General features: G+C 67.0%; 100 protein-coding genes, 1 pseudogene and 1 riboswitch (2 of these 102 only partly in view). Of the genes and pseudogenes, 59 read left to right on the forward strand and 42 right to left on the reverse strand.

The window, feature by feature from the left end; genetic code table 11:
* Window positions 1-1,187 carry the 5' portion of an EAL domain-containing protein gene (locus tag D0Y85_RS02400; protein ID WP_117309410.1) on the reverse strand. Its footprint begins 433 nt before the window's first position, so only the first 1,187 of its 1,620 coding nucleotides appear in the window; its start codon is at window positions 1,185-1,187; the stop codon falls past the left edge of the window.
* Window positions 1,188-1,415: 228 nt separating this feature from the next.
* Between D0Y85_RS02400 and cycA the strand changes: the two genes are divergently transcribed.
* Window positions 1,416-2,789 (forward strand): D-serine/D-alanine/glycine transporter, encoded by a 1,374-nt coding sequence (cycA, locus tag D0Y85_RS02405; protein ID WP_117309411.1) that lies wholly within the window; start codon window positions 1,416-1,418, stop codon window positions 2,787-2,789.
* A gap of 524 nt (window positions 2,790-3,313) precedes the next feature.
* Complete coding sequence (locus tag D0Y85_RS02410) at window positions 3,314-4,090, forward strand: lytic transglycosylase domain-containing protein (RefSeq protein ID WP_099782649.1); 777 nt, start codon at window positions 3,314-3,316, stop codon at window positions 4,088-4,090.
* 7 nt (window positions 4,091-4,097) lie between these two features.
* Here the strand turns inward: D0Y85_RS02410 and D0Y85_RS02415 are convergent, their stop codons facing one another.
* Window positions 4,098-5,585: a hypothetical protein gene (locus D0Y85_RS02415; RefSeq protein WP_117309412.1), complete on the reverse strand. Its 1,488-nt coding sequence runs from the start codon at window positions 5,583-5,585 to the stop codon at window positions 4,098-4,100.
* A gap of 149 nt (window positions 5,586-5,734) precedes the next feature.
* Between D0Y85_RS02415 and D0Y85_RS02420 the strand changes: the two genes are divergently transcribed.
* On the forward strand, window positions 5,735-7,819 hold the full coding sequence (locus tag D0Y85_RS02420; RefSeq protein WP_117309413.1) for an NHL repeat-containing protein: 2,085 nt from the start codon (window positions 5,735-5,737) through the stop codon (window positions 7,817-7,819).
* Here the strand turns inward: D0Y85_RS02420 and D0Y85_RS02425 are convergent.
* Window positions 7,797-8,204: a YciI family protein gene (locus D0Y85_RS02425; RefSeq protein ID WP_049464203.1), complete on the reverse strand. Its 408-nt coding sequence runs from the start codon at window positions 8,202-8,204 to the stop codon at window positions 7,797-7,799. The two genes, D0Y85_RS02420 and D0Y85_RS02425, sit on opposite strands and share 23 nt — an antisense overlap.
* A 724-nt stretch (window positions 8,205-8,928) precedes the next feature.
* Between D0Y85_RS02425 and D0Y85_RS02430 the strand changes: the two genes are divergently transcribed.
* The 9 genes from D0Y85_RS02430 (at window position 8,929) to D0Y85_RS02470 (ending at window position 16,350) form a co-directional block, all read left to right on the forward strand.
* Window positions 8,929-9,345, forward strand: a complete 417-nt coding sequence (locus D0Y85_RS02430; protein ID WP_117309414.1) for a YciI family protein — start codon at window positions 8,929-8,931, stop codon at window positions 9,343-9,345.
* 39 nt (window positions 9,346-9,384) lie between these two features.
* Window positions 9,385-9,807, forward strand: a complete 423-nt coding sequence (locus D0Y85_RS02435) for a VOC family protein (protein ID WP_025878381.1) — start codon at window positions 9,385-9,387, stop codon at window positions 9,805-9,807.
* A gap of 37 nt (window positions 9,808-9,844) precedes the next feature.
* Window positions 9,845-10,255, forward strand: a complete 411-nt coding sequence (locus D0Y85_RS02440) for a VOC family protein (protein WP_025878382.1) — start codon at window positions 9,845-9,847, stop codon at window positions 10,253-10,255.
* 23 nt (window positions 10,256-10,278) lie between these two features.
* On the forward strand, window positions 10,279-10,635 hold the full coding sequence (locus tag D0Y85_RS02445) for a DUF1428 domain-containing protein (protein ID WP_117309415.1): 357 nt from the start codon (window positions 10,279-10,281) through the stop codon (window positions 10,633-10,635).
* A 45-nt stretch (window positions 10,636-10,680) separates the two neighbouring features.
* Window positions 10,681-11,943, forward strand: a complete 1,263-nt coding sequence (locus D0Y85_RS02450) for an RNA polymerase sigma factor (RefSeq protein WP_117309416.1) — start codon at window positions 10,681-10,683, stop codon at window positions 11,941-11,943.
* A 152-nt stretch (window positions 11,944-12,095) separates the two neighbouring features.
* The gene (locus tag D0Y85_RS02455; protein ID WP_117309417.1) at window positions 12,096-13,745 is read left to right on the forward strand and encodes a M28 family metallopeptidase; all 1,650 of its coding nucleotides are present in this window, start codon (window positions 12,096-12,098) and stop codon (window positions 13,743-13,745) included.
* A 208-nt stretch (window positions 13,746-13,953) separates the two neighbouring features.
* Window positions 13,954-15,213 carry a histidine kinase gene (locus D0Y85_RS02460; RefSeq protein ID WP_117309418.1) on the forward strand — a complete coding sequence of 420 codons (1,260 nt, stop codon included), beginning with the start codon at window positions 13,954-13,956 and terminating at the stop codon, window positions 15,211-15,213.
* Window positions 15,203-15,973, forward strand: a complete 771-nt coding sequence (locus D0Y85_RS02465) for a LytTR family DNA-binding domain-containing protein (protein WP_117309419.1) — start codon at window positions 15,203-15,205, stop codon at window positions 15,971-15,973. The genes D0Y85_RS02460 and D0Y85_RS02465 overlap by 11 nt, the downstream gene beginning before the upstream one ends.
* 32 nt (window positions 15,974-16,005) lie before the next feature.
* Window positions 16,006-16,350, forward strand: coding sequence for a hypothetical protein (locus D0Y85_RS02470; RefSeq protein WP_117309420.1), 345 nt, complete (start codon window positions 16,006-16,008; stop codon window positions 16,348-16,350).
* A 39-nt stretch (window positions 16,351-16,389) separates the two neighbouring features.
* Here D0Y85_RS02470 and D0Y85_RS02475 read toward each other — a convergent pair whose 3' ends face one another.
* Window positions 16,390-17,004 (reverse strand): hypothetical protein, encoded by a 615-nt coding sequence (locus D0Y85_RS02475; protein WP_117309421.1) that lies wholly within the window; start codon window positions 17,002-17,004, stop codon window positions 16,390-16,392.
* 309 nt (window positions 17,005-17,313) lie between these two features.
* Here D0Y85_RS02475 and D0Y85_RS02480 point away from each other — a divergent pair, with 309 nt between their 5' ends.
* The gene (locus D0Y85_RS02480; RefSeq protein ID WP_117309422.1) at window positions 17,314-18,243 is read left to right on the forward strand and encodes an oxygenase MpaB family protein; all 930 of its coding nucleotides are present in this window, start codon (window positions 17,314-17,316) and stop codon (window positions 18,241-18,243) included.
* A 134-nt stretch (window positions 18,244-18,377) separates the two neighbouring features.
* On the opposite strand, the gene D0Y85_RS02485 is transcribed toward D0Y85_RS02480, so the two are convergent.
* Entirely contained in the window at window positions 18,378-20,489 is a 2,112-nt protein-coding gene (locus tag D0Y85_RS02485) for a M13 family metallopeptidase (RefSeq protein WP_117309423.1), read from the reverse strand.
* Window positions 20,490-20,663: 174 nt separating this feature from the next.
* Here D0Y85_RS02485 and D0Y85_RS02490 point away from each other — a divergent pair, with 174 nt between their 5' ends.
* Complete coding sequence (locus D0Y85_RS02490; protein WP_117309424.1) at window positions 20,664-23,726, forward strand: EAL domain-containing protein; 3,063 nt, start codon at window positions 20,664-20,666, stop codon at window positions 23,724-23,726.
* Window positions 23,727-23,913: 187 nt separating this feature from the next.
* Here the strand turns inward: D0Y85_RS02490 and D0Y85_RS02495 are convergent.
* Window positions 23,914-24,794: pseudogene (locus D0Y85_RS02495) on the reverse strand (LysR family transcriptional regulator).
* A 94-nt stretch (window positions 24,795-24,888) separates the two neighbouring features.
* Here D0Y85_RS02495 and D0Y85_RS02500 point away from each other — a divergent pair.
* From D0Y85_RS02500 to D0Y85_RS02510, 3 genes are all read left to right on the forward strand, one after another.
* The gene (locus D0Y85_RS02500; RefSeq protein WP_025878398.1) at window positions 24,889-25,299 is read left to right on the forward strand and encodes a DoxX family protein; all 411 of its coding nucleotides are present in this window, start codon (window positions 24,889-24,891) and stop codon (window positions 25,297-25,299) included.
* A 43-nt stretch (window positions 25,300-25,342) separates the two neighbouring features.
* A complete protein-coding gene (locus tag D0Y85_RS02505; RefSeq protein WP_117309425.1) occupies window positions 25,343-26,152 on the forward strand; it encodes a class III extradiol ring-cleavage dioxygenase in 810 nt (269 codons plus the stop codon).
* Window positions 26,153-26,390: 238 nt separating this feature from the next.
* A complete protein-coding gene (locus D0Y85_RS02510) occupies window positions 26,391-28,034 on the forward strand; it encodes a Na+/H+ antiporter (RefSeq protein WP_025878400.1) in 1,644 nt (547 codons plus the stop codon).
* 78 nt (window positions 28,035-28,112) lie between these two features.
* Here D0Y85_RS02510 and D0Y85_RS02515 read toward each other — a convergent pair whose 3' ends face one another.
* The gene (locus D0Y85_RS02515; protein ID WP_032128750.1) at window positions 28,113-28,361 is read right to left on the reverse strand and encodes a DUF3297 family protein; all 249 of its coding nucleotides are present in this window, start codon (window positions 28,359-28,361) and stop codon (window positions 28,113-28,115) included.
* Between the two features lie 90 nt (window positions 28,362-28,451).
* On the opposite strand from D0Y85_RS02515, the gene D0Y85_RS02520 reads away from it, so the two are divergent.
* Window positions 28,452-28,994, forward strand: a complete 543-nt coding sequence (locus D0Y85_RS02520) for a hypothetical protein (RefSeq protein ID WP_093821360.1) — start codon at window positions 28,452-28,454, stop codon at window positions 28,992-28,994.
* Window positions 28,995-29,081: 87 nt separating this feature from the next.
* Here the strand turns inward: D0Y85_RS02520 and D0Y85_RS02525 are convergent, their stop codons facing one another.
* The 5 genes from D0Y85_RS02525 to msrB (D0Y85_RS02545) form a co-directional block, all read right to left on the reverse strand.
* On the reverse strand, window positions 29,082-29,357 hold the full coding sequence (locus tag D0Y85_RS02525) for a DUF4031 domain-containing protein (RefSeq protein ID WP_025878403.1): 276 nt from the start codon (window positions 29,355-29,357) through the stop codon (window positions 29,082-29,084).
* Window positions 29,358-29,370: 13 nt separating this feature from the next.
* Window positions 29,371-29,880 (reverse strand): hypothetical protein, encoded by a 510-nt coding sequence (locus D0Y85_RS02530; RefSeq protein ID WP_093821358.1) that lies wholly within the window; start codon window positions 29,878-29,880, stop codon window positions 29,371-29,373.
* Between the two features lie 272 nt (window positions 29,881-30,152).
* On the reverse strand, window positions 30,153-31,127 hold the full coding sequence (motB, locus tag D0Y85_RS02535; RefSeq protein WP_033830250.1) for a flagellar motor protein MotB: 975 nt from the start codon (window positions 31,125-31,127) through the stop codon (window positions 30,153-30,155).
* 3 nt (window positions 31,128-31,130) lie between these two features.
* On the reverse strand, window positions 31,131-31,985 hold the full coding sequence (gene motA / locus D0Y85_RS02540) for a flagellar motor stator protein MotA (RefSeq protein ID WP_012509934.1): 855 nt from the start codon (window positions 31,983-31,985) through the stop codon (window positions 31,131-31,133).
* Window positions 31,986-32,086: 101 nt separating this feature from the next.
* A complete protein-coding gene (gene msrB / locus D0Y85_RS02545) occupies window positions 32,087-32,554 on the reverse strand; it encodes a peptide-methionine (R)-S-oxide reductase MsrB (protein ID WP_025878406.1) in 468 nt (155 codons plus the stop codon).
* 138 nt (window positions 32,555-32,692) lie between these two features.
* On the opposite strand from msrB (D0Y85_RS02545), the gene D0Y85_RS02550 reads away from it, so the two are divergent.
* Together D0Y85_RS02550 and D0Y85_RS02555 are read left to right on the forward strand one after the other, a co-directional pair.
* Entirely contained in the window at window positions 32,693-33,067 is a 375-nt protein-coding gene (locus D0Y85_RS02550; RefSeq protein WP_117309426.1) for a classical arabinogalactan protein 4, read from the forward strand.
* A 411-nt stretch (window positions 33,068-33,478) separates the two neighbouring features.
* On the forward strand, window positions 33,479-33,631 hold the full coding sequence (locus tag D0Y85_RS02555) for a lana protein (RefSeq protein ID WP_080150149.1): 153 nt from the start codon (window positions 33,479-33,481) through the stop codon (window positions 33,629-33,631).
* Window positions 33,632-33,688: 57 nt separating this feature from the next.
* Here D0Y85_RS02555 and D0Y85_RS02560 read toward each other — a convergent pair whose 3' ends face one another.
* Window positions 33,689-34,168: an AsnC family transcriptional regulator gene (locus D0Y85_RS02560; RefSeq protein WP_025878409.1), complete on the reverse strand. Its 480-nt coding sequence runs from the start codon at window positions 34,166-34,168 to the stop codon at window positions 33,689-33,691.
* 149 nt (window positions 34,169-34,317) lie between these two features.
* On the opposite strand from D0Y85_RS02560, the gene D0Y85_RS02565 reads away from it, so the two are divergent.
* Genes D0Y85_RS02565 through D0Y85_RS20515 form a run of 3 tightly spaced genes read left to right on the forward strand, consistent with a single transcriptional unit; the run spans window position 34,318 to window position 37,124 of the window.
* Window positions 34,318-35,622 carry a D-amino acid dehydrogenase gene (locus D0Y85_RS02565; RefSeq protein ID WP_117309427.1) on the forward strand — a complete coding sequence of 435 codons (1,305 nt, stop codon included), beginning with the start codon at window positions 34,318-34,320 and terminating at the stop codon, window positions 35,620-35,622.
* Window positions 35,601-36,671: an alanine racemase gene (alr, locus tag D0Y85_RS02570; RefSeq protein ID WP_117309428.1), complete on the forward strand. Its 1,071-nt coding sequence runs from the start codon at window positions 35,601-35,603 to the stop codon at window positions 36,669-36,671. Before D0Y85_RS02565 ends, alr begins: the two co-directional genes overlap by 22 nt.
* Window positions 36,672-36,713: 42 nt before the next feature.
* Window positions 36,714-37,124 carry a hypothetical protein gene (locus D0Y85_RS20515; RefSeq protein WP_162887607.1) on the forward strand — a complete coding sequence of 137 codons (411 nt, stop codon included), beginning with the start codon at window positions 36,714-36,716 and terminating at the stop codon, window positions 37,122-37,124.
* Here the strand turns inward: D0Y85_RS20515 and D0Y85_RS02575 are convergent.
* Window positions 37,055-37,621, reverse strand: coding sequence for a DUF3016 domain-containing protein (locus tag D0Y85_RS02575; protein WP_117309429.1), 567 nt, complete (start codon window positions 37,619-37,621; stop codon window positions 37,055-37,057). The genes D0Y85_RS20515 and D0Y85_RS02575 overlap by 70 nt on opposite strands.
* 250 nt (window positions 37,622-37,871) lie before the next feature.
* Between D0Y85_RS02575 and D0Y85_RS02580 the strand changes: the two genes are divergently transcribed.
* Both D0Y85_RS02580 and D0Y85_RS02585 read left to right on the forward strand, forming a co-directional pair.
* Entirely contained in the window at window positions 37,872-39,857 is a 1,986-nt protein-coding gene (locus tag D0Y85_RS02580) for an ATP-binding protein (RefSeq protein ID WP_227416582.1), read from the forward strand.
* Between the two features lie 44 nt (window positions 39,858-39,901).
* The gene (locus D0Y85_RS02585) at window positions 39,902-40,192 is read left to right on the forward strand and encodes a DUF3247 family protein (RefSeq protein ID WP_117309431.1); all 291 of its coding nucleotides are present in this window, start codon (window positions 39,902-39,904) and stop codon (window positions 40,190-40,192) included.
* A gap of 112 nt (window positions 40,193-40,304) precedes the next feature.
* On the opposite strand, the gene D0Y85_RS02590 is transcribed toward D0Y85_RS02585, so the two are convergent.
* Complete coding sequence (locus D0Y85_RS02590; RefSeq protein ID WP_080150143.1) at window positions 40,305-40,568, reverse strand: hypothetical protein; 264 nt, start codon at window positions 40,566-40,568, stop codon at window positions 40,305-40,307.
* Between the two features lie 156 nt (window positions 40,569-40,724).
* Here D0Y85_RS02590 and D0Y85_RS02595 point away from each other — a divergent pair, with 156 nt between their 5' ends.
* Genes D0Y85_RS02595 through D0Y85_RS02605 form a run of 3 tightly spaced genes read left to right on the forward strand, consistent with a single transcriptional unit; the run spans window position 40,725 to window position 43,173 of the window.
* Window positions 40,725-41,795, forward strand: coding sequence for a class I SAM-dependent methyltransferase (locus tag D0Y85_RS02595; protein WP_117309432.1), 1,071 nt, complete (start codon window positions 40,725-40,727; stop codon window positions 41,793-41,795).
* Window positions 41,792-42,493 carry a 16S rRNA pseudouridine(516) synthase gene (locus tag D0Y85_RS02600; RefSeq protein ID WP_117309433.1) on the forward strand — a complete coding sequence of 234 codons (702 nt, stop codon included), beginning with the start codon at window positions 41,792-41,794 and terminating at the stop codon, window positions 42,491-42,493. The genes D0Y85_RS02595 and D0Y85_RS02600 overlap by 4 nt, the downstream gene beginning before the upstream one ends.
* Entirely contained in the window at window positions 42,490-43,173 is a 684-nt protein-coding gene (locus tag D0Y85_RS02605; RefSeq protein WP_117309434.1) for an HAD family phosphatase, read from the forward strand. The genes D0Y85_RS02600 and D0Y85_RS02605 overlap by 4 nt, the downstream gene beginning before the upstream one ends.
* A gap of 401 nt (window positions 43,174-43,574) precedes the next feature.
* Here D0Y85_RS02605 and fabB read toward each other — a convergent pair whose 3' ends face one another.
* Together fabB and fabA are read right to left on the reverse strand one after the other, a co-directional pair.
* Complete coding sequence (gene fabB / locus D0Y85_RS02610) at window positions 43,575-44,783, reverse strand: beta-ketoacyl-ACP synthase I (RefSeq protein ID WP_025878419.1); 1,209 nt, start codon at window positions 44,781-44,783, stop codon at window positions 43,575-43,577.
* Entirely contained in the window at window positions 44,783-45,298 is a 516-nt protein-coding gene (fabA, locus tag D0Y85_RS02615; protein ID WP_025878420.1) for a 3-hydroxyacyl-[acyl-carrier-protein] dehydratase FabA, read from the reverse strand. Before fabA ends, fabB begins: the two co-directional genes overlap by 1 nt.
* A 191-nt stretch (window positions 45,299-45,489) precedes the next feature.
* Here fabA and dinB point away from each other — a divergent pair, with 191 nt between their 5' ends.
* Entirely contained in the window at window positions 45,490-46,584 is a 1,095-nt protein-coding gene (dinB, locus tag D0Y85_RS02620; RefSeq protein ID WP_117309435.1) for a DNA polymerase IV, read from the forward strand.
* A 1,124-nt stretch (window positions 46,585-47,708) separates the two neighbouring features.
* Here dinB and D0Y85_RS02625 read toward each other — a convergent pair.
* Window positions 47,709-48,620 carry an MBL fold metallo-hydrolase gene (locus tag D0Y85_RS02625; protein WP_117309436.1) on the reverse strand — a complete coding sequence of 304 codons (912 nt, stop codon included), beginning with the start codon at window positions 48,618-48,620 and terminating at the stop codon, window positions 47,709-47,711.
* A 172-nt stretch (window positions 48,621-48,792) separates the two neighbouring features.
* Complete coding sequence (locus D0Y85_RS02630; RefSeq protein ID WP_117309437.1) at window positions 48,793-49,431, reverse strand: NAD(P)H-binding protein; 639 nt, start codon at window positions 49,429-49,431, stop codon at window positions 48,793-48,795.
* Window positions 49,432-49,537: 106 nt separating this feature from the next.
* Between D0Y85_RS02630 and D0Y85_RS02635 the strand changes: the two genes are divergently transcribed.
* From D0Y85_RS02635 to gph, 3 genes are read left to right on the forward strand one after another with little or no spacing between them, the layout of a single operon-like run.
* Window positions 49,538-50,467, forward strand: coding sequence for a LysR family transcriptional regulator (locus tag D0Y85_RS02635; RefSeq protein ID WP_117309438.1), 930 nt, complete (start codon window positions 49,538-49,540; stop codon window positions 50,465-50,467).
* On the forward strand, window positions 50,464-51,255 hold the full coding sequence (locus tag D0Y85_RS02640; RefSeq protein ID WP_080150131.1) for a class I SAM-dependent methyltransferase: 792 nt from the start codon (window positions 50,464-50,466) through the stop codon (window positions 51,253-51,255). The genes D0Y85_RS02635 and D0Y85_RS02640 overlap by 4 nt, the downstream gene beginning before the upstream one ends.
* A 49-nt stretch (window positions 51,256-51,304) precedes the next feature.
* Complete coding sequence (gene gph / locus D0Y85_RS02645; RefSeq protein WP_025878426.1) at window positions 51,305-51,973, forward strand: phosphoglycolate phosphatase; 669 nt, start codon at window positions 51,305-51,307, stop codon at window positions 51,971-51,973.
* Between the two features lie 116 nt (window positions 51,974-52,089).
* Here gph and btuB read toward each other — a convergent pair whose 3' ends face one another.
* On the reverse strand, window positions 52,090-53,931 hold the full coding sequence (btuB, locus tag D0Y85_RS02650) for a TonB-dependent vitamin B12 receptor (protein ID WP_117309439.1): 1,842 nt from the start codon (window positions 53,929-53,931) through the stop codon (window positions 52,090-52,092).
* A 116-nt stretch (window positions 53,932-54,047) separates the two neighbouring features.
* A riboswitch (cobalamin riboswitch) is annotated at window positions 54,048-54,269 on the reverse strand.
* Between the two features lie 176 nt (window positions 54,270-54,445).
* Here btuB and D0Y85_RS02655 point away from each other — a divergent pair.
* Entirely contained in the window at window positions 54,446-55,024 is a 579-nt protein-coding gene (locus D0Y85_RS02655; RefSeq protein WP_117309440.1) for a histidine phosphatase family protein, read from the forward strand.
* A 90-nt stretch (window positions 55,025-55,114) separates the two neighbouring features.
* Here D0Y85_RS02655 and D0Y85_RS02660 read toward each other — a convergent pair whose 3' ends face one another.
* Entirely contained in the window at window positions 55,115-55,477 is a 363-nt protein-coding gene (locus D0Y85_RS02660) for a TfoX/Sxy family protein (protein WP_117309441.1), read from the reverse strand.
* Entirely contained in the window at window positions 55,474-55,956 is a 483-nt protein-coding gene (locus tag D0Y85_RS02665; protein ID WP_117309442.1) for a GAF domain-containing protein, read from the reverse strand. Before D0Y85_RS02665 ends, D0Y85_RS02660 begins: the two co-directional genes overlap by 4 nt.
* Window positions 55,957-56,023: 67 nt before the next feature.
* On the opposite strand from D0Y85_RS02665, the gene bioD reads away from it, so the two are divergent.
* Window positions 56,024-56,716: a dethiobiotin synthase gene (bioD, locus tag D0Y85_RS02670; RefSeq protein ID WP_117309443.1), complete on the forward strand. Its 693-nt coding sequence runs from the start codon at window positions 56,024-56,026 to the stop codon at window positions 56,714-56,716.
* Between the two features lie 65 nt (window positions 56,717-56,781).
* Here bioD and D0Y85_RS02675 read toward each other — a convergent pair whose 3' ends face one another.
* From D0Y85_RS02675 to msrB (D0Y85_RS02690), 4 genes are all read right to left on the reverse strand, one after another.
* On the reverse strand, window positions 56,782-58,230 hold the full coding sequence (locus D0Y85_RS02675; protein WP_117309444.1) for a PLP-dependent aminotransferase family protein: 1,449 nt from the start codon (window positions 58,228-58,230) through the stop codon (window positions 56,782-56,784).
* 169 nt (window positions 58,231-58,399) lie between these two features.
* Window positions 58,400-59,137 carry a peptide-methionine (S)-S-oxide reductase MsrA gene (msrA, locus tag D0Y85_RS02680; RefSeq protein WP_117309445.1) on the reverse strand — a complete coding sequence of 246 codons (738 nt, stop codon included), beginning with the start codon at window positions 59,135-59,137 and terminating at the stop codon, window positions 58,400-58,402.
* A 14-nt stretch (window positions 59,138-59,151) separates the two neighbouring features.
* Window positions 59,152-60,915, reverse strand: a complete 1,764-nt coding sequence (locus D0Y85_RS02685; protein WP_117309446.1) for a cytochrome c biogenesis protein DipZ — start codon at window positions 60,913-60,915, stop codon at window positions 59,152-59,154.
* A gap of 2 nt (window positions 60,916-60,917) precedes the next feature.
* Window positions 60,918-61,493, reverse strand: coding sequence for a peptide-methionine (R)-S-oxide reductase MsrB (msrB, locus tag D0Y85_RS02690; RefSeq protein ID WP_117309447.1), 576 nt, complete (start codon window positions 61,491-61,493; stop codon window positions 60,918-60,920).
* 144 nt (window positions 61,494-61,637) lie between these two features.
* Here msrB (D0Y85_RS02690) and D0Y85_RS02695 point away from each other — a divergent pair, with 144 nt between their 5' ends.
* Window positions 61,638-62,357: a response regulator transcription factor gene (locus D0Y85_RS02695; protein WP_032976390.1), complete on the forward strand. Its 720-nt coding sequence runs from the start codon at window positions 61,638-61,640 to the stop codon at window positions 62,355-62,357.
* Entirely contained in the window at window positions 62,354-63,826 is a 1,473-nt protein-coding gene (locus tag D0Y85_RS02700; protein WP_117309448.1) for a HAMP domain-containing sensor histidine kinase, read from the forward strand. Before D0Y85_RS02695 ends, D0Y85_RS02700 begins: the two co-directional genes overlap by 4 nt.
* On the opposite strand, the gene D0Y85_RS02705 is transcribed toward D0Y85_RS02700, so the two are convergent.
* Together D0Y85_RS02705 and D0Y85_RS02710 are read right to left on the reverse strand one after the other, a co-directional pair.
* Window positions 63,823-65,166 carry an ATP-binding protein gene (locus D0Y85_RS02705; protein WP_117309449.1) on the reverse strand — a complete coding sequence of 448 codons (1,344 nt, stop codon included), beginning with the start codon at window positions 65,164-65,166 and terminating at the stop codon, window positions 63,823-63,825. The genes D0Y85_RS02700 and D0Y85_RS02705 overlap by 4 nt on opposite strands.
* The gene (locus D0Y85_RS02710; RefSeq protein WP_025878439.1) at window positions 65,163-65,852 is read right to left on the reverse strand and encodes a winged helix-turn-helix domain-containing protein; all 690 of its coding nucleotides are present in this window, start codon (window positions 65,850-65,852) and stop codon (window positions 65,163-65,165) included. The genes D0Y85_RS02705 and D0Y85_RS02710 overlap by 4 nt, the downstream gene beginning before the upstream one ends.
* 345 nt (window positions 65,853-66,197) lie before the next feature.
* Here D0Y85_RS02710 and asnB point away from each other — a divergent pair, with 345 nt between their 5' ends.
* Entirely contained in the window at window positions 66,198-68,099 is a 1,902-nt protein-coding gene (gene asnB / locus D0Y85_RS02715) for an asparagine synthase (glutamine-hydrolyzing) (protein WP_117309450.1), read from the forward strand.
* Between the two features lie 595 nt (window positions 68,100-68,694).
* Here asnB and queD read toward each other — a convergent pair.
* On the reverse strand, window positions 68,695-69,057 hold the full coding sequence (gene queD / locus D0Y85_RS02720; protein ID WP_025878441.1) for a 6-carboxytetrahydropterin synthase QueD: 363 nt from the start codon (window positions 69,055-69,057) through the stop codon (window positions 68,695-68,697).
* Window positions 69,058-69,252: 195 nt separating this feature from the next.
* Between queD and D0Y85_RS02725 the strand changes: the two genes are divergently transcribed.
* Both D0Y85_RS02725 and D0Y85_RS02730 read left to right on the forward strand, forming a co-directional pair.
* Window positions 69,253-71,892 carry a TonB-dependent receptor gene (locus D0Y85_RS02725; RefSeq protein WP_117309451.1) on the forward strand — a complete coding sequence of 880 codons (2,640 nt, stop codon included), beginning with the start codon at window positions 69,253-69,255 and terminating at the stop codon, window positions 71,890-71,892.
* Window positions 71,893-71,957: 65 nt separating this feature from the next.
* Window positions 71,958-74,552, forward strand: a complete 2,595-nt coding sequence (locus D0Y85_RS02730) for a M14 family zinc carboxypeptidase (protein WP_117309452.1) — start codon at window positions 71,958-71,960, stop codon at window positions 74,550-74,552.
* A 534-nt stretch (window positions 74,553-75,086) separates the two neighbouring features.
* Here D0Y85_RS02730 and D0Y85_RS02735 read toward each other — a convergent pair.
* Entirely contained in the window at window positions 75,087-76,511 is a 1,425-nt protein-coding gene (locus D0Y85_RS02735) for a DEAD/DEAH box helicase (protein ID WP_117309453.1), read from the reverse strand.
* Window positions 76,512-77,472: 961 nt separating this feature from the next.
* Here D0Y85_RS02735 and D0Y85_RS02740 point away from each other — a divergent pair.
* Window positions 77,473-78,462: a fumarylacetoacetate hydrolase family protein gene (locus D0Y85_RS02740; protein ID WP_117309454.1), complete on the forward strand. Its 990-nt coding sequence runs from the start codon at window positions 77,473-77,475 to the stop codon at window positions 78,460-78,462.
* 14 nt (window positions 78,463-78,476) lie between these two features.
* Entirely contained in the window at window positions 78,477-79,145 is a 669-nt protein-coding gene (gene maiA / locus D0Y85_RS02745; RefSeq protein ID WP_117309455.1) for a maleylacetoacetate isomerase, read from the forward strand.
* A 33-nt stretch (window positions 79,146-79,178) separates the two neighbouring features.
* Here maiA and D0Y85_RS02750 read toward each other — a convergent pair whose 3' ends face one another.
* The 3 genes from D0Y85_RS02750 to D0Y85_RS02760 form a co-directional block, all read right to left on the reverse strand.
* Entirely contained in the window at window positions 79,179-80,651 is a 1,473-nt protein-coding gene (locus D0Y85_RS02750) for a UdgX family uracil-DNA binding protein (RefSeq protein ID WP_117309456.1), read from the reverse strand.
* Window positions 80,632-81,915: a putative DNA modification/repair radical SAM protein gene (locus tag D0Y85_RS02755; protein WP_117309457.1), complete on the reverse strand. Its 1,284-nt coding sequence runs from the start codon at window positions 81,913-81,915 to the stop codon at window positions 80,632-80,634. The genes D0Y85_RS02750 and D0Y85_RS02755 overlap by 20 nt, the downstream gene beginning before the upstream one ends.
* Before the next feature lie 130 nt (window positions 81,916-82,045).
* Entirely contained in the window at window positions 82,046-83,173 is a 1,128-nt protein-coding gene (locus tag D0Y85_RS02760; protein ID WP_025878450.1) for a PilT/PilU family type 4a pilus ATPase, read from the reverse strand.
* Window positions 83,174-83,294: 121 nt separating this feature from the next.
* Here D0Y85_RS02760 and D0Y85_RS02765 point away from each other — a divergent pair, with 121 nt between their 5' ends.
* The 11 genes from D0Y85_RS02765 to D0Y85_RS02815 all read left to right on the forward strand — a co-directional run bounded on the left by D0Y85_RS02765 (window position 83,295) and on the right by D0Y85_RS02815 (window position 96,841).
* Window positions 83,295-83,660 carry a DUF4398 domain-containing protein gene (locus D0Y85_RS02765; protein ID WP_117309458.1) on the forward strand — a complete coding sequence of 122 codons (366 nt, stop codon included), beginning with the start codon at window positions 83,295-83,297 and terminating at the stop codon, window positions 83,658-83,660.
* A complete protein-coding gene (locus D0Y85_RS02770) occupies window positions 83,657-84,541 on the forward strand; it encodes an OmpA family protein (RefSeq protein ID WP_049465104.1) in 885 nt (294 codons plus the stop codon). Before D0Y85_RS02765 ends, D0Y85_RS02770 begins: the two co-directional genes overlap by 4 nt.
* 323 nt (window positions 84,542-84,864) lie before the next feature.
* Window positions 84,865-85,101, forward strand: a complete 237-nt coding sequence (locus D0Y85_RS02775) for a YdcH family protein (RefSeq protein WP_093818802.1) — start codon at window positions 84,865-84,867, stop codon at window positions 85,099-85,101.
* A gap of 353 nt (window positions 85,102-85,454) precedes the next feature.
* Window positions 85,455-86,825: a pyridoxal-phosphate dependent enzyme gene (locus D0Y85_RS02780; RefSeq protein ID WP_117309459.1), complete on the forward strand. Its 1,371-nt coding sequence runs from the start codon at window positions 85,455-85,457 to the stop codon at window positions 86,823-86,825.
* A 123-nt stretch (window positions 86,826-86,948) separates the two neighbouring features.
* Window positions 86,949-88,133 carry a cystathionine gamma-synthase gene (locus tag D0Y85_RS02785; RefSeq protein ID WP_117309460.1) on the forward strand — a complete coding sequence of 395 codons (1,185 nt, stop codon included), beginning with the start codon at window positions 86,949-86,951 and terminating at the stop codon, window positions 88,131-88,133.
* Entirely contained in the window at window positions 88,133-88,927 is a 795-nt protein-coding gene (locus tag D0Y85_RS02790; RefSeq protein ID WP_117309461.1) for an ABC transporter permease, read from the forward strand. Before D0Y85_RS02785 ends, D0Y85_RS02790 begins: the two co-directional genes overlap by 1 nt.
* On the forward strand, window positions 88,917-90,272 hold the full coding sequence (locus D0Y85_RS02795; protein WP_117309462.1) for an ABC transporter ATP-binding protein: 1,356 nt from the start codon (window positions 88,917-88,919) through the stop codon (window positions 90,270-90,272). The genes D0Y85_RS02790 and D0Y85_RS02795 overlap by 11 nt, the downstream gene beginning before the upstream one ends.
* Complete coding sequence (locus tag D0Y85_RS02800; RefSeq protein ID WP_117309463.1) at window positions 90,272-93,727, forward strand: glycosyltransferase; 3,456 nt, start codon at window positions 90,272-90,274, stop codon at window positions 93,725-93,727. The genes D0Y85_RS02795 and D0Y85_RS02800 overlap by 1 nt, the downstream gene beginning before the upstream one ends.
* Before the next feature lie 8 nt (window positions 93,728-93,735).
* Window positions 93,736-95,526 (forward strand): hypothetical protein, encoded by a 1,791-nt coding sequence (locus D0Y85_RS02805; protein WP_162887608.1) that lies wholly within the window; start codon window positions 93,736-93,738, stop codon window positions 95,524-95,526.
* A gap of 8 nt (window positions 95,527-95,534) precedes the next feature.
* Window positions 95,535-96,005 carry a GtrA family protein gene (locus tag D0Y85_RS02810; protein WP_205420724.1) on the forward strand — a complete coding sequence of 157 codons (471 nt, stop codon included), beginning with the start codon at window positions 95,535-95,537 and terminating at the stop codon, window positions 96,003-96,005.
* A complete protein-coding gene (locus D0Y85_RS02815) occupies window positions 96,002-96,841 on the forward strand; it encodes a glycosyltransferase family A protein (protein ID WP_117309466.1) in 840 nt (279 codons plus the stop codon). Before D0Y85_RS02810 ends, D0Y85_RS02815 begins: the two co-directional genes overlap by 4 nt.
* A 17-nt stretch (window positions 96,842-96,858) precedes the next feature.
* On the opposite strand, the gene D0Y85_RS02820 is transcribed toward D0Y85_RS02815, so the two are convergent.
* The 4 genes from D0Y85_RS02820 to D0Y85_RS02835 all read right to left on the reverse strand — a co-directional run bounded on the left by D0Y85_RS02820 (window position 96,859) and on the right by D0Y85_RS02835 (window position 100,364).
* Complete coding sequence (locus tag D0Y85_RS02820; RefSeq protein ID WP_229290714.1) at window positions 96,859-97,824, reverse strand: glycosyltransferase family 2 protein; 966 nt, start codon at window positions 97,822-97,824, stop codon at window positions 96,859-96,861.
* On the reverse strand, window positions 97,814-98,506 hold the full coding sequence (locus D0Y85_RS02825) for an NAD-dependent epimerase/dehydratase family protein (RefSeq protein WP_117309468.1): 693 nt from the start codon (window positions 98,504-98,506) through the stop codon (window positions 97,814-97,816). The genes D0Y85_RS02820 and D0Y85_RS02825 overlap by 11 nt, the downstream gene beginning before the upstream one ends.
* Before the next feature lie 170 nt (window positions 98,507-98,676).
* Window positions 98,677-99,618: an electron transfer flavoprotein subunit alpha/FixB family protein gene (locus D0Y85_RS02830; RefSeq protein ID WP_117309469.1), complete on the reverse strand. Its 942-nt coding sequence runs from the start codon at window positions 99,616-99,618 to the stop codon at window positions 98,677-98,679.
* The gene (locus D0Y85_RS02835; RefSeq protein WP_093818820.1) at window positions 99,618-100,364 is read right to left on the reverse strand and encodes an electron transfer flavoprotein subunit beta/FixA family protein; all 747 of its coding nucleotides are present in this window, start codon (window positions 100,362-100,364) and stop codon (window positions 99,618-99,620) included. The genes D0Y85_RS02830 and D0Y85_RS02835 overlap by 1 nt, the downstream gene beginning before the upstream one ends.
* A 288-nt stretch (window positions 100,365-100,652) precedes the next feature.
* Here D0Y85_RS02835 and rfbB point away from each other — a divergent pair, with 288 nt between their 5' ends.
* Genes rfbB through rfbD form a run of 4 tightly spaced genes read left to right on the forward strand, consistent with a single transcriptional unit; the run spans window position 100,653 to window position 104,057 of the window.
* Window positions 100,653-101,708 (forward strand): dTDP-glucose 4,6-dehydratase, encoded by a 1,056-nt coding sequence (gene rfbB / locus D0Y85_RS02840; RefSeq protein ID WP_117309470.1) that lies wholly within the window; start codon window positions 100,653-100,655, stop codon window positions 101,706-101,708.
* Between the two features lie 14 nt (window positions 101,709-101,722).
* The gene (rfbA, locus tag D0Y85_RS02845; protein ID WP_117309471.1) at window positions 101,723-102,610 is read left to right on the forward strand and encodes a glucose-1-phosphate thymidylyltransferase RfbA; all 888 of its coding nucleotides are present in this window, start codon (window positions 101,723-101,725) and stop codon (window positions 102,608-102,610) included.
* Complete coding sequence (gene rfbC, locus D0Y85_RS02850) at window positions 102,607-103,164, forward strand: dTDP-4-dehydrorhamnose 3,5-epimerase (RefSeq protein WP_061480210.1); 558 nt, start codon at window positions 102,607-102,609, stop codon at window positions 103,162-103,164. The genes rfbA and rfbC overlap by 4 nt, the downstream gene beginning before the upstream one ends.
* Window positions 103,161-104,057: a dTDP-4-dehydrorhamnose reductase gene (rfbD, locus tag D0Y85_RS02855; protein ID WP_117309472.1), complete on the forward strand. Its 897-nt coding sequence runs from the start codon at window positions 103,161-103,163 to the stop codon at window positions 104,055-104,057. The genes rfbC and rfbD overlap by 4 nt, the downstream gene beginning before the upstream one ends.
* Window positions 104,058-104,150: 93 nt before the next feature.
* Here the strand turns inward: rfbD and D0Y85_RS02860 are convergent, their stop codons facing one another.
* The 3 genes from D0Y85_RS02860 to D0Y85_RS02870 form a co-directional block, all read right to left on the reverse strand.
* Complete coding sequence (locus D0Y85_RS02860; protein WP_117309473.1) at window positions 104,151-105,554, reverse strand: mannose-1-phosphate guanylyltransferase/mannose-6-phosphate isomerase; 1,404 nt, start codon at window positions 105,552-105,554, stop codon at window positions 104,151-104,153.
* 13 nt (window positions 105,555-105,567) lie between these two features.
* Window positions 105,568-106,914: a phosphomannomutase gene (locus tag D0Y85_RS02865; protein WP_117309474.1), complete on the reverse strand. Its 1,347-nt coding sequence runs from the start codon at window positions 106,912-106,914 to the stop codon at window positions 105,568-105,570.
* A gap of 97 nt (window positions 106,915-107,011) precedes the next feature.
* Window positions 107,012-109,636: a DEAD/DEAH box helicase gene (locus D0Y85_RS02870; protein ID WP_117309475.1), complete on the reverse strand. Its 2,625-nt coding sequence runs from the start codon at window positions 109,634-109,636 to the stop codon at window positions 107,012-107,014.
* A gap of 172 nt (window positions 109,637-109,808) precedes the next feature.
* Here D0Y85_RS02870 and D0Y85_RS02875 point away from each other — a divergent pair, with 172 nt between their 5' ends.
* Genes D0Y85_RS02875 through D0Y85_RS02885 form a run of 3 tightly spaced genes read left to right on the forward strand, consistent with a single transcriptional unit; the run spans window position 109,809 to window position 111,807 of the window.
* Window positions 109,809-110,540 (forward strand): CoA transferase subunit A, encoded by a 732-nt coding sequence (locus D0Y85_RS02875; protein ID WP_117309476.1) that lies wholly within the window; start codon window positions 109,809-109,811, stop codon window positions 110,538-110,540.
* A 1-nt stretch (window position 110,541) separates the two neighbouring features.
* Complete coding sequence (locus D0Y85_RS02880; protein WP_117309477.1) at window positions 110,542-111,174, forward strand: CoA transferase subunit B; 633 nt, start codon at window positions 110,542-110,544, stop codon at window positions 111,172-111,174.
* Between the two features lie 45 nt (window positions 111,175-111,219).
* On the forward strand, window positions 111,220-111,807 hold the full coding sequence (locus D0Y85_RS02885) for an alpha-ketoglutarate-dependent dioxygenase AlkB (RefSeq protein WP_117309478.1): 588 nt from the start codon (window positions 111,220-111,222) through the stop codon (window positions 111,805-111,807).
* A 62-nt stretch (window positions 111,808-111,869) separates the two neighbouring features.
* On the opposite strand, the gene D0Y85_RS02890 is transcribed toward D0Y85_RS02885, so the two are convergent.
* Entirely contained in the window at window positions 111,870-112,511 is a 642-nt protein-coding gene (locus tag D0Y85_RS02890) for an ABC-type transport auxiliary lipoprotein family protein (RefSeq protein ID WP_117309479.1), read from the reverse strand.
* On the reverse strand, window positions 112,508-112,915 hold the final stretch of the coding sequence (locus D0Y85_RS02895; protein ID WP_093818830.1) for an MlaD family protein. It continues 519 nt past the right edge of the window; only the last 408 of its 927 coding nucleotides appear in the window; its start codon lies beyond the right edge, outside the window — the gene reads right to left on this strand; its stop codon occupies window positions 112,508-112,510. The genes D0Y85_RS02890 and D0Y85_RS02895 overlap by 4 nt, the downstream gene beginning before the upstream one ends.

The following is a 112,915-nucleotide window of genomic DNA, read 5'->3' on the forward strand; positions in this document are numbered from 1 at the left end:
ATGTCGAGGAAGCCATGTTCGGTAGCCTCCAGCCAGATCTGCTGCGGCAGGATGCCGCTGCCGGCCATGCGCTGGGAGATCACCTTCAGCGCACGTCCGCTGCTGATGTCCTCGGCCGCCAGGTTGATCGCGATGTGTGCACTGCGATCCTCGGCCAGCAGCTCACGCATGTCGGCAACCACATTGTCGATCACCAGGTCGGTGATGGCGGCGATCATTCCGGCTTCTTCGGCCAAGGGAATGAACAGGTCCGGACGCACCTGCGTGCCGTCGGGGCGCTGCCAGCGCACCAGCGCTTCGGCGCCGACGCAGATGCCGGTGTCCAGTTCGATGATGGGCTGGTAGTGCAGGTAGAGTTCGCGGCGGCGGATGGCGATGCCCAGTTCGCCGCGCATCGACAGCCGTCGTCGCGACAGCCAGATCACCAGCCCGGCACCGGCAGCGGCCATCAGCAGTCCCAAGGGCACGAACAGCCACGCCTGCTGCCGGAATGTGGCCGCCAGCGCGGTGCGCGGCGCCGTGGCGATCGCCAGCCATTCACCGCTGCGCGCGCTGGCATACAGGGTGTCGCGGTCCAGGCCCTCGCCGGGCTCACGCAGCAGGCGCTGCAGCAGGTCCGGGTCCATGCCATCCTGCTGGGTCAGCAGCCGCCCATCCGGACTTGCCAGGGCCAGCCGCACGTCCGGATCGACGATGACGTCGACGAAGCGCCGAGGGTCGACCAGCACGTCGTAGGACCCGTACATCATGGACAGCATCGGCCGCCGGCCCGCCGCCTCGGGGCGCACGTTGACGGTGATGCCGGCACCATCGCTGGTGACGTGGTCCGGCGTGGGCTGGTCCACATCCTGCTGGAACGGCCCCCACGACGTGCAGCGCAGCTTGCCGCCCTCGAAGTAGCCCATCTGGTCCGACGACGGCGTGGTCATCACCAGGGTCTGCATGCGCTGGATGTGTTCGGCCCCGCAGGGCGGCAGCACGGTGGCCTCGGCCGACTTCAATGCCGCCAGCGCTTCCTGGTAGGACACTTCGGTACGGCGCAGGCTGCGCTCGGCAATGGCATGCAGCCGCTGCTGTTCGACACTTACGGCACGGTCCCAGGTGGCATAGACCATGACCGCGATCGGCACTGCCGCGGCCAGCACGGCCAGGACGGTGCCGCCGATGATGACCCGCAGTCGGCTCATGACCGGGGCTCCAGAGAGGTGTGCAGGGCTGGACACATGGGCGGGGCCGGTCTTTGGGCGATGGCGGTATATGAACACGGCGCAGGGCTGGGCGGAATGGGCCAAAGGCGGTAACGGGTCACATTGTGGTGAAAGTGACACTTGCTGACGATTCTGGGCCGTCCGGCGCTGGCGTTGTGGCAGCGGGAGGACTACCGTCGAACGCTTCACCCGCCCCTTCCCGCGCCCATGACCGAGCCCGCCACGCCCCCCGAGCACCTGCGCCGCAGCCTGTCCAACCGCCACCTGCAGCTGATCGCCATCGGCGGTGCCATCGGTACCGGCCTGTTCATGGGTTCGGGCAAGACCATCAGCCTGGCCGGCCCGTCCATCGTGTTCGTCTACCTGATCATCGGCGCGATGCTGTTCTTCGTGATGCGGGCGATGGGCGAGCTGCTGCTGTCCAACCTGCAGTACAAATCCTTCATCGATTTCTCCACCGATCTGCTTGGCCCATGGGCCGGGTTCTTCTGCGGGTGGACGTACTGGTTCTGCTGGATCGTCACCGCCATCGCCGACGTGATCGCCATCGCCGCCTATGCGCAGTTCTGGTTCCCGGGACTGGAAGCGTGGAAACCGGCGCTGGCCTGCGTGATGCTGCTGCTGTCGTTGAACCTGGTGACGGTGAAGCTGTTCGGCGAAATGGAGTTCTGGTTCGCGCTGATCAAGATCGTGGCGATCTGCGCGCTGATCATCACCGGTGCCGGGCTGGTGGCCTGGGGCTTCACCTCGCCCAGCGGGCACACCGCATCGCTGTCGAACCTGTGGAATGACGGCGGCATGTTCCCGATGGGCCTGGTGGGCTTCTTCGCCGGTTTCCAGATCGCGGTGTTCGCCTTCGTCGGCATCGAACTGGTGGGCACCACCGCTGCGGAAACGGCTGACCCCGAGCGCAACCTGCCCAAGGCGATCAACTCGATCCCCGTGCGCATCATCATCTTCTACGTGCTGGCGCTGATCGCGATCATGGCGGTCACCCCGTGGCGCCAGGTGGTGCCGGACAAGAGCCCGTTCGTGCAGCTGTTCGTGCTGGCCGGCATTCCCGCCGCCGCCAGCCTGATCAACTTCGTGGTGCTGACCTCGGCCACGTCCTCGGCCAACAGCGGCATCTTCTCCACCAGCCGCATGCTGTATGGCCTGGCCGAAGAAGGCCACGCGCCACGTGGCCTGTCCAAGCTCTCGCGCGCTGCAGTGCCGGCACGGGGCCTGCTGTTTTCCTGCCTGTGCCTGCTGAGTGGCACCCTGCTGATCTACCTGATCCCCAACCTGGTGACCGCCTTCACTCTGGTGACGACCCTGGCGACGGTGTTGTTCATCTTCGTCTGGTCGCTGATCCTGGTGGCCTACATGGTCTACCGCCGCCGCTACCCCGAGCGCCACGCGGCCTCGATCTTCAAGATGCCCGGCGGCGTGGCGATGTGCTGGGCCTGCCTGCTGTTCTTCGCCGCCGTGCTGGTGCTGCTGAGCCTGCAGGCCGACACCCGCCAGGCCCTGATGGCCAGCCCAGCGTGGTTCGTGCTGCTGGGCGCCGGCTATTGGCTGCGGCGGAAGATGGCGAGATAGTCAGCAAGACCCTCGTCAACAGATCTCACGGCCTCGGTGAGTCCCATCCACGCATGGCGTCGATCTACGTGTCGACCAAGGTCGACACCCACCAACAGCCGTGTGGTCGACATCCTTCAGCCGCCGCAGGAGATGGCGCAGTAGTCAGCAACCCTCGCCAACAGATCCAACGGCCCCGGTGAGTCCCATCCACGCATGGCGTGGATCTACACGTGTCGACCAAGGTCGACACCCACCAACAGCAGCACAGAAGACCGTTCCCAGATCGCGGAAATCTGTCGAAGGCGGGGTGGGTCCGGTTGCGGGGGCGTGAGCCGCATGGATGCGGCGACCGAGCCTACATGGACGTATTCACGGCGTCCCCCGCAACCGGACCCACCCCGCCATCCCACGGATAGCCCGCTGTTGCAGTTGCTGTTGCTGTTGCCGTTGCCGTTGCCGTTGCTTCTGCGGGTGCCGGGCGCCGCCCGGCCGAACCCCCATTCACTCAGTGTTAGCGGCCGCAGCCGGATCATCCCGCCGCCATGCCCCTCCGTCCCGCCCTCGTCGCGCTGTTGCTGCTGTCTGGCCTGTGGCCAGGGCTGGCCGCTGCGCGCACGGTCTACCGCTGCGTGCAGGGCAACACCGTCAGCCTGGCCACCGCACCGGAGCCCGGCTCGCGCTGCACGCCGAAGGAGATCGAGGACAGCGCCGTGCAGACCCCCAACCTGTGGGGCAACATGGGCGTGTTCAGTGGCGTGCTGTACGAGCGCGAGCAGGACGGCAAGCTTGTCTACTCCACCCGCAACCTGCCCGGCTCGCGGGTGTTCCTGAAGTTCACCGTGGCCACACCGCCGGGCGAACCGGCGCACGAAGGCCTGGGCAAGGTCGGCAAGCCGCAGCTGGCCCAGCACGCAAAACAGTTCAAGGCGGCGGCCAAGGCCACCGGCGTGGACGATGCCTGGTTGCGGGCGATCGCCCACGCCGAAAGCAATTTCGACGCGCTGGCGGTGTCCAGCAAGGGCGCGCAGGGCGTGATGCAGCTGATGCCGGACACCGCGCTGGAATACGGCGTGCGCGACCCGTTCTCGCCGCAGCAGTCCATCGACGGCGGCGCCCGCTATATGCGCGCGCTGCTGCGCCGCTACAACGGCGACCGTCCGCTGGCAGCGGCGGCCTACAACGCCGGCATCGGTGCGGTGGCGCGCTACAAGGGCGTGCCACCGTATGCCGAAACCCTGGCCTATGTGGACAAGGTGATGGCCCTGTATACGCGCTACCGCGAAGCGATGGGCATCCGTATCGAAGTGCCAGCAAAGTAGCCGGTACTCAACGCGATGTGGCGCTGCCCACCAGGTCGTAGCGCTCGATGCGACCGACGCGCGAGACTTCGGCCTGTACGTCGGCACGCTGTTTGAGCTCGCGCCACGCGGCATCGATGCGTACATCGCCCGGCAACGAGGGATACACGCGCATGTCCTGCAGGCTGGCCAGCGCATCGCTGCGCTCCAGCGGCGAGCGCAACTGCTCGATCAGCACGGCTGCGGCCCCATCCAGATCACCTTCTTCCAGCAGCATCTCGCGATGGAACAGGCGCGCGTCCTGGCGCTGGTCGACGATGACCGCACGTGCTGCGGCGGCAGCGGCGGCATCACCGCGCTGGCGGGCAGCGGCGAATTGGATCACTGCCTGTGCGGCCTGGCCATAGCCGCTCAGATCGCTCAACGTGGCCATCGCGGCGCCTGCTTCCTGCGCCTTGCCCAGTGAGCTGAGCACGAAGGCGACATTCATCTGGTGCTCCAGATCATCCGGCCCAAGCGCGCCGATGCGTGCGGCGAGCTTGGCCGTCTCCAGCACTTCATCGGTGCGCCCCAGGCGGCGCAGCGCCGCGACGCGGCTGTTGAGCAGCCACGCCAACCACTCCGCTCTGGCAGCGGACGGCGACTGTCCTTCCGCAACGGCCTCGGCCAGATCATCGGTCAGCGCCAGGACTTCCTCGTTTCGGTCCAGCATCAGCAGCGTGCTGCTGAAATCCACCAGGCGTGCATCGAGGTCATCATCCAGCAGGCCCGATAGACGCAGGGCATCCAGATGGCGCTGTGCGGCCTTGACCGGATCGAAGCGTGCATCGGCTCGGTCCACATAGCGGTCGAAGCGCTTGTCGCTGCGCAGGCGGATCAGTTCGGCCGGGCTGTCGATGCGCGCCAGCGTGGCCGGGATGGCATCGCCGCGACCGTTGTCGGCCTGCAGCGTGGCCAGGTCCAGCCACAGCGCGGTGGGTTCGGTGCCGGCGTTCTTCCAGCCGTTGTCGAACAGCGCCTGCAGCAGCGCCATGCGCTGTACAGGCTGTTCACGCAGGTGGAACTGCAGGTAGCTGATGGCGTGATGGTCGATCGGCAGCGGGCCGTCGGCGTGCGCCAGCGCTTGTGTCAGATGCTTGACCGCCGCTGCCGGCTGGTCATCGTTGAGGTCCAGCGACACCAGTGTGGACAGGATGTACGCATCGCCCGGCAATGCCTGCAGCGCCTGCTGCAGATAGCGCCGTGCCAGCGCCGGCTGCTTCTGTTTTGCTGCTGTCCAGCCGGCAAACTGCGCGGCGCGGCCGCGGCGCTCGGCATCGAAGTCGGCCAGCAACGGGCTGTCCATCAGCCGTTCCATGGCGATCAGCGCGGCCAGCGTATTGCCGCGGCGGGACTGCTCGATGGCCGTATCCCACTGCTGCGCGTAGGCAGCGGGCGTCAGCGGCGCATTTGCCGAGGCGGTCACGCTGGTCAGTGCGGCAAGCAGCAGCACGAGGAGTAGGGTGCAGCGGGGCATGGGGGCCTCCGTCCATGGAGCGGACATTGAACCCGCTGCGGCAGCGCAGGACAAGCACCGTGACACGGCCCTGACCATCGGCCGTGGCGCTGCGTAGGCGCAGCGATTATCGTGCGTGGCTCTACATGCAAGCACAGGCAAACGGGACGATGGCGCGGTGGCAAGGGATGGCGGTGGGTGGAGTGGTGGTGGCAACAGCGCTGGCCCTGGCGGCCACGTGGTGGGAATTTCCCACCTCCAGCCCGCAGGCGCCGACAGGCCCAGTACCCACGCCGCTGGGGTGGACCGCACAGATCGAGCTGCTGGCCGGCGACGGTCATCCGGGTGATCGCGATGGCGCCTCGGCGCAGGCACGCTTCGCCGATCCCTACGCGCTGCTGGGCAGTGCTGACGGCAGCGTCTATTTCACTGATGCCGGTGACAACAACCGCATCCGCCGCCGGCTGGCCGATGGCCGTATCGAAACCTTGGCGGGGCAGGGTGAGGGACGTGTCGACGGACCTGCGCTGCAGGCCAGTTTCAATACCCCTTCGGGCATTGCCGCCGATGCGCAGGGCAACCTGTATGTGGCCGACACCGGCAATCATGCGATCCGCCGCATCAGCACCGACGGCCAGGTGACGACGCTGGCCGGCGGCCAGCAGGGCTTCGCCGATGGTCCTGCTGCCCAGGCGCGTTTCGATGGGCCGATGGGCATTGCCGTGGATGTGCAGGGACAGGTCTATGTGGCCGATACCTGGAACGACCGCATCCGGGTGATCGGTACCGATGGCAACGTGCGTACGCTGGCCGGCGGTGATCGCCCGGGCTTCGCCGATGCGCTTGGCACTGACGCTCGTTTCGATACACCGGTGGCGCTGGCGTTCGATGCGCACGGCGCACTGCTGGTGGCCGATCTGTTCAACAACGCGGTGCGTCGCGTCGGCGCCGATGGCATGGTCAGCACCGTCGTTGGCCGCGGGGAGGTCATCAATGGCCCGCTGTCACTGGCCACCACGCATGACGGCGTGCTGTACGTGGGTGACCTGGATGGACGCATCGTGCAGGTGACCCCGCAGGGGCATCAGCTGGCACTGCTGGGCAATGACCGCCTGCCACGCCTGGCGCGCCCCAGCGGTCTGGCGGTGGACGCCGACGGCACCCTGCTGGTGGCCGATTCCGCGGCGTATCGCCTGCATCGCCTGCGCCCGTTGCCGGTGGGTGAACTGCCCGCACCGGCGCTGGTGGGCCCGGCCTCGGACGCGGCGCTGCCGGACACTGACGGACGCTGGCCACTGGCACCGCAGGATGGCTGGCACGAAGTGGTGGGCACACTCGGCGAGGTGCGCGGCACCTTCCAGGGCGAGAGCCGCCACCACCTGCACGGTGGTTTCGATGTGCGCGGCGATGTCGGCCAGACCGTACTGGCGATCGCCGAGGGCAAGATCAGCAGCCCGATCGCTGCCTGGAGCCTGGGTGGACAGGCTGAGGGCCTGGCCGTGGACCGGTTGAAGTACATCCACATGCGGGTCGGTCGTACGCCACGCGGCGAACCGTTCGACGCGCGCTGGCAGCCGCTGTACGCCGAAGACGGCACGCTGGAGCGCATCCGCGTGCGCCGCGGTACCCGGATCCACGTCGGCGACCGCCTGGGCAGCATCAACAACCAGGCCCACGTGCACCTGGCGGTGGGCAATGGCGGTTTCGAGACCAATGCGGTGGCGCTGGGGTTCAAGGGCTATGCCGACCACTTCGCGCCGCGCATCACCAATGTGGCGCTGCTGGACGATAACGACCAGCCGCTGGCCGCTGGCAGCGATGGCGTGGTGATGCTGGCCCGGCAGGGACGCGGCGTGCAGATCGTGGTGGAGGCCTGGGACCAGGTGGACAACAACCTGCCGCGTCGCCGGCTGGGGCCGTACCAGGTGGGCTACCAGATCCTCGATGCCGCCGGTCAGCCGCTGCAGGGCTACGAGCAGCCGCGCTGGAACATCGTCTTCAACCGCATGCCACCGCAGAAGCAGGCGGTGAAAGTGGCTTACGCACCCGACAGCGGCATCACCGTGCATGGCAGCGCGGTCACCCGCTTCCGTTATCTGGTGACCAACACCGTGCGCGATGGGCTGATGGAAACCGGTCGCTGGCAGCCGGCGGCGTTGCCGCCGGGCGAGTACATCGTGCGTGCCAGTGCACGCGACTACAGCGGCAACGAAGGCGTGGGCCCGCGCGACATCAGGGTACGGCTGCTGCCATAGCCGCGGCCGGGGCGCCGCAGCGTTCGCGCTCGGCGTCCATGTCTTCCAGCGGCCGCACCTCGATGCTGCCGAAGCGGGCCCACGGAAAGCCCTGGGCGATACGCATGGCCTCATCGCGGTCACGGGCGACGATCAGGTTGAAGCCGGCCAGCAGTTCGCGGGTTTCGGCGAAGGGGCCATCGAGTACCCGGCTGTGGCCATCGCGCACGCGCAGGGTCTGCGCCGATTCGATCGGCTGCAGTTTCTGCGCGGCCAGCAAGGTGCCTTCGGCCTGCAGTTTGTCGGCATGGGCGAGGCAGTCGCGCATCAACGTATTGAAGTCGTCGATAGGCAGTGTGCGCAGCAGTGACGGGTCGATGTAGATCAGAAGCAGGTACTGCTGCATGGCGGAGTCCTGGCGGGGGCGGGGGACCATGATCGCGCAGGTTTGCGCGGGGGCATGCTGCACTGCGAAAGGCAGAGCGGGAAGCGCGCCTTCGGCGGGGATCGGCGAAGGGCGGGGCCCCTCCGTGGTGGGGTTGGTCGTGAAGAGCTGCATCTCTGCGGGTTGGCCGGGCGGGTGGGCTGCGCAGGGGACGCCGTGAATACGTCCTTGTAGGCTCGGGCGCGCCATCCATGGCGCTTACGCCCCTGCGCAACCCACCCGCCCGGCCACGGACAGGTTCCTGCGGCGTCCACCACGGGAAATCACAGGAAAAGGCAAACGCGGGTCGCTTCGCTCGCAAAGCGAAGGTTGCCAGCCAACCGCTTTTGCTGTTGCTGTTGCTTCTGCCTTTTTTCTTGATCTTCCCGTGGTGGATCGGCCACCGGAATCTGTCTGGGGCTGGGCGGGTGGGGTTGGCGGGGTATCCGCGCCATGGATGGCGCGGCTAAGCCTCCAGGGACGGATTCACGGCGTCCCCGCCAATCCCACCCGCCCAGCCTTCACTCGGAAACCCAGCTTTCAGCGACCAACCCCACCCCACCACGGAGGGGCCCCGCCGTTCGCCGATCCCCGCCGAAGGCGCGCTCTCCGCATGAAAAATAATTTGCACGACGGTGTCGATCCTCGCGCCCCTGGTTCGTTGTAAGAGGGAAGGGCACGCACCCGCAGCCCAGCGGAGACCGCAATGAAAGTGATGGTGATCGTCAAAGCCAACGCCGATTCCGAAGCCGGGCGCATGCCCAGCGAACAGGAACTGGCCACCATGGGCGCCTACAACGAACAACTGGTGGCCGCCGGCATCATGCTCGCCGGGGAAGGCCTGCATGCCACCCAGCGCGGCCGGCGCGTCCATTTCGGCGGTGGTACGCCCCGGGTCGAGAGCGGCCCGTTCGGCCCGGCCGGCGAGCAGATCGCCGGGTTCTGGCTGTGGGAGGTGCGCTCGCTGGACGAGGCCACCGAATGGGCCAGCCGTGCGCCCTTCGGCGCGGGCGGTGCCCTCGAACTGCGCCCGCTGATCTCGGCCGAAGACTTCGGCGAAGCCTTCACCCCTGAATTGCAGCAGCAGGAACAGCGTCTGCGTGAGCAGCTCGACCGTGCCTGAGCGTGGCCGCGCATTCATCCCATCCTACGGAGCATTCCCATGAAACTGATTCCCTTCCTCGGCTTCAGCGGCCAGGCCCACGACGCAATGGCGTTCTATGCCAAGGCACTTGGCGGCCAGGTCACGTCGGAGATGAAGTACCGCGACATGCCGCCGTCCGACGGCTCGCCGGGCTGCAATGAAATGCCGGCCGACACCCTCGACCATGTGGCCCACAGCCAGCTGGAGATCGGCGCAGCGATCCTGATGGCGGCCGATGGTCCCGGTGGCGGCGAGGGCGGTTCGACCACCATCAACGTCGACGTGGACAGCATCGAAGAAGCCGAGCGCGTTTTCGCGGCGCTGGCCGAGGGTGGCCAGGTGCAGATGCCGATCGCCGAAACGTTCTGGGCGCACCGCTGGGGCATGTTGACCGACCGCTACGGCAAGCCGTGGATGGTCAACTGCATGAAGCAGCCCTGATTTTCCTTTTCTCCATCCATCGCAGGGAACCGCACCGATGAGTACACCGCAACCGCAGATGATCTTCGTCAACCTGCCCGTGCAGGATCTGGAAAAAGCCAAGGCGTTCTTCGCCGCGCTGGGCTACAGCTTCAACCCGGCCTTCACCGACGAGAACGCCGCCTGCATGGTGGTCAGCGAGAGCATCTTCGTGATGCTGCTGGTCAAGCCGTTCTTCCAGCAGTTCACCACCAAGGGCATCGCCGATGCGCATGCGCAGACCGAGGTGATCACCTGCCTGTCGGCTGACAGCCGCAAGGCGGTGGACGCCATGGTGGACAAGGCGCTGGCCGCCGGTGCCAGCGAACCGCAACCGGCGCGCGACTACGGTTTCATGTACCAGCGCGGCTTCCAGGACCTGGATGGGCATCTCTGGGAAATCGCACACATGGACGGCGAGCCGGGCTGACGGCCGCCGCAGGGAGAATCCCCATGGCTTACGTGGATGCTTACGTATTGCCGTGCCCGCAGAACAAGGTGGCGGCCTATCGCCGCCTTGCCCGCCAGGCCGGCGCAGTGTGGAAGGACCATGGCGCGCTGCAGTACATGGAATGCGTGGCCGATGACGTGCAATCCGGCAAATCGACCTCGTTCCCGCAGGCAGTGAAGCTCAAGCCGGGCGAAACGGTGATCGTGGCCTTCGTGGTGTTCCGCACGCGTGCCGCGCGCGACCGCATCAACAAGAAGGTGATGGCCGACCCGCGGCTGGCGCATATCGGCCCGAAGGACATGCCGTTCGATACCAAGCGCATGTTCTGGGGCGGCTTCAAGCCGATCGTGGAAGCGTGAACGCCGGCGCTTGTGCGGGCCGGGCCCGCATGCTGTGATCGGCGCATGCACGAGCCCGCCCTGAGCCAGCGCCTGGACACCCTCTGGCGGATGGAATCGCCAGTGTTGATCGCGCGCCTGGCGCGCCTGCTCGGCGGCGATGTCGGTCGTGCCGAAGAGCTGGCCCAGGACACCTGGCTGGCCGCGCTGGAGCGTTGGCCGGTGCAGGGCATCCCGGACAATCCTGGAGCCTGGCTGATGACCACCGCGCGCAACCGTGCCATCGATGTGCTGCGCCAGCACCGTCGGGTGGCGCAGCAGCATGCGCAATGGGGGGAGGAACTGCATCCGGCCGCATTGCCCGCGCCGGACGACAGCCAGGCGCTGGAAGACGACATCGGCGATGACCTGCTGCGGCTGATGTTCGTGGCCTGCCATCCAGTCCTGCCTGCCGACGCGCGGGTAGCGCTGAGCCTGCGCCTGCTGGGCGGGCTGACCACGACCGAGATCGCCCGCGCGTTCCTGCAGCCGGAACCAACCATCGCCCAGCGCATCGTGCGTGCCAAGCGCACGTTGGCGCAGAAGCAGATCCCCTACGAAGTGCCGCGTGCCGATGCATTGCCGGAGCGACTGGCCTCGGTGCTGGAGGCGATCTACCTGGTGTTCAACGAAGGCTATGCAGCCAGTGCAGGCGACGACTGGATGCGACCGGCGCTGTGCGCCGAGGCGCTGCGGCTGGCGCGCATCCTCGCCCATCGCATGCCGGTGCCGCCGGTACTGGGTCTGTTGGCGCTGATGGAACTGCAGGCCTCGCGCGCGGCGGCACGGGTGGATGCGCAGGGTGCGCCGATCCTGCTGGACCAGCAGAACCGGGCGCGCTGGGACTGGCTGCAGATCGAACGCGGCCAGCAGGCACTGGCGCGTGCGGTGTCGGCGGGCGGTGGCGATGACCCCTATGTACTGCAGGCGCGGATCGCTTTCTGCCATGCCAGTGCGCGGCGTGCCGAAGACACCGACTGGGCGCGCATCGCTGCACTGTATGCGCAGCTGCTGCAGGTGACGCCATCGCCGGTGGTGGCATTGAACCGGGTGGTGGCGGTGTCGCGCAGCGAAGGCGCGTTCGCGGCATGGGCACTGTTGCAGCCGCTGCTGGATGAGCCACGCCTGCAGGGCTACGCACCGCTGATGGTGGTGCGCGGTGAACTGTTGCAGCAGCTGGGCCGGGAGCAGGATGCGCGGGATGCGTTCGCCTCGGCGGCGGCCTTGAGCCAGAACCAGGCAGAGCGGGCCCTGCTGCTGCGCCGGGCCGGCGTGCCCTCAAGCAATTGAAGCGATCGGGATCCGGCACACGCTCGTGGTCGGTGAGCACCAGCGTGCTGCCTGAGGGCGCTGTTCCGGCAGTTGCCGGGCCGCTGCGCGCGTCGCGCGTCGTGCGGCCGAACCCCTTACACTCCAGAACGATTTCCCTGCTGGAGAGAGCAATGAAGCGAGTAGTACTGGGCGTGCTGGCCCTGTCGGTGTCGAGCGCACTGATGGCGGCCACCCCGAAATTCGATGGCGCGCGGATCTCCGCCGACGTCAAGGAACTGGCCTCCGACGCCTACGAAGGCCGCTCCCCGGCCACCGCCGGCGAACAGAAGACCATCGCCTTCCTCAGCAAGCAGTTCGCCGACGCCGGCCTGCAGCCCGGCGGCGACCTGAAGGACGGCAAGCGCCTGTGGACCCAGGCCGTGCCGCTGCGCAAGGGCGACATCGTCGGCACCCCGCAGCTGTCGCTGCAGCAGGGCGGCAAGACCATCGCGCTGGAGCAGGGCAAGCAGATCGCCGTGCGTGCAGCCATGAATGGCGCCACCAACGTGGATATCAGCAAGGCACCGCTGGTGTTCCTCGGCTATGGCGTAAAGGCGCCGGAGCGCAACTGGGACGACTTCAAGGGCGTGGACCTGAAAGGCAAGATCGCCGTCGTGCTGATCAACGACCCGGACTTCGAAACCGGCAAGGGCGACTTCGACGGCAAGGGCATGACCTGGTATGGCCGTTGGCCGTACAAGTACGAAGAAGGCGCACGCCAGGGCGCACTCGGTGTGCTGATCGTGCATGAGACCGCCCCGGCGTCGTATGGCTGGGCCACGGTGGCCGGCTCCAACACCAACACCATGTTCGACGTGGTGCGCGACAATCCGGCTGACAGTCATCCGCTGCTGGAAGGCTGGATCCAGCGCGATCTGGCAGTGGAACTGTTCCGCTCGGCCGGGCAGGATTTCGAGGCGCTGAAGAAGAAGGCGCAGCAGCGCGACTTCACCCCGGTGCCGCTGACCGGCGCCAGCCTGGATGCGAAGTACGCGGTGAAGACCGAAGTGATCACCTCGCACAACGTGGCCGCGCGCCTGGAAGGCAGCACGCATCCGGACGAGACCGTCATCTACAGCGCCCATTGGGACCACATCGGCGTGGGCGAGCCTGACGCACGCGGCGACCGCATCTTCAACGGCGCGCTGGACAACGCCAGCGGCACCGCCTCGCTGATCGAACTGGCGCGTGGCTTCGCCAAGGCACCGCGTCCGCAGCGTTCGGTCGTGTTCCTGGCGGTAACCGCCGAGGAGAAGGGCCTGCTGGGTTCGGAGTACTACGCAACGCACCCGCTGTACCCGCTGGAAAAGACCGTGGCGATGATCAACATGGACGGCATGGCGCCGTTCGGCCCGTCGCGCGATTTCGGCATCTACGGCGCTGCGCGCTTCGAGCTGCTGGACCAGCTGAAGGACGTGGCCAAGGGCTGGGACATCCGCTACACGCCGGACCCGAAGCCGGAAGCCGGCCTGTTCTTCCGCTCCGACCACTTCCCGTTCGCCAAGCGTGGCGTGCCCGCGCTGTCGTGGTCGGCCGGGCAGGACTGGGTGGACGGTGGCGTCGCGGCGGGCAGGAAGGCGTCCGAGGACTACACCGCCAAGCGTTACCACCAGCAGGGCGACGAGTGGCAGCCGGACTGGGTGTTTGCAGGCGCTGCGCGCGACCTGGAAGTGCTGTACACCCTGGGCAACCAGCTGGCCAACTCGCGCAGCTGGCCGAACTGGAGCAGGGACGAGGCGTTCCGCGCCGTGCGTGACGCCAGCGCCGACCAGCGCAGATAAGGGAATGCGCCGGGCTCACCCGGCGCCTCCCCGGTTGCCGGCCGCTGGCCGGCAACCGGGGAGGCTTCCGGAAGCGATGGGGAGCCGGCCAGCGGCCGGCACTACCAGAACCGGTTCCATCCACCCTTTCCCGGTCTTCGTCGCACATCGCTTGTTTGCCCGAAGGGCCGCTCTATGCTCGGCTCACCCCTTCCACCAAGGCGCCGCCGTGATCGCCAGCTTCTCCCTCATCATCCGTCATCTGCTGGCCTGGGCCGCGGCGCTGTTCGTTGCCGGCATGGTCTGGAGTGGCATCTTCAGCGGCATGAACGACGGCCCGGGCTGGGTGTTCGGGCTGCTGGTGATGTTCCTGATGATTTCCGCGCTGGGCAGCGCGATCACCCACGTGCGCCGGGTCTGGCTGGTGGCCGGTCGCCTCGATGGCGCCACGTTGTCGGGCCGCCAGCGCCGGCAGATCGAACTGCCGATGGATGCCGGCCAGGCCTTCGCAGTGGTCGAGGCTGCCGTCGGCGAACTGCCGCGGGTGGAAGAGGTGGAGAGTTCTGCTGGCAGTCTGCAGGTGCGTGCCTATGTGCGGCGCGTCGACCTGTGGAACGGCAGGCAACCGTCGCGCTGGAACCTGCCGGCGCGGCTGGCGATCAAACGCAACAGCGTGCTGGCCACGGTAACGCCGGGGCAGGGCACCAGCACCGTCACCCTGCTGTTCGAACCGGACGCCGGCTGGTGGGCCGATCTGCTGGCACTGGATGAAGGCAGCAACTATGAGAACGCCGAGGCGGTGACCCGTGCGATCAGCCGCCGCGTGGCCGACCAGCGCCGCGACGAGCAGGCCGCTGCCGAACAGACCCAGGTGGAAAAGGAACTGTCGGTCGCGCGCTTGAACCTGCTGCACGCGCAGGTCGAGCCGCACTTCCTGTACAACTCGCTGGCCAATGCACAGGTGCTGACCCGCACCGACCCGGCGCGCGCCGAGCAGATGCTTGGCCACCTGATCCAGTACCTGCGCAGTTCGCTGCCGCAGGTGGACGAATCGGTTTCCACGCTGGGCGTGGAGCTGGAACGTACCCGCGCCTATCTGGAAATCCTGCGCATCCGCATGGGTGCACGGCTGGCAGTGGAAGTGCAGGTGCCCACCGAACTGCACGAAGTGAAGCTGCCGGCGATGGCGCTGCAGACCCTGGTCGAGAACGCGATCAAGCACGGCCTGGAGCCCAAGCCCGGCGGCGGCACGATCTGGATCCTCGCGCGGGGTTTCGATGACCATGTCACCGTGACGGTCGCCGACGATGGGCTGGGTTTCGGACAGGGCACCAGCGGCACCGGCATCGGCCTGAAGAACCTGCGCGAGCGCTTGCGGCTGACCTGCGGCGAGCAGGCCGGTGTAGCGATCGTGGCCAATTTCCCCAGTGGCGTAGCCGCTACCATGACCCTGCCGCAGTCGGCCAAGGAGCGCAGCCATGCCGCTTGAAGCGCTGATCGCCGAAGACGAGGAGCTGCTGCGGCACTCGCTGGTCGAGCAGCTCGGACGCCTGTGGCCGGAGCTGAAGCTGGTGGCCGAATGCGAGGACGGTGCCAGTGCACTGGAACAGCTGGCCGAGAAGCAGCCGGACATCGCCTTCCTCGACATCCGCATGCCCGGCATCAGCGGCATCGAAGTGGCGCGGTCATTGGCCGAACTGAGCCCGCGCACGCAGGTGGTGTTCGTGACTGCCTACGACCAGTACGCCATCGATGCCTTCGAGCAGGGCGCGATGGATTACCTGCTCAAGCCGGTCAGTGACGAACGGCTGCTGGCCACGCGCGATCGCATTCTTTCGCGGCTGCCATCCACGCGCCAGGACGATGCGGTGCTGGAGCGCCTGCTGCAGCGCCTGGGTGCAGGCCCGGTCGTCAACGATCGGCCGCCCCTGGCCTGGATCACCGCCAGCAACGGCCGCGATACGCAGCTGATCATGCTCGACGATGTGATCTATTTCCGTGCTGACAACAAGTACACCACCGTGGTCACTGCCGCCGGCGAAAGCCTGCTGCGCACACCGCTGCGCGAACTGCTGGAAGTGCTTGATCCGCTGCACTTCCGCCAGGTGCATCGCTCGACCATCGTCAACATGAAGGCGGTGGCAGCGGTCAGCCGCGACGACACCGGGCGTGGCGTGCTGCGCCTGCGCCAGCGTGCCGAAACCCTGGTGGTCAGCCAACCGTTCATGAGCCTGTTCCGCGGCATGTAGCCGCAGCCATTTCCATCCACCGAGGAACGAACATGCGCCGTATCCTGCTTGCAGGTGTCGCCGTGCTGGCCATCGCCGGCTGCGAGAAGTCCAGCAGCACCTCCATCACCCGCACCAATGCCAATGGCGTGGACACGCTGTACAGCAAGAGCACGGTGGTCGATGGCGTGGCGCATTTCGAATGCATCGCCAGCAGCAGTGGCCAATGCCATTACCTGGTGCTGGCGCCGGGCTGCAGCACCGACACCGCCTGCGCGACGCCGCCGCTGCGCCGGTTCGCGGTGGCCACAGGCAAGACCGAACAGGTCAGCGGCCTGCCGAAGGACTTCCGCCAGTGCGTCAGCAACGTGCAGAAAGAACAATGCCACCGTGACTGAGCACGGTGGCATTGTGGCTCCCCCCGGATTGGGTCCGGCTCAGTAGGCCGGCTGCAGCGTCATGTCGTGATGGTGTTCGGTTTCACCGACATGATTCAGGCGACCTACCAGTTCGGAGTGCTGCTTCATGCGCCCGATCTCGGTCATGATGCGGATGTCCTCATGGCGCAGCTCGCGCCTGGAGGTGACCGCCTGCTTGTAGTCCAGCACTTCCGGATAATGTTCAGCCAGGTCCAGCGCTTCGGCCACGTGCTCGACGCTGTCGGCCTTGGAGGTGATGCGGGCGCGGCTGTTGAAGGCCTTCATCCAGCGTTCGAAGCCCGCTGTGCGGTCGAACATGTTGGCCATGAACCAGATCACGAACAGGATCGAGATCCACGAGCCGAACACCACGACCACGCGGGTGAAGGTGATGTGGTAATCGTCGCGCCACAGGTAATTGGTGATCAGGCCGAGGATCAGCAGTGAAGCTGCCTGCCATCCGACGATCGAAGCAATCAGCCATTGGCACTTGGCCTGGGCCAGCACCGCCACTTCATCGCGGATCTGCTGTTCGCTGAGGCTGCGCCAGTGCGCGACCTGTTTTTCGAACGGGCTGCTGTAGAGCTCGTTGTCGCGAAGCAGTAATCCCAAACCCTTGAACAAAGCAATCATGGCTGGCTCCTTGTGGAACGTGCGGCGATCTGCAGTGGACGGTGTGGCGGGTTCAGTTCTAGCACTTCCAGCGAGCGGTGCAATGGCCTCAAGGCCACGCGGCACAAGGGCTCAGCCTGAACAGGTGAATATTGTTGCGACGCAGCATTGCTCGCGTGGCCTGCGACAGGATGTCGCAGGGTGAAATGTGCTGCGCGCGCACATGAAACCGACGCTGAGCGGATGGGCTCGCTGTGCCGGTCGTGATCGACCAGAATCGGGGGGAACCGCGCAGGACGCGGTCCGTCCCTCCGCCGATCTGGACCCGTGATGCCGCCCTTGCTGCACCGTCTTTCCCGCCCCGTCACCGCGCCGATCCGGCGCTGGGTCCTGGATGCGTTTCCGCGTGGCCAGAGCGGCATCGACTACGACCATCCACTGGGCGATCCCGGCTGGTTCGGGCCGGACAGCGTGACCTGGCGGATGCACGCTGAGCTGCCCTCGATGCTGGCCGGCGGTCTGTGTGCGCTGATGCTGCAGACGCTGCATCCGCGCGCGCTGGCCGGTGTCTACGATCATTCCAATTTCCGCCAGGACCTGGTCGGCCGCCTGCGCCGTACCACTGCTTTCGTGGCCGGCACCAGCTACGCGCCGGCGCGCGAGGTGGAAGCGCTGGTGGCCAAGGTGCGGCGCATCCACGCGCAGGTCCGCGGGCATACCGCGCAGGGTGAGCCGTATGCCGCCGATGATCCGCACCTGCTGACGTGGGTGCACGTGACCGAGGCCTACGGCTTCCTGCAGGGCTATCGCCGCTACGGGCGCGAGGTGCCTGCCGCGATCGCCGACCGCTATTACGACGAGTACCGCTGCGTGGCCGAAGCGCTGGGCGCGGTGGACGTACCACGCAGTGCAGCGGAAGTGGATGCGTATTTCTGTGCACGGCAGCCGGAGCTGGTGGTGGACGAACGCTCACGCGAAGTGCTGCAGGTGCTGTCCGGCGTGCGCCTGCCGGTGCCGGTGCCCGGCCTGTCGCGCGAGATATTCCTCGGTGCCGGTGCCGCGCTGCTGCCGGACTGGGCTGAGGGCATGCTCGAGCGCAGCACGCGCCAGCGTGCGCAGGCCGCAGCTTCGGCGAAGCTGATGCAGGGCATGGCGCCGCTGTTCCGCCGCGCGCTGCCCGATGGCTTGGCCAGCCGCGCCTGCGCCCGCGTGGATGTGCCGGTGGAATCGTTGCGCGAGTGGCCGGCATTGCCCCGGTAAACGCCGACCTTGGTCGGTGCGCTTTGCCGCGGTTCCCATCCATGCGATGCGTGGATGGCGGAAGAACGCCAACCAAGGTTGGCGTCTACCCATGGAAATAAAACGGGCGCCTTTCGGCGCCCGTCTGCGTTACATCACCACACCTTGACCCGCTTGTCCGGGGCCAGGTACAGCTTCTGGCCTTCCTTGACTTCAAACGCCGGGTACCAGGCATCGATGTTGCGCACCGTCAACGCGCGGAACTGGCCCGGTGCATGCACGTCGGTCAACAGCGAATTGCGCAGCGCCTGCTCGCGGCTCTTGCTGCGCCAGGCCTGGGCGAAGCCGAGGAAGAAGCGCTGGTCCGGGGTGAAACCTTCCAGGGTCTGGCCCGGCTTGCCCTGCAGCGACAGCTGGTAGGCGTCGTAGGCGGTACCCAGGCCGGCGACATCGGCGATGTTCTCGCCCAGCGTCAGCTTGCCGTTCACATGTACACCCGGGAACGGCTCGTAGCTGCTGAACTGCGCGGCCAGTGCATCGCCGGCTGCGTTGAACTGCTTGAGGTCTTCGGCCGTCCACCAGTTGTGCAGCTTGCCGGTGTCGTCGAACAACGCACCGGCGTTGTCGAAGCCATGGCTGATTTCGTGGCCGATCACCGCGCCGATCGCACCGTAGTTCACTGCGTCGTCGGCGGCACCGTCGAAGAACGGCGGCTGCAGGATCGCCGCCGGGAACACCAGGCGGTTTTCCAGCGGCACGTTCATCGCATTGATGGTCTGCGGTAGCATCGCCCACTCGCTGTGGTCGACCGGCTTGCCCAGCTTGGCGATGTTGCGCTGGTACTCGAACAGCTCGGCGCGCTGCGCATTGCCCAGCGGATCATCACGACGGATGTCCAGGCCGGTGTAGTCGCGCCACTTGTCCGGATAGCCCATGCCCACGGTCAGGCCGGCCACCTTGGCCTTGGCGCTGGCCTTGGTCTGCGGTGACATCCAGGCCAGTGCATCGATGCGCTTGGCGAAGGCGGCGATGATGTTCTTGGCCATCTCATCGGCACGTTCCTTGGTCCTGGCATCGAAGTGCTTTTCGACGTAACGCTTGCCGATGGCCTCGCCGACGGCATGGTTGGCGTCATCCACGGCACGCTTCCAGCGGTCGCTCTGCTGCGGCGTACCGCTCAGCGCGGTGCCGTGGAAGGCGAAGCGCGCGTCGGCGAACTTCTTCGGCAGGTAGGCAGCGGCGCGGTCCAGCGCGTGGAAGGTCATGTAGTCCTTCCAGGCATCCAGCGGCTCGGTGGCCACCAGCTTGGACAGGCCGGCCACGGCCTTGGGCTGCCACACGATGAAGTCCTGCTGCTGGCCAAGCTTGGCGGCGTCCAGGAACGCGGCCCAGTCCATGCCCGGGGCCTTGGCGTTGAAGTCGGCCTGGGTCCAGGGGTTGGCGCCCTTGGTCACGTCATTTGTTTCTTCCTGCGTGGCATGCGCCTGGGCGATCTTCGTTTCCAGGGCGAGGATGCGCTGCGCCTTGCCGGCCGGGTCGGCCACGCCGGCCAGCTGCAGCACCTGCGCGATGTAGGCCTGGTACTGCTTGCGCAGGTCGGCCATGCGGCCACCGCCCAGGTAGAAATCGCGGTCCGGCATGCCCAGGCCGCCCTGCACCAGGTACGGCGCGGTACGGTCCGGCTGCAGCAGGTCCACCGACACCCACAGGCCGAACAGGCGGTCGGTGTAGAAGTTGGTGGCATTGAGCAGGTCGACGTCGGCGCGCACGTCGCCGCCGAGGGCGCGGGCCAGGCCGGCCTTGTCGGCGATCGCATCGATGTTCTTCAGCTGCGGCTGCACCGGTGCCAGACCGCGCTGCTCGATGCCGGCCTCGTCCATGTAGGCGGCGTAGTAGTCGCCGATCAGCTTGTCTTCGCCGCTGGCCTGGGCGTTGCCGGCAGCGCCTTCCAGGATCGCGCGGGTGTCGGCCTGGGTCTTCTCGGCAATCACGTTGAAGCTGCCGAAGCGCGAGCGGTCGGCCGGAATTTCGGTGTTCTTCACCCAGCTGCCGTTGGCGAAACCAAAGAAGTCGTCACCGGCGGCGATGCTGCGGTCCATGCCACTGGCATCGAAACCGAAGCTGCCCAGCATCGGCTTGGCGGCAGCAGGGGTCGCCTCGGCCGGTGCGGCGGTGCCGGCGGCCGGATCGGCCGGGCGGTCGCAGGCGGCCAGGGACAGGCTGGCAACGATGGCCAGTGCCAGGGTGGGGCGGCGCAGCTTGGACATGGACTTCTCTTGCGGCGGAAAACTCCAAGTCTAATCCGCTGCGGGCCGGCTGGACGTGCTCGGCAAGGCCAGCATTGTGCGTGATCTGGCTGAACACGCCGCAGCGATCTTCACGCGGTCACTGGCGTGGTGCATGCTGCGGGCTGGATGTCTGCAGCACCTGGGGGAGGGCGCATGCAGGACGGGTCGAGGCGTCAAGAATGGCGTCCGCCGGCCGTTGAGGTCGGGGATGTGGAGGAATCGTTCGCGCATGAAGCCAGCCGACTGCACAGGGAAGACCGACCGATGCCGGCGCTGAGACACGCGCTGGCCCGGCCGTTGCGTGCCATTACCTGGGGCGGCGTAGTGCTGGGCGTGCTGCTGGCGGCCGGCCTGGCCGCGATGCTGGCCAACGATTACCAGCGCCGGCTGGAAGCCGCGCAGCGGCAGAGCCGGGCGCTGGCGATAGGCAGCGAGCGCCTGCTGGCACTGGAGCTGCGCAACCTGGAACGGGCGATGGCCGGCATCGCCGCCGATGCGGCCGAGCTGTTCCGCACGGTGCCTGCGCAGGCGCCTGCGCTGGTGGACGCCGCCATGGCCGGCGTGCTGCGCCGGCACGCCGAACTGCACAGCATCGTCGTGCTCGATACCTATGGCCGCGCCCTGATCGCCGGCAAGGGCGACCTGCAGCTGCCACTGTGGACCGATCCGCAGCGACGGGGGCAGGGAAGCGCGCTGTACATCGGGCCGCCGCAGCGTGCCAGCGACGGTGGCTGGGTGGTGCCGCTGGCGCTGCCGATGGCTGGCGATCGCTGGCTGCTGGCACGGCTGCGCTGCGGCGAACTGCAGCGGATCGTGGGCGGTCTGGATGTGGGGCCCAGTGGCCTGGCCTCGATCAGCGACGCCGATGGCTACATGCTGGCCCGTGTCCCCGATCCGCACGGCACCGTCGGCCGCCGTTACACGCTGCCGGCACGCACGCTGCTGGGCCGGCAGGCAGTGGTCGAACTGGGCAGCATTCCCGGCGCGGTGGACCAGATACCGCGCATCTCCACCATCAGCACCCTTGAGCGCAGTCCATTGGCGGTGCAGGTCGGCCTGGCCGACGAAGACGTGCTGGCGCCGTGGTGGCCGTATCTGCAGGCGGCGATCGCCATCATGCTGGCCTACGTGGCGCTGCTGCTGGTGCTGCTGTACGCGGTGCGCCGCAGCACCCACCGGCAGCAGTCGATGGCCGAAGAACTGCGCACCGGCCACGCCGAGCTGCGCCTGGCCCATCAGGTGGGCCGCGTATGCACCTGGTACGTCGACGAAGACGCTGCGCTGCTGCGCTGGTCGCCGCTGGCGCGCGAGATCTTCGGCGTGCAGACCGATGCGCTGCCGGTGGCCGAATTCTTCGCCCGCGTGCACCACGATGACAGCGCACGCATGCAGCAGGCCTTCGACCAGGCCTTCGCCGGCAGCGCAGTACTCGACGAAGAATTCCGCCTGGTGCTGCCCGGTGGTGCCGTGCGCTGGGTCGCCGCGCGCGGCCAGCGGGTGGCGGTGGCCGACCGGCAGCGGCGCATGATCGGCGCACTGACCGACCTCAGCGAGCGCTACCAGGCACGCGAGCAGATGCGCCAGGTTGAACGCCGCTTCCGCCTGTTGTTCGATCGCAACCCCGCGCCATTCTGGGTGTTCGATCCGGACACCTTGCGCTTCATCGAGGTCAACGAGGCGGCCGTGCAGCAGTACGGCTACAGCCGCGACGAATTCCTGGCGATGAGCATCCTCGACATCCGCCCACGCGAGGGCTGGGACGAGGTCAAGGGCGCGATCGCGCAGGTGCGCAATGGTGAACTGCAGGACGCTGCGGTGCGCCTGCACCAGCGCAAGGATGGCACGGTGTTCGAAGTGCGCGTGCACCTGTCGCAGCTGGATTTCGATGGCCAGCCCGCGTGCCTGGTGCTGGCCGAGGATGTCAGCGAGCGGCTGGCCTACGAACGCGACCTGGCCTATCACGCACGCCACAACCCGGCCACCGGCCTGCTCAACGTGCGCGCACTGAGCGAACAGCTGGACGAGCAGGCTGGCGCCTACACCATCGCCTATGTGCAGCTGCGCGGGCTGCAGCTGGTGGCCGATACGCTGGGCCGCGAGATCGGTGATGCGGTACTGCAGTCGATGGCCTCGCGCCTGGGCGGGCTGGGCGCGCGCTTCGGCCTGCTGGCGTTCCAGCCGGCGGAGGATTTCGTGCTGGCGATCGCGCCGGAACACAACACCCAGCGCGTGCTGGACGATCTGCTGCAGATCGTCTCGGCACCGATGCGCGGCCAGGATTCGCTGCACCAGTTCGAACCCCGCATTGGTGTGGCCGTACATGACGCCGATGCAGGCCACAGTGCCGAACAGTCGATCGGCATGGCCGCGCAGGCGGCGCACGCGGCCCGCGCCGAAGGCAACGTGGTGGCCTGGTTCGATGCGGCGGTGACCATCCGCCTGGCCGACCGCCTGCGCCTGGCCGGGCGCATCCACGCGGCCATCGACAACGAATTCCAGCTGTACTTCCAACCGATCCGGCACGCCAGCGATGGCAGCCCGGCGTCACTGGAAGCCCTGCTGCGCTGGCCGCAGGCCGACGGCAGCTTCATCCCGCCCAGCGAGTTCATCCAGTTGTGCGAGGACACCGGCCTGATCCTGGCGTTGGGGCGCTGGGTGATCCGCGCGGCGGCACAGGCGCAGCGGCGTCTGGTCGAAGCCGGCTGGGGCGAGCTGTCGATCGCGGTCAATGTGTCGGCGGTGCAGTTCTTCAACAGCGATCTGGTGGCCGAGTTCGCCCGCGCGCAGCAGGATTTCGGCCTGGCCCGTGGTGCATTGCACGTGGAGCTGACCGAGAGCAGCTTGATGCGCAAGCCGGCACAGGCGATGCAGACCATGCAGCGCCTGCACGAGCAGGGCATCCGCGTGTCGCTGGACGATTTCGGTACCGGCTACTCGAGCATGTCCTACCTGCAGCACCTGCCGCTGGACGTCCTGAAGATCGATCGCAGTTTCGTCGCCGACGTGGAGACCAATCCGCGCAACGCGTCGATCTGCCGGGCACTGCTGTCGCTGGGCCACAGCATGGGGCTGACGATCATCGCCGAGGGCGTGGAGACGCCGGGACAGCTTGACTGGCTGGCCGCGCATGGCTGCGACCAGGTGCAGGGCTACCTGCTGGGGCGGCCGGCACCGCTGGAAAAGATCATCGCGCAGCTGGATGAGGTGGTCGCCTAGGCCACGCTTCGCGCTTCGCCGGGCATGGCCCGGCGCTGCCGTGTCATGGGCGCGCTTCGCGCTCGCCGGGCATGGCCCGGCGCTACCGTGTCATGGGCGTGCTTCGCGCTTCGCCGGGCATGGCCCGGCGCTACCGTGTCATGGGCGCGCCGCTGGTAGCGCCGGGCCATGCCCGGCGGACGCGCGCTTACACCCCGCGTTCCACCAGGTAGTCGATGAAGCTGCGCACCTTGGGGCGAGATGGCTGCGGCTGGTGTAGACGGCGAAGATGCCGATCGGCTCAGCTTCCCATCCGGGCAGGATGCGCACCAGGCGGCCATCGGCCAGCGCCTCGTGCAACAGGAAGTCCGGCTGCAGGATCACGCCCATGCCGGCAATCGCCGCTTCGCGCAGGACGTCGCCATTGTTGGCACGCAGCAGGGTGGTCACTGCAACCTTCACTTCGCCACCCGGTCCCTGCAGGGGCCAGTGGTCGCCGGCGGCCCAGTAGCTGTAACCGAGGCAGGCGTGGGTCTGCAGATCCTCGGGGGCCTGCGGTGTTCCGTGTGCGGCCAGGTAGGCCGGTGCGGCACACAGGCTGATCCGCGACTGGCCCAGGCGTCGCGCGATCAGGCTCGGGCCCGGTTCGCGGGTGATGCGGATGGCCACGTCGTAGCCTTCTTCGACCATGTCCACCAGGCGGTCGGACAGCGCCAGATCCAGTTCGACCTGTGGGAAGCGCTCGCGGTATCCGGCCAGCAACGGACCGAGGCGGGCGATGCCCCAGCTGACCGGTGCGTTGATGCGCAGCGTGCCGGACGGCTCCAGCGCCTGTGCGCCGATGCTGGCCTCAAGCGCATCGAACTCGGCCAGCAGGCGCACGCACTGCGCGTAGTAGGCGGCACCGGCGCTGGTCGGGCTGACCCGGCGGGTGGTGCGGTGGAGCAGGCGGGTGGACAGGCGCTTTTCCAGTGCAGCGACCTGGCGGGTGACACCGGCCGTGGACATGTCCAGCGCCTGTGCGGCGGCGCTGAAGCCGTTGCGTTCGACCACCGCGACGAACACGCGCATGGCATCCAGGGTGTCCATTGTTGCGCCTTATGAAATAAATACGGTCGATCCATCGTATTTATCGGCAATGGAGGGCGCAATAACCTGTGCCCTATCCCTGCCGAGGTACCCCATGAACGCTACCGCCGCCCCCCTGTCCCCGCTCGCCCCGTATGCCGCGACCCTGCTGCGGTTGGCCCTGGGCGTGTTGTTCCTGGTCCATGCGCTGACCAAGCTGCTGGTGTTCACACCGGCAGGTACCGCGGCCTTCTTCGAGTCGCTGGGCCTGCCCGGCGTGTTGGGCTACCTCACCATCGCCGTTGAACTGGCGATTTCCGCAGCGCTGCTGCTCGGCATCTACGCGCGCTGGATCGGCCTGCTCGGTGTGCCGCTGCTGCTGGGCACCATCGTGACGGTGCACGGCGCCAACGGTTTCAGCTTCGCCAATGCCGGCGGTGGCTGGGAATACCCGGCGTTCTGGGCGCTGGCCCTGGTCGTGCTGTTCCTGCTGGGCGATGGCCGCTGGACCCTGCGTTCGCGCTGAACGTCCCCCGGCCCGCTGTCTGTTCCTGTGATTGGAGAAGATCATGTCCCGCCTGCCTTCGCTGTACATCTCCCACGGCTCGCCGATGACCGCCCTGCATCCGGGCCAGGTCGGCGTGCGGCTGGCCGAGCTGGCCCGCGACCTGCCGACGCCGCGTGCGATCGTCATCGCCTCGGCGCATTGGCTGGCCCGGCAGCCGCTGGTCGGCAGCCATCCGCAGCCGCCCACCCTCCACGATTTCGGTGGCTTCCCACGCGAACTGTTCGCGCTGCAGTACCCGGCGCCCGGTGATCCGGCGTTGGCTGAAGAGGTGGCGGGCCGCATCGCCGCCGCCGGCCTGCCGGTGGCACTCGATCCGCAACGTGGCCTCGACCACGGCGCGTGGGTGCCGCTGCGCCTGCTGCACCCGCAGGCCGACATCCCGGTGGTGCCGGTATCGATCCAGCCGATGCTGGGCCCGCAGCATCAGTTCGCGCTGGGCCGTGCGCTGGCGCCGCTGCGCGAACAGGGCGTGCTGCTGATCGGTTCGGGCAGCATCACCCACAACCTGCACGACTGGGGCCACTACCAGGACGGCAAGCAAGCGCCCTACGTGCGCCCCTTCATCGACTGGGTGGAGCAGCGGCTGGCCGCCAATGACCGCGACGCCCTGTTCGACTACCGCCGACAGGCACCGTTTGCCGAGCGTGCGCATCCCACCGATGAGCATCTGCTGCCGCTGTACTTTGCGATGGGTGCGGCGGGGGAGGGTGGCTTCGGTGCCAAGCGCATCGATGCGGGTGTCGATGCCGGCTTCCTGGCGATGGACCTCTACCGCTTCGAGGGTGACGACCGCGCTCGGGCCGCGGCGTGACCCGGCCACTGCTGCCAGGGCTGGAACGCCCTGCACAAGGACACGTGCAGGGCCGGTGGGCAGTGCTGCATGACGACGTGGCCAGCACGCCGGCCTGGATCGGGCGGCGCTTGCTGTCGCGGTCCTGACGCGCATTCAGATGGCTGGCCGCAGTGGCGGCCTGCTGTGTTAAGTTTTTTCCCGTCCCCCGGCGCACTCCGGTTTTTCCGGCCCCACGCGCCGCTCCTGTGGAAGAAGCATGCACACCATCGAAGTCGTCCTGGCGATGCTGGTGGCCGTTGTCGCCAGCGGTTACCTGGTTCGCGTCCTGCCATTCTCGTTGCCGCTGCCGCTGGTGCAGATCGGCCTCGGCGCGGTGATCGCCGGGGTATTCAACCGCGGCCATGCACTGGAACCGGAAGTGTTCTTCCTGCTGTTCCTGCCGCCACTGCTGTTCCTCGATGGCTGGCGCATTCCCAAGCAGGGCCTGTTCCGCGACAAGGGCGCGATCCTCGAACTGGCGTTCGGGCTGGTGGTGTTCACCGTGATCGGCGCGGGCCTGCTGATCCACTGGATGATTCCGGTGATGCCACTGGCGGTGTGTTTCGCGCTGGCCGCGATCGTGTCACCGACCGATCCTGTGGCGGTCGGCGCGATCGCTGCCAAGGCACCGATTCCCAAGCGCCTGATGCACATCCTGGAAGGCGAGTCGCTGCTCAACGATGCCTCCGGCCTGGTCTGCTTCCGCTTCGCGGTGGCGGCGGTGATGACCGGTACCTTCTCGTTGGCGACCGCCTCGCTGACCTTCGTGTGGGTGGCGGTGGCCGGCCTGGCCGTCGGCGTGGCGGTCACCCTGGGCGTGTCCACGTTCCAGCGCTGGCTGTGGCGCCGTTTCGGCGAAGAGCCGGGCGCGGCGATGCTGGTCAACCTGCTGATCCCGTTCGCGGCGTACCTGCTGGCCGAAGAGATCAATGCTTCGGGCATCCTCGCTGCGGTCGCAGCAGGTATTTCGATGAGCTACGTGGAAATGACCGGCCGTGTCTCCGGCAGCATGCGCGTGCAGCGCGCCGGCGTCTGGAACATGCTGCAGTTCAGCTTCAACGGCATCATGTTCGTGCTGCTGGGCGAGCAGCTGCCGGGCATCGTCGAACGCGCCACCACCACCATGAACGAGAGCGGCCACCAGAGCGCGTGGTGGCTGCTGGTGTACGTGCTGGTGATCAACGCGACGCTGATCGCGCTGCGCCTGCTGTGGGTGTGGCTGTCGCTGCGCTGGAACCTGCTGCGTGCGCGCCGGCGCGGCCTGGAGCGTGGCGAGGCACCGAACTGGCGCATCGTGGTGGCCACCTCGGTGGCGGGTGTGCGTGGTGCGATCACCCTGGCCGGCGTGTTGACGCTGCCATTGTTCCTGCCCGATGGCAGCCCGTTCCCGGCACGCGACCTGGTGATCTTCCTGGCTGCTGCGGTGATCCTGTGCTCGCTGGTCGGCGCCAGCGTGGCGCTGCCGCAGCTGTTGAAGGGCCTGCAGCTGCCGGCCGATTCGGGTGAGCGCAAGGAAGAGGATCTCGCCCGCAAGCTGTCCTCGAAGGCCGCGTTGGCGGGCGTGGAGCGCATGCGCCAGCAGCTGGTGCTGAACCAGAACACCGAGAACGTGCAGCTGTACAACGACGCCGCATCGCGGGTGAGCCTGCTCTATCAGCGGCATCTGGACCGCGACAACCCCGACGTGGACCCGGAGAAGGTGAACCGGATGGAGATGGGCTATCGCCAGCTGCGCAGCGCCGGCCTCAATGCCGAACGCGAGGAACTGTTCAGGCTGACCCGCCGCGGCGTGGTGTCGGACGAGATCGCACGGCGGCTGATCCGCAACCTCGACCTGCTGGAATCGCGCAAGCGCGAGTGACCGTACAGCGGCAGTGCCGGATCAGCCCGGCGGCGGCTGCCGGTGGGTGCGGACCTTGGTCCGCACACCTTTCAGCCCTTACTCCGGCTTCTGGTCCAGGAAATACGCCTCGACCTTGCCCTTGACCTTGATGGTCATCGGGTTGCCGCGACGGTCACGGGCCTTGCCGGCCTGCACGCGGATCCAGCCTTCGCTGACCGAGTATTCCTCGACGTTGTCGCGCTCGACATCGTTGAAGCGCACGCCGACGCCGCGCTCCAGGGCCTGCGCATCGTGGAAGGGGCTGGCCGGGTTGATCGCCAGGTGGTCGGGAGGGGTATCGCTCATCGCTTCATTCACAGTGACGGCCACCACGGCCGGCTTCAGCGGTACAGGATAAACCGTAGAATGCCCCCCTGCTCCCGAGGACGTTCCGCCATGCCTGACAACAGCGACTATTTCGACTTCGAGGAAGACGCCCACGATTTCGACGAGGACGACTTCGAGGCGCGGGTCTGGAACCTGCTCGTGCTGATCAATCCCGGCGACGAAGAGCTGGCCCTGCAGCAGTTCAACCGCTGGCGCGAGCATCTGGCCGAGGACGGCCAGCCGCTGGAAGCCGACAGCGACTGGCTGCCGGCGCTGTTCACGGCCATCGCCTGGCAGTCCGGCTTCGAAGTCGAGCGTGATGACTTCGACTCGCTGCAGTCGGCGGTGAACGAGCTGTCGGCGCGCTTCAACCTGCAGCTGGACTGGGGCGGCGACCTGGACGACGAGGATTTCGCCGCGGACCTGGATGGGGTGCAGCTGATGAGCACCGCCTTCGACCGCCTGCGCGAGCACAACTACACGCTGTGGAGCGTGGATGCCGGCAACGACGGCTTCAGTGGCTGGATGGCGCTGACCCGCGATGACGACGCCCTGCTGGCGCTGTGCTCGCTGCTGAACGTGGAAGTGCGCCTGGGCAGCGACCCGTTCTGAGATTCACCGGTAGCGCCGGGCCATGCCCGGCGGCTTCCCGCCGCGCTGCGCGCTCGCCGGGCGCGGCCCGGTGCCACCAGTACCAGCCTAGGGCTGGTACTGCGCCCTGGCGTTGGCGATCACCGCCTTCACCTGCGCCCGGTCCACATGCCGGGAAATGGCGACCGCACCCAGCGCGAGTGCCTGCGCACGCAGCTCGGCGGTGACATCGTAATGCGCCCCGCTGGCCTTGTTCTGGAAGGCCCGTGGAGGAATGCCGAGCTGCGCCGCCATCGCGTGCAGCTCGGCCAGGGTATCGGCCATCAGGTGCGCCCAGCGCTGACCGCGCCAGGGATGCACCGCGTCATCGACGTAGACCGACACCGCCGCCGCCGGATCAGGCCTGCGGCTTGCCGTCGGCGTCGGCGGCCGGAGTGGCCTCGGCGTCGGCAGCGCCTTCGGCGCCGGCAGTGTCTGCAGCCGCTTCATCGGCAGCTTCGCCTTCAGCGGCTGCATCTTCAGCCTGCTCGCTGGCGAACTCGGCCACCAGCTTGTCCAGGTATTCCTCGGCGGTCTGGCCCGCTTCTTCGGCCAGGGTGTCGAGCAGCTTCTGCATCAGCTCGGAATATTCCAAGGTGACCTTGCGGCCTTCGGCTTCCTGCACGTTGGACAGGTGCTTGAGCATGGCCAGCATCGGCACCGGGTTGTCGGCGTTGCCCATGGTCTGGCCGCCGATGGCCAGCAGCCACTCGCGGCCCTGCAGGCCGATGGCGGCCACGGCCTGGCCGTCTTCGTTGACCAGCACGGCATGGTTCTGCACCTGCTGCTGGGCGTTCAGACGGAGGAACGGACGCTTGGTCTGCTGCTTCTTGCGCTTGTCGCGCTTGGCCTTGGACAACTTGGACATGGGGGTGTGATCACCTGGAGTCGGAAAGACCGCCATTGTACTGGGTGCCGCGCTGCGCGCTCGCCGGGCATGGCCCGGCGCTACCCTGGTGCGTCCGGATGCGCGCTCGCCGGGCATGGCCCGGCGCTACCTCGGTGTGTCCGGATGCGTGCTCGCCGGGCATGGCCCGGCGCTACCCTGGTGCGTCCGGATGCGCGCTCGCCGGGCATGGCCCGGCGCTACCCTGGTGTGTCCGGATGGGCGCTCGCCGGGCCATGCCCGGCGAAGACGGGTCAGGGGGCAGCGCCCTTTCCTGCGGAACGGGATCCGACCCCGGCCTCACCCTGCGCGGCCTGCACGTCCGGGTCCACGGTGGTTGCCGACAGGCCCACCTGCGGCCCGGCGCCGGCCAGCGCAGCTTCCTCGGCGGCCTTGGTCATCACCACGATGCTGATGCGGCGGTTGATCGGGTTCTGCGGATCGGCCTTGTCAAACAGCACCGACGAAGACAGGCCGACCACGCGGGTGATCTTGCTGTCTTCCAGGCCGCCATCGATCAGCGCGCGGCGCGCGGCATTGGCGCGGTCGGCGCTCAGTTCCCAGTTGCCGTAACCGCGTGCAGCCGAATAGGCGGTGATGTCGGTGTGGCCGGTCAGGCTGATCCGGTTCGGCACGTGGTTCAGGTACTCGGCCAGCTCGTGCAGGATCTGCTGCGTGTACGGCTTCAGGGTGGCGCTGCCGAGGTCGAACATCGGCCGGTTCTGCTTGTCCACGATCTGGATGCGCAGGCCTTCCGGGGTCAGGTCCAGCAGCAGCTGGTCCTTGAACGGTTCCAGCGCCTGGCTGCGGCTGATCGCTTCCTGCAGTTCCTTCATCAGCGCTTCCAGCTGCTGTTTGTCGCGCTGCTGCTCGTCCACCGGCTGCGGTATCGACTTCTGCTGGTTCTGGAAGGGATCGTTGCTGTTGCCGCGCGAAACATCGGTGGCGCCGCCGAGCTTGATCATCGAGGTGCTGGCGCCGCCCGGCCCGGCCATGCCCGGCGCCGGCGTCGCGCTGGAGCCGACCAGCGGGCTGGGGTTGCGGAAGTACTCGGAAATGGCCGCGCGCTCGGGCTTGCTGGTGCTGGCCATCAGCCACAGCACCAGGAAGAAGGCCATCATCGCGGTCACGAAGTCGGCATAGGCCACCTTCCACGAACCGCCATGGTGGGCAGCGTGGCCGGCCTTCTTGACCCGGCGGACGATGACGGTGGGCTTGGTCTCGGCCATGGCTTACTTGACCGTCTTCAGGTGCTGCTCGAAGTCGGAGAACGCCGGGCGCACGTTCGACGGCAGCGTCTTGCGGGCGAACTCCAGCGCGATCTTCGGGTTGTAGCCGCGCAGGCAGGCCAGCAGGGCGGTCTTCACCGACTCGTAGATGCGGCTGTCCTGCTCGGCACGGGCTTCCATCGCCGAGGCCATCGGGCCGACGAAGCCATAGCCCAGCAGGATGCCGAGGAAGGTACCGACCAGCGCGCCGGCCACGTGGCCACCCACTTCGACGATGTCGCCGCCGATCGAGCCCATGGTGATGACGATGCCCAGCACTGCCGCCACGATGCCGAAACCGGGCAGGCCGTCGGCGACCTTGGTCAGCACCTGCGACGGCGCCATCGCTTCGGCGTGGTGCTTTTCCAGCTCCAGCTCCAGCAGTGGCTCCAGCTCATGCGGCTCGATGTTGCTGCCGATCATCAGGCGCAGGCAGTCGGTGATGAAGTCGATCAGGTGGTGATCGGCCTGTACCTTCGGATAGTTGCCGAACAGCGCGCTTTCGGCCGGGCGCTCGACGTGGTCTTCCAGCGCCATGAAGCCTTCACGGCGGGCCTTGTTGAGCAGTTCGTAGACCAGGCTGAGGACATCGATGTAGTCCTGCTGCTTGTAGCGCGGGCCCTTGAACACGCCGACCATGGCCTGCAGCGTCTGCTTGACCGTCTTGGCCGGGGTGCCGACCAGGAACGCACCCAGCGCGGCACCGCCGATGATGACCAGTTCGTAGGGCTGCCACAGCGCCCCAAGGCGGCCGTGTGCGCCGAGGTAGCCGCCCAGCACGCTGATGATGACGACCAGGAATCCAACGATGATGAGCATGGCGCGACGCAAGGAGGGGGGATATCTCCTTGTCGGCCTGACACCGGTGTTTCTGAAGAGGGAATTCTGTGAAGTCGGTCAGCGGGGCATTGCGGCGCGTGTCAGCCCGCCACGCCGGCCTCCGCGCCGCCACGCTGCAGCGGATCGGGCCACGGCTCGCCGTTGCCGGTGAATGAAAGTGAGACCGAGTTCAGGCAGTGGCGCTCGTAGGTGGGCGGCGGACCGTCCGGGAACACGTGGCCCAGATGGCTGCCACAGCGGGCGCAGGTGATCTCGGTGCGGACCATGCCATGGCTGGTGTCGCGGATCTCGCGCACGTGCGACGGGTCGAACGGGGCGAAGAAACTGGGCCAGCCGGTGCCCGAATCGAACTTGGTGCTGGAGCGGAACAAGGGCAGGGCGCACAGCCGGCAGCAGTAGACGCCCTCGCGCTTGTTGTCGAGGAACACCCCGCAGAACGGCGCCTCGGTGCCGTGCTGCAGCAGCACGCGGCGCTCCTCGGCGCTGAGCCCGGCGACCAGGGCGTCGGTCTGGGTGGCGGTGGGGGGCGTCAGATCGAAAGCGCTCATGCCGGCTCTCCGTGGGGTTGTGGCCTGGGATGCCAGCAGACGTGGGGGTGTCGGCACACCCTTGCAAGTGTGATGGCCGTTCATGGCCGGCACACAGGGGCAGGCGCAGGGTAAGGGTGGCCCACCCTGGAGCGCACGATGAAACCCCGCCTAGTCCTGTTGCTGTCGGCCCTGTTGCCTCTGCTTGCCCAGGCGCAGGTTCCCACCGGCAGTCCGACCGCCACCCGCAGCAGCGCGACGGTGGCCCCGTCGCCTGACGCCCCGCCACCGCAGGCGTCGCGCCCGCAGCCGCAGGTGCTGCCCTCGCCGCAGCCGGCACAGCCGATCCGATCGACCGGCCCGGCCCAGGTGACCCCCACGCCCGCACCGGCGCTGCCGGACAAGGTCTACGACCGCAACGGCCGCATCGTTCCCGGCGTCAAACCGGTCGGCCCCAACCGCGTGTTCGACTCGCGCACCGGCCGCTACTACGACAGCGTACCGACCGGCGACGGCCAGCAGATCAAGCGCTGACCCCAGCGCCCGCAACCGATCGCGCAACCCAAAGAGAGCGCAGCGACCCGCTGTCGCTCTTTTTCTTTTTCCGTGGCTGGCGCCCGCATGAACCTGTCAGAGGCCGGGCGGGTGGGGTCAGGCGGGGTGTCCGCGGCATGGATGCCGCGGCCAAGCCCCAGGGACGGGTTCACGGCGTCCCTGCCTGACCCCACCCGCCCGGCCCACTCGCAGCACCGCACCCGGCCCCAGCCACGAGGGGCTCAGCCGTTGGCAGGAAACCCGCCACCCACATGAACGCCGGAAAACAACCCCCGCCCTGCACACCCCGCATCACCCGTTTTTCGCCTGCGATTAACCGCGCCAGGACCACGGTGGACCTGCGCCGGCATCCCTGTCGTCGCGCTTCCCTCGTCCCCTTGGAATACGATCATGGCCAACCAGCAGAACCGTCATCCCGGCAAGGAACAGCAGGGCAAAACACCGCAGGAACAGCAGCGCCAGCAGCAACAGCAACAGCAGCCGAACGAGCAGCAGAAGAAGCATCCGCAACAGGGTTCCATGAAGAACCCGCAGCAGCGCTGATGCAGCCAGGGGCCAGAGCCCGCGTTGCGGGGTCTGGTCCCGCTGCCGTCAGTCGGTTCAATCCGGAATCGGCAGCGCCCAGGTCTCCTTGACCTCTTCCATCACGATGTAGCTCTTCGACTCACGCACATGCGGCAGGGTCAGCAGGGTGCTGCCCAGCAGCTTGCGATAGGACGCCATCTCGCTGATCCGTGCCTTCAGCAGGTAATCGAAATCGCCCGACACCAGATGGCATTCCAGCACGTTGGGCAGCTTCAGCGCCGAACGCCGGAACTCCTCGAAGATGTCGCCGGACTTGTAGGCCAGACTGATTTCCACGAACACCAGCAGGCTTGCTTTCAGCGCGCTGGGGTCCAGGTGCGCGTGGTAGCCGGTGATCACCGCTTCGCGCTCGAGCCGGCGCACTCGCTCGGTGCACGGGGTGGTCGACAGGCCGACCCGTTCGCCCAGCTCGGTGAAGGAAATGCGGCCTTCGGCCTGCAGGATGCGCAGGATCTTGCGGTCGATCTTGTCCAGCTCGCGGGGACGGGTGGCCATGGGCGTCAAGCTCGGGGAATGAATCACAGGGAAATATCCTGACTGCATTGCTGAAATCAGGCAAATCATCTGGATACGGAAGAATATACTTCCCCGATTATGGCCCCTGCGCACGCAAATGCAGGGAATGATCGGGTTGGAGAATTCCCATGCGAGTCCTAGTCCTCGGCAGCGGCGTGATCGGCACCACCAGTGCCTGGTACCTGCGACAGGCCGGGTTTGAAGTCACCGTCGTCGACCGCCAGCCCGGTCCCGCGCTGGAAACCAGCTTCGCCAATGCCGGCCAGCTGTCCTTCGGCTACACCTCGCCGTGGGCTGCCCCGGGCGTGCCGAAGAAGGCCATCGGCTGGCTGTTCGAAAAGCACGCACCGCTGGCGATCAAACCGGGCATGGACCTGGCCCAGTACCGCTGGCTGTGGCAGATGCTGCGCAACTGCACCCACGAGCGCTACGCGATCAACAAGGCGCGCATGGTGCGCATGTCCGAGTACAGCCGCGACTGCCTGAACGAGCTGCGTGCGCAGATCGGCATCGATTTCGAAGGGCGCGACCTGGGCACCACCCAGCTGTTCCGCACCCAGCAGCAGCTCGATGCATCGGCGCAGGACATCGAGATCCTGGCCCAGTACGGCGTGCCGTACGAAGTGCTCGATCGCGCCGGCATCATCAAGGCCGAGCCTGCGCTGGCCCACGTCGATGGCCTGGTGGGTGCGCTGCGCCTGCCGCGCGACCAGACCGGCGATTGCCAGCTGTTCACCCGCCGCCTGGCGCAGATGGCGGCCGAAGCGGGGGTCGAGTTCCGTTACGACCAGGACATCACCGGCATGGAATCCGACGGCGACCGCATCACCGGCGTGCGCATCGGCGGCACGCTGGAAACCGCGGACCGCTTCGTGGTCGCACTGGGCAGCTATTCGCCGGGACTGGTCGCGCCGCTGGGCATGCGCCTGCCGGTGTATCCGCTGAAGGGCTACTCGCTGACCCTGCCGATCACCGATCCGGCGATGGCACCCACCTCGACCATCCTCGATGAGAGCTACAAGGTGGCGGTGACCCGCTTCGACAACCGCATCCGCGTCGGCGGCATGGCCGAGGTGGCCGGTTTCGATCTGTCGCTGTCGCCGCGCCGCCGCCAGACGCTGGAACTGGTGGTGCGCGACCTGTACCCGAAGGGCGGTGACCTGGCCAAGGCCGAGTTCTGGACCGGCCTGCGCCCGGCCACGCCGGACGGCACGCCGGTGATCGGCGCCACGCCGTTCCGCAACCTGTTCCTCAACACCGGCCACGGCACGCTGGGTTGGACCATGGCCTGCGGCTCGGGCCGTTACCTGGCCGACCTGATGAGCGCGCGCCAGCCGCAGATCAGCACCGAAGGCCTGGATATCTTCCGCTACGGCCAGTACCGCCACGCCCCGCAACATGAGAACCGCACATGCGTCCTGCCCGCGCGCTGATCGACCTGGGCGCACTGCGCAGCAACTATCGCCTGGCCCGTGAACTGGGCGGCGGCAAGGCGCTGGCGATCCTCAAGGCCGATGCCTATGGCCACGGTGCGGTGCGCTGTGCACAGGCACTGGAAGGCGAGGCCGACGGCTTTGGCGTGGCCACCATCGAAGAAGCGCTGGAACTGCGCCAGGCCGGCATCCGTGCGCCGATCCTGCTGCTGGAAGGCATCTTCGAGCCCAGCGAAATGGCGCTGGTGGCCGAGCATGACCTGTGGTTCTCGGTCGGTTCGCCGTGGCAGCTGGACGCGCTGGTCGCGTTCGACAGCCCGCGGCCGCTGACGGTGTGGCTGAAGCTGGACAGCGGCATGCACCGGCTGGGTCTGGACGTTCCCGGTTTCCGCGCCGCGCACGCACGTCTGTCTGCACTGCCGCAGGTGGCACGCATCGTGATGATGACCCACCTGGCACGCGCCGATGAACTGGACAGCGAGCGTACCCGAGAGCAGGCCGCGACCTTCGTCGAGGCCATCGATGGTCTTGAAGGCGAGACCAGCATCTGCAATTCGCCGGCGCTGCTGGGCTGGCCGGACGTGCGCAGTGACTGGGTACGCCCGGGCCTGATGCTGTACGGCGCCAATCCGCTGCCGGACAACAGTGAACTCACCGCGCGCCTGCGCCCGGTGATGACGATGCAGTCCAAGGTGTTCGCAGAGCGCTGGATCGAAGCCGGCGAGCCGGTCGGCTACGGTGCGCGCTTCGTGGCCAAGGCGCGCACACGCGTGGGCGTGGTCGCGCTGGGCTATGCCGATGGTTATCCGCAGTTCGCCCCCAACGGCACCCCGGTGCTGATCGATGGCCAACCCGGTGGGCTGATCGGCCGCGTGTCGATGGACATGCTGACCGTGGACCTGACCGCGCATGCGCAGGCCGGTGTCGGCAGCGTGGTGGAACTGTGGGGTACGGCGCCGACGCTGTCCGAGCTGGCGCCGCGCTGCGGTGTCAGTGCCTACCAGCTGCCCTGTGGCGTCAAGCGCGTGGCACGCGTCTACCAGGACTGACCGGCTCTGGTAGCTGCCGACCCTGGTCGGCGCTGTGCCTGTGTGTCGACCAAGGTCGACACCTACCGGATCGGATCAGCGCTGCGCACGGTTCTGGTAGCTGCCGACCCTGGTCGGCGCTGTGAATGCGTGTCGACCAAGGTCGACACCTACCGGATCGGATCAGCGCTGCGCACGGTTCTGGTAGCTGCCGACCTTGGTCGGCGCCGTGAATGTGTGTCGACCAAGGTCGACACCTACCGGATCGGATCAGCGCTGCGCGCGGCTCTGGTAGCTGCCGACCTTGGTCGGCGCCGTGAATGCGTGTCGACCAAGGTCGACACCTACCGGATCGGATCAAACCCTGGTCGGCGCCGTGAATGCGTGTCGACCAAGGTCGACACCTACCGCGCGGCGGTAACGCGTGAGGTCAGCTGGCGCTTCACCCAATCATCGATCAGCCGCTTTTCATAGCGCAGCGGATCGGTATCGCTCTTCAGGCCGATGTTGTGCAGGTAGCCGCTGTCGCTCAGGCGGGCGTCGCCTTCATCGATGATGCGCCCGCTGGCGTCCTTCAGCGTGTACTGCAGGGTGATCCGCGGTGGGTAGATGTCGCGCATGATCCGGATGTCGCGGCCACGCGGGCCGTGCCAGGGCTCGTAGTCGCCTGCGCGCTTGACGTCCACCAGGGTCACCTCCAGCGTCTGCCCGGGCTGCAGCGGCTTGGCGGCGCTGGTCTGTACGTAGCGTGCCAGCTGCTGCACCCAGTCCCCGCGTTCGGCCTCGAAGCGGTTGGTGCTCTGCCGGATCTCGGTGAATTGCGCCGGATCGTTCCATTGCACGCTGACCGGGCCATCAGCCTGCAGTGCGCGCGGCGCATCGGGCGCGGTTACCGTCCGCGGCGCGGCGGCCACGCTGCCCACGGCAAGCATGCCGGCCAGCAGCAGGGCGGTTGAAAGCGAACCTTTCATGGCAGTCTCCTGCGTCCCCGAAGCGGGGAGGATGATGATCTCGGATCGAGTGTGATCCCGCTGGAGGGCCGCAGCAATGGTCAGTAGCGTCAAATGCGTCAACAGTTGCCGCCAATTCATGGTCGTCAACCGTGACTGACGGCGCTTGACGCTGTGAATACGCACTCTGGAAGATGCTGTACCTCCATACGGTCTTTTCCTGCCCACGCCCTTGTCTACACTGCCGCCCCTTGTGGAGCGCTCACCCTTGATGGTGCCGACGCCCGAAACCGACCTGCACCATGGCGTGCTTGAGCGCATCCACGCAGGTTTCTGTGTGATCCAGGTGCTGTTCGACGGTGATGAGGCGGTCGATTACCGCTTTCTCGAGGTCAACGAGGCGTTCGAGCGCCATACCGGGCTGAAGGATGCCTGCGGCAAGCGCATGAGCGCGCTGGAGCCGCACCACGAACGTGACTGGTTCCGGATCTATGGCGAAGTCGCCCGGACGGGGCGGCCGGCGCAGTTCGAGATGGATGCCCGTGCACTCGGGCGCACGTTCGCAGTGGATGCTGTGCGGGTTGGCCAGCCGGGCGAGGACAAGGTCGGCATCCTGTTCTTCGACGTGACCGCGCGCAAGCAGATGGAAGTGGAGCTGGGCGAGAGCGAGGCCCGTTTCAGTGCGTTGGCCGATGGCCTGCCGATGCCGGTGTGGGTGCTGGACGAGCGCGGCCACGCCCGCTTCGTCAACAGTGCCTTCAGCGAGTTCTTCGGCGGCGACGAGAACCGGGTGCCGGAAGATGTCTGGCGCGGCTTGGTGCATCCCGACGATGCGTCGGTATTTGAATATGAACTGCAGGAAGCACTGAAGGCGCAGCGTTCGATGCATGCGCTGGTGCGTGCACGGCGTGCCGATGGGCAGTGGCGCTGGCTGGAAATGAACGCACGTCCGCGCTTTTCGCGGATGGGCCGCTTCATCGGCCTGGCCGGCAGCAGCCCGGATGTCACCGAGCGTCGCGAGATCGAACTGGCGCGCGAGGAACTGCTGCAGTCCGAGCGTGCCGCGCGCAGTGCGGCCGAAAACATGGCGCGGCTGAAGGATGAGTTCCTGGCCACGCTGTCGCACGAGCTGCGCACGCCGCTGACCACGATCCTGGGCTGGAGCGAACTGCTGCTGCAGCGCGTGGACTCCACCAGCCCGCTGTACAAGGGCCTGGGCGTGATCGCCAACAGCGCGACCGCGCAGAAGCGGTTGATCTCGGACATGCTCGACCTCAGCAGCATGCTGCTGGGCAAGGTGCAGCTGGAAGTGGAAGTGCTGGACCTGCGCGACCAGTTGAACGAAGCGATGGGCGCACAGGAGCTGGTTGCCGAGGGCAAGGCGCTGGACGTCACCCTGCAGCTGCCGGCACAGCCCTGCCCGGTGCTGGGCGATGCCACCCGGCTGCAGCAGGTGTTCTGGAACCTGTTGTCCAACGCGATCAAGTTCACCCCGGCCGAAGGCCGCATCGACGTGCAGCTGCAGGCCGATGGCAACTATTGGACGATCACCGTGCGCGATACCGGCGACGGCATCGCGCCGGAGTTCCTGAACCATCTGTTCAGCCGCTTCCGCCAGGCCGACGGCACCACCACCCGCCGCCATGGCGGTCTGGGCCTGGGCCTGGCCATCGTGCAGCAGCTGGTCGAACTGCACGGCGGTTCGGTCAGCGCGGCCAGTGATGGCCATGGTCACGGCTCCACCTTCACCGTGCGCCTGCCGCAGCATCTGCCCGATGCCGAACGGCGTCCGCTGCGCGAGGTCGTCAGCGGTCCGATCCTGGAACCGATGGTGGTCGAACCGTACCCGCTGCGTGGCCTGCATGTGCTGGCGGTGGAAGACCAGCCTGAAGTGCTGGAGTACCTGCGGCGCATGCTGGAAGAGCAGGGCGCCAGCGTGTCCGCCGCCAGTTCGGCGGGCGAAGCGCTGGCGCTGCTGGCCGACAATGGCCACCTGCAGTACCAGGTGCTGCTGACCGACATCGGCATGCCGGGCATGGATGGCTATGGCCTGGTAAGCACGTTGCGGCAGGACCTGGGCGTGGACGCGGCAGCGCTGCCGGCGGTAGCGGTGACGGCGCTGGCGCGCGCCGACGACCGCCGCCGCGCGCTGGCCTCGGGCTTCCAGGAGCATGTGGCCAAGCCGTACTCGGTGGCGCAGCTGGTGGGAGTGGTGCGACGCGTGCAGGCCACGCGCGGGGACAGCCTGCTGCACTGAGCATTCACGGACGATCGGCGACCCTGCAGTTCAGGAGGTCGCCGATGTCCCGTATTGCTCCACGAATCCATACCGATCCCGCGCAGATCGCGCACCTGGAAGCCCTGTTGCCGCAGCTGCGCGGGGAGACCCAGGTGCAGCTGACCCTGCACGATGGCCGACGCCTGCTGGGCACGGTTGCGGTGCAGCCGACGCTGCAGCAGTACCGCAACGACGCCGGCGACGAAGGCAGCAATGGCCAGCTGCGGCTGGACGATCTTGATGCGCCGGTGCAGCAGCATCACGTGTGGCTGGATGAAATCGCCAGCATCCGCGAGCTGCCGCCGAGGCTCTGACGGCAGCAGATTGCTGCATCCACGCATGGCGTGGATCTACTGTAGAGCTACGCCACGCGTGGCCGCGGTGGTCATTCCATCAGTAGAGCCACGCCATGCGTGGCTGCGATGGTCAATGCTCGAACAGGGTTGCCGTCGCTTCGAACCTGCGTTCATAGGCGCGCTCCTCGGCCACCCGCGCCACTTCATCGTCTGCCAGGTCCGGCGCGCCGTAGACGGCGTAGGCCACGCTGCCATCGGCGCCGTGGCCGACCTGGTGCAGGCGATAGCGGGAATGGCCGCCGCCGGTATCCTCCGGGTAATGCACGGGGGGATGGCTGCCTTCCAGGTCCATTTCACTGTTGTCGACGACACCTCCGACGAACAAGGCTCGCATGCAGGGTCTCCATGGGTTGCGGGGGAGCTTCTACCCTGAGCGCTGGCATGTTGCTGCGGCATCAAGGCAACGTTGAAGTTTCGCAAAGCGGCGTTCGGGGCCGGGCCGGACAAGCCGGTACAATGGACGGCCCTCACGCTTCCAGTACCCGCGCCGATGGCATCCAGCGACGACGCCCCCCTGCAGACCCTGTTCCTGCCGTTCTCCAGCGGTGCCCTGCGCTGGCCGGAGGGTCCGGTGGCCTTCCTGCGCGCCCGGGACGGCTGGCCCCTGCGCGAGCAGGCCGGCGGCCGCCAGGTGGATTGCGAGCAGAGCTTCGCCCCGTTCGCGCAGCCGCTGCAGCAGGCCGCTGGCTGGACCGTCAGCGGGCAGCTGGATGATGTTGCCGGCCGTGGCCGTTACCCGCTGGTGCTGGTGCTGCCGCCACGCCAGCGCGAGGAAGCCCGCGCGCTGTTCGCCCGTGCTCTGGCGCTGGTTGCCGAGGGTGGCCGCATCGTGGCCTGCCAGCACAACAACGAAGGCGCACGTTCCGGCGAAGGCGACCTGAAGCAGTTGACCGGCCTTGGCGGCAGCCTGACCAAGAACCACTGCCGTGTGTTCTGGACCGCACCGCTGCAGGGCCAGCACGATGCGGACCTGGCCAAGCGCTGGGCCGCGTTGGACGCGGTGCGGCCGATCGTCGGCGGCCGCTTCCTCAGCCGTCCGGGCGTGTTCGCCTGGGACCGCATCGACCCGGCATCGGCGCTGCTGGCCGAACACCTGCCGGCCGACCTGGCCGGGCGTGCGGCAGACCTCGGTGCCGGCTATGGCTACCTGTCGCGCGAGCTGCTGGAGCGCTGCCCGAAGATCACCGCGCTGGACCTGTACGAGGCCGAGAAGCGCGCGCTGGACCTGGCCGAACTCAATCTGGCGCCGCCACCGCGCCCCGTGCCGCTGCGCTTCCTGTGGCGCGACGTCACCGCCGGTATCGAGCCGGACTACGACGTCATCATCAGCAACCCGCCGTTCCACACGCCCTCGCGTGCGGACCGCCCGGACATCGGCCAGCGCTTCATCGCCGTGGCCGCGCAGGCGCTGCGCCCGGGTGGGCGCCTGTACGTGGTGGCCAACCGCCACCTGCCCTACGAATACACGCTCAACGAGAGCTTCGGCGCGGTGCGCGTGGTTGCCGAGCGCGATGGCTTCAAGCTGGTAGAAGCGGTGAAGGGCAAGGGGAAGGCCCGGTGAAGCTGGTCAAGCACATCGCCAACCTCGGCTACGGCAGCCGCAAGCAGGTGCAGTGGATGTTCCGCGAAGGCCGCGTTACCGACGCCGACGGCGAGGTGCTGTACGCCGACGACCAGGTGCCGCATGAAGCGGTGCGGGTCGACGGCGAGCCACTGGACCCGCCGGTGGGCCTGTCGCTGGCGATGTACAAGCCGGCCGGCTACACCTGCTCGACCAAGGACAAGGGCCGCCTGATCTACGACCTGCTGCCGCCGCGCTTCCGCGACCGCGACCCGGTGCTGTCCACCGTCGGCCGTCTGGACCGTGAGACCAGCGGCCTGTTGCTGCTGACCGACGACGGCAACCTGCTGCATCGGATCATTTCGCCGAAGTCGAAGCTGCCCAAGGTTTACGAAGTGGAGCTGGCCGAAGACCTGCGTGGTGACGAGGTGGCGCTGTTTGCCAGCGGCACGCTGATGCTGGAAGCGGAGAAGACGCCCCTGCTGCCGGCTGAACTGCAGGTGCTCGGGCCGCGCAGGGCGCGCCTGGTACTGCACGAGGGCCGCTACCATCAGGTACGCCGCATGTTCGCTGCCACAGGCAACCACGTGCAGGCACTGCACCGCAGCCGTGTTGGTGGCCTGGACCTGCAGGGACTGGCCGAAGGGCAATGGCGGCTGCTGACCTCCACCGATCTGGATACGTTGTTCGCTCCATGACCTCCATCGCTGCGCTGCCGTTCCTGCCCGACGCCGTCATCTTCGACATGGACGGCCTGATGATCGACAGCGAGCGTGTGTCGCTTGCATGCTGGAGCGAAGCGGCGGAGGAGTTCGGCCTGCCCCTGGATGCCCGCTTCTTCGTGCGCATGGTCGGCCTTGGCGACCGCGACAGCCAGGCGCTGTTGCGCCAGCAGGGCATCGAAGACAGCATGATCGAGGCCATGGCCGCGCGTTGCCATGATCTGTACGAGGAGCGCACGCAGACCGGGCTGCCGCTGCGGCCGGGCATCCTGGAACTGCTGGAGCTGCTGAAGGCGCATGCGGTGCCGCGCGCGGTGGCGACCACTACGCGGCAGCCGCGGGCCAACCGCAAGCTGGCTGCAGCCGGGCTGCTGCCCTACTTCGATGCGGTGATCACCAGTGGCGATGTGGCGCGGCCGAAGCCGGCGCCGGACATCTACCTGCTGGCCGCGCAGCGGCTGGGACAGGCGCCGGAACGTTGCCTGGCGCTGGAGGATTCGCCGGCGGGAACCCGTGCCGCGCTGGCGGCCGGCATGACCGTGATCCAGGTACCGGACCTGGTGCATCCCGATGAAGAATTGCGCGCGCTGGGCCACCGCATCGTCGGCTCGCTGGTGGACGCGCACGCGCTGCTGCTGCCGCTGTTGCCGAGGTAACGGTGGGTGATGGTGGGTGCCGACCGTTGGCCGGTACGCTTCGCCGCTCTCGCCGGGCATGGCCCGGCGCTACCTCTCTGGTGGGTGCCAACCTTGAACCCGGTGGTGCCACCTTGAACCTGGTGGGTGCCGACCGTTGGTCGGTACGCTTCGCCGCTCTCGCCGGGCATGGCCCGGCGCCACGGCTCTGGTGGACGCCACCTTGAACCTGGTGGGTGCCGACCGTTGGCCGGCACGCTTCACCGTTCTCGCCGGGCATGGCCCGGCGCTACCGCTCTGGTGGACGCCACCTTGAACCTGGTGGGTGCCGACCGTTGGTCGGTACGCTTCGCCGCTCTCGCCGGGCATGGCCCGGCGCTACCGCCCTGGTAGGTGCCAACCTTGGTTGGCACGTTTTCAGATCACACCCTGCCGAACACCAGCGCCGCGTTGGTGCCACCGAAGCCGAAGCTGTTGGACATCACCGTATCCAGCTTCTGCTCGCGGCTTTCGCGCAGGATCGGGAAGCCTTCCACCCTCGGGTCCAGCTCGCCGATGTTGGCCGAGCCGGCCACGAAGCCATCGCGCATCATCAGCAGGCAGTAAATCGCTTCATGCACGCTGGCAGCGCCCAGCGAATGGCCCGACAGCGCCTTGGTCGAGGACAGCGGCGGAATCGCATCGCCGAACACCTCGCGGATCGCACCCAGCTCGGTCACATCGCCCAGCGGGGTCGAGGTGCCGTGGGTGTTGAGGTAATCCAGCGGACGGTCGACGTTCTGCAGCGCCATCTTCATGCAGCGCACGGCGCCTTCGCCGGACGGCGCGACCATGTCGGCGCCATCGGAGGTCACGCCATAGCCGATCAGCTCGGCATGGATGTGCGCGCCACGTGCCACCGCGTGGTCGTAGTCCTCCAGCACCAGCATGCCGCCACCGCCGGCGATGACGAAGCCATCGCGGTCCTTGTCATACGGGCGCGAGGCGCTGGCGGGGGTGTCGTTGAAGCTGGTGGACAGTGCGCCCATCGCATCGAACATCACGCTCATCGACCAGTGCAGGTCTTCACCGCCGCCGGCGAACATGATGTCCTGCGCGCCGTGGCGGATGAGGTCGGCAGCCGCACCGATGCAGTGCGCCGAGGTCGCGCAGGCGGCCGACAGCGAGTAGCTGACACCCTTGATCTGGAATGCGGTAGCCAGGCAGGCCGACACGGTCGAGCACATCGTGCGCGGCACCATGTACGGGCCCACCTTGCGCACGCCACGGCTGCGCAGCAGATCCACCGCACCGACCTGCCATTCGCTGGAGCCACCGCCAGAACCGGCGATCAGGCCGGTGCGCAGGCCACTGACCTGCTCCGGGGTCAGCCCCGCATCGGTGATGGCATCGGCCATCGCCAGGTAGGCGAAGGCCGCGGCATCGCTCATGAAGCGCTTCTGCTTGCGGTCGATCAGCGCATCCAGATCGAGGTCGACGCGACCACCCACCTGGCTGCGCAGGCCGGCTTCGGCGTGGTCGGCCAGCGCGGTGATGCCGGCGCGGCTTTCACGCAGGGCAGCCGAAACGGTATCCAGATCATTGCCGAGGCAGGACGTGATGCCCATGCCGGTGATGACGACGCGACGCATCAGAAGCTCCCGGTTTCGGTGAACAGGCCCACGCGCAGGTCGCGGGCGTTGTAGATCTCGCGGTCGTCCACGTACATGCGCGCGTCGGACTGGGCCATCACCAGCTTGCGGTTGATGACGCGGCTGATGTCGATCTCGTAGCGCACCAGTTTGGCGTCGGGCAGCACCTGGCCGGTGAACTTCACTTCGCCGCAGCCCAGGGCGCGGCCCTTGCCGGGGGCACCCAGCCAGGTCAGGAAGAAGCCGGTCAGCTGCCACATGGCATCCAGGCCCAGGCAGCCGGGCATCACCGGGTCGCCGATGAAGTGGCAGCCGAAGAACCACAGGTCCGGGCGGATATCCAGTTCGGCGCGTACCATGCCCTTGCCATGCGGTCCGCCGTCCTCGCGGATTTCGGTGATGCGGTCGAACATCAGCATCGGGTCGTTGGGCAACCGGCCGGCGGCAGCGCCGAACAGTTCACCGCGTGCGCTGGCCAGCAGCTGGTCGCGGTTGAACGCGTGGAGACGAGTCATGGAAAGCGCAATCCTGGAAGCGAAAACAAGGCAACGAGTTCCCGAGGATGCACGACGGATCAGGCGGATATCAAACCGTGTCTCCGTACGCGTGCGTAGTGTTTTCAGCTGAAACCACGCATCCCGTTGATGCACAACGACCATACTTCGGCGTCTGGACCGGTACGGTGCGGGTATCATGTGGGCCAACCATGAACGCACTGCGCAAGATCATCCACGTCGACATGGACGCCTTCTACGCGTCGGTGGAGCAGCGTGACGATCCGTCACTGCGCGGCAAGCCGGTGGTGGTGGCATGGCGCGGTGCGCGTTCAGTGGTGTGTGCCGCTTCGTACGAAGCGCGCGTGTTCGGCGTGCGTTCGGCGATGCCGGCACTGCGCGCCGAGCGCCTGTGCCCGGACGCGGTCTTCGTGCCGCCGGACTTCGCGCGTTACAAGGCGGTGTCGCGCCACGTGCGCGAGATCTTCCTGCGCCATACCGACCTGGTCGAGCCGTTGTCCTTGGACGAGGCCTACCTGGACGTGACCGAGCCGAAGAGTGGCATCGAACTGGCCACCGACATCGCCCGCACCATCCGCGCGCAGATCCGCGAGGAAACCAACCTGACCGCTTCAGCCGGGATCGCGCCGAACAAGTTCCTGGCCAAGATCGCCTCGGACTGGCGCAAGCCCGACGGCCAGTTCGTGATTCCGCCGCAGCGGGTGGACGCATTCCTGCTGCCGCTGCCGGTGAACCGCGTGCCCGGCGTGGGCAAGGTGATGGAAGGCAAGCTGGCGGCGCGCGGCATCGTCACCTGCGGCGACCTGCGGCAATGGACGCTGCCGGACCTGGAAGACGCCTTCGGCAGCTTCGGCCGCAGCCTGTACAACCGCGCACGTGGTGTCGACGAGCGGCCGGTGGAGCCTGACCAGCAGGTGCAGTCGATCTCTTCGGAGGACACCTTCGCAGAGGACCTGCTGCTGGAAGACCTGGGCGAGGCGATCGTGCAGCTGGCCGGGAAGACCTGGCAGGCCACGCGCAAGACCGAACGCATCGGCCACACGGTGGTACTGAAACTGAAGACCGCGCAGTTCCGCATCCTCACCCGCAGCTTCACCCCCGAACGCCCGCCCGAGTCGATGGAAGAACTGCGCGACATCGCACTGGCCCTGCGCGCCCGCGTCGACCTGCCCGCCGACACCCGCTATCGGCTGGTCGGCGTCGGCCTCGGCGGTTTCCGCGAAAAGGAAGCCGTGGTGCAGGGCGAATTGTTCGAGCACGCAACGAACGATTCCCCACGGACCTGATACATGTGTCGACCAAGGTCGACACCTACCAACAGCCGCGTGCCGACCAACGGTCAGCACCCACCAACCGCAGCGGGAACCTGTCGAAGGCGGGGTGGGTCCGGTTGCGGGGGCGTGAGCGCCATGGATGGCGCGACCGAGCCTACATGGACGTATTCACGGCGTCCCCCGCAACCGGACCCACCCCGCTAACCCTCAGAAAACCAGCTTCTGCAGTTGCTTCGGCTGTTGCAGTTGCCTCTGCGGGTGCAGGGCGCAGCCCTGCAAAAGAACCCCTGCCTTATGGCCACTGCATCTCGCCCTTGGCCACCTTCGCACCCAACTCCAGCTCAGCGTCGGCCTTGGCGGTTTCCGCGATAAGGAAGCCGTGGTGCAGGGCGAATTGTTCGAGCACGCAACGAACGATTCCCCACGGACCTGATGCATGTGTCGACCAAGGTCGACACCTACCAACTGCCGCGTGCCGACCAACGGTCAGCACCCACCAACAGCAGCGGGAACCTGTCGAAGGCGGGGTGGGTCCGGTTGCGGGGGCGTGAGCGCCATGGATGGCGCGACCGAGCCTACATGGACGTATTCACGGCGTCCCCCGCAACCGGACCCGCCCCGCTAACCCTCAGAAAACCAGCTTCTGCTGTTGCTTCGGCTGTTGCAGTTGCCTCTGCGGGTGCAGGGCGCAGCCCTGCAAAAGAACCCCTGCCTTATGGCCACTGCATCTCGCCCTTGGCCACCTTCGCACTCAACTCCAGCTCAGCGTCGGCCTTGGCGGTTTCCGCGAAAAGGAAGCCGTGGTGCAGGGCGAATTGTTCGAGCACGCAACGAACGATTCCCCACGGACCTGATACATGTGTCGACCAAGGTCGACACCTACCAACAGCCGCGTGCCGACCAGCGGCCAGCACCCACCAACCGCAGCGGGAACCTGTCGAAGGCGGGGTGGGTCCGGTTGCGGGGGCGTGAGCGCCATGGATGGCGCGACCGAGCCTACATGGACGTATTCACGGCGTCCCCCGCAACCGGACCCACCCCGCTAACCCTCAGAAAACCAGCTTCTGCTGTTCCTTCGGCTGTTGCAGTTGCCTCTGCGGGTGCAGGGCGCAGCCCTGCAAAAGAACCCCCCTACCTTACGGCCACTGCATCTCGCCCTTGGCCACCTTCGCACTCAACTCCAGCGACGCCACACCCGCCAGCTGCGGATAGCGCGCCTGCATCGCCTTCACCAACGCAGCGCTGTCCTTGGCCTTGGCGGTTTCAACATCGAAGGCACGGATGTAATCCGCGGTGAAGCGCAGCGCACTGGCATCCAGTGCCGCACCCTCCGCGTAATGACCGGGCACCACCACCTTCGGCTTCAGCGCCTGCAGCTGCTGCAGCGTGCGCAGCCAATCGGCATGCGACTGCGGCGTCTGCGTATCGGCCATCCACACGTGCTCGCCGGCCACCACCGGAATGCCACCGACGATCGCGCGCAGCGACGGCACCCACAGCACGCTGCGGTCCGGCGTCGGTCCATCCAGGCCGATCAACGGCAGGCGCTGGCCTTCCAGCTGCAGTGCATCGCCTTCCAGCACTGCGGGCACCACGATGCGTGCGGGAGCGTCGGCGCCCATCTTCGGCCCCCAGTACGCCAGCTTGCCGGCCTGGGATTCACGGATGTGCGCCACGGTCTGCGCGGTGGCGACGATGCGCGCCTGCGGGAACGCATCCTGCACGGTGGCCAAGCCGAAGTAATAGTCCGGATCGCCATGGCTGATGTAGATGGTGGTCAGCCGCTTGCCGCTGGCACGGATCTGCTCGACCAGCCGGCGTGCATCGCCGGCAGCAAACTGCGCGTTGACCAGGATCGCGTCGTTGCGCCCTTCGATCAGCACCGAGGACACCGAGAACATTGCCTGCGGTCCGGGATGGAAGGTCTGCAGGCGCAGCTGGGATTTGGCAGCGCAGGCGGGTGCAGGCGCGGCCGGTGCGGCCAGCAGCGGGGCGCTGGTGAAGCTGGCAGCCAGCGCGAGAGGAAGCAGCAGGGCAGCAGTACGCATGGGAGGTGTCCTTGGGGTGTCGAGCCGAGCGTTGGCTATGCCGGGCGTCCTTGCCCGGCCCCTACGGGCCGTCGCAAGCAACGTTGGCAACGGCTCCTGCCGTTGCCTTCGGCTTTACAGGTGGGTAGCGCCGGGCCATGCCCGGCGGGCGGTCAGGCCGGCGAGTGCGCGATCAGTACGCCGCCGTGATGATCTGCCTGGGGTGCTTGTGCGCTTCCAGTTCGGCGACGAACGCGGCGCCGTAGTCGGCGTAGCTGATGCGGCTGTGGCCGCTGGCATCGGCGAGGAACGCCTTGGGCTGCACGCGGTACTGCCCACGCTCTTCACCCGGGCCGATTTCGGCAGCCGGCGAGAAGAAGGTCCAGTCCAGGTCGTCCACCGCCTGCAGGCGGTTGAACGCTTCACGGTGGGCCAGCGCGTAGGGCTTGTAGGCCTCCGGGAAGGTGGGGGTGTCGACCAGCTGCACGCCGGGGGCGACTTCCAGGCTGCCGGCGCCGCCGACCACGACCAGGCGCGGCACGTTGGCCTTGCGGGCGGCGTTGGCCAGTTGTGCGGCAACCTCGCCGACGCGACCGATGTCGTCGCCCGGGCGCGGGCCGTAGGCGCTGGCCAGCACATCGTGGCCGGTGACGGCGGCGACCAGGGCGTCCTGGTCATCCAGCGAGGCGATGACCGGATGGGCGCCGGCCAGCTCGGCCGGCAGGTCCTGCGCGCTGCGCACGATGACGGTCAGTTGATGGCCGTTGGCCAGCGCGTGGCGGGCGATCTGGCGGCCGATGTTGCCGGTGGCACCGACGAGGGCGATCTTCATGGCAGGACTCCGTGGGGGTGGTGGCTGGGAATGGGGCCACTGTAGGCCGCTGCAGTCGCTCGAAAAACAGCGTATAACGCGCTTGTTTGTTGCATGGATCGAGTAGATGGACCGATTGACCGCCATGACCGTATTCGTCGAAGTGGCCGAGCGCGGCAGCCTGACCGCCGCCGCCGAGGTGCTGGACATGTCGCGGGCGATGGTCAGCCGCTACCTGGCCGAGGTGGAGGGCTGGCTGGGCGCGCGGCTGCTGCACCGGACCACGCGGCGGGTCAGCCTGACCGGGGCCGGTGAAGCCGCGCTGGCGCGTTTCCGGCAGATGCTGGCGATCGGCGAAGAACTGCAGGGTGAGCTGGCCAGCGACGATCCCGAGCCACACGGCACGCTGCGCATCACCGCCAGCGTGTCGTTCGGGCAGAGCCATCTGGCGCGTGCGGTGGCCGCCTTCGTGCAGCGCCATCCGGCCGCACGCATCGAACTGCTGCTGGTCGACCGCATGGTCAACCTGGTGGAGGAGCGCGTCGACCTGGCCGTGCGCATCGCGCGGCAGATCGATCCCAGCCTGATCGCACGTCGCTTGGCGATCTGCCGTTCGGTGCTGTGCGCGACGCCGGCCTACCTGCAGGCGCGTGGCACGCCGACCGCGCCCGAACACCTCGCCGTGCACAACTGCCTGACCCATCACTACGTCGGCAAAAGCCTGTGGCAGCTGCATCGCGAAGGGCGCTCGCTGTCGGTGGCGGTGGGCGGCAACATCAGTGCCAATGAAGCATCGCTGTTGCTGGAGGCGGTGCGCGCCAATGCCGGTATTGCCATGTTGCCGACCTACCAGGTCGCACCGTTGCTGCGCAGTGGTGAGCTGATCGAACTGCTGCCCGAGTACAGCCTGGACGAGCTGGGCATTCATGCCGTGTACGCCTCGCGCCGGCAACAGCCCGTTATCATGCGGCGATTCCTGGATTTCCTCGCCGAGTGCTTCGCCAGCCCGGCCTTCCAGGATCTGGACTGGCGGCCTTCGGGCAAGGAGAGCACATGAACCATGGACAGGCGTTGATCGACCACAACCGTGCTGCCTGGGACCGCCAGGCCAGCGAGGTGCGTGAGTGGTCGCGACCGGTGGATGCCGAAACGATTGCCGCCGCACGCGAGGGACGCTGGCAGGTACACCTGACGCCGCGTGCGTTGCCGCTGGATTGGCTGGGCGATGTGCGTGGCAGGCGCATCCTGTGCCTGGCCTCGGCCGGTGGCCAACAGGCACCCGTGCTTGCCGCGGCAGGCGCCGAGGTGACCGTGTTCGATCTTTCCGACGGGCAGCTGGCGCAGGACCGCGCCGTCGCCGACCGCGACGGTCTGTCGCTGCGCACCGTTCAGGGTGACATGCGTGATCTGCAGGCCTTTGCCAGTGACAGCTTCGACGTGGTGTTCCATCCCATATCGAACCTGTACGTGCCCGACGTGCGTCCGGTGTGGGCCGAGTGCCGCCGGGTGCTGGCACGCGATGGCCTGCTGATGGCCAGCTTCTACAATCCGGTGGTGTTCGTTGCTGCGCGTGATGCACAGCTGAGCGAGCAGGGCCTGATCCGCCCGCAGTACGCGATTCCCTATTCCGACCTGGAAGACCTGGAGCCCGCCGCGCGCGAGGCCAAGCTGGCCCGTGGCGAAGCGCTGACATTCGGCCACAGCCTGGGGGATCTGATCGCCGGGCAGCTGGATGCCGGGTTCGTCATCGACCGCTTCATGGAAGACTGGCAGCCGCAGCCGCGCTTCCTGATCGACCGTTACCTGCCGACCTTCCTGGCCACCCGCGCACGCCGGATCGGCTGAAGACGCGGGCGTACAATGGACGCCCCACGTTGCACGAGTGAGCCGTCCCTTGTCGTATCCCTATCCGCTGGTCGTGTTCGACCTCGATGGCACGCTGGTCGACAGCGCCGCCGATATCGCCGAAGCACTGAACCGCACGCTGGAAGACATCGGCCTGGCGCGCGTACCCGAAGCCACCGTGCTGGGCTGGATCGGCGACGGCGTGCGCCGGCTGGTCGAACAGGCCGTGCAGGCCGCCGGGCGTCAGATCGATCTGGCAGCGGTGATGCCGACCTTCATGGTCCATTACCGCGAATGCCTGCTGCGCAGCCCGCAGCTGTTCGCTGGCGTAGTGGACGCGCTGGCGCAGTTGCGCGCGTTGAACGTGCCGCTGGCCATCTGCACCAACAAGCCGGCCGCGCTGGTGCCGCCGTTGCTGCAGCACCTGGGCATCGCCGATGCCTTTGCGCTGGTGCTGGGTGGTGATTCGCTGCCGCAGCGCAAGCCCAGTGGTGAGCCGTTGCGGCATATCGCCGCGCACTTCGAACTGCCCGTCGATGCGTGCCTGATGGTCGGCGATTCGCTCACCGACTATCGTGCCGCCGAGGACGCCGGCATGCCGATTGCGCTGGTGCGCTACGGCTATCCGCGAGGACTGGACCTGGAAAACGCGCAGGCCGTCGCGGTAATCGACGACCTGCGTGAACTGCCGGGATTGGCTGCGGTATCGGCGATCTGACCTGCCGGTAGCGCCGGGCCATGCCCGGCGGCCCTTCGATCTGGCGCCCCGACGCCGGGCATGGCCCGGCGCTACCGATCATGTAGATCGACGCCATGCGTCGATGGCGTGGATCGTTATTTCGGCTGGTAACGCACGCTCAGCTGATACTCGCGGCCTGGCTGGTTGAACCACGCCACGGTTTCGTACTCGCGGTCGAACACATTGGCCACCCGCGCCAGCACCGACCATGCCGGGGTCAGCGCGTATTCGGCGCGCAGATCCAGCGTGCCGTAGCCGCCGACCTTCACCGCGTTGGCGGCATCGTCGTAGCGCTTGCCCGCGCCCTGCACGGTCAGGCCGGTGCGGAAATCGCCGAAACGGCGGTCGATGTCCAGGCGCGCGGTCTGCTGCGCACGGCGTGCCAGCCAGTTGTCGAACTGCGCGCTGCCGTTGGTGCGGTTGCGCGGGTCGGTGAAACTCAGCTGCGCGTTGATGTCGAAGCCGGCCACGGTGGCGCCGCCGGTCAGTTCGGCACCGCGGATGCGCGCCTTTTCGACCTGCTGCATGCGGAAGGTGGCCGCGTCGTAGGTGATCAGGTCATCGATGCGGGTTTCGTACACGTCCAGGCCCCAGCGCCAGCCTTGGCCCTGCTGCGAGATGCCGAGATTGGCACTCTTGGACTTTTCCGGGTCCAGCGTCGACACGCCGCTCCACGGGTCGTACAGGTCGCTGAAGGTCGGTGCCTTGAACGCGGTGCCGTAGCTGGCGTTGACGCGCAGGCCGTGGCCCAGCTCCATCGCCCAGCCGAAGCTGCCGGTGGCATGGTTGCCGAACTGCTGGTTGTCATCATTGCGTGCGCTGACCTGCAGCTGGTGACGGCCGAAGCGCGCCTGGTACTGCAGGAATACGCCGGTGTTGCGACGGCTGTCGACCAGGTAACCGGCGCTGCTGCCATCCAGGTTGTCCTCGCTCCAGTCCACGCCGGCGCTGAGCAGCTGGCCTTCGGCAACACCGATGTCGGCCTGCAGCGAAGCGCTGTCGCGGTGCGTCTGTGCGCTGCCGCGTGCACCGAAATCACCGAAGTTGTCGGACTCGTTGTCGCTGCGGCCGACGTTGGCGGTCAGCGTCAACTGCTCGGACGGGGTGTAGCGCACCTTGCCGGCCAGTACCTGCTGGCGGGTCTCGGAGTAGTTGTAGTAGCCGTCGTAGTGGTTCTTGCCGTCGGCACGCAGGGCGCTGCCTTCCACGGTCCACTGATCGCCCAGGTTGTAACCACCGCGCAGGCTCTTGGACAGGTTGCGGTAGCCATCGCGGTCGGGTTCATCGGCGAAGCAGCCGGTGAACAGCGTGGCCGAACCGCGGCAGGCATCGATGCCATCCGAATGCTGGTAGGCGATGTCGGCGCCGAACCAGCCGCGTTCGGTGCCGCCACCGATGCCGCCGCTGGCTTCACGCAGGCCATCGCTGCCGCCGCCCAGCTGGAAGTGCGGAGCGAAATCACCCTGGTTGCGGCGGGTGAAGATCTGGATCACGCCGCCGATGGCGTCGGCACCGTACAGGCTGGACTGCGGGCCGCGCACGATTTCCACGCGCTCGATCTGTGCCAGCGGCAGATCCTGGTACATCGCCAGGCCGAGGTCGGCGCTGTTGATGCGCACGCCATCGACCAGCACCACGGTGTGCGAGGAATTGGTGCCACGCAGGAACAGCGAGCTCTGCTTGCCCAGGCCACCGGCATTGGTCAGGTTGATGCCGGCGCGGCCCTGCAGCAGTTCCTGCAGGGAGGTGGCCTGGCTGGATTCGATCTGCGCGCGGTCGATCACCTGCGCAGGCGCAATGCTGTCCTGCAAGGCGATCGGAGTACGGGTAGCGGTGACCAGCACCTGGTCGAGGTCGGCGGCGCCATCATCGGCCAGGGCCAATGCAGGAAGTGCGGCCAGCACGGCCAGGGACAGCATTCGGGACTGCAGTTTCATCGGGGGACTCCAGGTGCCGCGCACGCCCGCGCAGCGAAGGGGAGGAGTCACAACAGGCAGGCACGCGCCGATGCCGCAGCCATCGCCGCAGACAACCAGCGCCATGCCCACCGCATCGCGACCTGAGGCTTCCGGGCCGGTCTCCGGGCTCGCCGCCGGGTGGCCCAAGGCCACCGTCCAGGCGCCTTCCCATGCCTGCGGCACAGTGGCGGGTTGCCTGGAACTGACGTGCTTACCGTTGCGGGGGCAGCGCCGGCATGGCGTGTTGTCACGCGTCACCGGCTTCCCGTTTCAACCTGCCGGCAGGGCCGCAGGTCACCTGGAAGTGCGCGCAGTCTACGGCATCGCGGCCGGCCCGTAGCAGTGAACCTGCACGACTGGAGAGGCGCGGATGCAACCGCACGGTGCAGCAGACCTGCGCCAGCGCCTAGAATGCAGCTCGAATTATCGTGGTGCCGTTGCCGATGTCCGTCTGTTTTCCGCTGTTCCCGCGCCGCCCTGACTGGGCACGCGCATGATCCTCGACCTGGTCCGCCATGCCGGCAACGGTCGCGATGAGTTCCTCGATGGCCGCAGCGATCCGCCGCAGCTGGCTCGCCTGCCGCAGGAACTGGTCGATGCCTATGCCGGGCAATCGTGGGAACGGGTGATCAGTTCGCCGCGCCTGCGCTCGCTGCATACGGCGATGGCGCTGGCCACACCGCGCGCGCTGGACGTGGAGGCCGACGAGGAGTGGGAAGAGCTGGATTTCGGCGACTGGGATGGCCAATCGTTGTTCGACCTGCCGGAAGAGGCGTTGGCCGCGTTCCACGCCGATCCGCACGCGTTTCCGCCGCCGCATGGCGAAAGCTGGGGCCACTTCGAACGGCGCATCGCACGCGCGCTGGATCGCCTGCTGGATGACGACGACCCGCCGCCGACGGTCGTGGTCAGCCACGGCGGCCCGCTGCGCATGGTGCTGTCGCAGGTGTGTGGCCTGCCGATGTCGCTGTGCTGGGCGCTGCGCATCGACCACGGCACGCGCCTGCGCGTGTGGGTCGAGCGCGGTGAAGCGGGGCTGGTGGGCGAGCTGCTGGAGCTGCAGCAACCCTGATCGGACGGTAGTGCCGGCCGCTGGCCGGCAACTGCACGATCTTCGCAACGTTCCTGAGCTTGCCGGCCAGCGGCCGGCACTACCAAACAGTCAATCCTCGTCGGCGCTTCCAGCCGTGCTTTCTTCGCCATCATCCTCGGCGTCGAAGCGCTGCTCATGCACCGGGCCCGATGCCGGACCTGCCGCCTTCAGCGGATGCACGGCAATCCGTGCTTCGTAGTCCTGCACCAGTGCCGTACGCTGCGGCTCGCTCAATTCCTGCCAGTGGCAGTCCAGCAGCGCACCTTCCAGCGAATACAGCAGGTTGAGGCTGGGCTTGAAGCCGGCACGCTTGACCTTGACGAAGGCACCGACGGCACCGATCGCAACCAGGTCCTCACGGCTGCGCAGGCCCACCTGGCGCAGCCATGCCGCACTCTTCGGGCCGATGTTGCGCAGCTTGACCGCGCTCACGCCAACGCCCCGACGAACACCTCGGCGATGGCTTCCAGGCCGGCCTGGTCCTCGGCATCGAAGCGGCCGACGATGGGGCTGTCGATATCGAACACGCCGATCAGCTCCTCACCGCGGAGCAACGGCACCACCAGTTCCGAGCGCGATGCGGCGTCGCAGGCGATATGGCCGGGGAAGGCGTCCACGTCTTCGATCCGCTGGGTAACGCGCTGGCTGGCGGCCGCACCGCACACGCCCTTGTCCAGCGGAATGCGTACGCAGGCCGGCAGGCCCTGGAACGGACCGACCACCAGTTCCTTGCCGTCGTACAGGTAGAAGCCCACCCAGTTCAGGTCGGGCAGGGCGTGGTAGACCAGTGCAGCGAGGTTGGCCGCATTGGCGATGCGGTCGGACTCGCCGTAGACCAGGCCACGGGCCTGTTCCAGCAGCTGGGCGTATTGTTCCGGCTTGCTGCCGGTGAGCGAGGCGTTGGCGAACATGGCCGCAGTCTAGCAAGCGTGCCGGGCCAGCGATAATGGGGGCTCTGTTGCCCCGCTGGAGCCTGTGATGTCCCTGCCTGCCACGTTGCCGACGGCCCTGTTCGTCACCGGCACCGATACCGAGATCGGCAAGACCGTCGCCAGTACCGCGCTGCTGCACGCGCTGCGCCGGCGCGGCCTGCGCGCGGTGGGCATGAAGCCGGTGGCCAGCGGCAGCCATGACGCGGGGCAGGGGCTGCGCAACGACGACGCGCTGGCATTGCAGGCCGCCAGCCTGCCGGTGCCTGACTACGCCGATCTGAACCCCTACGCATTGCGCCAGCCGTTGGCGCCCGAACTGGCGGCCGCAGAAGATGGCGTGCGCATCGAACTGGCCCCGATCGTGGCGGCCTTCGAACGCCTGCGCGCACAGGCCGACGTGGTGGTGGTCGAAGGCGTGGGCGGCTGGCTGGCGCCGTTGTCGGCGCAGTTGGACCAGCTTGACCTGGTGCGTGCGCTGCGGCTGCCGGTGGTGCTGGTGGTCGGCATGCGCCTGGGCTGCGTCAACCACGCGCGGTTGACCGCACACGCGCTGCAGGCCAGTGGCGTGGAGTGCCTGGGCTGGATCGGCAACCACATCGATCCGTCGATGCAGCGCCAGGATGAGAATTTCGCGACCTTGCAGCAGCGCCTGCCGATGCCCTGCTGGGGCCGGCTGCCACATCTGCCGGGCGCCGATGGCGAAGCCTTGAGCGCGTATCTGCACAGCGACCACAGGTAGTGCCGGCCGCTGGCCGGCAACTGCACGCGTTTCACCACCTCGAGGTTGCCGGCCAGCGGCCGGCACTACCGTGTTGCCGCCACCAGCTCCCGTGCGATCGCACCCAACCGTTCCACCGCCGCGATGAAGCGCGCGTCCAGGGTCTGGCAGCACGACAACCGCAGGCAATGCCGGTAGCGCGCGCCACGCGAATACACCTGGCCCGGCATGAACACGATGTCCTCTGCCAATGCGCGCTCGAACAGCTCCCGGGTGTCTACGCCAGGCAACTCCAGCCACAGCAGGAACCCTCCCTGCGGCTCGGTGGCGCGGGTGCCGGCCGGGAAATGTTCGGCCACCAGCTGCCGCAGGCGGCCGACCTGTTCGCGGTACAACCGGCGCATGCGATGCAGGTGATGCTCGTAGCTGCCGGCTTCCAGGTAGGCCGCCACCGCATCACCGAGCAGCTGCGGTTCGCCGCCGGTGGACTGGAATTTGAGCAGCGCGATGCGTTCGGCGAAGCGGCCGCCATCGAGCCAGCCGATGCGGTAGTCCGGTGCCAGCGTCTTCGAGAATCCACCGACCACCATCACCCAGCCATCGCGGTCGAACGCCTTCAGCAACGGCGCCGGCGGCTCGCTGAACTGCAGTTCGGCGTACACCGCGTCTTCGATCAGCGGCAGCTGGCGTGCGTTGACCAGTTCGGCCAGGCGCTGCTTGTCGGCGATCGGCATCGTGCAGCCCAGCGGGTTGTGCACGGTCGGCATCACCACCAGCGCCGCAAGAGGGGTGTGCTCCAGCAGTGCTTCCAGCGCATCCACGTCCAGGCCGCGCTGCGGATGGGTGGGCAGTTCGATCGGCTGCAGGCCCAGCGTGGTCAGCAGGGGATACAGGTTGAAGTACGAGGGCGCTTCGATTCCCACCGCATCGCCGGGCCGGGTGACCGCGCGCAGCGCCAGTTGCAGTGCCTCCATCGCGCCATGGGTCAGCAGCAGGCGTTCGGGGTGGGTATGCAGGCCCATCCGCGGGCCACGCCGCACGATCTGCGCCAGCAGGCGTGGCGAACCATTGGGACGGGCGTAGGTCTCCACGGTCTGCTGGCCGTGGCGCAGCACCTGCGCGGTGTGCCGGGCCAGCTGCGCACCCGGGTAGAACTGGCGCCCACGCGGGCCGGCAAAGGCGAGATCGATCACGCCGGGGCGCCGCTGCGCTTCCAGCACCCGCGCCATCAGCACCTGCTGCAGCGGGGCGGTGGGCGCGGACGGCGCATCACGCAGCGAGCGCTGCGGAACCGACAGTCGCGGCGCGACTTCGAAGCCGGCCTTGGGCCGCGGAATGACCAGACCGGCGTCTTCCAGCTGACGGTAGGCCGCGATCACGGTGTTCAGGCTGAGCTGGCGCTGCGATGCCATCTGCCGCAGCGACGGCAGCCGGCTGCCGACCGGCAGGCGCCCGCCGTGGATGGCTTCAGCCAGCTCGTCCGACAGCCGCTGGTAGCGGGGAGGAATCATCGTGGTGGCGTCTTCTGTATCCATCGACCCGGCCCGCATCTGGTTCTGTACCCATGATGCTGACGAGCCTAGCATGTCGTTGTCGGCCGGGCCTGATCGGGGCCGGGTCGACATTTCCCAAGCGCACGGCCCTGTGGCCGTGCGTCTTTTTCATGCCGTGGTGGCGGCCAGCGGCCGGCCCCGCCATGGGGTGTCAGCGCATCGGCACCAACGCGGGATCGCGGCGGTACAACGCCGGGAACTGCTTGCCCAGCGCGGTCAGCTTGGGCGCGTCGTAGTAGCGGATGTACGCGGCCTGCGGGTAGTTGCTCATGTAGTTCTGGTGGTAACTCTCGGCCGGGTAGAAGCGCTGGCCGCTGCTCACCTGGGTCACGATCGGCGCGCGGTAGCTGCCTGCCTGGCCGAGCTGGCCGATGTACGCACGGCTTGCTGCCTGCTGGCGCGCGTCTTCGGCGAAGATCGCCGAGCGGTACTGGCTGCCATGATCGGGCCCTTGGCGGTTGAGCTGGGTCGGGTCGTGCACCACCGAGAAGAACACCTGCATCAACTGTCCATAGCTGACCTGGCGCGGGTCGTAGTCCACCTTCACCGCTTCGGCGTGGCCGGTGCGGCCACTGCTGACGCGTTCATAGCGGGCGTCGGCGGCACTGCCTCCGATGTAACCGGACACCGCGTTGCTCACCCCTTTGACGTGCTGGAACACGCCCTGCACGCCCCAGAAACAACCGCCGGCGAAGACCACGCTGGCGTGGCTTGCGTCATCGCGGAACGCCGCATCACCGCTGGGCGCAGGCGGTGCCTGCAGCTGCGCGGTGGGCTCGGCCGGGGCGGCGATCGCGCTGTGGTCGACCAGCAGCACACCTGCGACCAGCGCGGTGGCGACCAGGCCGGCGACGCCGGCGGCAATGCCCTGTTCGAAGGAGAGTTTCATCGTGTGCTCCCGGTTCAACCGAAGGTGAAGGCGTAGGCCTGCACGCCTGCGTCGAGGAATTCGATCTCGAAACGATGCGGACCGATCGCGCCGCGCTGGCGGATCAGCTGGTACAGGCGGTGCTCGTTGACGGTGCCGGTGCCATCGGCGGCCACGTCGGCGCCGGCATCGGCCGCAGGCAGTGGCTTGCCATCGAGCAGCACGCGGAAGCGCACCGGCTTGCCGTCCTCGCCCGGTGCCAGCACCAGATGCAGGTCGCGGGCGTGGAACTGGAACGCGATGCGGCCGCCGGCCTGCTGCAGTTGTGCAGCCTCATCGTTGACCCGCCACTGTCCGGACAGGCCCCATTGGTTCAGCGCCAGGGTGGACGGCAGCGTGTAGCCGAATGCTGCGTCGGTGCGCTGCCCGCCCGGCGAGGCGAACTGCTCGGCACGTGCGTGGCCCAGGTAGGTTTCCGGCGAGCGCAGGTTGCCCATGTCGGCCTGCGTGGCCACGCCCTGCAGGTCAGCCGCGGCCGGATCAGCAGGCGGCGGCAGCTCGGCCTGCCCGGCTTCCACCAGCAGGCGGCGAATCACCTGTTCGGAGTGCGCGTAGTTGCCCTCGCCGAACTGATGCCCGCGGATGTTGCCCTGCGCATCGACGAAGTAGTGCGCCGGCCAGTAGCGGTTGTTGAACGCGCGCCAGATCGCATACTGGTTGTCGAGCGCGACCGGGTACTCGACCTGCAGCTGCTGCACGGCCTTCATCACGTTGCGCGGGTCGCGCTCAAACGCGAATTCCGGGGTGTGCACGCCGATCACCACCAGGCCATGGTCGCGGTAGCGCTGCGCCCACTCGTGCACGAACGGCATCGCACGCAGGCAGTTGATGCAGGAATAGGTCCAGAAGTCGATCAGCACGACCTTGCCATGCAGCTGCTCGCGGCTCAGCGGCGGGCTGTTGAGCCACCCGGTGGCGCCATCCAGCGTGGGCAGCGTTCCTTCCACCGGCAGCGGCGCGCCTACCTGGCCGGCTGCCATCATCATCATCGGTGGTGCTGCCGGCTGCGTGCCGGGCACGGCATCCAGCAGGCCCTGTTCGATGCGTGCGGTACTGACCGCGGACAAGCGGGTCAGCAGGCCGGTGTCCCAGCCCACGCCGATCGCCACAACCGCCAGCAGCGCGGCCACGCCCAGCACCCGGCGCACCACATTGCCCAGGCCGAGCCGGGCCTGCAGCGCGCGGAACACACGGCCGCCCACCCACACCGCCAGCGCCAGTGCGGTGACGGCGCCCAGCGCGTAGGCCAGCAACAGCGAACTGGTGCCGACACTGGCGCCGTTCAGGGCGGCACCGGTCAGCACCAGGCCAAGAATCGGACCGGCGCAGGGGGCCCACAGCAGGCCAGTGGCGATGCCGATCAGCAGCGAGGTCCAGGCGCCGCCGTGCCCAGCCGAATCCGCAGCGTCGGCACGTGCGCTCAGTCGCGCACCGATGCGCTGCAACGGCGCCAGCAGGTGGTCGGCCAGGGTCGGCCACAGCAGCGCGATGGCGAACACCGCCATCAGTACCAATGCCACCCAGCGGCCGACCTGGTTGGCCTGCGCCACCCACTGGCTGCCGACCGCCGCCAGACTGGCGACCACGGTGAAGGTCAGCGCCATGCCCAGCAGCAGCGGCAGGGTGCTGCGCAGGAAAGGACGATCAGCGCGTGCGAACACGAACGGCAGCACCGGCAGGATGCACGGGCTGAGCAGGGTCAGCACGCCGCCGAGATAGGCAAGCAGCAACAGCAGCATCATCAGGCTCCAGAAGCAGGGGAAGAACCGACCGGCACGCGCCAGCCGCCAGCGGCGTCCTGTTGCGCAGTCCCGGGCATGAACACCATCGCGGCGCCGTTCATGCAGTAGCGCAGTCCGGTCGGCCGCGGGCCATCGTTGAACACGTGGCCGAGATGGCCGCCACAGCGGCGGCAATGTGCTTCCACCCGCAACATGCCGAAGGTGGTGTCACGGTCCTCGCCGATGGCGTTGTGCAGCGGCGCCCAGAAGCTGGGCCAGCCGGTGTGGCTTTCGAACTTGGTGGACGAAGAGAACAGCGGCAACGCACAGCCGGCGCAGGCGAACGTGCCCTGCCGATGTTCCTTGTTCAGCGGGCTGCTCCAAGGGCGCTCGGTGGCCTGCTGGCGCAGCACGGCGTACTGCGCCGGGCTCAGCAGCCGGCGCCACTCGGCATCGCTGCGGACCACCTCGAACTGTCGTGCAGGCCGTGCCTCGGCAGCGGCTGGCGCCGCACGGCTGCACGCGCCCAAGCCCAGCAGGCCGGCGGCGGTGACAGCACCGCCCAGGCCCAGCAGATGGCGGCGGGTGAGGGTCATGGTGGACTCCGGGAAGGGGCAACGGGGCCATGCTGCGCCCCCTCCGGTCAACGAATCCTCACGCAGGATTCAATTTTTCGTGAGGTATCCACGCCGCTCCCGCGCCACAATGCGGGCAGCCTCCCCGCTGGCCCGAAGCTGCCGATGTCCGCCAAACGCGTCCTGATCGTTGAAGACGATGCCCACATCGCCGACCTGCTGCGCATGCACCTGGGTGATGAGGGCTATGAAGTCGCACACGCCGCCAGCGGCGATGCCGGCCTGCGCCTGATCGAACAGGAAGGTCCGTGGGATGCACTGGTACTGGACGTGATGCTGCCGGGCGTGGACGGCCTGCAGGTCTGCCAGCGCGCACGCGCGATGGCGCGCTACGTGCCGATCATCATCATCAGCGCACGTGGCAGCGAAACCCAGCGCATCGTCGGCCTGGAACTGGGCGCGGACGACTACCTGGCCAAGCCGTTCTCGATGCCGGAACTGGTGGCGCGCGTGCGTGCGCTTCTGCGCCGCGCCGAAGCGATGGCACAGAACGCGCGCATCGATGCCGGGGCGATCGAACTCGGGGGGCTGCGGCTGGACCCGGTCGCCCGTACTGCCGCCGTCGATGGCAATGCACTGGAACTGACCCCGCGTGAGTTCGAACTGCTGCTGTTCTTCGCCCGCCACCCGGACCAGGTGTTTGCGCGGATGGAACTGCTCAACCAGGTCTGGGGCTACCAGCACGATGGTTACGAGCACACGGTCAACACCCACATCAACCGCCTGCGCAGCAAGATCGAGACCGACCCGGGCAACCCGCGGCGTCTGCTGACCGTATGGGGGCGCGGCTACAAGCTGGTCGACCCGGCCGGGGCGGCCACATGATCAAGCCGAACCTGTGGCAGAAACTGGCGCTGGTGATGTCGGCGCTGATGCTGACGTGCTGCATGGCGCTGCTGGCCTGGCAGATGCGCACCAATACCCGGCATGAGCAGGAAGTGGTGCAGCGCCTGTCGCTTGGGTTGGCCGAGCACATCGCCCAGCGCAGCGAGCTGATGGACACCAGCGGCATGCGCGATGCAGCGGTGCGCGCATTGTTCGGCCAGCTGATGGCGGTCAACCCCAGTGTCGAGGTGTACCTGCTGGATGAGCAGGGTCGCATCCTCGGCCACGATGCGCCCAGCGGCCACCTGGTGCGCAGCCGGGTGGACGTGGCACCGCTGCGGCGCCTGCTGTCCGGTGCGCCGCTGCCGATCCTCGGTGACGATCCCCGCAGTGCCGATGGCCGCAAGGTGTTCAGTGTCGCGCCGCTGGTGGTGCAGGGGCGGCAGGCGGGTTACGTGTATGTGGTGCTGGTGGGCGAACACCGGCAGATGCTGGCCGACGATCTGGCCGCCGGCAGCCAATGGCACACCACGCTCTGGTCGGTGCTGTTGATCGGCGGGCTGGGCCTGCTTGCCGGCCTGGTGGCCTTCTACTGGGTGACCCGGCCACTGCGCCAGGTCACCCGGCGCATCCAGGCCTTCGACATCGACGCACCGACGCCCCTGCCCGCGCCGGTACCGCTGCGCGCGGGCGAGCGCGATGAACTGAAGATCCTCGAACATGCCCATTCACAGATGGCACAGCGGCTGGGCGAGCAGTGGCAGCAGCTTCGGCAGCAGGACCTGCAGCGCCGCGAACTGGTGGCCAACATCTCGCACGACCTGCGCACGCCGTTGTCCTCGCTGCACGGTTACCTGGAGACGCTGGCGCTGAAAGAAGCCACGCTGTCGCCGCAGGAGCGCCGTCGCTATCTCGGTATCGCGCTGGCGCAGAGCGCCAAGGTCGGCCGTCTGGCCCGGGCACTGTTTGAACTGGCGCGGCTGGAGCACGGTGAAGTGCGGCTGGAGTGGGAAGTGTTCGCGCTGCCGGAACTGCTGCAGGACGTACTGCAGAAGTTCGAGCTGGCCGCGCAGGCACGTGGGCAGCGCCTGCACGCTGATTTCCCGCCGGGCCTGCCGCTGGTCCGCGCGGACCTGGGTCTTGTGGAGCGCGTGCTGACCAATCTGCTCGACAACGCGCTGCGGCATGCGCCGGACGGGGGCCGCGTGCAGGTGCAGCTGTCGGCGCTGCCCGACAGTGTGCAGGTGGCGGTACAGGACGATGGCCCTGGGGTGGCGCCAGCACTGCGTGGGCAACTGTTCCAGGCGCCGGCGGCACTGGGCGCGCGGCGTGGCGAGAACGGCGGGCTCGGCCTGCTGATCGTGCAGCGCATCGTGCAGTTGCATGGCCGCCGTATCGAACTGCGCGACAGCGAACAGGGCGCGCTGTTCGTGTTCGCCTTGCCGCGTGCCGATGCCGAGGCGAACTAGACGTTGTCTGCCGGTGGCGGGACACCGCTTTCCATCGGCAGCAGCAGCCGGATGCAGGCACCGCCGAGCACCGAATCGGCCACTTCCACGTGGCCGCGATGCTTGTCCGCCACCACCTGCACCAGCGCCAGGCCCAGCCCGAAGCCCGGGCTGGCCAGGTCCAGCCGCACGTAGGGCTGCATCACCTGGCTGCGCAGTTCGACGGCGATACCGGGACCATCGTCCTCCACCTGCAGGCACAGCCATCCCTCGTTGAGCGTGCTGACGATGCGGATCTGCCGGCGCGCATAGCGCAGCGCGTTGCCCAGCAGGTTGCGCAGCGCCAGTTCCAGCATGTGCCGGTTGACGTTGACCAGCCCTGCCGGTGACAGGTCCTGCTGCACCGGTATCGTCAGTGGTGCGAACTGCTCGACCACACCGCGTACCAGCGCGGCCAGTTGCAGGCGCTGGCGGGTGACCTGATGGCAGCGGCCGAGCGCGGCGTACTCGACACCCGCATCGGTCAGGTGCTGCAACCGGTCGATGTCGATGCGCAGGCCGGACAGCGCATCGCGCTGGGCGTCGTCCAGTCCGGTGTCTTCCAGGTCGGCCAGGCCGAAGCGCATGCGTGCCAGCGGTGTGCGGACTTCGTGCGCCACCGCCTGGGCCAGCACGCGCTGGCTGTCCAGCAGCAGCTGCAGCTGTTCGGCCATGTGGTTGAACGCCTTGGCCAATGGCCGCACCAGCGCGGTACCGGCGCGTGGCGCCCGGCTGTCGAGCTGGCCATCGCGCATCCGTCGTGCGGTCTGCGCCAGCTGCGAGACATCGCGCCACAACCGATAGACCATCACGTACATCGGCAATGCCACCGCCACCATCAGGATCAGCAGGATGATGGCCACGCCGGAGGCGTCGCTGTCCTGCCAGCCTTCTTCGGGCAGGGCCTGGTCCAGCGGCCCCAGGATCAGCGCACTGCTGCTGTTGCCGACGCGCTGCAGGCTGCGCATGCTGTCCAGCTCGATCTGCACGTGTCCGTTGAGCAAGCCCTTGCGCTGTTTCGCCGGCAGTATCGCGGCAGCTTCGGTCAGCGGCATCAGCTGCAGCGGATAGGCGAAATCGCTGTCCAACTGTTGTGCCAGGGCTGGCCACTGCGCCGGCGGCGTTTCGGCGAAGCGATGTTGCAGCATGGCGTGCGGGCCGCGCATTTCCGCCTGCAGGCTGGCCTCGGTGCGGTCTTCCAGCAGCGCATCCCAGGCCCACAGCCCGAGCACGATCAGCAGCAGATGGGCGGTGAGGAAACCGATGCCGTAGCGCAGGAAGTGGAAGGCATGGCCACGCATGGCCGACGACGGAGGCTTCATCCCCATGCCGATCGGCTGAACAGGTAACCACGGCCGCGCACGGTCTTGATCCGCTCGGGCTGCTCCGGGTTGTCGCCGAGCTTGCGCCGCAGGCGCGAGATGCGTGCGTCGATCGACCGATCCAGGCCATCGAAGGCGATGCCGCGCAGGCCACGCAGCAGCGCATCGCGGTCGAGGATCTGGCCCGCGTTGCCGGCCAGCAGGAACAGCAGGTCGAACTCGGCGGTGGTCAGCTCCAGCAGGCGGCCCTGCAGGTGCACGTTGCGGGTGGACGGGTCGATGCTCAGTTCACCGAAACGCAGGGCGCCATCGCGTGGCTCGACCCGGCGGTGGCGGCGCAGGTGGGCGCGCAGCCGGGCCAGCAGCACCCGTGGTTCGATCGGCTTGCCGATGTAGTCGTCGGCGCCCAGTTCCAGCCCCAGCACCTGGTCGATGTTGTCCGTGCGGGCGCTCAGCACGCAGATGATCCCGTCATAGTGGGGCCGGATCTGCCGACACACTTCGAAACCATCTTGGCCCGGCAGCCCGATGTCGAGCAGGACCAGCGCCGGCTTTTCGCTGAGGATCCGGGCGATCGCGCGCTGGCCGCAGCGTTCGTGGGCGACCTGGTAACCGTGGCGCTTCAGGTAGTCGCTGACCATCGTGCCCAGCCGAGCGTCGTCTTCAACCAGTACGATATCCAGCATCTACAAGGCCTCCGGGGTGCTTCCGTACCGCCGTGGCACGAGCGCGGCGATGCTATCCCAGCTGTCGGGCCGCTCGGGTCCAAGGAGCGGGCGCCATTCAGCCGGGGTTGCTGGCGCGCGGGCCGGGCCTCAGGCCGGGCAACGACTTGGCCGCACGGTAGCCATCGTGTTGTTACAAAACGTTACGTAAGCCGCGCCTGCGGTGACGGTCGCTGACAGCGCTACGACTGACGTGGCGCTCGGCGGGGCCGAGCATGGCAGCTCTCCCCATCCGCGTGCCGCCCTCATGCCGTCCGCCTCCTGTCCCGCGCTTTTCCTTGAATGCCCTTGCCATGGAGGCCAGCGATGAGCGGCGTGGTCGGGGCCTGGCTGCCGCCTGCCGACGATGAGCAGCTGCTGCAGCAGCTGGCGCCGATGCTGCGGGCGCTGCAGCAGCGCGGCCGCGGTCGCATCGGGTACTGGACCGATGCCGACGCAGGGCTGGCCCTCGGTCATTGCCGTGCGCCGACCGACATGCCGTTGCAGCCGCTCAGCTCCAGCTGCGGGCGCTACGTGCTGTGCCTGGATGGCCGCATCTACAACCGCGCGGCCCTGCAGTCGCAGCTGCGCGACCTGCCACGCAGCTGCACCGATGCACGCCTGTTGCTGCAGGCCGTCGTCGAGTGGGGCGTGCAGCGTGCGCTGTCGCGCATCGAAGGGGCATTTGCGTTCAGCGTCTGGGACCGCCACGCACATGAGCTCTGGCTGGCGCGCGACCCGGTCGGCGAACGGCCGTTGTATTACGGCTGGTACCAGGGCCAGTTCCTGTTCGCTTCGGAGTTGAAGGCGCTGCAGGCTTTTGCCGGATTCGCTCCCAGCATCGACCAGGATGCCTTGAGCCTGCTGCTGCGCCATGACTACGTGCCGGCGCCGCACACCATCTATCGCGGCATCCACAAGCTGGTGGCCGGGGCGATGCTGCGCGTGGACCTCAACGATCATGCCGCCGGCGGATCAACGCAGGCCACGCAGGGCGGCCATCGCTACTGGTGCGCGCGCGATGCGATGCAATCCGCGCTGCAGCAGCCGTTGCAGCCGGCGCCCAGCCTGGAGCAGGCCACCGACCAGTTGGAGGTGGTGCTGCAGCAGGCGATCGCCACGCGCATGCATTCACCCGTGGCCTGCGGTGCATTCCTGTCCGGTGGCACCGATTCGTCGCTGGTGGTGGCGATGATGCAGGCGCAGTCGGCGTTGCCGGTGGAAGCATGGACGGTGGGTTTCGACGACCCCGGTCACGACGAGAGCGACTGGGCCTCGCAGGTGGCCCGGCACCTGGGCGTGCATCACCACCTGCACAGGATGGACAGCCGGCAGGGCCTGGAACTGCTGCAACGCTTGCCGCAGGTCTGGTGCGAACCGTTCGCCGATGCCTCGCAGCTGCCCACCCTGCTGGCCAGCGAGCTGCTCGGCGCGCGCAAGCCGGTGGCGCTGACCGGCGACGGCGGCGATGAGCTGTTCTTCGGCCACCCCAGCTATGGCCGCGCGCTGCGCAATGCGCGCCTGTGCGGTGGCCTGCCGGACTGGGTACGTGATCTTGCGCGGCGTGGCAGCAGCCGCTTGAACGTCGAGCGTGGTCGGCTTGGCGGTTGGCGCGCACTGGTGGCCGAGGTGGCCGCCAACGACGTGGAGGGGCATTACCTGCAGCGCGTCACCCGCTGGCGGCAGCCGACCCAGGTGGTACTGGGGGCGCGCGAGCCGGCGACGATCTTCCAGCAGCAGGACACCGCACTGCCGGCGGAAGCGCGCATCCAGCTGCTGGATTTCCGCATGGACCTGGCCGAGGGGATCCTTGCCAAGGTCGACCGTGCCGGCATGGCGGCCGGCGTGGAGACGCGCTCGCCGTTGCTGGACATGGAGGTCATACGCCTGGCCTGGCGCCTGCCGCAGCACTTGAAGTACCACGACGGCGAGCACAAGCGGATCCTCAAGCATCTGCTGGCGCGCTATCTGCCCGCGCCGCTGGTCCATCGCCCCAAGCGCGGTTTCGGCCCACCGATGGCACGCTGGCTGGCCGGCCCGCTGCGCGACTGGGCGGAAGCCTTGCTCGACCCGCAGCTGCTGCGCAACCAGGGATGCTTCGATGCAGTACGCGTGCGCGCGATCTGGGAGGCGTTCCTGCGCGGCGAGCGCAAATGGCATACGCACCTGTGGAACGTGCTGATGTTCCAGGCGTGGTACCAGCACTGGCACGGCAATCGCGGGCGATAACCGGGAGCGATCCTTACGGGCGCGGCGAATCTTCCTGGCGCAGGGCGGAGGCCCTTGCGTGCGAATGTCCTCCGGCGCCGGCCGTTGGCCGTCACCTCCCCCTTTACTTCGCACGCAAGGGCCTCCGTCCTGCGTCCGGAGCTCGTCGGCGTCTCATTGAAGGGCCGTCGCGAGCGCTGCATCTGCGCGCCTGGTGCCGCAAGCCGAGCCTCGTCGGGGCGGGTAGGGGTTTGGGCAAAGTAAAGGAGGAGGTGACGGCCAACGGCCGGCGCCGGGGACATTTGCCCAAACCCCTACCCGCCCCGGCGGGGCCCTCCAGTTCGCAGAGACCCGGACGAAGACGCGCTCCAGAATCCAAACGCCAGGCAAAAAAAAGACCCGGCAGAGGGAGGGATCTGCCGGGTCCGGATTGCATGGGGGGAGGGACCCATGCAATGAGCGTGGGCGTCGCGCCGGTGGCTCTGTTGCCTGCCAGTCGCATCCGCCGTGCATTTGTATTGATGCAATGCAGCATACGCCGATCATGCGGCAATGCAACAAAAATCACGAAGGCGCCGTCTCCGGCGCCTTGAGGCCTTTCAGATCAATGGGTTGATCAGGCGGCGGGGCCGCGGTAACGGCAGCCCGAGGTGCAGGTTTCGTGCACGGTGATCTCGCTCAATGCCGGCAGGGTGGGCTTGAGCTCGTTCCAGATCCACACGGCCAGGTTTTCGCTGGTCGGGTTTTCCAGGCCGGGGATGTCATTGAGGTAATGGTGGTCCAGGCGGTCGTAGATCGGCTGGAAAGCCGCCTTCACATCACCGAAATCCATGATCCAGCCGGTCTGCGCGCCCGGCTCGCCCTCGACCTTCAGTTCCACCCGGAAGGAGTGGCCGTGCAGGCGCGCGCACTTGTGCCCCGGCGGCACGTTGGGGAGGCGGTGCGCCGCCTCGAGCATGAAGACTTTGAAGATTTCCATGGCGCGATTGTACGCCGCGGGCGGCCGATCAGCCCGGCTTTGCGTTGCCTTCCCGTGAAGAAATTCTTTCCATCCGGATGAAGAGATGATAGTTTCTCTTATATCCGTATGAAGAGATGTTATTGGCCGCACCCCGGCCAGGCATGGATTACTGCGGAACTTCCTTCGTCCTTCCACTACCTCCCCCACATCGTCATGCCCCAGCACACCCTGCTTGTGGCGGCCCTGGCCGTCGCTCTGGCCGCGCCTTTGTCTGCCGCCGCCGAAACCTCCGCCGACGTCAGTGGCGAAGCCAGCACCCTGGCTGCCGTGCGCGTCACCGGTTCCAACATCAAACGCGCCGATACCGAAGCCTCCAACCCGGTGCAGGTGATCGGACGCCAGCAGCTGGAACAGACCGGCAAGGCCACCGTGGCCGATGTGCTGCGTTCGATCTCGGCCAACACCGGCAATGCCAGCAACGAGACCACCAACAACGGTTGGGCCTCGGGCTCGGCCGGCATCGGCCTGCGCGGTCTTTCGCAGAAGAACACGCTGGTGCTGCTCAACGGCCGCCGCCTGGCCAACTACGGCTTCCCGGCCGGCGGCCTGTCGGACACCTTCGTCGATCTGAACGCGCTGCCGCTGGTGGCGGTCGAACGCATCGAAGTGCTCAAGGACGGTGCATCGGCGGTGTACGGCAGCGATGCGGTGGCCGGCGTGGTCAACATCATCACCCGGCAGAACTTCGAAGGCGCCGAGATCGGCGGCAGCTTCGGCGGCGCCGACCAGGGCGGCCTGCACGAGCAGAACCTGAAGTTCGTCGGTGGCCTGGGCGACATCGACAAGGACGGCTACAACATCCTCTTCAGCCTGCAGGGCTACAACCGCGAGCGACTGGACCAGGACGAGCGCAACCTGACCAAGAGCGGCATCTACAGCGACCAGCCCGGCGGCCGCTGGAACGGCTGGTCGGCCAAGGGCGCACGCTATCTGGTCAATGGCACCTCGGTGCCGATGCTCGATGCCAACGGCAACTGCCCCACCGGCACCACCCGCGTGGCCAGCGCGCCGATCGACGGCCTGGCCGGTGATACCTGCGGCTTCAACCAGGCCCCGTACACCACCCTGATTCCCTCCACCAAGCGCTACCAGGCCTACGCCAACGGCACGTTCCGCCTCGGCGACAACGTCGAAGCGTTCGGCGAAGTGCTGTACAGCCAGATCAAGAGTGCTGCCTGGTTCGGCAGCAGCCCGTTCTTCACCCTGGAAAGCGGTCGCTTCGCACTGAACGCGCAGACCGGCCTGGCCGAGCCGGTGTCGTCCAACCTGCCGGCCAGCAACCCGTACAACCCGTACGGCCGTGCGATCCCGATCGAATACACCTTCTTCGACCTCGGCGGCACCATCAAGACCAACCGGTCCACCGCCTATCGCGGTGTGTTCGGGCTGCGTGGCAACACCGAGAAGTGGGACTGGGAAGTGGCCGCGTTCGGCGCGCGCAGCAGCGAGCGCGAAACCGTCTCCGGCGGCTTCGCCAACCGCTGGGCACTGGCCAATGCACTGGCCACCGGCAGCTACAACCTGCTGAACCCGGCCGCGACGCCGCAGTCGGTGCGCGACTCGATCAACATCGCCACCCTGCGTCCGGCCGAGTCGGTGCTGCAGGGCATCGATGCGAAGATCTCCGGCAGTCTCGGCCACACCTGGGCCGGCGACATCGGGTTCGCCGCCGGTGCCGAATGGCGCCGCGAGAAGCTTGATTCGAACAACCCGTGGCAGATCGATGCCGGCCTGCAGGTGCGCCCGGCAATCGCCGAAGTGCATGGCGAGCGCAAGGTCAGCGCCGCCTACGCCGAGGTCAACGTGCCGCTGGCCTCGACCCTGGAACTGTCCGCCGCCGCCCGCGCCGATCATTACGATGATTTTGGCGACGCCTTCTCGCCCAAGCTCGGCCTGCGCTGGCAGCCGCTGGATTTCCTGCTGGTGCGTGCCTCCGCGTCGAAGGGCTTCCGTGCACCGTCGCTGTCGGAGAACTCCAATAGCACCAGCATCGCCTACGGCAGCGTGGTCGATCCGCGTGATCCGGACGTGCCGGGCTCGCGGCAGAACCCGACCTTCTTCACCGTCGGCAACAGCGACCTGAAGCCGGAGCGCACCAAGAGCGTGAACTTCGGCGTGGTGCTGTCGCCATGGGCGAACACCAACCTGAGCATCGACTACTACCGTATCCAGCTGGACAACCTGGTCGGTACCAACAACACCCAGACCCTGGTCAACGACAACGTCGCCGGTGCCGTGCAGCGCGATGAGCGCGGCAAGCTGCAGGCGGTCTACAACCGCTACCAGAACCTGAGCGAGCTGAAGACTTCGGGCATCGACGTCGAGCTGCGCCAGCGCATCCCGACCACGGCCTTCGGTGACTTCACCGTGACCTCGGCCTACACCCACGTTCGCGACTACCGGCGCCCGACCGTGGTCGGTGGCCCGCTGGTGGACTATGCCGGCAGCAATCTCGGCGCCACCCTGCCGAAGAACAAGGCCACCACCACCCTGGACTGGAAGTACAGCGACTACACCGCTGCGGTGACCTGGTACTACACCAGTGGCTACGACCAGAAGGCCAGCACCGCTGCCGCTGCGGTGCAGAGCCGCGTCGACGCCTACAACCAGTTCGATCTCTACCTGGGCTACACCGGCATCGACAACCTGACCGTGTACGCCAAGGTGCAGAACCTGGGTGACAAGACGCCGCCGTACGACGCCTCGTTCCCGGGCATCCGCGCGCCGTACGATTTCAGCCAGTACGACCTGCGTGGCCGCTACTTCACGCTGGGCTTCGACTACCGCTTCTGATCCACCCGCCGCGGCCTGCCACCCTGCGTGGCCCGGCCGTGTTGCCATGTTCCAGGGGAGTCACCGTGTCCTTCCACCGCCGTGCCGTTTTCCCGTTGTTGCTCGCCGTCGCCACCGCCGTATCGTTGCCGCCTGCGGTACATGCGCAGAGCGGCTATTTCTTCCCGCAGACCACCGATGCGGCGGCATTCGATACCGCCATTCCCACGCCGGAGCAGTTCCTCGGCTATCCGATCGGCAGCCGCTACACCCGCCATGAGCAGCTGGTGGCTTACTTCCAGGAGCTGGCCAAGCACTCGGACAGGATCAGTGTGCGCGAGATCGGCCGCAGCTATGAGGGCCGACCGCTGCTGATCGCCACGGTCACTGCTGCAGGCAACCACGCGCGGCTGGAACTGATCCGCCAGCAGCACGCGACCCTGGCCGACCCGGCGCAGCCGCGCAGCGCTGCCGGTGACAGCCCGGTGGTGGTGTGGCTGGGCTACAGCGTGCACGGCAACGAGACCTCCAGTGGCGAAGCGGCGATGCTGACCGCCTACTACCTGGTGGCCAACCGCAGCGCGGAAACGCAGCAGTGGCTGCAGCAGGCAGTGGTGCTGTTCGACCCGGCGCAGAATCCCGACGGCCGCGATCGCGCCGCCAACTGGCACAACGCCTGGGCGTCCGATCCGGCCTCGGCCGATCCGGCCGACAAGGAACACGTCGAACCGTTCCCGCAGGGCCGTACCAACCACTACTTCACCGATCTCAACCGCGATTGGCTGGCACTGACACAGCAGGATTCGCGGCCGAAGGTGGCGCAGTTCCACCAGTGGTACCCGAACGTGCAGATCGACTTCCACGAAATGGGCAAGGACAGCACGTACTACTTCGAGCCATCGCCGAAGAGCATGCATAGTCCGTTGATCCCGGCAGCATCGTACGAGTTCAACAAGACCCTGGCCAAGTACCACGCCCAGGCGCTCGATGCGCTGGGTTCGCTGTACTACACCGGTGAGAACTTCGACAATTTCTCGCCCGTGTACGGCTCGACCTATCCGGATTTCCACGGCGCGGTCGGCGTCACGGTGGAGCAGGCCAGCTCGCGCGGTCGCGTGCAGGAATCGGTGAATGGGCTGCTGACGTTCCCGTTCACCATCCGCAACCAGGTTGCCACCGGGTTGGGCACGGTGCGCGGTGCGGTGACCGAGCGCAGCGCGCTGTTCGATCTGCAGAAGCGTTTCTTCCAGAGCGCGCTGAAGCAGGCCGCACAACAGCCGGTGAAGAGCTTCGTGTTCGGCGACGCGCATGATCCGGCATTGACCCGACGCCTGCTGGAACTGCTGTTGCTGCACAGGATTGAAGTGCATGCACTGGACCGCGCTGTCAGCGTAGATGGCCAGCGTTTCGAAGCGGGCAGCGCCTACGTGGTGCCGGTGCAGCAGGCGCAGTTCCGCCTGGTCCATTCGATCTTCGCCGAGACCCCGCCGATCAAGGGCGACGTGTTCTACGGCAGCACCAGCTACGCGATCGCCCCGGCCTACGGCGTGGCCTTTTCCGGCAGCCGCAGCCGCATCGATGGCGGCGCCCGCGTGGTCGAGGTTCCCGCAGTGCAGGGCGGGCTGACCGGCGGTGAAGCGGGCTTCGCCTACGTGATCGACTGGCGCGACTACAACGCGGGCCGCGCACTGGCCGCCCTGCAGGCCAAGGGGTTGTCCACGCGTGCCACCTTCCAGCCATTCACTGCGGCCACCGCACAAGGTGAAGTGGCCTTTGCCGGGGGCAGCATCGTGGTACCGGTGGCCGGGCAGCCGCTGCAGGGGGCGGCGTTGCAGGAGGCGGTCGCCACCGCAGCGCGGGCCGCCGGTGTGCAGGTGCATGCGCTGGCCAGCGGTCGCAGCCGCGACGGCATCGACCTTGGCAGTGACGGCGTCAAGGCACTGCGCAAGCCTGCCGTCGCGCTGGTGATGGGCGAGGGCGTGGCAGCCACCGAAATCGGTTCGGCCTGGTTCCTGCTCGACCAGCAGCTGCGCCTGCCGGCCAGCAAGCTGGACCCACAGCAGCTGGGCAAGGTATCGCTGGACCGCTACACCACGATCGTGCTGTCCGGCGGCACCTATGCCGGCATCGACGCGGCCGCAGTAGCGGCATTGAAGCGCTGGATCCAAGCCGGCGGGTCACTGGTCACCTATGGCAGCGCTGCGAAGTGGGCAATCGAACAGAAACTTGCCGACGGCGAGAAGCTGGGCAAGGACGAGGAAGCAACAGACACCGCGCGCCGCGCCTTCGGTGACCAGCGCGACATCGCCGCGATCGAGCGTGTCAGCGGCAACATCCTCAGCGCCGACGTCGACCCCAGTCACCCTTTGGCGTTCGGCGTGCCGCGCCGGCAACTGGCGATCAACAAGGAGAACACGGTCATCCTGCAGCCGAGCACGAACGGGTTTTCCACGGTGGTGCGGATCGACGACACACCTCGGGTGAACGGGTATCTGTCCGAGCGCAACCGCAGTCGCGTGGCTGGAAGTGCATGGCTGCTGGTGTCGGCGCAGGGGCAGGGCAACGTGATCCTGTTTGCTGATGATCCGGCGCATCGCAAGTACTGGCATGGCACTGATCGGATGCTGATCAACGCGATCTTCTTCGGGAATCTGGTGAATCCGGCGAAAGCGCGGGGTTGAGGCGTTTGGCGCCTTCATTGCCATGTGGGTTGGGAGGACGGATAGGCCGCGCAGGACACGCCGCAAGTACGTCCCTGTAGGCTCGTAGGCGCCATCCATGGCGCCTGCGGTCCTGCGCGGCCTATCCGTCCTCCCCAGACAGTTTCCTCCAGGCGCGGACGCATCAAACCCAAGGCGGGGCAAGGGCAAAAGCAGGAATTGCGGCTTCGGCGTTTGCCTTTGAATTTGAATTTGAATTTGAATTTGAATTTGATCTTTCTTCTCCCGGCTACCCGGCGGGAGAAGAAGGCGCAGGCAATGCTTGAAGCGGATGGGCATGGGGGCAGCGCAGAACCGTTGGCGCCATGGATGGCGCCATCGAGCTTACATGGACGTATTTACAGCGTGTTCTGCGCTGCCCCCATGCCCATCCGCCCTCGGTACTGCCACCGCCTGCTTTATCACCCGGTAGCCAGCAACAAAAAAGGACGGCGCGTCAGCGCCGTCCCTCGATAGCCCCCGCGCAGCGGGAAGCGCCATCCATGTCAGCAGCAATCAGCCAGCGCGACCGCCGCCGTTGCCGCCCTGGCCGCGACCACGGCCGCCACCGGAATTACCGGCACCGCCACGACGCTGGCCCTGACCGGCACCTGCGCCCGCGCGCTGCTGGCCGTTGCCCGCGCCCTCGCGGCGGCCACCGCCGGCCTTCTTCGGGCCTGCATGGGCATGACGCGGTGCATCGCCGTGGGGACGGCGCGCGTGGGTCTTGCGCGGCACGCGCTCGCCCGTATCGGCCTCGGCCTTGCCCGGTGCACTGTTGCCCCAGCGGATCGGCGTCTGCAGCTCGAAGCCCGGCACATCGCGGATGTCCATGTCACGGCCGAGCAGGCGCACGATCGCGCGCAGCAGCTTCACTTCATCCTGCGCCACCAGCGAAATCGCTTCGCCGGTCGCACCGTTGCGGCCGGTACGGCCAATGCGGTGCACGTAGTCTTCGGCCACCATCGGCAGATCGAAGTTGATCACCTTCGGCAGCTCGTTGATGTCGATACCGCGCGCGGCGATATCGGTGGCCACCAGCACGGTGACACGGCCAGCCTTGAAGTCGCCGAGCGCACGCAGGCGCTGGCCCTGGCTCTTGTTGCCGTGGATCGCCGCGGTCTTGATGCCGGACTTTTCCAGGAACGCGGCCAGCTTGTCGCTGCCGTGCTTGGTGCGGGCAAACACCAGGGTCTGCTCGCGGCTGTCCTGCGCCAGCAGGTGCAGCAGCAGGTCGCGCTTGCGGCTGCCATCGACCGGATGCACCTTGTGGGTGATGGTCTCGGCGACGGTGTTCTTCGGCGTGACCTGGATCTGTTCCGGGTTGCGCATGAACTCCAGCGCCAACTGCCGGATGTTGTCCTCGAAGGTGGCCGAGAACAGCAGGGTCTGGCGGTTCTGCTTGGGCAGCTTGGCCAGGATGCGCTTGATCGAGGGCAGGAAGCCCATGTCCAGCATGCGGTCGGCTTCGTCCAGCACCAGCAGTTCAATGCCGGACAGGTCGATGCTGCGACGCTCCAGGTGGTCGATCAGGCGGCCCGGGCACGCCACCAGCAGGTCCACGCCGCGACGCAGGATGTCCAGCTGGTTGCCCATGCCGACACCGCCGTAGATGCAGGCGCTGGGGATGCGCAGGTACTTGCTGTAACCGCGCAGGCTGTCATGCACCTGGGTGGCCAGTTCGCGGGTCGGTGCCAGGATCAGCGCGCGCGGCTTGCGCGGGCCGGTGCGCACTTCCTGCGAAGCGGTGCCCAGGTGCTGCAGCAGCGGCAGGCCGAACGCGGCGGTCTTGCCGGTACCGGTCTGTGCGCCGGCCAGCAGGTCGCGACCGGCCAGCACCAGCGGGATCGCCTGCTGCTGGATCGGGGTCGGGGTTTCGTAGCCCTGCTCGGCGAGCGCACGCAGCAGGAAGGGCGCAAGGCCCAGGGATTCAAAAGACATCGAGATTGCTCCAAGTACAGTTAACGCCTGTCCGAACGGACAGACGGGGGCAGATCAAACTGATCGGCTGACTCGGAGCGTTCCCGTGAACCGCGCTGCGAGAATTGGGTGCAGCCAACGCGAAGCGCAGGCTGGAATGCGTGACGAACGGCGTCGGAGTGGGGGCGGGCGATGGGGCGAACCCCGGTCGCCGGCGATCCCGGAGGGAAACGGACGGCCGCTGCAGACCCGCATAGTCTAACGGAAGGATGAGACCTGACGCAAAACAGGCTGTTCAGGTTGGGGTTCGGCAGGGCTGCGCCCTGCACCCGCCGAATCGACGGCAATGGCAACAGCAACAGCAACAGCAACAGCAGAAGCGGGCTATCCGTGGGATGGCGGGGTGGGTCCGGTTGCGGGGACGCCGTAAACCCATCCTTGGGGGCTTGGCCGCGGCATCCATGCCGCGGACACCCCCGCAACCGGACCCACCCGCCTTCGACAGTTTTCCGCGCGCTGTGGAAACGGCGTTCTGTGCTGTGGTTGGTAGGTGTCGACCTTGGTCGACACGTAGATCCACGCCACGCGTGGATGCTCTTCGTTCAATTGTACTGTCGAAATATTCGATTTCGATGGAGATCCATCCACGCAGGCGTGGATTACCACCGTCATCGGGAAACTGTCGAGGGCGGGGCGGTATGGGGCTGCAGGACCGTTGGCGCCATGGATGGCGCCATCGAGCCCCCATGGATGGGTTTACGGCGTGTCCTGCAGCCCCATACCGCCCCGCCCAACCCGCAGAAAACCCAGAGCCGGCTGTTGCCGTTGCTCCGGCCGTTGCTCTGGCTTGAAGCCGGTGCAGGGTGCAACCCTGCCGCCCCCCCTCCTGCGGTAGGGTGAGGCGATGCCGCGCTGCAGCTTGGCTACGCTGCTTATTTGATTACACTTGAAACTTGTTTGCCCACGACTCCGGACACCCACCATGAAGCTTGGTTCCTTGAAGGAAGGCGGCCGCGACGGCACCCTGATCGTCGTCTCGCGTGACCTGCGCCACGGCGTGCGCGCCACCGGCATCGCCGCCACCCTGCAGTTGGCCCTGGAGGACTGGAGCCATCTGGCCCCGCGTCTGAATGCGCTGTATGAGTCGCTCAATGCCGGTGACGCCGATGGCGTGTTCGACCTGGACCCGCAGGCCCTGGCCGCGCCGATGCCGCGCGCCTATGAATTCGTTGATGGCAGCGCCTACCTGCCGCACGTCGAGCGCGTACGTCGCGCCCGCGGCGCCGAGGTGCCGGAGAGCTTCTACACCGATCCGCTGATGTACCAGGCCACCAGCGCCGGTTTCCATGGCCCGCGCGATGCGGTCAAGGTGATCAGCGAGGACTACGGCATCGATCTGGAAGCCGAGATCGTGGTGATCACCGACGACGTGCCGATGGCCGCCACCCCGGAGCAGGCCGCCGGCCACATCCAGCTGATCGGTCTGGTCAACGACGTCTCGCTGCGCAACCTGATCCCGGGCGAACTGGCCAAGGGCTTCGGCTTCCTGCAGTCCAAGCCGCGCTCGGCGTTGTCGCCGGTGTTCGTCACTCCCGACGAACTGGGCGCTGCCTGGCAGGACAGCAAGGTGCACCTGCCGCTGCTGACCCACATCAACGGGACGTGGTTCGGTGCGCCGGAAGCGGGTGTCGACATGCAGTTCAACTTCGCCCAGCTGGTCGCGCACGCGGCCAAGACGCGCCCGCTCAGTGCCGGCACCATCGTCGGCTCGGGCACCATCGCCAACGAAGACACCAGCAAGGGTGCTTCGTGCTTCGCCGAACAGCGCGTGGTGGAAACCCTGCGCGACGGCAAGCCGAGCACGCCGTTCATGTCTTTCGGCGACGTGGTGCGCATCGAGATGCTCGATGCCGCCGGCAACAGCATCTTCGGTGCGATCGAGCAGCGCATCGAACAGGCGGCCAAGCCCTGAGCATGGAGGCGGCGATGGAGATTCCGGTCGACGACGGCATCGTGCTGTACACCTACTGGCGATCCAGCGCCGCCTACCGCGTGCGCATCGGCCTGGCCTTGAAAGGCCTGGCCTTCGAAGCACGACCGGTGCATCTGGTGCGCGAGGGCGGCGAGCAGCACCATGACGCCTATCGCGGGCTCAACCCGCAGCAGCTGGTGCCCACGCTGCTGCATGACGGCCACGTGCTGACCCAGTCGCTGGCGATCCTGGAGTATCTGGAAGAGCGGTTCCCGCAGGTGCCGCTGCTGCCGGCCGACGCCGCTGGCCGCGCACGGGTGCGGGCGCTGGCGCAGCTGGTGGCCTGCGACATCCACCCGATCAACAACCTGCGGGTGATGCAGTACCTCGAGCGCGATCTGCAGCTGCCCGCCGATGCACGCACGCGGTGGACCCTGCACTGGATGGCCGAGGGCTTTGCCGCAATGGAAGCGATGCTGGCCGACAGCGCTGACACCGGCACGTTCTGCCACGGTGACCGTCCGGGCCTGGCCGACATCTGCCTGTTGCCGCAGCTGTACAACGCGCATCGGTTTGGTCTGGATCTGGCGCCGTACCCCACGCTGCGCCGCATTGAAGCGGCCTGCCAGCAGCTGGAAGCCTTCGTCGCTGCACGCCCCGAAAACCAGATCGACGCCGCCTGACGTCTGGCTGTGCTCGCCGGGCGTGGCCCGGCGCTACCGGTCTCCGGCGCGCGCGGAATCGGCCGCCAGCAGTTGCCGCAGGTCGTCGCGGAACAACCGGTAGGCGTCCTCGCGCCGCGTATCATCCTTCTGCCGCAGTACCCAGGCAGGATGCACGGTGGCGTATCCCCGGGTGCCATCCTCCAGTGTGAGCCAGCGGCCACGGTCGCGCGTCAGGTTGAAATCGCGACCGAATACGGACGCGGCCGCCGTGGCGCCGAGACAGACGATCACCTGCGGCTTCACCCGTGCGATCTCGCCCTGCAGCCACGGCCGGCAGGCCTGCACATGGCGGCTCTCAGGGCGCTTATGCAGGCGCACCTTGCCGCGCCGCTCGTGGTGGAAATGCTTCACCGCGTTGGTCAGGTACAGGGCGCTGCGTTCGAGGCCCAGTTCCTGCAGCGCACGGTCCAGCAGCTTGCCGGCCGGCCCGGCGAAGGGGCGCCCGCTCAGGTCCTCGACATCACCGGGCTGTTCGCCCACCAGCATGATGCGTGCATCGGCACGACCTTCGCCGAACACGGTCTGGGTCGACGCTTCCCACAGCGGGCACTGCCGGCAGACGGCGGCCTGCTGGCGCAGCGCCTGCAGGCTGCCATTGTCCGCAGCGGCACCGGTTGCATCGTTCGGCCGTGCGGCAATACGTCGCTGCGGTGCCTGTGCCGGTCGATCATGCATCTCCTGCACGCGGCCGGCTGCGTCACGCACCAGACCCGGCAACAGGTGCGCTTCGGGAAGATGCTTCCAGTAACGGGCGGGCATTTCCTGCTGCATCATCCGCGTGTTGAGCCGGGCCGGATTGAAGATGCTGGCGTAATAGGTCTGCCACAGCGTCTCACGGGCGTCTTCGGCGGGTGCATCGCGGCGGCTGCCGCCCTCACCGAACGAGAGCGTGCTGCCATCCCAGCGGACACTGCGCGCGGGGGTCAGGATCGCCCAGCGCATGCCGGCAAAACGGCGGGCGAAAAACGGCGCGACGCGGTCGACGATGTTGTGATCGGGCTCGAACCAGGCGATGAACGCGTCGGTCTCGCCGGGCACCTCCCGGAAGCGCACGAAGGCCTTCATCTTGTGCGTGTCGCGGCGCACCGCCTGTGCCAGCGCCATCAACCGCAGCACATCGGCGTCGGCCGGATTGGACAGCACCGTGCGTTCGCCATGCGCGATGCGCCACAGCAGGCGGTACAGCAGCGGCAGGCGCTGCGGATCGCGATGGCACAGACAGGTAGCGGCCAGTTCGACGAAGTCGCGCGGCACGTTCGGGACGGTGGCGCCGTCGGGCAGTGGCGCTTGCTGCACCGCCGGCGCGTCCAGCAGCGACGCTTCGGTACCTGTGATCCAGTCCAGCTGTTCCGGCAGCACGCCGCGCAGCAAGGCCTCACGCGCCGCAGCGCGCCAGGCATCCAGCGACCACGGCGGGTCTACCCGCAGCGACCAGCGCTGCAACTCAGGCCGCGGGCGCGGCATCGAACAGCGAGCCCTGGCGGGGGGGCGGCGCCAGCTTTGCGCGCAGCGCCGCCGGATCATCCAGCGCACTGCGCGGATGGTGGTCGGCCAGCTGCACGAACGGCAGCAGCTTGCTCATCGGCGCCTTCAGCCGGGCGACGTCGGCCACCCGCAGGCGACCGTGGCGGCGCGCCATCAGCACGCGCTTCACGTTGCGCACTCCCAGGCCCGGCACCCGCAGCAGCAGTTCCTTCGGCGCAAGGTTCAGGTCCACCGGGAAGCGTTCGGGATGGCGGATCGCCCAGGCCATCTTCGGATCGATGTCCAGATCCAGCATGCCGCCCTGGGTGGTGTCGGTGATCTCCTCCACGCCGTAGCCGTAGAAGCGCAGCAGCCAGTCGGCCTGGTACAGCCGGTGCTCGCGCTGCAGCGGAGGTGGTTGCAGCGGCAGGTGGCGGCTCGCATAGGGAATCGGGCTGAAGGCGGAGTAGTACACCCGGCGCATGCGGTAGTTGCCGTAGAGGCTGTCGGCACTGGTCAGGATCTGCTGGTCGCTGGCACCGTCGGCGCCGACGATCATCTGCGTGCTCTGCCCGGCGGGTGCAAAGCGGGGAAAGCGAGGACGCGCGCTGCGGCTGGAAACCGGTGCGATCACTGCCGGCGCCTTGCGGGCCTCCTTGGCTTCTTCGATGCGCCAGCGCAGTTCACCCATCGCGCCGCGGATCGATGTGCTGGTCTTTTCCGGGGCGAGGGTGGCCAGGCCCGCCTCGGTGGGCAGTTCGACGTTGATCGACAGGCGATCGGCGTAACGACCCGCAGCGGCCAGAAGTTCCGGCGATGCCTCGGGGATCGTCTTCAGGTGGATGTAGCCGGCGTATCGGTGCTCCTCGCGCAGCCGACGTGCCACCTCCACCATGCGCTCCATCGTGTAGTCCGCATTGCGGATGATGCCGCTGGAAAGAAACAGCCCTTCGATGTAATTGCGCTTGTAGAAATCCAGGGTGAGCGTGACCACCTCGTCCACGCTGAAACGCGCGCGCGGCACGTTGCTGGACACCCGGTTCACGCAATAGGCGCAGTCGTACACGCAGAAGTTGGTCAGCAGGATCTTCAGCAGCGACACGCAGCGGCCATCGGGCGTGTAGCTGTGGCAGATGCCCATGCCCTCGGTACTGCCGATGCCACCGGAGGCGCGCGAATCGCGCTTGCCCGCACCACTGGAGGCGCAGGAGGCATCGTACTTGGCGGCATCTGCAAGGATGGCCAGCTTGCGTATGGTTTCCATTGAAGAAACCTACGCACGACGGGTCTCATTGGATGAGACCGCCCCTTAATCCTTCAGGATTGCGCCGGGCATGGCCCGGCGCTACCACCACGCGTCCGGTAGCGCCGGGCCATGCCCGGCGGGCGCGCCGTCAGAACCCGTGGGTAATGCTCGGCGCGCCGGCCGAGAAGTCCGCATACGGATCATGCTCGCCGCTGCCTCCTTCGGACAGGCGGAACTTCAGCGCCAGGCCATCGCGTGAGTCGGCCGCGCGCAGGGCTTCTTCCTGATCGATGGTGCCGTTCTTGGCCAACCGGAACAGGCACTGGTCGAAGCTCTCCATGCCTTCTTCCAGCGAAGCCTCCATCGCCGCCTTGATCTCGTGCACCTGGCCGCGACGCAGCAGGTCGCGGATCATCGGCGTGTTGATCAGTACTTCGGTGGCCGGCAGGCGTCGCCCCTCCTTGTTCTTCACCAGGCGCTGGCTGATCACCGCACGCAGGTTCAGCGCCAGGTTCATCAGGACGTTCTTGTGCGCGCTTTCCGGGAAGAAGTTGAGGATGCGCTCGATGGTCTGGTCGGCGTTGTTGGAGTGCAGGGTGGCCAGGCACAGGTGCCCGGTTTCGGCGAAGGCGATGGCCGCCTCCATCGTTTCTGCATCCAGGATCTCGCCGATCAGGATCACGTCCGGCGCTTCGCGCATCGCGTTCTTCAGCGCATTGTGGAAGGCATGGGTATCGAGCCCGACCTCGCGCTGGTTGACGATGGACATCTTGTGCTTGTGCAGGTACTCGATCGGGTCCTCGATCGTGAGGATGTGACCGGTGGTGGTGCTGTTGCGATGGTCGATCATCGACGCCAGCGAGGTGGACTTGCCCGAGCCGGTGGACCCCACCACCAGCACCAGCCCACGCGGGGTCATGATGACGTCCTTCAGCACCTGCGGCAGGTTGAGCTCTTCGATGCTCGGAATCCGGCTGCGGATGGCGCGGATGACCATGCCCACTTCACCGCGCTGCTTGAACACGTTGACGCGGAAACGCCCGGCATCGGCCAGGGCGATGGCCATGTTGAGTTCCAGCTCGCGCTCGAACTGCGGCACCTGGCCCTCGTCCATCAGCGAGTAGGCGATCTTCTTCACCATTCCCGGCGGCAGGCCGGTATTGCCGAGCGGATACAGCTTGCCCTCGATCTTGATGTACACCGGCGCGCCGGTGGTCAAGAACATGTCCGAAGCGTTCTTTTCGGTCATCAGCTTCAGGAAGTAGCCGATATCCATTGCGAATTTTCCCCAACGAAACTGCCGGCGCCCGTTGCAAGCACGGTACCGGCTTGACGACAATGGCCGCGAACCGACAACCGGTACGGCCTCCCCAATGAAACAACTTAGCTTCGCACGAATGCGCCACAGCCTGTATGTGATGGCGTTTGCATTCGCACTCTCTGCTCCCGCCTGGGCGCAGGATGGCGCGTTGGAACTGGCCCAGGCCCGGCAGGCAGTGGACAAGGCCACCCAGGCCGACGCCGACCAGTACGCCCCGGACCTGATCGGGCTGGCCCGCCAAGGGCTGGAGCAGGCCCAGCGTGCCGCTGGCGACCGCCGCGAGCGCAAGAACGCACCGGCTCTGGCCCTGCGTGCCACCGCCGATGCCGATCTGGCCCGTGCCCGCAGCGAGGAAGCCACGGCGACCGCGCAGCTTCAGCTGCGCCGCAACGAGGTGAACCAGCTGCAGCGCCAGTTGTCGACCGGGGAGGACCGCCGATGAAGACGATTTCCGCGCTGACCCTGGCTACCCTGCTGGCCCTGCCGACGCTGGCCCTGGCCGCTGACAACCCGATGGTGGGCCAGCTGAGCCAGCGCCTGATGGCGATCCAGGCCAATCCGGACACCGCCGAACTGGGCGCCTTCGAGCGCATGCAGGCGCAGCAGGCCATCGCCACCCTGGAGAAGGCCAAGCGCCGTGACCAGGAGCTGGCCACCTACCTGGCCGAGCGCCGGGTCGAGATCGCCGAGACCGCCGTGCGGGCTGCGCTGGCCGCGCGTGAGGTCGACCGCCTGGAGCGCACCCGCAGCGACCTGCTGATCGAGGCCAGCCGCCGCGATGCCGCCCGTGCCCGGCAGGAAGCCGAACAACTGCGCATGCAGGCGCAGATGCAGGCAGAAGAGGCCGAACGCCTGCGCCAGGCGGCCGAGGCCGAGACCCTGGCCCGCCAGGATGCCGAGAACGCCCTGACCAGCGTGGCCGGCAAGCAGCAGCAGCGTCTCAGCTCGGCCCAGCAGAACGCGGCCAAGCTGGCCCGTGAGGAAGCCGAGCTGGTGTCCGGGCAGAAACTGCCGGGCTCGAAGTTCGATGGCCGCGGCGAGGTCTTTACCTTTGCCGGTGACGCGTTCGCCGCCGGGGCCTCGAGCCTGTCCGCTGGCGCCCGCAACCAGGCCAAGGCCCTGGCCGAGTACGTAAATATCGGCAAGAAGGGCAGGATCCGCATCGAAGCCTATGACAGTGCCAATGGCGTCGGCCAGAAGCGCGCCGAGGCACTGCGTGACGCGCTGGTGTCGGCCGGTGTCGCCAGCAGCCGGATCCAGGTCGCTGGGAAGAAGGCCGCCTCCACCCGGGCCCGCTCGGCCGAGGTCGTCATCGCCCCGTAATTGATTGATATTGTTTGTTTTTCGTTGTGTTGAGTATTCAGCCTGAACCCCGCCTCGGCGGGGTTCGGTCTTTTTGCCGCAGGGGCTTGAACCCTGTCCAGAGCAAGCGTAGGGTCAATTGTCCGGGACGCAATCACGCGGACCGGACGATGGGAGGGCCGGGCCGATGCAAGCAGGGCGCGAACCGCAGCAGATCGACGTGCGCAGGCCAGTGCCGCACGTCCTTGTGGGCACCCATGTGGGCATTGACCGGCACTCCTCCATGAACAACGCCCCGTGCCTTGCGGCCGGGGCGTTCGTGTATCTGTCGAAGGAGGTCCATCATGTTTGAAGATCAGCCCCAGAGCGAGATCGACGCCCGTCGCGCGCGCGATCCGGAGTTCCGGGCACTCCATGACCAGCACCGCAAGTTGAACAAGAAGTGCATGGACGCGGAGTTGGGTGTACTCCCGATCGATGATGTCACCCTGGGTCGAATGAAGCGCGAGAAGCTGCTGGCCAAGCAACGCCTTCTGCGAATGTACGAAACACCGCTCGCAGCGTCGTCCCCCACGCATTGACGCACTCCGGTCGTGCCCGGAATGGCATGACCCGGCCATCGATGGCCCCGCCAGGCTTTCCTGACCTGGCAACGCGACGCCGCTGAACGCAGGCGTCGCGCCTAGGCACCACACGCGGTGGTGCCTAGGCCCTGCAGGCACGTCCCCCGATGCGGGCGGTACCGGTCTCCTCGTCGATCCGGGGCCGTCCGCATCCCCTTGGGCCGCCAGCCTAGCTGGCGGGCGCCGACCGTTGGTCGGCACGCGCCCCGCCGGGCATGGCCCGGCGCCACAGAAACGGCTCCTGACTTTCGTCGCCATCCGTCGGATAATCATCGGTCCGGCCCTGTGTGGCGCGAACCGAAGTCCCCCGAATGCCCATCCATTCTTCCGTCCTCGAACTCATCGGCCAGACCCCGATCGTCAAGGCCCAGCGCCTGGATGCTGGCGTCTGCGAGCTCTACCTGAAGCTCGAAAGCGCCAACCCGGGCGGATCGATCAAGGATCGCATCGGCCTGTCGATGATCGAAGCGGCAGAGAAGCGCGGCGACCTGAAGCCCGGCGCTACCCTGGTGGAAGGCACCGCCGGCAATACCGGCCTGGGCCTGGCGCTGGTGGCCCAGCAGAAGGGCTACAAGCTGATCCTGGTGGTCCCGGACAAGATGAGCCGGGAGAAGATCTTCAACCTGAAGGCGATGGGTGCCGAAGTGCGCCTGACCCGCTCGGACGTGGCCAAGGGCCACCCCGAGTACTACCAGGACCTGGCCAGGACCATTGCCGAGCAGACCCCGGGCGCCTACTTCGTCAACCAGTTCGGCAACCCGGACAACCCGGCCGCGCATGAATTCGGCACCGGCCCGGAGATTCTCGAGCAGATGGATGGCGATCTGGATGCCATCGTGTTCGGCTGCGGCAGCTCCGGCACCATGACCGGCCTGTCACGCGCCTTCGCCACGCTGTCGCCGAAGACCGAGCTGGTGCTGGCCGACCCGGTCGGCTCCATCCTGGCCGAGTACATCAACGACGGCGTGCTCAACGACAAGTCGGGCAGCTGGCTGGTGGAAGGCATCGGCGAGGATTTCCTGCCCTCGATCTCCGATTTCAGCCGTGTGAAGAAGGCCTACGCCATCACCGACGCGGAGAGCTTCCATACCGCGCGTGACCTGCTGGGCAAGGAAGGCATCCTCGGTGGCTCCTCGACCGGCACCCTGCTGGCGGCAGCGCTGAAGTACTGCAGGGAGCAGACCACGCCGAAGAAGGTGCTGGTGCTGGTCTGCGACACCGGCAACAAGTACCTGTCGAAGATGTACAACGACTACTGGATGCTGGACAACGGCTTCCTTGAACGCCCGCAGCACGGTGATCTGCGCGACCTGATCCTGCGCCCGTACGGCCAGCGCGACACTGTCGTGATCGGTCCGAACGACCTGCTGACCACCGCCTACCAGCGCATGAAGCTGTACGACGTGTCGCAGCTGCCGGTGATGGACGGCGAGCAGCTGGTGGGCATCGTCGATGAAAGCGACGTGCTGCTGCATGTCTATGGTGATGAAGCGCGCTTCCGCGACCCGGTGGCCACCGCCATGGTCAGCAAGCTGGACCGGCTGGATGTGAAATCGCCGATCGAGGCGCTGCTGCCGGTGTTCGACCGCGGCCAGGTGGCCATCGTGATGGATGGAAATGCCTTCCTGGGCCTGATCACCCGCATCGACCTGCTGAACTACCTACGCCGCCGCGTGCAGTAACCGGCCGATCGCTGCAGATCACCGCTGAATCCCGGTTTATCCGCGTCAAAGCTCGTTAAGGCCGCGCTGATAGACTCCCGCTCCTTCGACGGCGCCGGTCATCGGCGCCATTCAGGAAACGACATGTCCAACGCTTCTTCCCCGGACCGCGCGCTGGCGCTGGCCACCCTGGCCATCCATGGCGGCCAGTCGCCCGACCCGAGCACCGGCGCGGTGATGCCGCCGATCTACGCCACCTCGACCTATGCGCAGTCCAGCCCGGGCGAGCACCAGGGCTTCGAGTACTCGCGTACGCACAACCCGACCCGCTTCGCCTATGAGCGCTGCGTGGCCTCGCTGGAAGGCGGCACCCGTGGCTTCGCCTTCGCCTCCGGCATGGCCGCCAGTTCCACCGTGATCGAGCTGCTGGATGCCGGCAGCCACGTGGTGGCGATGGACGACATCTATGGCGGCAGCTTCCGCCTGTTCGAGCGCGTGCGCCGCCGCACAGCCGCTCTGGATTTCAGCTTCGTCGACCTGACCGACCTGGCGGCCTTCGAAGCGGCGATCACCGCGAAGACGAAGATGGTCTGGATCGAGACCCCGACCAACCCGATGCTGAAGATCGTGGACATCGCCGCGGTCGCTGCCGTCGCCAAGCGCCACGGCCTGATCGTGGTGGTCGACAACACCTTCGCCTCGCCGATGCTGCAGCGTCCGCTCGAGCTGGGCGCCGACCTGGTGCTGCACTCGGCCACCAAGTACCTCAATGGCCATTCGGACATGGTCGGTGGCATGGTCGTGGTCGGCGACAACGCCGACCTGGCCGAGCAGATGGCCTTCCTGCAGAACTCGGTGGGCGGCGTGCAGGGCCCGTTCGACAGCTTCCTGGCGCTGCGAGGCCTGAAGACCCTGCCGCTGCGCATGAAGGCGCACTGCGCCAACGCAATGGCGCTTGCACAGTGGCTGGAAAAGCACCCGGCGGTGGAAAAGGTGATCTACCCGGGCCTGGCCTCGCACCCGCAGCATGAGCTGGCGGGCAGGCAGATGGCTGGCTACGGCGGCATCGTCTCGATCGTGCTGAAGGGTGGTTTCGAGGCGGCCAAGCGCTTCTGCGAGAACACCGAGCTGTTCACCCTGGCCGAGTCGCTGGGCGGGGTGGAAAGCCTGGTGAACCACCCGGCGGTGATGACCCATGCGTCGATCCCGGTGGCCCGTCGCGAGCAGCTGGGCATCAGCGATGCGCTGGTACGGTTGAGCGTGGGGGTTGAGGATCTTGGGGATCTGCAGGTGGATCTGGAACGGGCGCTGACGCAGCAGGTTGCCTGATGGGGATTCTCTCGGTATTCGGCAAGCATCGCTCGCTGACCTTCGAGCTGAGCCAGCGCGAAGTCCTGGGCCGCTACCGCGGCGCCAGCTTCGGCCTGCTGTGGTCGCTGATCAGCCCCTTCCTGATGTTGCTGGTCTACACCCTGGCCTTCGGCTTCGTCATGAAGGGGCGGTGGCCAGGTTCCAGCGGTTCTACCACCGACTTCGCGCTGATCCTGTTCGCCGGCTTGACCGTGCACGGCTTCTTCGCCGAGTGCTTCACCCGCGCACCGCAGCTGATCGTTGCCAATACCGGCTATGTAAAGCGGGTGGTGTTTCCGCTGGACATCCTGGTCTGGAGCATGACCTTCTCGGCGCTGTTCCATCTGTTGATGAACATGGTGGTACTGCTGCTGCTGCAGCTGTTCATCAAGGGCAGCATTCCGGCCACGGCCATCCTGCTGCCGGTGGTGGTCATCCCGCTGGTGATCCTGACGGCGGGCGTCGGCTGGATCGTGTCGTCGCTGGGTGTCTATCTGCGCGACATCGGCCAGATCGCCGGTGTGATGGCCGCCGCCATGCTGTTCCTGTCATCGGCCATCGTGCCGGTTGAATCCGTCCCTGAAAGCTACCGGATCGTGTTCGAACTGAACCCGCTGACCTTCATCATCGACCAGGTGCGCGAGGTGGTGATCTGGGGCCGGATGCCCAACTGGGCAGGGCTTGGCATCTACACGCTCATCGCCTGCACGGTCGCCTTGCTGGGCCATCGCATGTTCAACAAGCTGCGCGTGGGTTTTGCCGATGTCCTCTGATCGCATCGACAATGACGTCGTCATCGACGTACAGGGCGTGGGCAAGTCGTACCACATGTACGAGCGTCCCTCGCATCGGCTTCTGCAGGCGCTGGCAGGCAAGCGCAGGTCCTTCTACAAGGATTTCTGGGCACTGCGTGGCGTCAGTTTCTCGATACGCCGCGGACAGACCGTGGGCATTGTCGGCCGCAACGGCTCGGGCAAGTCCACCCTGCTGCAGATGATCGCCGGTACCCTCAACCCCACCGAGGGCCACATCACGGTCAAGGGGCGGGTGGCGGCGCTGCTGGAACTGGGCAGCGGCTTCAATCCGGAGTTCACGGGGCGCGAGAACGTCTACCTCAACGCGACGATCCTGGGCCTGACCCGGCCCCAGATCGAAGCACGCATGGAGAGCATCCTGGCCTTCGCCGACATCGGTGAGTTCATCGACCAACCGGTGCGCAGCTATTCCAGTGGCATGTCGGTGCGCTTGGCGTTCGCAGTGATCGCCCACGTCGATGCCGACATCCTGATCATCGACGAGGCGCTTGCCGTAGGTGATGCCTTCTTCTCGCAGAAGTGCATGCGTTTCCTGCGCGAGTTCCAGAAGAACGGCACGCTGCTGTTCGTCAGTCACGATGCGGCGGCGGTGACCAACCTCTGCGAGAGTGCGGTATGGCTCCAGAATGGCCAGATGCGCCTGTCCGGTACGTCGCAGGAGGTGATCGAGGCGTACATGACCGAGCAGCACGTGGTCGGCCGTCGCGAAGCCGGTGTCGAGGACGTGAAGGTGGAAAGGAAGTCGCGCAGGCTGGCGTCCGATGCTCCCGACTTCCGTCACGATGCCCTGCGCGAAGCGGGCGTCAGCAACCGGATCGCTCTGTTCGAATTCGACCCGGAGAACGTGGGCCAGGAGTTCGGTGCGCAGGGTGCGCGCATTGTCGATGTGGCACTGACCGATCAGGACGGCTTGCCGCTGGGCATGGCCGAGGGTGGCGAGCTGGTCCGCCTGCGCGTCCGGGTTGAGCTCATGCAGTCGCTGGACAGCCTGATCGTCGGCTTCTATGTGAAGGATCGACTGGGCCAGAGGTTGTTTGGCGACAACAGCTATTTCGCCTGCAAGGACGCACCGGTGGGCGGGCGGGCCGGCGAGTCTGTCGTGGCTTCGTTCCTGTTCCGCATGCCGGTGATGCCGTCCGGCTCTTACATGATCGATGCAGCGGTGGCCTCCGGCGACCAGCACGACCACACCCAGCAGCACTGGATCCATGACGCGCTGGAATTCCGCGCGATCGACGAGACCATGCGTTTTGGCCTGGTGGGGCTGCCCATGCTTGCCATCGAAGTCACCAAGGAATCCTGATGATCGAGTTCACCGGCGAACGTTTCGTCCCCACCGAACACGGTGTCATCCGCCAGGAACATCTGCATCGATATGCGTGGTGCCTGCCCCTGGTGGAAGGCAAGGACGTGCTCGATGTGGCCAGTGGCGAAGGCTACGGCAGCGCGATGCTCGCCGGGCGCGCGCGTTCTGTCCGCGGTGTCGACATCTCGCAGGATGCCGTCGCGCATGCGGGAGAGCGCTATGCCGGCGTAGCGAACCTGCAGTACCTGCAGGGATCTGCCGCAGCGATTCCGCTTCCCGACGACAGCGTCGATGTGGTCGTGTCCTTCGAGACCATCGAACACCTGTACGAGCAGGAAGAGATGATGTCCGAAATCCGTCGCGTACTGCGGCCGGATGGCGTGATGATCATGTCCTCGCCGAACAAGGAGGTCTACTCTGATCGTGCGGGCTACCACAACGAATACCACGTCAAGGAACTCTACCTGGAGGAGTTCCGCGCCCTTGTGGGGCGGTATTTCCCGGCGATGCACCTGTGCGGTCACCGCATGTCGGTCTGTTCCACCATCACCGGGCTGGATGCCGGACCGGCGCAGCCTGTCTACCAGGCGCTGACCGATACCGGCGAGGGTGTCCAGGAGCGCGCGGCAGTCATTCCCGATGCCGTCTATTTCGTGGTGGTGGCCGCGGCGGACGCATCGCTGCTGCCGCAGCTGCCAGCGTCGGTGCTGTATACCGAGGCGGAGGATCTGTACGCCCATCACCACGAAGTCGCGCGCTGGGCCCAGGCGCAGGACGCCGAGATCGGTTCGCTGCGGGGCCATGTGGTGCGCGAGCAGGGCGTGGTGGCAGAGCTGCATCGACAGCTTGAGCAGGCTGGGTTGGCCGCCGCCGAACGGCTGCAGCAGCAACAGCTGCTGCAGCAGCAGATGCTGCAGAAACTGGAGCAGGAGCAGCGCGCGGCGGTTGCGCGTCTGCAGCAGCAACTGGAGCAGGAGAAGGCGCGGGCCCAGCGCCTTGAGTCGGCGATGGCCGAGGTCTGGGAGGTCCGCAGCCAGCTGCAGGCGCAGATGACCGCTGTGTCCGGCTTGACCAGCGCGGCACGCGCCGAGCTGCGGCAGCGCCATGAACAGATCGACCAGCTTCTCCACCAGTCAGGCGTCAGCCTGGCGGGTCGGCAACAGGCGGAGGAGGGCGATGGCAGCGACGTGTCGGCCCTGCTGTCATCCTATCGCGAGGAACTGCAGTCGTTGCAGGATCTGACCGGCTCGCTGATCAGTTCGCGTTCCTGGCGCATCACCAAGCCCCTGCGTTTCGCCGGGCGCGTGCTGCGCGGCGAGTGGCGCGTGGTGCTGCAGTCGCTGCGTGCATCGGGGCTGGCGCGGCATCCACTGCTCAAGCCGATGGTGCCGATCGCAAAGCGGATGCTGCTGAAGCAGGACGAATCCACGCCGGCGCCGCTGGACGGGCTGTTGCTGGAGGACGTCAGGAGCGACCCGCAGGCCATCCTGCAGAGCGTACGCTTCGCCGAGGTGGACGATCCGGTGGTCAGCATCGTCATCCCGACCTACGGCAATTTCGAGCAGAGTCTGGCCTGCGTGGCATCCATTGCCCGCGCCGGCGCACGCGTACCGTTCGAGGTGCTGGTGCTGGAGGATGCCTCCGGTGACACGCAGATCGGCGGTCTGGCGGCGATCCCGGGACTGCGCTATCACGCCAACCCGAAGAATCTGGGCTTCCTGCGTTCCTGCAACCAGGCATTGACCCTGGCCAAGGGCCGCTACGTGTATCTCCTCAACAACGACACCGAGGTCCGGCCAGGCTGGCTCGATGCCCTTGTCGAGGTGTTCCAGTCGCATCCGGACGCCGGCCTGGTCGGTTCCAAGCTCGTTTACCCCGATGGCCGGCTGCAGGAAGCGGGCGGCATCGTGTGGGCCGATGGCAGTGCCTGGAACTTCGGGCGGCTCGATGATCCCTCACGCCCGGCCTACAGCTATCTCAAGGAAGCCGACTACGTGTCCGGTGCGTCGATCATGCTGCCGCTGGACCTGTTCCGCGAACTTGGCGGATTCGATGAGCATTTCGCGCCGGCATACTATGAGGACACGGACATCGCATTCCGGGTACGTGCACGCGGCCTGAAGGTCTACATGCAGCCGGAGTCGGTGGTCGTGCACTACGAAGGTGTTTCCAGCGGCACCGACGAGAGCAGCGGGGTAAAGGCGTGGCAGGCAGTCAACCGGGACAAGTTCCTCGAACGCTGGGGCCCGATGCTGCAGGAAGCACAGTTCCCCAATGCCGAGAACGTCTTCCTGGCGCGTGACCGTTCGCGCGGCAAGCGCCACGTGCTGGTGGTCGATCATTACATTCCCCAGCCTGACCGTGATGCAGGATCGCGTGCGACCTGCCAGGTGCTGCAGACGCTGGTGCAGGAAGGATGCCAGGTCACGTTCTGGCCGGCCAACGCCTACTATGATGCCGAGTACGCACTGCCGCTGCAGAAATCGGGCATCGAGGTGATGCATGGAGCCGCGTGCGTGGGCGCGTCCGGCTTCGACGCCTGGATGGAGGCCAACGGCCGCTACCTGGATGTGGCGATCCTCAACCGTCCCCACATTTCCATCGAGCTGGTGGCCAGCGTCCGCAGGCACAGCAAGGCAACGCTGGTGTACTACGGCCACGACATCCATCACCTGCGCATGCAGCAGCAGCTGCAGGTGAAGCCCGACGATGAGCTGGAGCGGGAGACCGAGCGTTACCGCCAGTTCGAGCATGCGCTCTGGCAGCAGGCCGACGTCGTGCTCTATCCGTCGGATGATGAGACGCGCCACGTGCAGCAATGGTTGGCCGAACAGGCACCCGCTGCGACCAGCCGCGCTGCGACCATCCCGCTGTACGCATTCGAACAATCGGAGGTGGTGCCATCGCCGCAGAGCCGCCAGGGCATCCTGCTGGTGGCGGGCTTTGCGCATGCGCCCAACGTCGATGCCGCACTGTGGTTCGTCAACGAGGTGCTGCCGCTGGTACAGCGCGAGGTTCCCGACGTGCGGGTGAGCTTGGTGGGGTCCAACCCCCGTCCGGAAGTGCAGGCCCTGGCATCCGAGCGGATCGAGGTGACCGGCTATGTCAGCGACGCGCGCCTGGAAACCTTCTATGCGCACGCACGGGTTGCGGTCGCGCCCTTGCGTTTCGGCGGTGGCGTGAAAGGCAAGGTGCTCGAAGCGCTGCGCCACGGTGTTCCCTGCGTAACCACGTCGGTGGGCATGCAGGGGCTGAGCGGCGCCAGCGCCTTCATGCCCGTGGCGGACGAACCATTGGCGATGGCTGCGCACATTGTCTCGCTGCTGCGCGATGACGCACTCTGGCAGCGTGTCTCGACGGCGGAGCGGGCATTCATCGACCAGGAATATTCGCGTGAGGCGCTGTGGCGGGTGTTGTCATCATCGATGCAGCGCGATGAGCGGGCCGCATGAGGCAGCCTATGAGAGGGGGCGCAGCACAACGCCCGAATACCGGCGCAGGCACCGCCGTTGCACAGGGACGTCCCTGGCGTAGCGTTGCCCTGGTGCTGGCCGTGGTGGCGGCGTTCGCGGCCATCCACCAGGTCATCCTCAACCGCGCGCACCCCGACGCGCTTTACATGGATTCATTGCGCCTGCTGTTCCAGCTCGACCAATGGCAGGCGGGCCATCTGTCCACCTTCGAGTTCTGGGGCGGATCTTCGCATCGCGGATTCGTCAATCAGCTGTTCCTGTGGGCGAATGTCAGCCTTTTCGATCTGGACGTCCTGCTGGCCAACCGGTTGACCGGCGTGGTGATCTCGGCTGTCGCGGCGTGCCTGTGCATGGCCTGGATGGCCGACATGCGGCACCAGCCCGGCGCAAAGCGCCCTTGGCTGAACGTGGTGGTGACGGTGACCGTGGCGGCTCTGTGCTTCAGCTGGGCAGGCTACGAGTTGTTGACCCTCGATCTGGGCCTGCCGCTGTGGACGAAGAACCTGGCCTTCGTGGCGTTCTTCTGTGGCCATGCCCACCTGCTGTCCGCGCGTTCGCGCTGGCCGGCGGTATGGGTGGTGGCGCTGGTGCTTGCCGCGCCGCTGATCGTGCTGGTGTGCGGCATGGGCTGGAACTATGCCTTTGTCGGCGCCGTGATGATCGTGCAGGTGTTTTCGTTCCTGCCGCGCTGGCGGGCCGAGGGACGCTGGGCCGGCATCCTGCCGAGCGCGGCGGTCGGGTTGTCGATGGTCGTGTATCTGCTCAGCGGATCGGTCACCGATGCGTCCACCCGCAACGGCCTCAATGTCGGTGCTGACGTACCGGCGCTGCTGCTGTACGCAGTGGGCTCCACGATGGGGTATCCCGAGGCGGTGCTGCTGGGCGGAAAGCTGCCGCTGCAGACCATTGCGGTGCTCGGGGCCATCCTGCTGCTGGTCGGCGTGGTCGCGGCTGTAGCCTGGCTGCGCCGTGGTGCCCCCGGGTCGCGGCTGCCACTGCTGCTGGCCCTCTATGGTGTTCTGATCGCCGCTTCGCTGACACTGGCGCGCGGTGCCGAGGGTCCAGCCGCCGTGATGGCGTCGCGCTACTACATGGACCTGGTGCTGGGACTGATCGGCGTGATCTGGCTGGCGGCACGCGAGCTGCAGGCCGGGCCCCGCCGGGCACCGGGTTGGAGCGTGCTGGTGGGCGGCCTGTTGTCGGCGGTGCTGCTGACCCAGCTGCTCACCTACGTCCACGAGTGGAAAGCCAGTCCTTTCCGCGAAGACATCTTCGCGTCCATGAACAAGGCGTTGTTGCGGGCCGTACCCGACGAGGCCGCGGCAGGTCTGTTGCAGGCACAGCTGGACTATGCCCGCAAAGGCGCAAACGTCATGCGTGAGCGCCATCTGGCGCTGTACGCCGACAGCACTGCCAGCGATTGTTCCACGCGCGCGATCGAGTACACCCAGGGATGGCATGCGGCCGAAGGCGCCGTGCGCTGGAGTGGCGCGCACGCGTCGCTTGCGCTGCCGCCCTGTGGTTGCGCCTATTTCGCCGAGCTGTACGTGCCGCCCGGGCAATCCGAGCGCCAGGTGCGCATCAGCACCGCCGCAGGCAACGAGGATGTGCTGACCGTGCAGCCAGGCCAGGCGGCGCGCGCGCGTGTGGGCAATGAGCATGCCGAGCTGGCAGTCAGCCCGGTGAGCATTCCCAGCCGCGACCAGCCAGGCAGCAGCGACACCCGCGAACTGGGTGTACTGCTTACCGGCTTCTCGGTCAGCTGCGAGGTACCGTGAGCATGGCCATGAAGGATGACAGCGGCCCGCTGCCGCGCTCTGGCCCTCCCGGCCCACTGCAGCGCCTGATCAAGGACCAGCGCGTGCTGTTCCTGCTGGTCGGTGGTGCCAACACCGCCTTCAGCACGGCGCTGTTTGCCGGCCTGGTGCTGCTGCTGGGGCCCAGGGTGCCGTCGGTGGTCAGCCTGGGCATCGCCTGGGTGGTCTCGCTGGTGCTGGTGTTCTTCGTCTACCGGCGGCTGGTGTTCCGGGTCAGCGGCAATGGCTGGCGTGATTTCCTGCGCTTCACCAGCGTCAATGTCGGCAGCCTGCTGTTGAACATGGGGGCGCTGGCACTGCTGGCCGATGTGCTGGGGCTGCCGGCCATTCCGACCCAGATCGCCATCACCGTACTGGTGGTGATCTTCAACTACGTCGGCCACAAGCATTTCTCGTTCCGGCGACGACCGGAACCACCTACCGCGGAGAAGAAGGAATGAATCCACGTGTCTCGGTCGTCGTGCCGGCCTACCGGAACGTTGAGTACCTTGCGCAGACGCTCGATTCGATCCTCGCGCAGGACTACGACGATTTCGAGCTGGTCGTGGCTGATCATTCCTCCAACGACGGTACTGACGAACTGCTGGCCCGTTATGCCGATCATCCCAAGGTCCGCGTACTCAGCCCGACACCCGCCGGCGGCGGTGCCAAGGCCAACTGGGACCGGGTCAGCATGGCAGCCCGCGGCGAACTGCTGAAGCTGGTCTGTGGCGATGACCTGATCGCACCCGATGCCCTCAGCCGCCAGGTCGCAGCGCTGGATGCACACCCCTCGGCCGTGCTGGTCGCCAGCAAGCGCGACCTTGTGGACGCGCAGGGCAAGGTGGTGATCGCCGGGCGGGGCCTGGGGCCGCTGAAGGGGCTGGTAAGCGGGCGCGATGCGGTACGGGCATCGGTGCTTGCCGGCACCAACCTGTTCGGCGAGCCGGGCTGCGTGATGTTCCGGCGCGAGCTGCTGGTGCAGGCGGGCGGCTGGGACAACTCCCACCCCTATCTCATCGACCAGGCCAGCTATTCGGCGATCATGTTGCAGGGCGACATGGTCGCGCTGCGCGAGAGCCTGGCCAGTTTCCGCATCAATGCAGGGCAGTGGAGCGTGAGGCTGATGAACGACCAGGCGCAGCAGGCCATCGATTTCCACAACGCGCTGGCTGCGGCCGATCCGCAGCTGCTGTCGCCGATGACCTTGCGCGTGGGCAACCTCAAGGCTCGCCTGATGGCGCAGGCGCGACGCCTGACCTACCTCTGGCTGGGGCGCCGGATGGGCGCGGCCTGAGGCCGCGTCCGCGGAGTTCAGGGACGATCGTCTTCGTCCCGGCCTGCCACGTTGGTGGTACGTCCGATGATGTACTGCGGGCGGTTGTTGATGTTCAGCAGCACGCGGCCGGTGTATTCGCCGATCACGCCGAGCGCCAGCAACTGCAGGCCGCCCATGAACAGGATGGTGATGATCAGTGACGGCCAGCCGACCGCCATCTGCGGGCTGTGCAGTTTCTGCCAGAGCACCACCACGGCCAGCAGGAACGCCACGCACGAAGCCAATACCCCCGCCAGCGAGACAAAGCGCAGCGGTACGATGGAGAAGCTGGTGGCCATCTGCAGCCACAGCGAAATCGACTTGCTCAGGCTGTAGCCGGAGCGGCCATCGCTGCGTGCGTGGTGCTGGCCGGTGATGGTCGCGATGCGCTTGGGGCTGGTGCTCTGCACCAGCAGTCCGTCCAGATAGACGAAGGGGCCCTGGTAGCGCCGGGCTTCTTCGCCCAGTTCACGCACGAAACCGCGGAAGGGCGACAGATACAGACCTTCGGGCTTCTTCAGAAGGCGTGCGGCGACCATGTCGTTGAAGCGGCTGCCGGCGCGCTTCCACAGTGCATGCTTGCGGCCTTCGAACTGCACGTAGCACAGGTCGGCGCCATCGCGCAGGGTCTGCAGGATGCGCGGCACGTCGGCCGGGTCGTGCTGCAGATCATCGTCCATCGTGACGATATAGCGGCCCCGCGCGAAGCCCAGACCAGCCATGATCGCATTGTGCTGGCCGGCGTTGCGGCGCAGGTCCACGCCCACCAGCCATGGCCGCGTGCGGGCCTCGCTGCGGATGACCTCCCAGGCATTGTCCGGGCCGGAATCGTGCACCAGCACGACCTCGAAGCCATCGGCACCCAGCGCCGGCACCAGGACTTCCTCCAGGCGGCGGACGAGGCTGGGCAGGATCGAGGCACTGCCATAGACGGGAATGACGATGGAGAGTTCAGGTTTCATGGCGGGGGCCATAGTATTTCTGGATCACGCGGAGTGGGTAGTCTGGCCCAAAATCCACTCCGATGTCGCGAGCGACCTGCTCTGACAGGGTGCTGTCGATCGCCATGGCCTCGCCACGGTCCATCAGCACCCGATGCGCGCGCTGACCGAGCACCTGTTCGAACAGGTCGACGATACGGGGCATCGGCAGTGACCACGGCGAAGCGATTGCCACCACCGATGGCGCTGCACCGCCATCGAGAATGCGGGTGGCGATGGCGGCGACGTCATCGATGTCGATCAGGTTGCGTTGCGCGCCCGCCCACAGCGTCAACTGCCGCTCCTGCAGGATGCAGTCGCGCAGGAAGTTGGTGAGGGTATTGGGGTTGCGTGTACGCCCTACCACCTGCGGCAGGCGCAGCACGGTGCCGCGGCCAGAGCCGATCACCAGGGCTTCCATGGCCCGCTTGTGCTGGAAATAGGCCGAGTGCTCTTTGGCGTTGACCACGTTGCAACTGCCGAAATAGACCAGCCGCTGCTGGCCTTCGGCCAGGTGCCCGGTCAGCATGGCGCGCTCGCGTGCGAACGCATCCGGGTCGGTCTCGTTCGAGTTGGAGACGCCTGAAGCGAAAATGATGGTCGAATCGTCCTCGGCATAGCGCTGCGCGAACGCACGGGCCACCAGTCCGGAACCGACAATCATCGGGTCGGGGCCGAAGGACAGTGGGGCAGGAAGATCGTGTACATGTCTATGGCGCGTCCATGAGGTTCAGGCCCACGGGGCCAGTGACAGGAAAGCATACGCCAGCTGGCGCACGGGCTGAGGCGATGGCGGTCGGAGCGGCCACGCCGCTCCGACCCCATCGCCACACTTCAGGCCAGGGCCGCTTCCAGCTCCGGCAGGATCGTGAACAGATCCCCGACCAGGCCGATATCGGCGATCTCGAAGATCGGCGAGTCCGGATCCTTGTTGATCGCCACGATCGTGCCGGCATCCTTGATGCCGGTCAGGTGCTGGATGGCACCACTGATACCCACCGCCACATACAGCTCCGGCGAAATGATCTTGCCGGTCTGGCCAACCTGCAGGTCGCTGGGCACGTAGCCGGCATCGACCGCAGCGCGCGAGGCGCCGACGGCGGCGCCGAGCTTGTCGGCCAGCTGGAAGATGACCTTGAAGTTCTCTTCCGATCCGACACCGCGCCCACCGGAGACCACGCGCTTGGCGCTCTGCAGGTCCGGGCGGTCGCTGGCACCGGCGGCCAGGCCGATGAAACGGGTGTGGGCCGGCAGGGGAGCATCGACACTGGCCGCTTCAACGGTGGCACTGCCACCCTGGGCAGCTTCCGGCCACGACGCGGCGCGCACGGTGGCGACCACGATCTGGTCGGCGGGCGCTTCGACGGTGATGATCGCGTTGCCGGCGTAGATCGGGCGCTTGAAGGTGTGGCTGCCTTCGACGGTCATCAGGTCGGAGACCTGGTTGACGCCGAGCAGGGCGGCCACGCACGGCATCAGGTCCTTGCCGAAGGTGGTCGACGGGCCGAACACGTGCGTGTAGCCCTTGGCCAGCTGCGCGATCTGCGGGGCCAGTACTTGGGCCAGCGCGTGGGCATTGGCGGCGTTGGCCACGGTCAGGACCTTGGCGACGCCGGCGATCCTGGCCGCTTCAGCCGCAACAGCGGTCGGGTCGGCGGCCAGCACCAGCACGTCGATGCTGGCGCCGGAAATGGCTGCGGCAGCGCTGACGGTCTTGGCGGTAGCGGCGTTGAGCTTGCCGTCGTGGTGCTCGGCGATGACGAGAATCCTGCTCATTACAGCAACCCCTTCTGCTTGAGTGCGGCAACCAGTTCAGCCGCGTCCTTGACCATCACACCCTTGCTGCGCTTGGACGGCGCGGCGTACTGGGTGGTCTTGAAGGTATCGGCGGCTTCAACGCCGAGGTCGGCCAGCTGCAGCGTTTCCAGCGGCTTGGCCTTGGCCTTCATGATGTCGGGCAGTTTGATGAAGCGCGGCTCGTTCAGGCGCAGGTCGGTGGTGACCACGGCCGGCAGGTCCACTTCCAGCGTTTCCAGGCCGGCGTCGACTTCACGGGTCACCGTGGCCTTGCCATCGGCAATCTCGAGCTTGCTGGCAAACGTCGCCTGCGGGCGTCCCCAGAGCGTAGCCAGCATCTGACCGGTCTGGTTGGCGTCATCGTCGATGGCCTGCTTGCCCAGGATGACCAGGTCCGGCTGTTCCTTCTCGACCAGCTTGAGCAGGGTACGGGCGGCGGTCAGCGGCTGGATGGCCTGGTCGGTAACGACGTGGATGGCGCGATTGGCACCCATGGCCAGGCCGTTGCGCAGGTGCGCCTGGGCGTCGGCCGGGGCGATGGTGGCAACCACGACCTCGCTGGCGATGCCCTTGTCGCGCAGGCGCAACGCTTCTTCCAGGGCGATTTCATCGAAGGGGTTGGGCGACAGCTTGACGCCGTCGGTGACCACGCCGGAACCGTCCGGCTTGACCTGAATGCGGACGTTGTAGTCCACCACGCGCTTGTACGCGACGAGGATTTTCATCTTGTACGGGGTCCTTGTAGTGCCAGCCGATGGCCGGCTCACATTTGCTGGGGGAACATCCGGTCCTGCAACAGCAACCGGTTCGGGGGTGGGATCCCGATTCTAGCTGGCTTGGGGTGACCATGCGAATGCGTATGGTTTTGCTGCGGCGCCACAAAAAGCGTCGCCGTGCGGCATCCCGTTCACGTCGCGCAGGCAGTCGTGAAGGCCAACGGCATGTATCCTGTGCCGCTGTGCCGGAGCGCCTGAGGGTGCTCCTTGGATGAATTTCGATCAGGAGAACAGGTAGTGCCCACATGGCTTGTCACCGGCGGCGCCGGATTCATTGGCGGTAACTTCGTTCTCGAGGCCGTCGCACGCGGCGTCAAGGTCATCAACCTCGATGTGCTGACCTACGCCGGCAACCTGAAGACCCTGTCCAGCCTGGACGGCAATCCCAACCACGTGTTCGTCCAGGGTGACATCGGCGACCAGGCCCTGGTCGCCCGCCTGCTGGCCGAGCACCAGCCGGACGCGGTGCTGAATTTCGCTGCCGAGAGCCACGTCGACCGCTCCATTGACGGCCCGGGTGCGTTCATCCAGACCAATGTGGTCGGTACCCTCGGCCTGCTCGAAGCGGTCCGTGACTACTGGAAGGCGCTGCCGGCCGAACAGGGTGCGGCCTTCCGCTTCCTGCATGTCTCCACCGACGAGGTCTACGGGACCCTGGGTGAGACCGGCAAGTTCAGCGAAACCACCCCGTATGCGCCCAATTCGCCGTATTCGGCGTCCAAGGCTGCGTCGGACCACCTGGTGCGTGCGTTCCACCACACCTACGGGCTGCCGGTGCTGACCACCAACTGCTCCAACAACTACGGTCCGTATCACTTCCCGGAGAAGTTGATCCCGCTGGTGATCGCCAAGGCACTGGCCGGTGAGCCGCTGCCGGTGTACGGCGATGGCAAGCAGGTGCGTGACTGGCTGTTCGTGTCTGACCACTGCGAAGCGATCCGCACCGTACTGGCCAAGGGCCAGGTGGGCGAGACCTACAACGTAGGCGGCAATTCGGAAAAGCAGAACATTGAAGTGGTGCAGGCAATCTGCGCGCTGCTGGACCAGCGTCGCCCGCGTGCGGACGGCCAGCCGCGCAGCAGCCAGATCACCTATGTCACCGACCGCCCCGGCCATGACCGCCGCTATGCGATCGATGCCTCCAAGCTGAAGAACGATCTGGGCTGGGAACCGGCCTACACCTTCGAGCAGGGCATCACCTTCACCGTCGACTGGTACCTGGACAACCAGGAGTGGGTAAACGGTGTGCTCGACGGCAGCTACCGCCTGCAGCGCATCGGCACCGCGGCCTGAACAAAGGACACGACATGACCCAACGCAAGGGCATCATTCTCGCCGGCGGTTCCGGCACCCGGCTGTATCCGATCACCAAGGGCGTCAGCAAGCAGCTGCTGCCGGTGTACGACAAGCCGATGATCTACTACCCGCTCAGCGTACTGATGCTGGCGGGCATCCGCGAAGTGCTGATCATCAACACCCCGCACGAGCAGGCGTTGTTCCAGCAGTTGCTGGGCGATGGTTCTCAGTGGGGCATGGACATCCAGTACGCCGTGCAGCCCAGCCCGGACGGGCTGGCCCAGGCCTACCTGATCGGTCGCGATTTCGTGGCCGGCAAGCCTAGCTGCCTGGTGCTGGGCGACAACATCTTCCATGGCCACGGTCTGCGTGAAGTGCTCAGGCGCGCCGACGAGCGCGTGGATGGTTCGACCGTGTTCGGTTATTGGGTCAATGATCCGGAGCGCTATGGCGTTGCCGAGTTCGACAAGAGCGGCAAGGTGATCGGCCTGGTCGAGAAGCCGGAGAATCCGCGTTCGAACTATGCGGTCACCGGCCTGTATTTCTACGACGGCAAGGCCAGCGATTACGCGGCCGAGCTCACGCCGTCGCCGCGTGGCGAGCTGGAGATCACCGATCTCAACAAGCGCTACCTGCAGGAGGGCAATCTGCACCTGGAAGCGCTGGGTCGCGGTTATGCATGGCTCGACACCGGCACCCACCAGTCGCTGCTGGAAGCGTCCAACTTCATCGAGACGATCCAGACCCGCCAGGGCCTGCAGGTCTGCTGCCCGGAAGAAATCGCTTTCGGCCAAGGCTGGATCAACGCCGAGCAGCTGGAGGCGCTGGCGGCACCGCTGATCAAGAATGGCTATGGCCAGTACCTGCATACGCTCGCCCTGCGTGGAGTTGTTCCGTGAAAGTGATCGAAACCAAGTTGCCCGGCTGCGTGGTGATCGAGCCGGCGGTATTCGGCGACGCCCGCGGATACTTCTTCGAAACCTGGAACGCCGAGCGCTTCGCCGCGCTGGGCCTGCCCGACCGCTTCGTGCAGAGCAACGTTTCCACGTCCGCCAAAGGCGTTCTGCGTGGCCTGCACTACCAGTGGCCGCGTCCACAGGGCAAGCTGGTCAGCGTGCTGGAAGGCGAGGTCTATGACGTGGCCGTCGACATCCGTCGCGGCTCGCCGACGTTCGGCCAGTGGGAAGCGGTGGTGCTGAGCGCGGAGAACAAGAAGCAGTTCTGGATTCCGGAAGGCTTTGCGCACGGTTTCGCCGTGCTGTCCGAGCGCGCGGTGTTCAGCTATCTGTGCACCGAGGTGTACCTCAAGGACTTCGATGCCGGCGTGCGCTGGAACGATGCCGACATTGCCGTGGACTGGCCGGTCAGTGCACCGACGCTGTCGGCCAAGGACGAGAACGCGCCCTTCCTGAAGGACATTGCTGAAGACCGCCTGCCGGTCTACGTGCCATGACCGTTCTGGTCTTCGGCGGCAACGGCCAGGTCGGCCAGGAACTGCTGCGCGCGCTGGCACCGCTGGGCAAGGTGGTCGCGACCACACGCAGCGGTGTCCTGCCCGATGGCAGCGCCTGCGAAACCGCCGATTTCGGCCAGCCGGACAGCTTGCCGGCGCTGCTGGACCGGCTGCAGCCGTCGCTGGTAGTGAACGCTGCGGCCTACACCGCCGTGGATCGCGCCGAGCAGGACGTGGAGGCCGCGTTCGCGGCCAACGCGCAGGCTCCGGGCGTGATCGCGCGCTGGTGTGCGGCCCATGGCGTGCCCTTCGTGCATTACTCCACCGACTACGTATTCGATGGCCAGGGCACGGCCCCGTACCGCGAGGATGAACCGACCGCGCCGCTGGGGGTTTATGGCACCAGCAAGCGTGATGGCGAAGACGCCGTGCGCGCTGCGGGCGGCCGTCATCTGATCTTCCGCACGGCGTGGGTGTATGCCTCGCACGGCGCAAACTTCCTGCGCACGATGCTGCGGGTGGGCGCGGAGCGCGATCAGCTGCGTGTGGTGGCCGACCAGATCGGCACGCCGACGCCGGCGGCATTGATCGCGGATGTCACCGTGCAGGCGCTGCAGCATCCGGGCGCGCTGTCGGGAACCTGGCATCTGACGGCGTCGGGCCAGACCAGCTGGCATGGGTTTGCCGAAGCGATTTTCGCTGAAGCGCTGGCGACGGGCGTGCTGGCCAAGGTGCCGTCGGTTGAAGCCATCCCCAGTTCCGAATACCCGACCCCGGCCAAGCGCCCGGCATGGTCGGTGCTGGACAACCGCAGGCTGCAGCAGGATTTCGGCATCGATCTGCCGACGTGGCAGGATGGCCTGAAGCGGGTCATGGCTGAAATGGCCCGCTGACGCGGTAGCGCCGGGCCATGCCCGGCGGATGCACATTACCGCTGCGCTCGCCGGCCATGGGCCGGCGCTACCCGGAATGCAGCGGGTTCCGGGTCAACTGCGCCCGTAGGTATCCTCGAAACGCACGATGTCGTCTTCGCCGAGGTAACTGCCGGACTGCACTTCGATCAGTTCCAGCGGCAGCTTGCCGGGGTTGCGCAGGCGATGGGTCACGCCCAGCGGGATGTAGGTGCTCTGGTTTTCGCTCAGCAGGATCACCTCGTCGCCACGGGTGACTTCGGCGGTGCCGCTGACCACGATCCAGTGCTCGGCACGGTGATGATGCATCTGCAGGCTCAGTGTACCGCCCGGCTTTACCGTGATCCGCTTGACCTGGAAACGCTCGCCGTTGTCGATTGAATCGTAGGCGCCCCACGGGCGGTAGACCTTGCGGTGCCAGGTCGCTTCGCTGCGGCCGCCGGCCTTCAACTGCGCTACTACGGTCTTGACCTCCTGCATGCGGTCGGCGTTGCCGACCAGCACCGCGTCGTCGGTCTCGACCACGATCACATCATCCAGCCCGACCATCGCCACCAGGCGTTGGCTGTAGGCGTAGGTGTTGCGGCAGTCGATGGCGATCACATCACCCTGGTGCGCATTGCCATCGCCGTCCTGTTGCGATACATCGCGCAGTGCGGTCCAGGAGCCGACATCGTTCCAGCCGGCATCCAAAGGCACCACCACTGCATCGGCGGTCTTTTCCATCACGGCGTAATCGATCGAATCGGACGGCACGGCAGTGAACGCGTCCTTGTCCAATCGGGTGAAATCGGCATCGCGGCGTGCGCTCTGCCAGGCCTGACGGCAGGCTGACAGCATCCCCGGCTGCAGGCGCTCCAGCTCCTGCAGATAACGTGAGGCCTTGAACAGGAACATGCCGCTGTTCCAGTAGTACTGGCCACTGACCACGTAGCCGGTGGCGGTGTCCAGGTCGGGCTTCTCGACGAAGCGCTCGACCGCGCGTACGCCCTGGCCGTCGGCTGCCTTGATGTAGCCATAGCCGGTTTCCGGGCCGGTCGGCACGATGCCGAAGGTGACCAGCTTGCCGGCTTCGGCGGCGCTGGTGGCTGCCTCGACCGCCGTGCGGAACGCAGCCTCATTGGTGATCACGTGATCGGAGGGCAGCACCAGCAGCAGCGCGTCGGCACCCTCGCGGGTGGCTTCCAGCGCGGCCACGGCAATGGCCGGGGCGGTGTTGCGGCCGACCGGCTCGAGGATGATCGCGGCCGGTTCGGCGCCGACCTGCTGCAGCTGTTCGGCCGCGACAAAACGGTGTTCTTCGTTGGCGATGACCAGCGGGCCGCGGCTGGCGATCGGGGCCACACGCTGCCAGGTGGCCTGCAGCATGGTCAGTTCACCGGCCAGGGGCAGGAACTGCTTGGGATAGGCCTCGCGCGAGAGCGGCCACAGGCGGGTGCCGGAACCACCGGACAGGATGACGGGCTGGATGTTGCTCATGGCCTTCCTTTGATCATTTCTGCAGCAGGGAGGAGATCTCGTCGGTACGCGCCTGCATCAGCGCGGCGTCTCCTCGCGATTCCACATTCAGGCGCAGCAGCGGCTCGGTGTTGGAGCTGCGCAGGTTGAAGCGCCAGTCACCGAAATCGGCACTGATGCCATCGGTATGGTCCAGCGCAGGCGACTGTGCGGCGAAGTGTTCCATCACACGGGCCACGGACGCCTTCGCATCGCTGACCTTGAAGTTGATCTCGCCACTGCACGGATAGGCGGCCATGCGGTCTTCAACCCAGTCGGCCAGCGAACGGCCGCTTTCGGAAATGAGCTGGGCGATCAGCAGCCAGGGGATCATGCCCGAGTCGGCGTAGGCGAATTCGCGGAAGTAGTGATGGGCACTCATTTCGCCGCCATACACCGCGTCCTCTGCGCGCATCTTCTCCTTGATGAAGGCATGGCCGCTCTTGCACAGCACCGGCACACCACCCGCCTGTTCGACCATCTCCACGGTGTTCCAGACCAGGCGCGGGTCATGCACGATCTTGCCACCCGGGTTACGGTCCAGCGCCGCCTTGGCCAGCAGACCCACCAGGTAATAGCCCTCGATGAAGCGGCCGGTGTGGTCGAAGAAGAAGCAGCGGTCGAAGTCGCCATCCCAGGCGATGCCGAAGTCGGCGCCATGTGCGCGTACGGCCTCGGCGGTCGCCTCGCGGTTCTCCGGCAGCAGCGGGTTGGGGATGCCGTTGGGGAAGCTGCCATCGGGTTCGTGACAGATGCGGATGAACTCGAACGGCAGATGCGGTGACAGCAGGTCGACGACGGCACCGGCACCACCGTTGCCCGCGTTGACCACCAGCTTGAGTGGCTTGAGCTTGGCGGCATCCACGTAGGAAAGCAGGTGCTGGATGTAGGCGCCCTTGTCATGCTCGCTTCGCTGGCCTGCGGTTGCCGGCTGCGCAGGCGCGGTGTCGGCCGCCACGGCGTCGGAGATCGCGAACAGGCCGGTATCGGAGCTGATCGGGCGGGCGTTCTCCTTGACCAGCTTCATCCCGTTGTAGTCCATCGGGTTGTGGCTGGCGGTGACCATCACCCCACCCGCCGCACCCAGGTGATCGGTCTGGAAGTACACCTCTTCGGTGCCGCACAGGCCGATGTCGATCACTTCGCGGCCGGTACCGCGCAGGCCCGCTGCCAGCGCATCCTGCAGCGCTGGGCTGGTCAGGCGCACGTCATGGCCAAGGACCACCGGGCCTGGCGCGAGCTGTGCGGCCAGGGCCACGCCGATGCGGCGGGCCAGGTCTTCGTTCAGTTCTTCCGGCACGCGGCCACGGATGTCATAGGCCTTGAAGGCGGGCAGGGGCATCGATCAGGTCCTTTGGTGAGCTCAGCCTTTCATTGTAGCTCCCGGCCTGTATGGGAATCGTTTCCATCAGGCAACGCCACATGACTGGCCTGCCACATCAGGCCTGCGCCGACCGTCTGCCGGCCCTGCCAGGGCGTTTACCCGGCGCGCCGGGCAGGGGAGACAGCAGGGCCTCAAGGTCGGCTGCGTCGAAACGTGGGCCTGTGCCGCCACCGCCCTGCAGGATCGCATCGGCCAGGTCGGCCTTGCGCTGCTGCAGCTCGGCGATCCGTTCCTCGACGCTGCCGGCGGTGATCAGCTTGTAGACGAACACCGGCTGGTCCTGGCCGATGCGGTGGGCACGATCGGTGGCCTGGTTCTCGGCGGCCGGGTTCCACCAGGGGTCGAAGTGGATGACGGTGTCGGCGGCGGTGAGGTTCAGCCCTACGCCACCGGCCTTCAGGCTGATCAGGAAGACCGGCACCTCGCCCTGCATGAAGCGCTGCACCGGCGTGACCCGATCCTGGGTATCGCCGGTCAGGGTCACGTAGGCCACGCCCAGCGCATCCAGCGCCTGCGCGATCAGGGCCAGCATGCCGGTGAACTGCGAGAACAGCAGGATGCGCCGCCCTTCTTCGACCATGGACGGCAGCATCTCGCGCAGCAGGTCCAGCTTGGCCGAACCGGCAGTGCGCGCCGGCGTGTCGCCCGGCAGCAGGCGCGGGTCGCAGCAGACCTGGCGCAGCTTCAGCAACGCGTCCAGCACGATGATGTGATTGCGCGCCAGCCCGCTGCCGTTGATCGCATCGCGGACCTGCTTTTCCATCGCCGCACGCACGGTTTCGTACAGATCGCGCTGGGCGCCTTCCATCGCTACGGTGCGGGTGATGACCGTCTTCGGAGGAAGTTCGGAAGCGACCTGGTCCTTGCGCCGGCGCAGGATGAAAGGCCGCAGCCGCTGGGCCAGCAGCTGCGCACGGCGCTGGTCGCTGCCGCGCTCGATGGGATGGCGCCAATGCTGGTTGAACTGCTTTTCGCCGCCCAGCAACCCCGGCAGCAGGAAGTCGAACTGCGTCCACAGCTCGCCCAGGTGGTTTTCCAGCGGGGTGCCGGTCAGGCACAGGCGATGACGCGCCTGCAGCGTGCGCAGCGTGGCTGCTGCACGCGATCTGGGGTTCTTCACCTGCTGCGCCTCGTCCAGGATCAGCAGGTGATAACAATGTGCCTGCAGTGCCTGTTCGTCACGCCACAGCAGGGGATAGGTGGTCAGTACCAGGTCATGGCTGGCAATGGCCTCGAACTGCGTGTCACGTGCGGGACCGTGCAGGGTCAGTACACGCAGATCCGGGGTGAAGCGCGCCGCTTCGCTCTGCCAGTTGTGCAGCAATGAGGTTGGCACGACCACCAGCGCCGGCTTGTCCAGGCGGCCACTCTGCTTTTCCAGCAGCAGATGGGCCAGCGTCTGCAGTGTCTTGCCCAGGCCCATGTCATCGGCCAGCACGCCGCCCAGGCCCTGCTGGCGCAGGTACTGCAGCCAGGACAGGCCCTCGAGCTGGTAGCTGCGCAGCGTCGCGCGCAAGCCCTCGGGGGCTGGGACAGCGGTCATCGCCGGTGCGTCCAGCAGGCGTTGCACGCGCGCACGGGTATCGTTGCTGCTGTGCAGCCGCAACTGCGCAGCTTCCTGCAGGGCCTGCAGGCGCCCGCGATCATGCGCCTGCAGGCGCAGCGGGTGCCCACGGTCGCCGAACAGATCCGCCAGCAGCGCGATCACCGGCTTCAGCCGGGCTGCCCGCAGGGCGAGACGTTCGTTGTCTGCCGTCGTCAGCAATACGTTCTCTTCATCGCCAATGGCATCCAGCTGGCCGCGCAGCCAGCGCGGATCGGACTGCAGTACGCCCTGCAGCAGCGGAACCAGCGCAATGCTGCGGCCATCGACGTCGATGGTCAGGGCCAGGTCGAGCTCGTTGCTGTCGGCCGACACCGACCGGACATCCAGGTCGATTTCTTCCACCCGGGTGATGCGGTGGCGGAAGGCGTCGTCAGTCTCGATCTTCCAGCCCAGTGCTTCCAGCCGCAGCACGTCCTCCAGCAGGAAGCGGGTCCAGTCGAAACTGCGCAGCTCGAACAACGGGCCGCCGCCGTCCAGCACGATGCGCGGTTGCCGCTCGCGGTGCAGGTGGACGCTGTGCAGTTCAGCTTCGCGCCGTGCCTCCCCGGCCAGGTCACGCGGCAGCAGGTAGAGCTGGCCCTCGGCGTCGTGCACGAACAGCGATGGGTCGTCGAGAAAACGCACGTGTTCGTCGTACTCGAACGCGACGGTGGCGACGTCGAGCCACTGCGAGGGATCACGTTCGGTGAGCCACGCAGGCCGATATTCCATGCTGTGCAGATGCAGGATCGGCGTCATCGCCTGGATCCGCAGCGTGGGCAGCACCGGATCGGCGGCTGCACGCAGCGAACCCGCTTCACCCTCCAGGGAGCTCTGCAGGGCAGCCAGCAACACCGCGGCGACATGCTCGCAGTGCGGACCAGCCGGACAGGTGCAGCGACTCTGCAGGGGGCTGTGCGGGGTGCGGGCGCTGGCATCCAGGTCGATCAACACCTGCCGACCCTCGACCTGGGCGGTCAGCAGCGGCGACCGGTAGCGCAGCTCGCGCACTTCCAGCACGTGGTGGTTGCCCTTTTCCAGCGTCCCGGCATCCAGCCAGCGGGACAGTTCCCCTCCGGTGAATACTTCGGCCATGCGTGGTCCTGTCCTCTCCATCTACAGCACGCGTTGCCAAGGGCACCGCAAGCGGGAAGGGGACATTCTACGGATTGGCAGCCCGGCATGCCGGTTCATGCTGCGGCGCATCCCAGCCGGCAACGGGTGTGCCGCTAGAATGGCGGCATTCTCACCGGGTAGGGCAGTAGAGATGCAGCAATCAACTTCCAGCGGCACGCGCAGCAAGCGTTTCGCCTCTGCGGCGCAGGCGCTGCAGGGCGTGGTCGCCGATGGCCAGACCCTGGCCGTGGGCGGCTTCGGCCTGTGCGGCATTCCGGAGGCGCTGATCGCCGCGTTGCGCGACAGTGGCGTCAAGGGACTGACCGTGATCTCCAACAACGCCGGCGTCGATGGCTTCGGCCTGGGCCAGCTGCTGGAAACCCGGCAGATCCGCAAGATGATTTCGTCCTACGTGGGCGAGAACAAGGAATTCGAACGGCAGTTCCTCGCCGGTGAGCTGGAGCTGGAGTTCAATCCGCAGGGCACCCTGGCCGAGCGCCTGCGTGCAGGCGGTGCGGGTATTCCGGCGTTCTTCACCGCCACCGGTTACGGCACCGTGGTGGCCGAAGGCAAGGAAACCCGCGAGTTTGATGGCAAGCACTATGTGATGGAAACCGCGCTGCGCGCCGACGTTGCCCTGGTCAAGGCCTGGAAGGCCGACGAGGCCGGCAACCTGGTGTTCCGCAAGACCGCGCGCAACTTCAACCCGGCCTGTGCGATGGCCGGCAAGGTCTGCATCGTGGAAGTGGAAGAGGTGGTGCCGGTCGGCAGCATCGATCCGGACCAGGTGCACCTGCCGGGCATCTACGTGCACCGCATCGTGCACAACCCCACCCCTGAAAAACGTATCGAACAGCGCACCATCCGTGCGGAGGGCAACTGACATGGCATGGACCCGCGATGAGATGGCCGCGCGCGCTGCGCGTGAGCTGACCGATGGCGCCTACGTGAACCTGGGCATCGGCCTGCCGACGCTGGTGGCCAACCACATTCCCGAAGGCGTGGACGTGTGGCTGCAGTCGGAAAACGGCCTGCTGGGCATCGGTCCGTTCCCCACCGAGGCCGAGGTGGACGCCGACCTGATCAATGCCGGCAAGCAGACGGTGACCGCGCGTGCAGGTGCCAGCTACTTCGGCAGCCATGACAGCTTTGCGATGATCCGCGGTGGCCACGTCAACCTGGCCATCCTCGGTGCGATGCAGGTGACTGACAAGGGCGACCTGGCCAACTGGATGGTGCCCGGCAAGATGGTCAAGGGCATGGGCGGAGCGATGGACCTGGTGGCCGGCGTGCAGCGCGTGGTGGTGCTGATGGAGCACACCGCCAGGAACGGCGAACACAAGATCCTGGCCGAATGCACGCTGCCGCTGACCGGTGTGGGCGTGGTCGACCGCATCATCACCGACCTGGCGGTCTTCGATGTGACCGATGACGGTCTGGTGCTGGTGGAGACCGCTGCGGGCGTGGCTGAGAATGAGTTGAAGGAGAAGACCGGCGTTGCGTTCAAGCGCCGCTGAGCATCCACGGGGCAGCGCGTCGCTGCCCCATCACTCTGAAGCCCGATGCTGTTTCCTCACGACCTGCCAGACGCTGACGTCCGCCACCTGACCGGATGGCTGACCGCAGCCGAAGCTGATGCCCTGCAGCAGGCATTGGCCGAGGAAATCCCCTGGGAAACCCACCGCATCCGCATGTTCGGCCACTGGGTGGATTCACCACGGTTGAGCTGCTGGATCGGCGATGCGCAGGCACGCTACCGTTATTCCGGTGCCGAGTTCGTGCCGCATCCGTGGCCGCCACGGTTGTCCGCGCTGCGCGACCGGCTGCAGGCCGAGGGCGTCGGTCGATTCAACAGCGTACTGCTCAACCGCTACCGCGGCGGCACCGACTACATGGGCTGGCACAGCGACGACGAGCCCGAGCTGGGGCCGGCGCCTCTGATTGCTTCGTTGAGCCTCGGCGCAGCGCGGCGCTTCCTGCTGCGCCGCCGCGATGACACCACGCGCAAGGCAGAATTCCTGCTGGGCCATGGCGACCTGCTGCTGATGGGCGGCGCTACCCAGCGCCACTACCAGCACGCGCTGCCGAAGATGGCACGGGTGCAGGGTGAACGCATCAACCTGACGTTCCGCTGGATCCATCCGCGTTGACCGGGGTTCGCCGGGCATGGCCCGGCGCTACCAGGAACAGGTGGCGTGCGAAACGGGCAACTTCAGCGCTTCAGCGCCTGCTTGTCATTCTGCCCGCTGGTCAGCGTCCAGCCCACCACGTCCTGCGCCACCTGCTGCAGGCCACGCTCGAACGCCGCTGCCACTGCCGACACATCGGTGCTGCCCACCGGCTGCAACTGGCGGAAGGTGCGGTCGGCGACCACGCGCTGGTTGGTGACGTCGATCAGCTTGGCGTTGATCTCGATGACGACCGTCGGCGTTGCCTGGCCCTGGTAATCCGATTCGAAGCGACGGATGTCGGTGGACAGCTTGTAGTCGGCGCGGATGCCGGCGGCAACGCGGGCCACGCCGTGGATGCGGCCGGAATCCTCGAAGCCGCGCAGCAGGGTGTCTTCGATCATGTCGGTGGCCGGCTGCGCCCAGCTGGCGCCCTTGTAGATCTCCAGTTCCGACGGCGTCGGCCGTACGTTGATGCGCGGGCTGTCGACCATGCGCGCGGCGCTGGGCTTGGCCAGCACCAGCTGCCAGTCGGCCTGCGGCCAGCTGGGGTCGACCTTGACCTGCACGGCCGGCGAATACAGGGTGACGGGGTTCTTGTCGCCGCTGCCGAGGATCGAGCAGCCACCCAGCAGGGTGGCCAGCGACGATGCCAGCAACAGGCGCGGAAGGGTGGTCGGGTTCATTTGGGTTCGAACTCCTTCGGGGCGTCGCGGCCGAGCAGGTAGCGTGCGGGATTGTTCTCGAGGCGGTCGCTGACCCGGCGCAGGTCGCGGATCAGGCCACGCAGTTCACCCAGCGTCGGGCCGAGCTGGCCCAGGCCGTCATTGGCGAAGCTGTTGATGGCGGCGCGGTTCTCGCCAAGGATCGAATCGGCATTGCCGGCGGCCGAATCAAGCTTGGCCAGGGTGGCGTCGAGCTTGTCGATGATGCCCGGCAGCTGCTGCACCAGGTTCTTGTCCAGGCGCTCGATGGTGCCGTTGGTGGTCTTCAGGGTGGTGTCCAGACTGCGTGCTGCATCGCGCGCGCTGAGCAGCAGCGCCTGCGTACCCTGGTCACGGTCGGCAAGGCCGCCGCTGATCGTCTCCAG

It is taken from the genome of Stenotrophomonas sp. G4 (assembly GCF_003428825.1).
Taxonomy (GTDB): domain Bacteria; phylum Pseudomonadota; class Gammaproteobacteria; order Xanthomonadales; family Xanthomonadaceae; genus Stenotrophomonas; species Stenotrophomonas indicatrix.

Bases quoted from the DNA above. Each gene is read 5' to 3' on its own strand.
- D0Y85_RS02440 (WP_025878382.1), top strand. From the start codon at position 9,845: ATGAGTACACCGCAACCGCAGATGATCTTCGTCAACCTGCCCGTGCAG.
- rfbA (WP_117309471.1), top strand. From the start codon at position 101,723: ATGACCCAACGCAAGGGCATCATTCTCGCCGGCGGTTCCGGCACCCGG.
- D0Y85_RS02490 (WP_117309424.1), top strand. From the start codon at position 20,664: ATGCAGGACGGGTCGAGGCGTCAAGAATGGCGTCCGCCGGCCGTTGAG.
- D0Y85_RS02445 (WP_117309415.1), top strand. From the start codon at position 10,279: ATGGCTTACGTGGATGCTTACGTATTGCCGTGCCCGCAGAACAAGGTG.
- D0Y85_RS02890 (WP_117309479.1), bottom strand. From the start codon at position 112,511: ATGAACCCGACCACCCTTCCGCGCCTGTTGCTGGCATCGTCGCTGGCC.
- D0Y85_RS02430 (WP_117309414.1), top strand. From the start codon at position 8,929: ATGAAAGTGATGGTGATCGTCAAAGCCAACGCCGATTCCGAAGCCGGG.
- D0Y85_RS02700 (WP_117309448.1), top strand. From the start codon at position 62,354: ATGATCAAGCCGAACCTGTGGCAGAAACTGGCGCTGGTGATGTCGGCG.
- msrB (WP_025878406.1), bottom strand. From the start codon at position 32,554: ATGAGCGCTTTCGATCTGACGCCCCCCACCGCCACCCAGACCGACGCC.
- alr (WP_117309428.1), top strand. From the start codon at position 35,601: ATGCGTCCTGCCCGCGCGCTGATCGACCTGGGCGCACTGCGCAGCAAC.
- D0Y85_RS02605 (WP_117309434.1), top strand. From the start codon at position 42,490: ATGACCTCCATCGCTGCGCTGCCGTTCCTGCCCGACGCCGTCATCTTC.
- D0Y85_RS02675 (WP_117309444.1), bottom strand. From the start codon at position 58,230: ATGGATACAGAAGACGCCACCACGATGATTCCTCCCCGCTACCAGCGG.
- asnB (WP_117309450.1), top strand. From the start codon at position 66,198: ATGAGCGGCGTGGTCGGGGCCTGGCTGCCGCCTGCCGACGATGAGCAG.
- D0Y85_RS02740 (WP_117309454.1), top strand. From the start codon at position 77,473: ATGAAGCTTGGTTCCTTGAAGGAAGGCGGCCGCGACGGCACCCTGATC.
- D0Y85_RS02475 (WP_117309421.1), bottom strand. From the start codon at position 17,004: ATGATTGCTTTGTTCAAGGGTTTGGGATTACTGCTTCGCGACAACGAG.
- D0Y85_RS02750 (WP_117309456.1), bottom strand. From the start codon at position 80,651: ATGCCGCGCCCGCGGCCTGAGTTGCAGCGCTGGTCGCTGCGGGTAGAC.
- D0Y85_RS02480 (WP_117309422.1), top strand. From the start codon at position 17,314: ATGCCGCCCTTGCTGCACCGTCTTTCCCGCCCCGTCACCGCGCCGATC.
- D0Y85_RS02590 (WP_080150143.1), bottom strand. From the start codon at position 40,568: ATGCGAGCCTTGTTCGTCGGAGGTGTCGTCGACAACAGTGAAATGGAC.
- D0Y85_RS02655 (WP_117309440.1), top strand. From the start codon at position 54,446: ATGATCCTCGACCTGGTCCGCCATGCCGGCAACGGTCGCGATGAGTTC.
- D0Y85_RS02790 (WP_117309461.1), top strand. From the start codon at position 88,133: ATGGGGATTCTCTCGGTATTCGGCAAGCATCGCTCGCTGACCTTCGAG.
- D0Y85_RS02550 (WP_117309426.1), top strand. From the start codon at position 32,693: ATGAAACCCCGCCTAGTCCTGTTGCTGTCGGCCCTGTTGCCTCTGCTT.
- D0Y85_RS02450 (WP_117309416.1), top strand. From the start codon at position 10,681: ATGCACGAGCCCGCCCTGAGCCAGCGCCTGGACACCCTCTGGCGGATG.
- fabB (WP_025878419.1), bottom strand. From the start codon at position 44,783: ATGCGTCGCGTCGTCATCACCGGCATGGGCATCACGTCCTGCCTCGGC.
- D0Y85_RS02810 (WP_205420724.1), top strand. From the start codon at position 95,535: ATGAAGGATGACAGCGGCCCGCTGCCGCGCTCTGGCCCTCCCGGCCCA.
- D0Y85_RS02425 (WP_049464203.1), bottom strand. From the start codon at position 8,204: ATGCAGCAGTACCTGCTTCTGATCTACATCGACCCGTCACTGCTGCGC.
- D0Y85_RS02865 (WP_117309474.1), bottom strand. From the start codon at position 106,914: ATGCCCCTGCCCGCCTTCAAGGCCTATGACATCCGTGGCCGCGTGCCG.
- D0Y85_RS02565 (WP_117309427.1), top strand. From the start codon at position 34,318: ATGCGAGTCCTAGTCCTCGGCAGCGGCGTGATCGGCACCACCAGTGCC.
- D0Y85_RS02870 (WP_117309475.1), bottom strand. From the start codon at position 109,636: ATGGCCGAAGTATTCACCGGAGGGGAACTGTCCCGCTGGCTGGATGCC.
- D0Y85_RS02420 (WP_117309413.1), top strand. From the start codon at position 5,735: ATGGCGCGGTGGCAAGGGATGGCGGTGGGTGGAGTGGTGGTGGCAACA.
- msrA (WP_117309445.1), bottom strand. From the start codon at position 59,137: ATGAAACTCTCCTTCGAACAGGGCATTGCCGCCGGCGTCGCCGGCCTG.
- D0Y85_RS02505 (WP_117309425.1), top strand. From the start codon at position 25,343: ATGTCCCGCCTGCCTTCGCTGTACATCTCCCACGGCTCGCCGATGACC.
- D0Y85_RS02510 (WP_025878400.1), top strand. From the start codon at position 26,391: ATGCACACCATCGAAGTCGTCCTGGCGATGCTGGTGGCCGTTGTCGCC.
- D0Y85_RS02775 (WP_093818802.1), top strand. From the start codon at position 84,865: ATGTTTGAAGATCAGCCCCAGAGCGAGATCGACGCCCGTCGCGCGCGC.
- D0Y85_RS02630 (WP_117309437.1), bottom strand. From the start codon at position 49,431: ATGAAGATCGCCCTCGTCGGTGCCACCGGCAACATCGGCCGCCAGATC.
- btuB (WP_117309439.1), bottom strand. From the start codon at position 53,931: ATGAAACTGCAGTCCCGAATGCTGTCCCTGGCCGTGCTGGCCGCACTT.
- D0Y85_RS02875 (WP_117309476.1), top strand. From the start codon at position 109,809: ATGCAGCAATCAACTTCCAGCGGCACGCGCAGCAAGCGTTTCGCCTCT.
- D0Y85_RS02580 (WP_227416582.1), top strand. From the start codon at position 37,872: ATGGTGCCGACGCCCGAAACCGACCTGCACCATGGCGTGCTTGAGCGC.
- D0Y85_RS02555 (WP_080150149.1), top strand. From the start codon at position 33,479: ATGGCCAACCAGCAGAACCGTCATCCCGGCAAGGAACAGCAGGGCAAA.
- D0Y85_RS02735 (WP_117309453.1), bottom strand. From the start codon at position 76,511: ATGTCTTTTGAATCCCTGGGCCTTGCGCCCTTCCTGCTGCGTGCGCTC.
- D0Y85_RS02415 (WP_117309412.1), bottom strand. From the start codon at position 5,585: ATGCCCCGCTGCACCCTACTCCTCGTGCTGCTGCTTGCCGCACTGACC.
- D0Y85_RS02765 (WP_117309458.1), top strand. From the start codon at position 83,295: ATGCGCCACAGCCTGTATGTGATGGCGTTTGCATTCGCACTCTCTGCT.
- cycA (WP_117309411.1), top strand. From the start codon at position 1,416: ATGACCGAGCCCGCCACGCCCCCCGAGCACCTGCGCCGCAGCCTGTCC.
- D0Y85_RS02625 (WP_117309436.1), bottom strand. From the start codon at position 48,620: ATGCGTACTGCTGCCCTGCTGCTTCCTCTCGCGCTGGCTGCCAGCTTC.
- D0Y85_RS02560 (WP_025878409.1), bottom strand. From the start codon at position 34,168: ATGGCCACCCGTCCCCGCGAGCTGGACAAGATCGACCGCAAGATCCTG.
- D0Y85_RS02835 (WP_093818820.1), bottom strand. From the start codon at position 100,364: ATGAAAATCCTCGTCGCGTACAAGCGCGTGGTGGACTACAACGTCCGC.
- D0Y85_RS02575 (WP_117309429.1), bottom strand. From the start codon at position 37,621: ATGAAAGGTTCGCTTTCAACCGCCCTGCTGCTGGCCGGCATGCTTGCC.
- D0Y85_RS02725 (WP_117309451.1), top strand. From the start codon at position 69,253: ATGCCCCAGCACACCCTGCTTGTGGCGGCCCTGGCCGTCGCTCTGGCC.
- D0Y85_RS02755 (WP_117309457.1), bottom strand. From the start codon at position 81,915: ATGGAAACCATACGCAAGCTGGCCATCCTTGCAGATGCCGCCAAGTAC.
- D0Y85_RS02435 (WP_025878381.1), top strand. From the start codon at position 9,385: ATGAAACTGATTCCCTTCCTCGGCTTCAGCGGCCAGGCCCACGACGCA.
- D0Y85_RS02585 (WP_117309431.1), top strand. From the start codon at position 39,902: ATGTCCCGTATTGCTCCACGAATCCATACCGATCCCGCGCAGATCGCG.
- D0Y85_RS02885 (WP_117309478.1), top strand. From the start codon at position 111,220: ATGCTGTTTCCTCACGACCTGCCAGACGCTGACGTCCGCCACCTGACC.
- D0Y85_RS02880 (WP_117309477.1), top strand. From the start codon at position 110,542: ATGGCATGGACCCGCGATGAGATGGCCGCGCGCGCTGCGCGTGAGCTG.
- D0Y85_RS02530 (WP_093821358.1), bottom strand. From the start codon at position 29,880: ATGTCCAAGTTGTCCAAGGCCAAGCGCGACAAGCGCAAGAAGCAGCAG.
- D0Y85_RS02410 (WP_099782649.1), top strand. From the start codon at position 3,314: ATGCCCCTCCGTCCCGCCCTCGTCGCGCTGTTGCTGCTGTCTGGCCTG.
- D0Y85_RS02830 (WP_117309469.1), bottom strand. From the start codon at position 99,618: ATGAGCAGGATTCTCGTCATCGCCGAGCACCACGACGGCAAGCTCAAC.
- D0Y85_RS02710 (WP_025878439.1), bottom strand. From the start codon at position 65,852: ATGCTGGATATCGTACTGGTTGAAGACGACGCTCGGCTGGGCACGATG.
- D0Y85_RS02815 (WP_117309466.1), top strand. From the start codon at position 96,002: ATGAATCCACGTGTCTCGGTCGTCGTGCCGGCCTACCGGAACGTTGAG.
- motB (WP_033830250.1), bottom strand. From the start codon at position 31,127: ATGGCCGAGACCAAGCCCACCGTCATCGTCCGCCGGGTCAAGAAGGCC.
- D0Y85_RS02695 (WP_032976390.1), top strand. From the start codon at position 61,638: ATGTCCGCCAAACGCGTCCTGATCGTTGAAGACGATGCCCACATCGCC.
- D0Y85_RS02640 (WP_080150131.1), top strand. From the start codon at position 50,464: ATGAACCATGGACAGGCGTTGATCGACCACAACCGTGCTGCCTGGGAC.
- D0Y85_RS02705 (WP_117309449.1), bottom strand. From the start codon at position 65,166: ATGAAGCCTCCGTCGTCGGCCATGCGTGGCCATGCCTTCCACTTCCTG.
- fabA (WP_025878420.1), bottom strand. From the start codon at position 45,298: ATGACTCGTCTCCACGCGTTCAACCGCGACCAGCTGCTGGCCAGCGCA.
- queD (WP_025878441.1), bottom strand. From the start codon at position 69,057: ATGGAAATCTTCAAAGTCTTCATGCTCGAGGCGGCGCACCGCCTCCCC.
- D0Y85_RS02485 (WP_117309423.1), bottom strand. From the start codon at position 20,489: ATGTCCAAGCTGCGCCGCCCCACCCTGGCACTGGCCATCGTTGCCAGC.
- dinB (WP_117309435.1), top strand. From the start codon at position 45,490: ATGAACGCACTGCGCAAGATCATCCACGTCGACATGGACGCCTTCTAC.
- msrB (WP_117309447.1), bottom strand. From the start codon at position 61,493: ATGACCCTCACCCGCCGCCATCTGCTGGGCCTGGGCGGTGCTGTCACC.
- rfbD (WP_117309472.1), top strand. From the start codon at position 103,161: ATGACCGTTCTGGTCTTCGGCGGCAACGGCCAGGTCGGCCAGGAACTG.
- D0Y85_RS02595 (WP_117309432.1), top strand. From the start codon at position 40,725: ATGGCATCCAGCGACGACGCCCCCCTGCAGACCCTGTTCCTGCCGTTC.
- D0Y85_RS02470 (WP_117309420.1), top strand. From the start codon at position 16,006: ATGCGCCGTATCCTGCTTGCAGGTGTCGCCGTGCTGGCCATCGCCGGC.
- D0Y85_RS02665 (WP_117309442.1), bottom strand. From the start codon at position 55,956: ATGTTCGCCAACGCCTCGCTCACCGGCAGCAAGCCGGAACAATACGCC.
- D0Y85_RS02635 (WP_117309438.1), top strand. From the start codon at position 49,538: ATGGACCGATTGACCGCCATGACCGTATTCGTCGAAGTGGCCGAGCGC.
- D0Y85_RS02455 (WP_117309417.1), top strand. From the start codon at position 12,096: ATGAAGCGAGTAGTACTGGGCGTGCTGGCCCTGTCGGTGTCGAGCGCA.
- D0Y85_RS02515 (WP_032128750.1), bottom strand. From the start codon at position 28,361: ATGAGCGATACCCCTCCCGACCACCTGGCGATCAACCCGGCCAGCCCC.
- D0Y85_RS02520 (WP_093821360.1), top strand. From the start codon at position 28,452: ATGCCTGACAACAGCGACTATTTCGACTTCGAGGAAGACGCCCACGAT.
- D0Y85_RS02800 (WP_117309463.1), top strand. From the start codon at position 90,272: ATGATCGAGTTCACCGGCGAACGTTTCGTCCCCACCGAACACGGTGTC.
- D0Y85_RS02805 (WP_162887608.1), top strand. From the start codon at position 93,736: ATGAGAGGGGGCGCAGCACAACGCCCGAATACCGGCGCAGGCACCGCC.
- D0Y85_RS02785 (WP_117309460.1), top strand. From the start codon at position 86,949: ATGTCCAACGCTTCTTCCCCGGACCGCGCGCTGGCGCTGGCCACCCTG.
- D0Y85_RS02770 (WP_049465104.1), top strand. From the start codon at position 83,657: ATGAAGACGATTTCCGCGCTGACCCTGGCTACCCTGCTGGCCCTGCCG.
- D0Y85_RS02795 (WP_117309462.1), top strand. From the start codon at position 88,917: ATGTCCTCTGATCGCATCGACAATGACGTCGTCATCGACGTACAGGGC.
- bioD (WP_117309443.1), top strand. From the start codon at position 56,024: ATGTCCCTGCCTGCCACGTTGCCGACGGCCCTGTTCGTCACCGGCACC.
- D0Y85_RS02820 (WP_229290714.1), bottom strand. From the start codon at position 97,824: ATGAAACCTGAACTCTCCATCGTCATTCCCGTCTATGGCAGTGCCTCG.
- D0Y85_RS02685 (WP_117309446.1), bottom strand. From the start codon at position 60,915: ATGCTGCTGTTGCTGCTTGCCTATCTCGGCGGCGTGCTGACCCTGCTC.
- maiA (WP_117309455.1), top strand. From the start codon at position 78,477: ATGGAGATTCCGGTCGACGACGGCATCGTGCTGTACACCTACTGGCGA.
- D0Y85_RS02825 (WP_117309468.1), bottom strand. From the start codon at position 98,506: ATGATTGTCGGTTCCGGACTGGTGGCCCGTGCGTTCGCGCAGCGCTAT.
- D0Y85_RS02760 (WP_025878450.1), bottom strand. From the start codon at position 83,173: ATGGATATCGGCTACTTCCTGAAGCTGATGACCGAAAAGAACGCTTCG.
- D0Y85_RS02500 (WP_025878398.1), top strand. From the start codon at position 24,889: ATGAACGCTACCGCCGCCCCCCTGTCCCCGCTCGCCCCGTATGCCGCG.
- D0Y85_RS02465 (WP_117309419.1), top strand. From the start codon at position 15,203: ATGCCGCTTGAAGCGCTGATCGCCGAAGACGAGGAGCTGCTGCGGCAC.
- motA (WP_012509934.1), bottom strand. From the start codon at position 31,985: ATGCTCATCATCGTTGGATTCCTGGTCGTCATCATCAGCGTGCTGGGC.
- D0Y85_RS02860 (WP_117309473.1), bottom strand. From the start codon at position 105,554: ATGAGCAACATCCAGCCCGTCATCCTGTCCGGTGGTTCCGGCACCCGC.
- D0Y85_RS02780 (WP_117309459.1), top strand. From the start codon at position 85,455: ATGCCCATCCATTCTTCCGTCCTCGAACTCATCGGCCAGACCCCGATC.